At 53.1% G+C, this 109,858-nt stretch carries 127 protein-coding genes and 1 riboswitch (1 of these 128 cut by a window edge); of the genes, 86 read left to right on the top strand and 41 right to left on the bottom strand.

What is annotated here, in order from left to right:
* Positions 1 to 576 carry the 3' portion of an aminoglycoside phosphotransferase family protein gene (locus KNP79_RS10490; protein ID WP_215192315.1) on the top strand. It extends 393 nt beyond the left edge of the window, so only the last 576 of its 969 coding nucleotides appear in the window; its start codon lies beyond the left edge, outside the window; the stop codon is at positions 574 to 576.
* 1 nt (position 577) lies between these two features.
* Here KNP79_RS10490 and KNP79_RS10485 read toward each other — a convergent pair whose 3' ends face one another.
* Positions 578 to 1,324 (bottom strand): hypothetical protein, encoded by a 747-nt coding sequence (locus tag KNP79_RS10485; protein WP_215192313.1) that lies wholly within the window; start codon positions 1,322 to 1,324, stop codon positions 578 to 580.
* A gap of 92 nt (positions 1,325 to 1,416) precedes the next feature.
* Entirely contained in the window at positions 1,417 to 2,109 is a 693-nt protein-coding gene (locus KNP79_RS10480; protein ID WP_215192311.1) for a hypothetical protein, read from the bottom strand.
* Positions 2,110 to 2,207: 98 nt separating this feature from the next.
* Between KNP79_RS10480 and KNP79_RS10475 the strand changes: the two genes are divergently transcribed.
* The 11 genes from KNP79_RS10475 (at position 2,208) to KNP79_RS10425 (ending at position 11,193) form a co-directional block, all read left to right on the top strand.
* Complete coding sequence (locus KNP79_RS10475; RefSeq protein ID WP_215192310.1) at positions 2,208 to 3,128, top strand: AAA family ATPase; 921 nt, start codon at positions 2,208 to 2,210, stop codon at positions 3,126 to 3,128.
* Positions 3,129 to 3,131: 3 nt separating this feature from the next.
* Positions 3,132 to 4,184, top strand: a complete 1,053-nt coding sequence (locus tag KNP79_RS10470; RefSeq protein WP_215192308.1) for a DUF58 domain-containing protein — start codon at positions 3,132 to 3,134, stop codon at positions 4,182 to 4,184.
* A 64-nt stretch (positions 4,185 to 4,248) separates the two neighbouring features.
* On the top strand, positions 4,249 to 4,788 hold the full coding sequence (locus tag KNP79_RS10465; RefSeq protein ID WP_029594462.1) for a ribonuclease FAU-1 family protein: 540 nt from the start codon (positions 4,249 to 4,251) through the stop codon (positions 4,786 to 4,788).
* Positions 4,789 to 4,837: 49 nt separating this feature from the next.
* On the top strand, positions 4,838 to 5,965 hold the full coding sequence (locus tag KNP79_RS10460; protein WP_215192306.1) for a tetratricopeptide repeat protein: 1,128 nt from the start codon (positions 4,838 to 4,840) through the stop codon (positions 5,963 to 5,965).
* A gap of 10 nt (positions 5,966 to 5,975) precedes the next feature.
* A complete protein-coding gene (locus KNP79_RS10455; protein WP_215192304.1) occupies positions 5,976 to 6,410 on the top strand; it encodes a GNAT family N-acetyltransferase in 435 nt (144 codons plus the stop codon).
* Between the two features lie 132 nt (positions 6,411 to 6,542).
* Entirely contained in the window at positions 6,543 to 6,977 is a 435-nt protein-coding gene (locus KNP79_RS10450) for a MarR family winged helix-turn-helix transcriptional regulator (protein ID WP_251132944.1), read from the top strand.
* Between the two features lie 36 nt (positions 6,978 to 7,013).
* The gene (locus KNP79_RS10445) at positions 7,014 to 8,006 is read left to right on the top strand and encodes a ring-cleaving dioxygenase (RefSeq protein ID WP_215192300.1); all 993 of its coding nucleotides are present in this window, start codon (positions 7,014 to 7,016) and stop codon (positions 8,004 to 8,006) included.
* On the top strand, positions 8,003 to 8,632 hold the full coding sequence (locus tag KNP79_RS10440) for an NADPH-dependent FMN reductase (RefSeq protein ID WP_029594468.1): 630 nt from the start codon (positions 8,003 to 8,005) through the stop codon (positions 8,630 to 8,632). Before KNP79_RS10445 ends, KNP79_RS10440 begins: the two co-directional genes overlap by 4 nt.
* A gap of 91 nt (positions 8,633 to 8,723) precedes the next feature.
* Positions 8,724 to 9,194, top strand: coding sequence for a hypothetical protein (locus KNP79_RS10435; protein WP_215192298.1), 471 nt, complete (start codon positions 8,724 to 8,726; stop codon positions 9,192 to 9,194).
* 66 nt (positions 9,195 to 9,260) lie between these two features.
* Positions 9,261 to 10,328: a saccharopine dehydrogenase family protein gene (locus KNP79_RS10430; RefSeq protein ID WP_215192296.1), complete on the top strand. Its 1,068-nt coding sequence runs from the start codon at positions 9,261 to 9,263 to the stop codon at positions 10,326 to 10,328.
* Between the two features lie 67 nt (positions 10,329 to 10,395).
* On the top strand, positions 10,396 to 11,193 hold the full coding sequence (locus tag KNP79_RS10425) for a GNAT family N-acetyltransferase (RefSeq protein ID WP_138858599.1): 798 nt from the start codon (positions 10,396 to 10,398) through the stop codon (positions 11,191 to 11,193).
* A 31-nt stretch (positions 11,194 to 11,224) separates the two neighbouring features.
* On the opposite strand, the gene KNP79_RS10420 is transcribed toward KNP79_RS10425, so the two are convergent.
* A complete protein-coding gene (locus KNP79_RS10420; RefSeq protein WP_034779695.1) occupies positions 11,225 to 12,010 on the bottom strand; it encodes an SDR family oxidoreductase in 786 nt (261 codons plus the stop codon).
* 85 nt (positions 12,011 to 12,095) lie between these two features.
* Positions 12,096 to 12,410, bottom strand: coding sequence for a hypothetical protein (locus tag KNP79_RS10415; protein ID WP_215192294.1), 315 nt, complete (start codon positions 12,408 to 12,410; stop codon positions 12,096 to 12,098).
* A gap of 146 nt (positions 12,411 to 12,556) precedes the next feature.
* On the opposite strand from KNP79_RS10415, the gene KNP79_RS10410 reads away from it, so the two are divergent.
* The 4 genes from KNP79_RS10410 to KNP79_RS10395 all read left to right on the top strand — a co-directional run bounded on the left by KNP79_RS10410 (position 12,557) and on the right by KNP79_RS10395 (position 15,085).
* Entirely contained in the window at positions 12,557 to 12,862 is a 306-nt protein-coding gene (locus KNP79_RS10410; protein ID WP_215192292.1) for a hypothetical protein, read from the top strand.
* A 66-nt stretch (positions 12,863 to 12,928) separates the two neighbouring features.
* The gene (locus tag KNP79_RS10405) at positions 12,929 to 13,801 is read left to right on the top strand and encodes a S66 family peptidase (protein ID WP_251132943.1); all 873 of its coding nucleotides are present in this window, start codon (positions 12,929 to 12,931) and stop codon (positions 13,799 to 13,801) included.
* Positions 13,801 to 14,403 carry an NUDIX hydrolase gene (locus KNP79_RS10400; protein ID WP_215192288.1) on the top strand — a complete coding sequence of 201 codons (603 nt, stop codon included), beginning with the start codon at positions 13,801 to 13,803 and terminating at the stop codon, positions 14,401 to 14,403. The genes KNP79_RS10405 and KNP79_RS10400 overlap by 1 nt, the downstream gene beginning before the upstream one ends.
* A 94-nt stretch (positions 14,404 to 14,497) precedes the next feature.
* Positions 14,498 to 15,085: a GNAT family N-acetyltransferase gene (locus tag KNP79_RS10395; protein ID WP_034779682.1), complete on the top strand. Its 588-nt coding sequence runs from the start codon at positions 14,498 to 14,500 to the stop codon at positions 15,083 to 15,085.
* Here KNP79_RS10395 and KNP79_RS10390 read toward each other — a convergent pair.
* The gene (locus tag KNP79_RS10390) at positions 15,066 to 15,530 is read right to left on the bottom strand and encodes a GNAT family N-acetyltransferase (protein WP_034779680.1); all 465 of its coding nucleotides are present in this window, start codon (positions 15,528 to 15,530) and stop codon (positions 15,066 to 15,068) included. The genes KNP79_RS10395 and KNP79_RS10390 overlap by 20 nt on opposite strands.
* Before the next feature lie 70 nt (positions 15,531 to 15,600).
* On the opposite strand from KNP79_RS10390, the gene KNP79_RS10385 reads away from it, so the two are divergent.
* The 3 genes from KNP79_RS10385 (at position 15,601) to KNP79_RS10375 (ending at position 17,754) form a co-directional block, all read left to right on the top strand.
* Positions 15,601 to 16,401, top strand: coding sequence for a GNAT family N-acetyltransferase (locus KNP79_RS10385; RefSeq protein ID WP_215192286.1), 801 nt, complete (start codon positions 15,601 to 15,603; stop codon positions 16,399 to 16,401).
* Entirely contained in the window at positions 16,401 to 16,580 is a 180-nt protein-coding gene (locus KNP79_RS10380) for a hypothetical protein (protein WP_034779676.1), read from the top strand. Before KNP79_RS10385 ends, KNP79_RS10380 begins: the two co-directional genes overlap by 1 nt.
* A gap of 181 nt (positions 16,581 to 16,761) precedes the next feature.
* Positions 16,762 to 17,754: a M23 family metallopeptidase gene (locus KNP79_RS10375; RefSeq protein WP_215192284.1), complete on the top strand. Its 993-nt coding sequence runs from the start codon at positions 16,762 to 16,764 to the stop codon at positions 17,752 to 17,754.
* A gap of 39 nt (positions 17,755 to 17,793) precedes the next feature.
* Here the strand turns inward: KNP79_RS10375 and KNP79_RS10370 are convergent, their stop codons facing one another.
* Positions 17,794 to 18,261: a helix-turn-helix transcriptional regulator gene (locus KNP79_RS10370; RefSeq protein WP_214709170.1), complete on the bottom strand. Its 468-nt coding sequence runs from the start codon at positions 18,259 to 18,261 to the stop codon at positions 17,794 to 17,796.
* Between the two features lie 139 nt (positions 18,262 to 18,400).
* Complete coding sequence (locus KNP79_RS10365) at positions 18,401 to 18,943, bottom strand: TraR/DksA C4-type zinc finger protein (protein WP_034779670.1); 543 nt, start codon at positions 18,941 to 18,943, stop codon at positions 18,401 to 18,403.
* 155 nt (positions 18,944 to 19,098) lie between these two features.
* Here KNP79_RS10365 and KNP79_RS10360 point away from each other — a divergent pair, with 155 nt between their 5' ends.
* The 4 genes from KNP79_RS10360 to KNP79_RS10345 all read left to right on the top strand — a co-directional run bounded on the left by KNP79_RS10360 (position 19,099) and on the right by KNP79_RS10345 (position 20,928).
* Complete coding sequence (locus KNP79_RS10360) at positions 19,099 to 19,623, top strand: GrpB family protein (RefSeq protein ID WP_215192282.1); 525 nt, start codon at positions 19,099 to 19,101, stop codon at positions 19,621 to 19,623.
* A gap of 55 nt (positions 19,624 to 19,678) precedes the next feature.
* Entirely contained in the window at positions 19,679 to 19,996 is a 318-nt protein-coding gene (locus KNP79_RS10355; protein WP_034779666.1) for a hypothetical protein, read from the top strand.
* 5 nt (positions 19,997 to 20,001) lie between these two features.
* Entirely contained in the window at positions 20,002 to 20,457 is a 456-nt protein-coding gene (locus KNP79_RS10350; RefSeq protein WP_215192280.1) for a GNAT family N-acetyltransferase, read from the top strand.
* Between the two features lie 168 nt (positions 20,458 to 20,625).
* A complete protein-coding gene (locus KNP79_RS10345; RefSeq protein ID WP_034779662.1) occupies positions 20,626 to 20,928 on the top strand; it encodes a hypothetical protein in 303 nt (100 codons plus the stop codon).
* A 24-nt stretch (positions 20,929 to 20,952) separates the two neighbouring features.
* On the opposite strand, the gene KNP79_RS10340 is transcribed toward KNP79_RS10345, so the two are convergent.
* The 3 genes from KNP79_RS10340 to KNP79_RS10330 all read right to left on the bottom strand — a co-directional run bounded on the left by KNP79_RS10340 (position 20,953) and on the right by KNP79_RS10330 (position 24,390).
* Positions 20,953 to 21,810 carry a pirin family protein gene (locus KNP79_RS10340; protein WP_214709180.1) on the bottom strand — a complete coding sequence of 286 codons (858 nt, stop codon included), beginning with the start codon at positions 21,808 to 21,810 and terminating at the stop codon, positions 20,953 to 20,955.
* Between the two features lie 124 nt (positions 21,811 to 21,934).
* Complete coding sequence (locus tag KNP79_RS10335) at positions 21,935 to 23,206, bottom strand: hypothetical protein (protein WP_371743429.1); 1,272 nt, start codon at positions 23,204 to 23,206, stop codon at positions 21,935 to 21,937.
* Positions 23,207 to 23,493: 287 nt separating this feature from the next.
* Complete coding sequence (locus KNP79_RS10330) at positions 23,494 to 24,390, bottom strand: aldo/keto reductase (protein ID WP_215192278.1); 897 nt, start codon at positions 24,388 to 24,390, stop codon at positions 23,494 to 23,496.
* 153 nt (positions 24,391 to 24,543) lie between these two features.
* On the opposite strand from KNP79_RS10330, the gene KNP79_RS10325 reads away from it, so the two are divergent.
* From KNP79_RS10325 to KNP79_RS10310, 4 genes are all read left to right on the top strand, one after another.
* Positions 24,544 to 25,155, top strand: coding sequence for a serine/threonine protein kinase (locus KNP79_RS10325; protein WP_034779656.1), 612 nt, complete (start codon positions 24,544 to 24,546; stop codon positions 25,153 to 25,155).
* Between the two features lie 62 nt (positions 25,156 to 25,217).
* On the top strand, positions 25,218 to 25,568 hold the full coding sequence (locus KNP79_RS15915) for a four-helix bundle copper-binding protein (protein WP_483299403.1): 351 nt from the start codon (positions 25,218 to 25,220) through the stop codon (positions 25,566 to 25,568).
* A 113-nt stretch (positions 25,569 to 25,681) separates the two neighbouring features.
* Positions 25,682 to 26,194, top strand: a complete 513-nt coding sequence (locus KNP79_RS10315) for a GNAT family N-acetyltransferase (RefSeq protein WP_214753440.1) — start codon at positions 25,682 to 25,684, stop codon at positions 26,192 to 26,194.
* A 66-nt stretch (positions 26,195 to 26,260) separates the two neighbouring features.
* Positions 26,261 to 26,599 carry a zinc ribbon domain-containing protein YjdM gene (locus KNP79_RS10310; RefSeq protein ID WP_114165343.1) on the top strand — a complete coding sequence of 113 codons (339 nt, stop codon included), beginning with the start codon at positions 26,261 to 26,263 and terminating at the stop codon, positions 26,597 to 26,599.
* Positions 26,600 to 26,644: 45 nt separating this feature from the next.
* On the opposite strand, the gene KNP79_RS10305 is transcribed toward KNP79_RS10310, so the two are convergent.
* Complete coding sequence (locus tag KNP79_RS10305; RefSeq protein ID WP_215192276.1) at positions 26,645 to 28,102, bottom strand: aldehyde dehydrogenase family protein; 1,458 nt, start codon at positions 28,100 to 28,102, stop codon at positions 26,645 to 26,647.
* Between the two features lie 170 nt (positions 28,103 to 28,272).
* Between KNP79_RS10305 and KNP79_RS10300 the strand changes: the two genes are divergently transcribed.
* The 3 genes from KNP79_RS10300 to KNP79_RS10290 all read left to right on the top strand — a co-directional run bounded on the left by KNP79_RS10300 (position 28,273) and on the right by KNP79_RS10290 (position 30,474).
* Positions 28,273 to 28,626: a PadR family transcriptional regulator gene (locus KNP79_RS10300; protein WP_215192274.1), complete on the top strand. Its 354-nt coding sequence runs from the start codon at positions 28,273 to 28,275 to the stop codon at positions 28,624 to 28,626.
* The gene (locus KNP79_RS10295; RefSeq protein ID WP_215192272.1) at positions 28,601 to 29,356 is read left to right on the top strand and encodes an HAAS domain-containing protein; all 756 of its coding nucleotides are present in this window, start codon (positions 28,601 to 28,603) and stop codon (positions 29,354 to 29,356) included. The genes KNP79_RS10300 and KNP79_RS10295 overlap by 26 nt, the downstream gene beginning before the upstream one ends.
* A gap of 173 nt (positions 29,357 to 29,529) precedes the next feature.
* A complete protein-coding gene (locus KNP79_RS10290) occupies positions 29,530 to 30,474 on the top strand; it encodes an alpha/beta hydrolase (RefSeq protein ID WP_215192270.1) in 945 nt (314 codons plus the stop codon).
* Between the two features lie 11 nt (positions 30,475 to 30,485).
* Here KNP79_RS10290 and KNP79_RS10285 read toward each other — a convergent pair whose 3' ends face one another.
* Positions 30,486 to 31,328: a GNAT family N-acetyltransferase gene (locus tag KNP79_RS10285; protein ID WP_215192268.1), complete on the bottom strand. Its 843-nt coding sequence runs from the start codon at positions 31,326 to 31,328 to the stop codon at positions 30,486 to 30,488.
* A 72-nt stretch (positions 31,329 to 31,400) separates the two neighbouring features.
* On the opposite strand from KNP79_RS10285, the gene KNP79_RS10280 reads away from it, so the two are divergent.
* Positions 31,401 to 32,111, top strand: a complete 711-nt coding sequence (locus tag KNP79_RS10280; RefSeq protein ID WP_034779634.1) for a YjjG family noncanonical pyrimidine nucleotidase — start codon at positions 31,401 to 31,403, stop codon at positions 32,109 to 32,111.
* On the opposite strand, the gene KNP79_RS10275 is transcribed toward KNP79_RS10280, so the two are convergent.
* Positions 32,082 to 32,528: an NUDIX hydrolase gene (locus tag KNP79_RS10275; RefSeq protein ID WP_021065918.1), complete on the bottom strand. Its 447-nt coding sequence runs from the start codon at positions 32,526 to 32,528 to the stop codon at positions 32,082 to 32,084. The two genes, KNP79_RS10280 and KNP79_RS10275, sit on opposite strands and share 30 nt — an antisense overlap.
* Before the next feature lie 53 nt (positions 32,529 to 32,581).
* Between KNP79_RS10275 and KNP79_RS10270 the strand changes: the two genes are divergently transcribed.
* The 3 genes from KNP79_RS10270 to KNP79_RS10260 are packed head-to-tail and all read left to right on the top strand — an operon-like array spanning position 32,582 to position 34,221.
* Positions 32,582 to 33,184, top strand: a complete 603-nt coding sequence (locus KNP79_RS10270; RefSeq protein ID WP_029594498.1) for a pentapeptide repeat-containing protein — start codon at positions 32,582 to 32,584, stop codon at positions 33,182 to 33,184.
* A complete protein-coding gene (locus KNP79_RS10265) occupies positions 33,181 to 34,020 on the top strand; it encodes an aminoglycoside 6-adenylyltransferase (RefSeq protein ID WP_215192266.1) in 840 nt (279 codons plus the stop codon). Before KNP79_RS10270 ends, KNP79_RS10265 begins: the two co-directional genes overlap by 4 nt.
* Positions 34,021 to 34,068: 48 nt before the next feature.
* Positions 34,069 to 34,221, top strand: a complete 153-nt coding sequence (locus KNP79_RS10260) for a hypothetical protein (RefSeq protein ID WP_034779628.1) — start codon at positions 34,069 to 34,071, stop codon at positions 34,219 to 34,221.
* Positions 34,222 to 34,234: 13 nt separating this feature from the next.
* On the opposite strand, the gene KNP79_RS10255 is transcribed toward KNP79_RS10260, so the two are convergent.
* Entirely contained in the window at positions 34,235 to 34,636 is a 402-nt protein-coding gene (locus tag KNP79_RS10255) for an ion channel (protein ID WP_084592883.1), read from the bottom strand.
* Between the two features lie 104 nt (positions 34,637 to 34,740).
* Here KNP79_RS10255 and KNP79_RS10250 point away from each other — a divergent pair, with 104 nt between their 5' ends.
* From KNP79_RS10250 to KNP79_RS10185, 15 genes are all read left to right on the top strand, one after another.
* The gene (locus KNP79_RS10250; RefSeq protein WP_240731278.1) at positions 34,741 to 35,568 is read left to right on the top strand and encodes a glycoside hydrolase family 191 protein; all 828 of its coding nucleotides are present in this window, start codon (positions 34,741 to 34,743) and stop codon (positions 35,566 to 35,568) included.
* Between the two features lie 171 nt (positions 35,569 to 35,739).
* Positions 35,740 to 36,897 (top strand): GAF domain-containing protein, encoded by a 1,158-nt coding sequence (locus KNP79_RS10245; protein WP_215192264.1) that lies wholly within the window; start codon positions 35,740 to 35,742, stop codon positions 36,895 to 36,897.
* A gap of 4 nt (positions 36,898 to 36,901) precedes the next feature.
* Positions 36,902 to 37,840 (top strand): tetratricopeptide repeat protein, encoded by a 939-nt coding sequence (locus KNP79_RS10240; RefSeq protein ID WP_214823412.1) that lies wholly within the window; start codon positions 36,902 to 36,904, stop codon positions 37,838 to 37,840.
* On the top strand, positions 37,822 to 39,669 hold the full coding sequence (locus KNP79_RS10235) for a DUF2194 domain-containing protein (RefSeq protein ID WP_215192262.1): 1,848 nt from the start codon (positions 37,822 to 37,824) through the stop codon (positions 39,667 to 39,669). Before KNP79_RS10240 ends, KNP79_RS10235 begins: the two co-directional genes overlap by 19 nt.
* Positions 39,666 to 41,084 (top strand): GT4 family glycosyltransferase PelF, encoded by a 1,419-nt coding sequence (gene pelF / locus KNP79_RS10230; RefSeq protein WP_138858631.1) that lies wholly within the window; start codon positions 39,666 to 39,668, stop codon positions 41,082 to 41,084. Before KNP79_RS10235 ends, pelF begins: the two co-directional genes overlap by 4 nt.
* Positions 41,065 to 42,513, top strand: coding sequence for an exopolysaccharide Pel transporter PelG (pelG, locus tag KNP79_RS10225; RefSeq protein ID WP_138858632.1), 1,449 nt, complete (start codon positions 41,065 to 41,067; stop codon positions 42,511 to 42,513). Before pelF ends, pelG begins: the two co-directional genes overlap by 20 nt.
* Before the next feature lie 61 nt (positions 42,514 to 42,574).
* Positions 42,575 to 42,679, top strand: a riboswitch (TPP riboswitch).
* Between the two features lie 82 nt (positions 42,680 to 42,761).
* Positions 42,762 to 43,436, top strand: a complete 675-nt coding sequence (gene tenA / locus KNP79_RS10220) for a thiaminase II (RefSeq protein ID WP_214796513.1) — start codon at positions 42,762 to 42,764, stop codon at positions 43,434 to 43,436.
* Positions 43,433 to 44,221, top strand: a complete 789-nt coding sequence (gene thiM / locus KNP79_RS10215) for a hydroxyethylthiazole kinase (protein ID WP_214753465.1) — start codon at positions 43,433 to 43,435, stop codon at positions 44,219 to 44,221. The genes tenA and thiM overlap by 4 nt, the downstream gene beginning before the upstream one ends.
* Positions 44,221 to 45,057: a bifunctional hydroxymethylpyrimidine kinase/phosphomethylpyrimidine kinase gene (gene thiD / locus KNP79_RS10210; RefSeq protein ID WP_215192260.1), complete on the top strand. Its 837-nt coding sequence runs from the start codon at positions 44,221 to 44,223 to the stop codon at positions 45,055 to 45,057. The genes thiM and thiD overlap by 1 nt, the downstream gene beginning before the upstream one ends.
* Positions 45,029 to 45,667, top strand: coding sequence for a thiamine phosphate synthase (gene thiE, locus KNP79_RS10205; protein ID WP_215192258.1), 639 nt, complete (start codon positions 45,029 to 45,031; stop codon positions 45,665 to 45,667). Before thiD ends, thiE begins: the two co-directional genes overlap by 29 nt.
* A 23-nt stretch (positions 45,668 to 45,690) precedes the next feature.
* Entirely contained in the window at positions 45,691 to 46,323 is a 633-nt protein-coding gene (locus tag KNP79_RS10200; RefSeq protein WP_034779608.1) for an SDR family oxidoreductase, read from the top strand.
* A 544-nt stretch (positions 46,324 to 46,867) separates the two neighbouring features.
* Positions 46,868 to 47,269 carry a GGDEF domain-containing protein gene (locus tag KNP79_RS15740; RefSeq protein WP_371743430.1) on the top strand — a complete coding sequence of 134 codons (402 nt, stop codon included), beginning with the start codon at positions 46,868 to 46,870 and terminating at the stop codon, positions 47,267 to 47,269.
* A 45-nt stretch (positions 47,270 to 47,314) separates the two neighbouring features.
* Complete coding sequence (locus KNP79_RS15735; protein ID WP_240731279.1) at positions 47,315 to 47,539, top strand: OsmC family protein; 225 nt, start codon at positions 47,315 to 47,317, stop codon at positions 47,537 to 47,539.
* Positions 47,499 to 47,765, top strand: coding sequence for an OsmC family protein (locus KNP79_RS15730; RefSeq protein ID WP_251132942.1), 267 nt, complete (start codon positions 47,499 to 47,501; stop codon positions 47,763 to 47,765). Before KNP79_RS15735 ends, KNP79_RS15730 begins: the two co-directional genes overlap by 41 nt.
* Positions 47,766 to 47,853: 88 nt before the next feature.
* Positions 47,854 to 48,291: a GNAT family N-acetyltransferase gene (locus tag KNP79_RS10185; RefSeq protein WP_138858637.1), complete on the top strand. Its 438-nt coding sequence runs from the start codon at positions 47,854 to 47,856 to the stop codon at positions 48,289 to 48,291.
* Here KNP79_RS10185 and KNP79_RS10180 read toward each other — a convergent pair whose 3' ends face one another.
* The gene (locus tag KNP79_RS10180; protein ID WP_138858638.1) at positions 48,292 to 48,738 is read right to left on the bottom strand and encodes a DUF4385 domain-containing protein; all 447 of its coding nucleotides are present in this window, start codon (positions 48,736 to 48,738) and stop codon (positions 48,292 to 48,294) included. It abuts the gene before it with no gap.
* A gap of 67 nt (positions 48,739 to 48,805) precedes the next feature.
* Here KNP79_RS10180 and KNP79_RS10175 point away from each other — a divergent pair, with 67 nt between their 5' ends.
* The 7 genes from KNP79_RS10175 (at position 48,806) to rbsB (ending at position 55,103) form a co-directional block, all read left to right on the top strand.
* Positions 48,806 to 49,357: a GNAT family N-acetyltransferase gene (locus tag KNP79_RS10175; protein ID WP_215192256.1), complete on the top strand. Its 552-nt coding sequence runs from the start codon at positions 48,806 to 48,808 to the stop codon at positions 49,355 to 49,357.
* A gap of 101 nt (positions 49,358 to 49,458) precedes the next feature.
* On the top strand, positions 49,459 to 50,442 hold the full coding sequence (locus tag KNP79_RS10170) for a LacI family DNA-binding transcriptional regulator (RefSeq protein WP_034779598.1): 984 nt from the start codon (positions 49,459 to 49,461) through the stop codon (positions 50,440 to 50,442).
* Positions 50,439 to 51,323, top strand: coding sequence for a ribokinase (gene rbsK / locus KNP79_RS10165; protein WP_214823401.1), 885 nt, complete (start codon positions 50,439 to 50,441; stop codon positions 51,321 to 51,323). The genes KNP79_RS10170 and rbsK overlap by 4 nt, the downstream gene beginning before the upstream one ends.
* Positions 51,323 to 51,712, top strand: a complete 390-nt coding sequence (gene rbsD, locus KNP79_RS10160) for a D-ribose pyranase (protein ID WP_215192254.1) — start codon at positions 51,323 to 51,325, stop codon at positions 51,710 to 51,712. The genes rbsK and rbsD overlap by 1 nt, the downstream gene beginning before the upstream one ends.
* Before the next feature lie 11 nt (positions 51,713 to 51,723).
* Positions 51,724 to 53,202, top strand: a complete 1,479-nt coding sequence (locus tag KNP79_RS10155) for a sugar ABC transporter ATP-binding protein (protein ID WP_215192252.1) — start codon at positions 51,724 to 51,726, stop codon at positions 53,200 to 53,202.
* Between the two features lies 1 nt (position 53,203).
* Complete coding sequence (locus KNP79_RS10150; protein WP_034779589.1) at positions 53,204 to 54,169, top strand: ABC transporter permease subunit; 966 nt, start codon at positions 53,204 to 53,206, stop codon at positions 54,167 to 54,169.
* A 22-nt stretch (positions 54,170 to 54,191) separates the two neighbouring features.
* A complete protein-coding gene (gene rbsB / locus KNP79_RS10145; protein ID WP_214753485.1) occupies positions 54,192 to 55,103 on the top strand; it encodes a ribose ABC transporter substrate-binding protein RbsB in 912 nt (303 codons plus the stop codon).
* 38 nt (positions 55,104 to 55,141) lie between these two features.
* Here the strand turns inward: rbsB and KNP79_RS10140 are convergent, their stop codons facing one another.
* On the bottom strand, positions 55,142 to 56,539 hold the full coding sequence (locus tag KNP79_RS10140) for a 6-phospho-beta-glucosidase (protein ID WP_215192251.1): 1,398 nt from the start codon (positions 56,537 to 56,539) through the stop codon (positions 55,142 to 55,144).
* A 203-nt stretch (positions 56,540 to 56,742) separates the two neighbouring features.
* Between KNP79_RS10140 and KNP79_RS10135 the strand changes: the two genes are divergently transcribed.
* Positions 56,743 to 57,612 (top strand): MurR/RpiR family transcriptional regulator, encoded by an 870-nt coding sequence (locus KNP79_RS10135; protein ID WP_215192249.1) that lies wholly within the window; start codon positions 56,743 to 56,745, stop codon positions 57,610 to 57,612.
* A gap of 30 nt (positions 57,613 to 57,642) precedes the next feature.
* Here the strand turns inward: KNP79_RS10135 and kynB are convergent, their stop codons facing one another.
* From kynB to KNP79_RS10115, 4 genes are all read right to left on the bottom strand, one after another.
* Positions 57,643 to 58,266, bottom strand: coding sequence for an arylformamidase (gene kynB / locus KNP79_RS10130; RefSeq protein ID WP_214796539.1), 624 nt, complete (start codon positions 58,264 to 58,266; stop codon positions 57,643 to 57,645).
* Between the two features lie 14 nt (positions 58,267 to 58,280).
* The gene (gene kynA / locus KNP79_RS10125) at positions 58,281 to 59,120 is read right to left on the bottom strand and encodes a tryptophan 2,3-dioxygenase (RefSeq protein WP_214753495.1); all 840 of its coding nucleotides are present in this window, start codon (positions 59,118 to 59,120) and stop codon (positions 58,281 to 58,283) included.
* An 11-nt stretch (positions 59,121 to 59,131) separates the two neighbouring features.
* Positions 59,132 to 60,409, bottom strand: a complete 1,278-nt coding sequence (kynU, locus tag KNP79_RS10120; protein WP_034779576.1) for a kynureninase — start codon at positions 60,407 to 60,409, stop codon at positions 59,132 to 59,134.
* Between the two features lie 121 nt (positions 60,410 to 60,530).
* Positions 60,531 to 62,045 carry a BCCT family transporter gene (locus KNP79_RS10115; protein WP_138858644.1) on the bottom strand — a complete coding sequence of 505 codons (1,515 nt, stop codon included), beginning with the start codon at positions 62,043 to 62,045 and terminating at the stop codon, positions 60,531 to 60,533.
* A gap of 164 nt (positions 62,046 to 62,209) precedes the next feature.
* Between KNP79_RS10115 and KNP79_RS10110 the strand changes: the two genes are divergently transcribed.
* Positions 62,210 to 63,064 carry an HAD family hydrolase gene (locus KNP79_RS10110; protein ID WP_214709739.1) on the top strand — a complete coding sequence of 285 codons (855 nt, stop codon included), beginning with the start codon at positions 62,210 to 62,212 and terminating at the stop codon, positions 63,062 to 63,064.
* A gap of 558 nt (positions 63,065 to 63,622) precedes the next feature.
* Here the strand turns inward: KNP79_RS10110 and KNP79_RS10105 are convergent.
* A complete protein-coding gene (locus tag KNP79_RS10105; RefSeq protein WP_215192247.1) occupies positions 63,623 to 63,955 on the bottom strand; it encodes a hypothetical protein in 333 nt (110 codons plus the stop codon).
* A gap of 97 nt (positions 63,956 to 64,052) precedes the next feature.
* Here KNP79_RS10105 and KNP79_RS10100 point away from each other — a divergent pair, with 97 nt between their 5' ends.
* A complete protein-coding gene (locus KNP79_RS10100) occupies positions 64,053 to 64,214 on the top strand; it encodes a hypothetical protein (RefSeq protein WP_034779568.1) in 162 nt (53 codons plus the stop codon).
* A gap of 15 nt (positions 64,215 to 64,229) precedes the next feature.
* On the opposite strand, the gene abc-f is transcribed toward KNP79_RS10100, so the two are convergent.
* A complete protein-coding gene (gene abc-f / locus KNP79_RS10095) occupies positions 64,230 to 66,068 on the bottom strand; it encodes a ribosomal protection-like ABC-F family protein (RefSeq protein WP_215192245.1) in 1,839 nt (612 codons plus the stop codon).
* Between the two features lie 325 nt (positions 66,069 to 66,393).
* On the opposite strand from abc-f, the gene KNP79_RS10090 reads away from it, so the two are divergent.
* The gene (locus tag KNP79_RS10090) at positions 66,394 to 67,311 is read left to right on the top strand and encodes a DMT family transporter (RefSeq protein WP_214796545.1); all 918 of its coding nucleotides are present in this window, start codon (positions 66,394 to 66,396) and stop codon (positions 67,309 to 67,311) included.
* Positions 67,312 to 67,348: 37 nt separating this feature from the next.
* Here the strand turns inward: KNP79_RS10090 and KNP79_RS10085 are convergent, their stop codons facing one another.
* The 5 genes from KNP79_RS10085 to KNP79_RS10065 form a co-directional block, all read right to left on the bottom strand.
* A complete protein-coding gene (locus tag KNP79_RS10085) occupies positions 67,349 to 67,534 on the bottom strand; it encodes a hypothetical protein (protein WP_021065953.1) in 186 nt (61 codons plus the stop codon).
* Positions 67,535 to 67,549: 15 nt separating this feature from the next.
* A complete protein-coding gene (locus tag KNP79_RS10080; RefSeq protein WP_034779532.1) occupies positions 67,550 to 68,461 on the bottom strand; it encodes a Gfo/Idh/MocA family protein in 912 nt (303 codons plus the stop codon).
* An 84-nt stretch (positions 68,462 to 68,545) separates the two neighbouring features.
* Positions 68,546 to 69,259, bottom strand: coding sequence for an anti-sigma factor (locus KNP79_RS10075; RefSeq protein ID WP_034779530.1), 714 nt, complete (start codon positions 69,257 to 69,259; stop codon positions 68,546 to 68,548).
* Positions 69,256 to 69,816, bottom strand: coding sequence for an RNA polymerase sigma factor (locus KNP79_RS10070; protein ID WP_214796550.1), 561 nt, complete (start codon positions 69,814 to 69,816; stop codon positions 69,256 to 69,258). Before KNP79_RS10070 ends, KNP79_RS10075 begins: the two co-directional genes overlap by 4 nt.
* 115 nt (positions 69,817 to 69,931) lie before the next feature.
* Entirely contained in the window at positions 69,932 to 70,183 is a 252-nt protein-coding gene (locus tag KNP79_RS10065; RefSeq protein ID WP_214711245.1) for a hypothetical protein, read from the bottom strand.
* 62 nt (positions 70,184 to 70,245) lie between these two features.
* On the opposite strand from KNP79_RS10065, the gene KNP79_RS10060 reads away from it, so the two are divergent.
* On the top strand, positions 70,246 to 71,034 hold the full coding sequence (locus KNP79_RS10060; protein ID WP_215192243.1) for an HAD family hydrolase: 789 nt from the start codon (positions 70,246 to 70,248) through the stop codon (positions 71,032 to 71,034).
* A 6-nt stretch (positions 71,035 to 71,040) separates the two neighbouring features.
* On the opposite strand, the gene KNP79_RS10055 is transcribed toward KNP79_RS10060, so the two are convergent.
* Together KNP79_RS10055 and KNP79_RS10050 are read right to left on the bottom strand one after the other, a co-directional pair.
* The gene (locus tag KNP79_RS10055) at positions 71,041 to 71,313 is read right to left on the bottom strand and encodes a sigma factor (protein WP_215192242.1); all 273 of its coding nucleotides are present in this window, start codon (positions 71,311 to 71,313) and stop codon (positions 71,041 to 71,043) included.
* A 164-nt stretch (positions 71,314 to 71,477) separates the two neighbouring features.
* The gene (locus KNP79_RS10050) at positions 71,478 to 71,693 is read right to left on the bottom strand and encodes a hypothetical protein (RefSeq protein ID WP_235420224.1); all 216 of its coding nucleotides are present in this window, start codon (positions 71,691 to 71,693) and stop codon (positions 71,478 to 71,480) included.
* Between the two features lie 130 nt (positions 71,694 to 71,823).
* Between KNP79_RS10050 and KNP79_RS10045 the strand changes: the two genes are divergently transcribed.
* The 4 genes from KNP79_RS10045 (at position 71,824) to KNP79_RS10030 (ending at position 74,311) form a co-directional block, all read left to right on the top strand.
* On the top strand, positions 71,824 to 72,057 hold the full coding sequence (locus KNP79_RS10045) for a hypothetical protein (RefSeq protein WP_029594535.1): 234 nt from the start codon (positions 71,824 to 71,826) through the stop codon (positions 72,055 to 72,057).
* The gene (locus KNP79_RS10040; RefSeq protein ID WP_029594536.1) at positions 72,054 to 72,254 is read left to right on the top strand and encodes a helix-hairpin-helix domain-containing protein; all 201 of its coding nucleotides are present in this window, start codon (positions 72,054 to 72,056) and stop codon (positions 72,252 to 72,254) included. Before KNP79_RS10045 ends, KNP79_RS10040 begins: the two co-directional genes overlap by 4 nt.
* Positions 72,255 to 72,409: 155 nt before the next feature.
* Positions 72,410 to 73,870: a UDP-N-acetylmuramoyl-L-alanyl-D-glutamate--2,6-diaminopimelate ligase gene (locus KNP79_RS10035; protein ID WP_214823393.1), complete on the top strand. Its 1,461-nt coding sequence runs from the start codon at positions 72,410 to 72,412 to the stop codon at positions 73,868 to 73,870.
* 96 nt (positions 73,871 to 73,966) lie between these two features.
* Positions 73,967 to 74,311 carry a YflT domain-containing protein gene (locus tag KNP79_RS10030; protein WP_215192240.1) on the top strand — a complete coding sequence of 115 codons (345 nt, stop codon included), beginning with the start codon at positions 73,967 to 73,969 and terminating at the stop codon, positions 74,309 to 74,311.
* A 58-nt stretch (positions 74,312 to 74,369) separates the two neighbouring features.
* Here the strand turns inward: KNP79_RS10030 and KNP79_RS10025 are convergent, their stop codons facing one another.
* Entirely contained in the window at positions 74,370 to 75,365 is a 996-nt protein-coding gene (locus tag KNP79_RS10025) for an MDR family oxidoreductase (RefSeq protein ID WP_138858656.1), read from the bottom strand.
* 146 nt (positions 75,366 to 75,511) lie between these two features.
* Between KNP79_RS10025 and KNP79_RS10020 the strand changes: the two genes are divergently transcribed.
* Positions 75,512 to 75,943, top strand: coding sequence for a hypothetical protein (locus tag KNP79_RS10020; protein WP_034779522.1), 432 nt, complete (start codon positions 75,512 to 75,514; stop codon positions 75,941 to 75,943).
* 19 nt (positions 75,944 to 75,962) lie between these two features.
* Here KNP79_RS10020 and KNP79_RS10015 read toward each other — a convergent pair whose 3' ends face one another.
* From KNP79_RS10015 to KNP79_RS10000, 4 genes are all read right to left on the bottom strand, one after another.
* Complete coding sequence (locus KNP79_RS10015) at positions 75,963 to 76,169, bottom strand: hypothetical protein (RefSeq protein ID WP_034779520.1); 207 nt, start codon at positions 76,167 to 76,169, stop codon at positions 75,963 to 75,965.
* Positions 76,170 to 76,257: 88 nt separating this feature from the next.
* Positions 76,258 to 76,962: an SDR family NAD(P)-dependent oxidoreductase gene (locus KNP79_RS10010; RefSeq protein ID WP_214823391.1), complete on the bottom strand. Its 705-nt coding sequence runs from the start codon at positions 76,960 to 76,962 to the stop codon at positions 76,258 to 76,260.
* An 11-nt stretch (positions 76,963 to 76,973) separates the two neighbouring features.
* Complete coding sequence (locus tag KNP79_RS10005; RefSeq protein WP_214823390.1) at positions 76,974 to 77,360, bottom strand: GNAT family N-acetyltransferase; 387 nt, start codon at positions 77,358 to 77,360, stop codon at positions 76,974 to 76,976.
* Positions 77,360 to 78,373 carry a serine hydrolase domain-containing protein gene (locus KNP79_RS10000; RefSeq protein WP_215192238.1) on the bottom strand — a complete coding sequence of 338 codons (1,014 nt, stop codon included), beginning with the start codon at positions 78,371 to 78,373 and terminating at the stop codon, positions 77,360 to 77,362. The genes KNP79_RS10005 and KNP79_RS10000 overlap by 1 nt, the downstream gene beginning before the upstream one ends.
* A 150-nt stretch (positions 78,374 to 78,523) precedes the next feature.
* Between KNP79_RS10000 and KNP79_RS09995 the strand changes: the two genes are divergently transcribed.
* Positions 78,524 to 79,426: a sensor domain-containing diguanylate cyclase gene (locus tag KNP79_RS09995; RefSeq protein ID WP_052090191.1), complete on the top strand. Its 903-nt coding sequence runs from the start codon at positions 78,524 to 78,526 to the stop codon at positions 79,424 to 79,426.
* 39 nt (positions 79,427 to 79,465) lie between these two features.
* Here the strand turns inward: KNP79_RS09995 and KNP79_RS09990 are convergent, their stop codons facing one another.
* Together KNP79_RS09990 and mgtE are read right to left on the bottom strand one after the other, a co-directional pair.
* A complete protein-coding gene (locus KNP79_RS09990; protein WP_034779516.1) occupies positions 79,466 to 81,247 on the bottom strand; it encodes a solute:sodium symporter family transporter in 1,782 nt (593 codons plus the stop codon).
* 143 nt (positions 81,248 to 81,390) lie between these two features.
* A complete protein-coding gene (mgtE, locus tag KNP79_RS09985) occupies positions 81,391 to 82,749 on the bottom strand; it encodes a magnesium transporter (RefSeq protein WP_214823387.1) in 1,359 nt (452 codons plus the stop codon).
* A gap of 342 nt (positions 82,750 to 83,091) precedes the next feature.
* On the opposite strand from mgtE, the gene arcA reads away from it, so the two are divergent.
* From arcA to cydC, 8 genes are all read left to right on the top strand, one after another.
* Complete coding sequence (gene arcA / locus KNP79_RS09980) at positions 83,092 to 84,321, top strand: arginine deiminase (RefSeq protein WP_034780161.1); 1,230 nt, start codon at positions 83,092 to 83,094, stop codon at positions 84,319 to 84,321.
* Between the two features lie 16 nt (positions 84,322 to 84,337).
* Entirely contained in the window at positions 84,338 to 85,366 is a 1,029-nt protein-coding gene (gene argF, locus KNP79_RS09975; protein ID WP_214753539.1) for an ornithine carbamoyltransferase, read from the top strand.
* A 54-nt stretch (positions 85,367 to 85,420) separates the two neighbouring features.
* Positions 85,421 to 86,896 carry an arginine-ornithine antiporter gene (gene arcD / locus KNP79_RS09970; RefSeq protein ID WP_214753541.1) on the top strand — a complete coding sequence of 492 codons (1,476 nt, stop codon included), beginning with the start codon at positions 85,421 to 85,423 and terminating at the stop codon, positions 86,894 to 86,896.
* Positions 86,897 to 86,911: 15 nt separating this feature from the next.
* Positions 86,912 to 87,874 (top strand): carbamate kinase, encoded by a 963-nt coding sequence (gene arcC / locus KNP79_RS09965; RefSeq protein ID WP_214753543.1) that lies wholly within the window; start codon positions 86,912 to 86,914, stop codon positions 87,872 to 87,874.
* Between the two features lie 179 nt (positions 87,875 to 88,053).
* Positions 88,054 to 90,396, top strand: a complete 2,343-nt coding sequence (locus KNP79_RS09960) for a glycoside hydrolase family 31 protein (RefSeq protein WP_214753545.1) — start codon at positions 88,054 to 88,056, stop codon at positions 90,394 to 90,396.
* 132 nt (positions 90,397 to 90,528) lie between these two features.
* The gene (locus tag KNP79_RS09955) at positions 90,529 to 91,218 is read left to right on the top strand and encodes a Crp/Fnr family transcriptional regulator (protein WP_214753547.1); all 690 of its coding nucleotides are present in this window, start codon (positions 90,529 to 90,531) and stop codon (positions 91,216 to 91,218) included.
* Positions 91,219 to 91,342: 124 nt separating this feature from the next.
* Positions 91,343 to 93,067 (top strand): thiol reductant ABC exporter subunit CydD, encoded by a 1,725-nt coding sequence (gene cydD, locus KNP79_RS09950; RefSeq protein ID WP_214753549.1) that lies wholly within the window; start codon positions 91,343 to 91,345, stop codon positions 93,065 to 93,067.
* Positions 93,064 to 94,779, top strand: coding sequence for a thiol reductant ABC exporter subunit CydC (cydC, locus tag KNP79_RS09945; RefSeq protein ID WP_214753551.1), 1,716 nt, complete (start codon positions 93,064 to 93,066; stop codon positions 94,777 to 94,779). Before cydD ends, cydC begins: the two co-directional genes overlap by 4 nt.
* Before the next feature lie 247 nt (positions 94,780 to 95,026).
* Here the strand turns inward: cydC and KNP79_RS09940 are convergent, their stop codons facing one another.
* From KNP79_RS09940 to KNP79_RS09930, 3 genes are all read right to left on the bottom strand, one after another.
* The gene (locus tag KNP79_RS09940; protein ID WP_138858668.1) at positions 95,027 to 95,551 is read right to left on the bottom strand and encodes a hypothetical protein; all 525 of its coding nucleotides are present in this window, start codon (positions 95,549 to 95,551) and stop codon (positions 95,027 to 95,029) included.
* 146 nt (positions 95,552 to 95,697) lie between these two features.
* Positions 95,698 to 96,768, bottom strand: a complete 1,071-nt coding sequence (locus KNP79_RS09935; protein ID WP_214753553.1) for a GGDEF domain-containing protein — start codon at positions 96,766 to 96,768, stop codon at positions 95,698 to 95,700.
* 90 nt (positions 96,769 to 96,858) lie between these two features.
* Entirely contained in the window at positions 96,859 to 97,194 is a 336-nt protein-coding gene (locus KNP79_RS09930; RefSeq protein ID WP_214753848.1) for a hypothetical protein, read from the bottom strand.
* 88 nt (positions 97,195 to 97,282) lie between these two features.
* Between KNP79_RS09930 and KNP79_RS09925 the strand changes: the two genes are divergently transcribed.
* The 6 genes from KNP79_RS09925 (at position 97,283) to KNP79_RS09900 (ending at position 101,398) form a co-directional block, all read left to right on the top strand.
* On the top strand, positions 97,283 to 97,465 hold the full coding sequence (locus KNP79_RS09925; RefSeq protein ID WP_138858671.1) for a hypothetical protein: 183 nt from the start codon (positions 97,283 to 97,285) through the stop codon (positions 97,463 to 97,465).
* An 81-nt stretch (positions 97,466 to 97,546) separates the two neighbouring features.
* Positions 97,547 to 98,497: a peptide-methionine (S)-S-oxide reductase MsrA gene (gene msrA, locus KNP79_RS09920; protein ID WP_029594568.1), complete on the top strand. Its 951-nt coding sequence runs from the start codon at positions 97,547 to 97,549 to the stop codon at positions 98,495 to 98,497.
* Complete coding sequence (locus tag KNP79_RS09915; protein ID WP_251132941.1) at positions 98,466 to 99,806, top strand: DUF2252 domain-containing protein; 1,341 nt, start codon at positions 98,466 to 98,468, stop codon at positions 99,804 to 99,806. The genes msrA and KNP79_RS09915 overlap by 32 nt, the downstream gene beginning before the upstream one ends.
* 68 nt (positions 99,807 to 99,874) lie before the next feature.
* The gene (locus tag KNP79_RS09910; RefSeq protein WP_029594570.1) at positions 99,875 to 100,147 is read left to right on the top strand and encodes a DUF5327 family protein; all 273 of its coding nucleotides are present in this window, start codon (positions 99,875 to 99,877) and stop codon (positions 100,145 to 100,147) included.
* 103 nt (positions 100,148 to 100,250) lie between these two features.
* Positions 100,251 to 100,616, top strand: coding sequence for a rhodanese-like domain-containing protein (locus KNP79_RS09905; protein WP_035385631.1), 366 nt, complete (start codon positions 100,251 to 100,253; stop codon positions 100,614 to 100,616).
* A 149-nt stretch (positions 100,617 to 100,765) separates the two neighbouring features.
* On the top strand, positions 100,766 to 101,398 hold the full coding sequence (locus KNP79_RS09900) for an HAD family hydrolase (protein WP_029594572.1): 633 nt from the start codon (positions 100,766 to 100,768) through the stop codon (positions 101,396 to 101,398).
* Between the two features lie 38 nt (positions 101,399 to 101,436).
* Here the strand turns inward: KNP79_RS09900 and KNP79_RS09895 are convergent, their stop codons facing one another.
* Positions 101,437 to 102,849 (bottom strand): NAD-dependent succinate-semialdehyde dehydrogenase, encoded by a 1,413-nt coding sequence (locus KNP79_RS09895; RefSeq protein ID WP_131471525.1) that lies wholly within the window; start codon positions 102,847 to 102,849, stop codon positions 101,437 to 101,439.
* Positions 102,850 to 102,937: 88 nt separating this feature from the next.
* Here KNP79_RS09895 and KNP79_RS09890 point away from each other — a divergent pair, with 88 nt between their 5' ends.
* Positions 102,938 to 103,453 (top strand): glycerol-3-phosphate acyltransferase, encoded by a 516-nt coding sequence (locus tag KNP79_RS09890; protein WP_029594574.1) that lies wholly within the window; start codon positions 102,938 to 102,940, stop codon positions 103,451 to 103,453.
* A complete protein-coding gene (locus tag KNP79_RS09885) occupies positions 103,446 to 105,038 on the top strand; it encodes a GNAT family N-acetyltransferase (protein WP_051627664.1) in 1,593 nt (530 codons plus the stop codon). Before KNP79_RS09890 ends, KNP79_RS09885 begins: the two co-directional genes overlap by 8 nt.
* Here the strand turns inward: KNP79_RS09885 and KNP79_RS09880 are convergent.
* Positions 104,977 to 106,614 (bottom strand): ABC1 kinase family protein, encoded by a 1,638-nt coding sequence (locus KNP79_RS09880; RefSeq protein WP_138858674.1) that lies wholly within the window; start codon positions 106,612 to 106,614, stop codon positions 104,977 to 104,979. The two genes, KNP79_RS09885 and KNP79_RS09880, sit on opposite strands and share 62 nt — an antisense overlap.
* Positions 106,615 to 106,714: 100 nt before the next feature.
* On the opposite strand from KNP79_RS09880, the gene KNP79_RS09875 reads away from it, so the two are divergent.
* From KNP79_RS09875 to KNP79_RS09865, 3 genes are all read left to right on the top strand, one after another.
* Entirely contained in the window at positions 106,715 to 107,314 is a 600-nt protein-coding gene (locus KNP79_RS09875; protein ID WP_029594577.1) for a trimeric intracellular cation channel family protein, read from the top strand.
* A gap of 14 nt (positions 107,315 to 107,328) precedes the next feature.
* Positions 107,329 to 107,694, top strand: a complete 366-nt coding sequence (locus tag KNP79_RS09870) for a DUF423 domain-containing protein (protein WP_029594578.1) — start codon at positions 107,329 to 107,331, stop codon at positions 107,692 to 107,694.
* Between the two features lie 459 nt (positions 107,695 to 108,153).
* A complete protein-coding gene (locus KNP79_RS09865; protein WP_138858675.1) occupies positions 108,154 to 109,689 on the top strand; it encodes a murein hydrolase activator EnvC family protein in 1,536 nt (511 codons plus the stop codon).
* Positions 109,690 to 109,858 lie beyond the last annotated feature (169 nt).

Here is a 109,858-nt window from a genome sequence, read left to right as displayed (position 1 = left end):
TCTTACGGCATCCCGGACCGCCGACCGGCCAAGTTGAAGGGCGAAATTCGCACGTATTTACCTGAGCTCTGCGCCGGGCTCGAGCAATACAAAGCCGAGGCTATGCTCGCGCTTCAAGATGAATTGATCGCGATGTGCGATGAGCTGGCGATTGGGATGCCGATGAGTCTCGAGCACGGTGATTTGCACGGCGGCAACATCTTCTGGCGGGAACGGACGAATGATTTGTGTATCCTCGACTGGGGCGACGCGACCGTCACGCATCCGTTTTTCAGCGTGCGCGTGTTTTGGAACGCGCTGTACGACTTATTGCCGGAAGAAGACGAGGTCGCCTGGTATGAACAGATTCAAACGATGCGTACGGTTTACTTGGAAGCGTGGAGCGGCGTCGCACCCGAAGACGTGCTTTGGCGTCACTTGTTGATCGCCGAAGAGCTCGGTTGCGTCTATCGGGCACTGTCGTGGCATGTGTATGTGACGAGGTACCGGTACGATGTAGCTGAGTCGAGCGATAAGCCGGCGCAATGGCTCAATTTGCTACTCGAGTACCGGGACTTGAAACGACGTGTCCGATAAGTCATTCATACTTCTCAAGTAAGTTTTCATAATCCGTCTCGCTCCAAAACAGCGGAGCAATCGACTCCGGCCCTTTGAAGATCTCACCGCCCCGGTCATAGACGATGGCATAGCCACCCTCGACCTCAAAGACGATCAAATCGGCCTTCACTTCCTTGACCCCGTTCCCCGCGATGATGACGTTCTCGAGCGGGTCACGCGCGACTTGCACGCCCCATTCGTCGAGCTCGACGATGAGTGCGGACGTATAAGCGTGACGGTTATAGAGCGCCTGAAACTCGTCTTCGGTCAAAACGACGTCCGTTGGTGGGGCACTCGTCCCATATTTTCGTTTCTCGATTTCTTCGACGAATTGGAGGAACGACGCCTCTTGCCAAAACAGCGGCGCGACCGACTCGGGGCCGTTGGCGATGTCTCCGTTCGCGCTCTCATAGACGGTGGCGTACGTGCCGTCGTCAAGTTTGAACGGATGAATGTCGGCGTATGTATGATGGATGCCGTCGCCGGCGATGACGACGTGCTCGAACGTCTCGCGGAACGGGGTGAGTCCATCGTTCTCGAGTGCCTTCAAGAGCGGCGGGACTTTTTTATATTGGTCGAAGACGTCTTTAAAATCTTCTCGCGTCCAAGCGGTGATGTCTTCGGGCGACGGCTCATTTGTATCGGCTGGGACGATGGGTTGCTCAACGGAATCGGTGCACCCGGTCAATAAAAACACACTGAATCCGAGTAGGCCTAGGCGTTTCATCAATCAAACCTCCTAAGAAAGTTACATTTTTTTCCTGTTCTCAATGAGCGTAGCATGTTTGCCAGTCATTGAGAACCCGGGTACTTTCTCGCTCAGGGTTGCCGCTTCAAGTAACGGTCGAGTGCCTCGTGAAATCGTTGTTGCTGCTCGAACGGGATGTCACGATCGGATGCGGGACCATAACGAATCAGATGATAGAGCGAGGCGTCGATATCTGTCAGCTCGATGCGTTCGAACCAGTCGACGACCGTCTCATTCGTCCGAAGTTTTAACTCAGGGGCGAGCGACGCGTTGAACGTGATCAGCCAATCCCTCAGTTCGATATTCGTGAGCATCGGGAACGTCCGTGCCTCAATCGATGTGTCCGCGTTGAGAGACAGTGGCGCCAAGGCGTTCTGTCTACTAGAGAACGTGAATCCTTTTCCCCGTCGACGACGCAGCCATCTACGCACGCCATAGACGGTCAACCCGATGGCGGCAAGGAAGGCGAACAATGTGCCGAGTCCGCCTGGGGCATCACCATTCCCGCTACCAAATTTGAATTTGAGCATCTTTTCCTTCGGGCGAGGGTCTCCCTCAAATTTGGGCCCTGTCGTTTTCCCCATATCGATGCCGCCTGTTTGCCGCTTATCCTCTTCTTCTCTGTTCACTTCCGTCACGTTAATTGGAGCAGGTGTATTAATCGTTTGGAACCAACTGAACGCCTCCTTGCTGACAAAGACGAACGTCACAACGAGACAAGCTGTCACAACAAGATACCCTATAAATCGAGATGACCACTTCATCCTTTCCCTCCTTATCGGAATGTTCAGACTATTTATTGTCTATATTACCATAAACAGGTAAACTTCGAATAAGACATCTACCAACGGAGGGGAACGAAATGGGAATCGAAGCGGTCATCAAACAGTTGAATGAAGTGTATTTGGGGAAAGGTGAAGTCGTCCGGCTCTGCTGCACGGCGCTTCTCGCCGAAGGGCACATCTTGCTCGAGGACGTACCTGGAACGGGGAAGACATTGCTCGCAAAAGCGATTGCCGGCAGTTTGGACGGGTCATTCTCGCGCATCCAATTTACGGCCGATTTGCTCCCGTCCGACGTCATCGGGACCGACTACTTCAATATGCAGACGCAAGGCTTTGACCATCGGCAAGGTCCGATTTTCGCGAACATTGTCTTGATTGATGAAATCAACCGGTCTGTCCCACGCACCCAGTCGGCGCTGCTCGAAGCGATGGAGGAACGACAAGTCTCAATCGGCGGGAAGACGTATCCGATGCCGAAACCGTTCTTTGTCATCGCGACGCAAAACCCGATTGAATCGGCCGGGACGTTCCCGCTCCCAGACGCGCAACTCGACCGGTTCCTCATCTCGATTCCGGTCGGCTATCCGGACGCCGTCGAAGAGCGAGAACTGTTGTTGCAAGTGTTGACCGAGACCCGCAAACACATCGAGGCCGTGACGTCACTCGCCTCGCTGCAAGAAGCGCAGGCCGAGACGAGACAAGTCGCGATTCAGGACGATGTCCTCGACTATATGCTCGGTCTCGTCCATGCGACCCGGGCGCACGCGTCCGTCGAGGTCGGAGTCAGCCCACGCGGCGCGATCGCGTTGCTCCGCGCTTGTCAAAGCTATGCCTATTTGGCCGGCCGACTGTACGTCATCCCGGAAGACGTCAAAGCCGTGGCGCCGTATGTGCTTGCCCATCGGATCAGCTTGACGCTCGAAGGCGGCATCAAGTCGACGAAAGCGAATGTCATCGCACACATTTTAGACACCGTGCCCGTGCCGGTCGAGGGCTGACGGATGATCCTGTCCACGCACGCTTGGTTGCAGCGCCGGCTCCTCCCTATATATCTCGTGAGCGGAGCCATGCTCGTGTTCTTCCCGTACGTCTATGGGTTGGGCTATCTATGTTTCATTGTAGCGAGTGCGATTTGGATGCTCGAGCGGACGCGGCAACAACTTGAGCGACACATCGATCTCCGGTTCACGCAATACGAAGAATTGCTGTTTGTCGGAGATGAGAGTCGAATCGTGTTGGTGGTCGATGGGGTGGATGAGTTGGACCGGCTCGGACTGCCGCTGCGGGTTCGTTTGAAGTCGAGCTCAGGGATCAGCTTTCCGGCGCATGAGCGCCTTCCGAACGTGCTCGACTATGAGGTCGATGTCGGTCGAGCCCGGCACGAATTGGTCGTGCGCGCCGAGTATCGCGGTCCAGCCATGTTCGAGGAATGCGTCATCGCCGTCACGCTCCCGTTTCGCCTTGGGACGTATTTGTATGAACGACCGGTCGATACAGAGTGGACCGTGCTTCCATCGCTCCTGTTACATCCACCGGTCGGGACGAAACGGCTAGCGCTCGGGGACCGGCCGCTTTTGGCGTCACCGCTTCGAAATCCGTTGCAACTGATCGGGTCGAAACCGTATGAAGGGGAACCGGTGAAGGAAATCGATTGGTATGCGACCGCCAAACTCGGACGACTGCAGTCAAAAGTATTTCAACAGACGACGCTCGATACGTTCACGTTTGCCTTGGATTTGACCGGTCCGTCCGGTTATACGCTCCATCACGACTTCGAATCGCTCATCAGTCAAACCGCCTTCGTCACATCGCGCCTGTTAAAAGAGGACTGCAAAATCGAGTTGTTTTTAAATCGATTCGATGAGGATGGGACGATGCTCCATGTCCCGCTTCAGGAAGGCGAGCGCGGCATTCGATTCATCTTGCTGCAGTTAGCGACGATTCACCCAGGCAATCGCTTCATCTCGACAGACGCCTTTACGCGGATGGTCGAGCGAAAACGATTGAAGCAAAGCCACCTCGTCTGGTTCAATCAACACAATCTGTACGATTGAACAGGGAAATGTCGGATTTTAGCGAACTCTTTACGTATGAATTGGGTCAAAAGGAGAGAGACATATGCCAAAACGGAAATTTGCCAATCGTCGAGACTGGGAACGGATTTTGCAACATCGCTACGCGCAAATGGAGGTACATGATGACCGTTTCTCTGGGACCGTTGCCTTGTTTCAAATCGATGCGGTCCGCGCACCTCAATATAAGATGCACAAGGGAGAAGAGTTCATCGTCGCCGATGCCGGTTACAGCTGGCTCCAATATTTCCCGGACGACGAGCCGTTCGGTGTGACCGTCATGTTTAATGATGAAGGGCACATCGTTCAATGGTACATCGATATCGTCGAAGCAATCGGATACGAGGACGGAATCCCGTATATGGACGACTTGTTGCTCGACATCCTCATCTTCCCGAACGGGGACGTTGTCCGCAAAGACGAGGACGAGTTCGAGGAAGCGACGGAGGCCGGAGAACTGACGCCGGAGCTCGTCGAGCAGGGCTGGCGTGACTTCCATGCGACGCTCGACCGGATTGAACGTCGGGACTTCGTCTATTTCGACTTGGCGAACGAGCATTACACCGAGTTGAAGCAAAAACTTTGAACGGCCTGTTCCCTTTGGTACAGTGAAAGAAAAAACAGGGGGACGAATCATGAAAATCATCAATACCGAGACGTGGTCGCGCAAGAAGCACTACGAATTCTTCAAGGCGTTTGACGCTCCGCATTTCAATGTGACGGCGAGCGTTGATGTGACGAAGTTACATACGCATGCCAAACGGACCGGCCAGTCGTTCTTTAAACTGTTCTTGTACGGTGCCGTCAAGACGGCGAACGCCATCCCGGAGCTTCGCTACCGCATTCGCGGCGACGAGGTCATCGAGCACGACGTCGTGCATCCCTCGTTTACCGTCATGATGGACGATGACGTCTTCAACTTTTGCACGGCGACCTATAAAGACGCGTTCCCGGACTTCATGGAAGAAGTGACGGCCCGGATGAGCGGGGCGAAACGGGAAGTCGTCGTCGGCGACGATGAGCCGGACAGTCTGCTTTACATCACGAGCGTGCCTTGGGTCACGTTCACGAGCATCAGCCACCCGACACACGACCAACAGCATGATACGGTGCCGCGCATCGCCTGGGGCAAATTCACGGAGACCGGTGATCGGATGACGATGCCGCTCTCGGTCCAAGCCCACCATGCCCTCGTCGATGGCGTCCATGTTGGGCGCTATTACGAATTGTTGCAAGCGTGGCTTGATGACTTGAGTGACTTGGAAGTCCAAACCCCAGAAGAGAAGGGGCTCGACGAAGCGATTCGTCTCCGCGAGAACGGAGAGCTCGAACGGGCGAAGCAGCTGTTCCTGATGTTGCTCCGGCAAGACGAGAAGAATCCGCGCCTCCATGCCCATTGCGCCTCGTGTTATGACTCGCTCGGCGAAGAGCGTCAAGCCGTCCCGCATTATGAACGGGCGATTCGGCTCGGGCTCACTGGAGACGAGCTCCGTGAGACGTATATCGGACTCGGTAGCACGTACCGGGCGCTCGGCCGCTATGAGGACGCTGAGGCGTTGTTCGCCAAGGCGATTGAACAGTTCCCAGACATCGGGGCGCTCAAAGTATTTCAAGCGATGACCCATTATAATCTCGGACGCCACAGTGAGGCGACCGGTACGTTGCTCGAGCTGCTCGCGAGCCCGGAGCCAGATGACAGCATCAAACGGTATCGTCGCGCCATCGCGTTCTATGCGCGCAATCTTGACGAGACGTATGACTAAGGAGAACCGAATGATCACACTGCAACCAATCACAGACCAAAACTGGTATACGTGCTGTCAGCTCACATTGACTGACGCACAACAAACGTATATGGAACCGAACGCGATTTCTTTGCTACAAGCGGTGTACGAACCGACGCTCGAGGCCCGCGCCATTTATGAGGACGAGACGATGGTCGGTTTCCTCATGTACAACACCGCACTTGAGGAGTTGGACGCGCGCTGGGTGTATCGCATCATGGTCGATCACACGCACCAAGGGAAAGGCATTGGCCGTCAGGCGACCGAACTCATGCTCGATGAAATGGGGCAGTTCGGCACCGAACCAATCGTTGTCGGCTATCATCCGGACAATACGGGTGCGCATCGATTATACGAAAGCTTGGGCTTCGTCGATGAAGGCGATCGCTTCGGGCGGGAGATGGCGGTCATTCGCCGCGCGTGAAAAGACGAAGCAACTCGTCTTTTTTTTTGAAACAAAATGATTGACCCATCAAATTTGTCATGTTATATTTATCTCGAATTAAAGATAATTAAATTTAAAGTATTGTTTTCTCTCAGCAGAGGAGGGGAACACATGGAAGAACGGCAAACGTTAAAAGCAATCACGGTATTGCTTCGGGCCTCGCAATCGATTCAAGACGTGGTCAAGCATGAAGTCGCCGAGTACGGGCTGAATCCGACCGAGTTCTCGGTCCTTGAATTGCTGTACCATAAAGGTGATCAACCGATTCAGACGATCGGCAAAAAAGTATTGCTGACGAGTGGGAGCATGACGTACATCGTCGACCGGCTCGAAACGAAAGGCTACTTGATTCGCAAAGCCTGTCCGAGCGACCGGCGCGTCACGTATGCGGCGTTGACGGAAGACGGTCAGACACTCATGGCGCGCATCTTTCCAGCCCATGAACAACGGATGGACGAGCTGTTCGACGGACTTGATTTAACAGACACGATTACTCAATTGAAGACGGTCGGCAAACGCGCCGAAGCGGCAAAAAAATTTAATTAATTATCTCGAAATCAAGATTTTGAAGGAGCGATTCGAATGAACCATGTAAAAGGCATTCACCACGTGACGGCGATTACGAGCAGCGCCGAGAAGAACTATGACTTCTTTACGAACGTCCTCGGAATGCGTCTCGTCAAAAAGACGGTCAACCAAGACGACATTCAGACGTACCACTTATTTTTTGCCGATGATAAAGGCAGCGCTGGAACGGATATGACGTTCTTCGATTTCCCTGGCATCCCAAAAGGCGTACATGGGACGAATGAAATCGCCAAGACGTCGTTCCGTGTCCCGACCGATGAGGCGCTCACGTATTGGGAACGTCGCTTCAACCGCCTCGGCGTGAAGCATGAAGGGATTCAAGAGCAGTTCGGCAAGAAGACGCTCGCGTTCGTCGACTTTGACGAACAGGCGTATCAACTCATCTCGGATGAGTTCAACGTCGGCGTCGCGTCAGGCGAACCGTGGCAAAACGGCCCGGTGCCGCTCGAGTACGCTATCACGGGCCTCGGTCCAATCTTTATCCGCATCGCGGATTTTACGTATTTCAAACAAGTGATGGAGCAAGTCATGTTGTTCGAAGAAATCGGACAAGAAGGCGACGCGCATCTCTTTGAAGGAGGTGAGGGTGGAAACGGGGCGCAAGTCGTCGTCATTCATGACGAGACGTCACCAGTCGCGCGCCAAGGGTTCGGAACCGTGCATCACGTCGCTTTCCGTGTCGATGACCGCAGTGTCCTCGATGAATGGACGGCACGATTGCAACAGTTCGGGTTACCGACATCAGGCTATGTCGACCGCTTCTTCTTCGAATCGTCTTACGCACGGGTCGCGCCGCAAATCCTGTTCGAATGGGCAACGGACGGACCAGGGTTCATGGGCGATGAACCGTATGAGACGGTCGGTGAGAAATTGTCACTCCCGCCGTTCTTAGAACCGAAGCGGGAACAGATTGAAGCGATGGTTCGACCGATTGATACGGTCAGAAGTACAAAAACGTTTGAGAAAGAATATGAGGGCATGAAATGAGCTTTTTAAATCGTTTGTTCGGTAAACAAGAAGAACCAACCAACTCACAAGGAGGAACTAACATGTTGAAAATTGGAATCGTACTCGGATCTACTCGTGAAGGACGCGTCAGCCCGCAAGTCGGAGAATGGGTGAAAGAAATCGCGAACAAACGCGGTGACGCTAACTATGAAATCATCGATATCGCAGACTACAGCCTCCCGCTTCTCGGCGAGCCAGGCGGCGACGCAACAGGTGCCGCGGCATGGTCTGAGAAAATCGCGGAGATGGACGGCTTCGTCTTCATCGTCCAAGAATACAACCACTCGATCACAGGTGCGCTCAAAAACGCCCTCGACTACTTACGCAACGAATGGCATAACAAAGCAGCCGGTATCGTCTCATATGGTTCGGTCGGCGGCGCACGTGCGACAGAACACTTACGCGGCGTGTTGAGCGAGCTCTTGATCGCTCACGTCCGTGTCCACCCAGCGCTCTCGCTCTTCACAGACTTCGAGAACGGGACACATTTCGCACCGAAAGACGTTCAAGTCCAATCGGTCAACGATATGCTCGACCAGCTCGTCCCATGGACAGAAGCGATGCAGACGGTCCGTTCGAAAGCGGCAGAAGCTGCGAATAACTGATGACTCGACCAGCCTTTTCACGAGGCTGGTTTTTTTGTGCGCTTTTTTTATGGGTCGTGTAAAGTTGGAGTGGAAGAAGGGGGGAACGTGCATGTGGGCTCGGAAAATTGTCGCGGCGTCGCTCACGGCTCCGATTTATGCACTCTTGTTGGCGTGTTGGGTCGTCATCCTGCAACATCCGGACAGCGGTAGGGTGAGCGATACGGTGAACGGGCTTCTGGTGCTGACGGCCACCTATTTGTCAGTCAGTTTCCCGGTCATCGTCACGTACGGGGTGTTGACATCAGTGTTCAGCGACTGGGTGGCACGCCGAATGTCGATGCGGTTCGAGCCGTTCGTCTCGTTTGGCTTACATATCGGGTTCGGACTTGTTTTGCTCTGGCTTGGTGCAGGAGCGGCAGTTTTATATTGGATGATTGACCGCTACTTGTCGCATAAAGACTGTCGATTCGAAACGAGACAGGCTTGGTCGAGTCTCATCATCCCAGTCGGTGTCGTAGTGGCGGCTTTTGGCATCGTCTATTTGGGCGGTGTGATGCAAGACGTGATGCATCGTTTATAAGGGTGAAAGTTGGCAGGATAGGGAACAAAGAAAAGACATATTTGCAGAGTTGAAGGAGGAATCGTGATGAAATGGATGATTTATGGGGCGAACGGCTATACAGGCGAACTGATTGCCCGTCAAGCGGTGAAACAAGGGATGACACCGGTGCTCGCGGGTCGGCGTGCGGACGCGATCGCCAAGCTCGGGGAGGAGCTCGGGTGCGAGACGCGCGTCTTCAACTTGTCGCTTGATAAGGCGACACGCCAATTGGAAGACATCGACCTCGTGTTACACTGTGCCGGACCGTTCGCCGATACGAGTCGGCCGATGGTCGAGGCGTGTCTCGCCACGAAGACACATTACTTGGATATTACCGGGGAAATCGAGGTGTTCGAATACATCCACTCGAAGAAACGGGCTAAGCTCGCGCAAGAGGCCGGCGTGTTACTCTGTTCGGGTGTCGGCTTCGACGTCATCCCGACCGACTGTGTGGCCCGCAAGTTGAAAGAGCTGATGCCGGACGCGACGAATCTAGCCCTCGGCTTCTCGGCGGCCGCCGGTATCTCACGCGGGACGCTGAAAACAGCGATCCGTGGACTCGGGTCGAGCAGTGCCGAACGAAAAGATGGCGAATTGACACCATTCCCGCTGGGCGAGAAACGTCGTCACATCGATTTCGGACGCGGCAAGAAAACGGCCATCGCCATTCCATGGGGAGATGTCTCGACCGCCTATTATACGACGGGCATCCCGAACATCACGACGTGGGTCCCGGTCCCGACGGCTTACGCTTACTGGGCGCGTCTCTTATCTTGGTTCGGTCCGATTCTCGGCAGCGACGCGGTGCAAGGGAAACTGCTCCGTTATGTCGATGAGCACGTGAGCGGACCGGACGAGTCAGAACGGGAACGCTCCTCGACGTATGTCTGGGGCGAGGCGACGGACGCCTCAGGACGTAAAGTGATCGTTCGCATCAAGACGGCGAGCACGTATGCCTTCACCGTGTACGGCGCACTTGAGGTCGTGAAGCGTCTTGTCGGATCGGGCCGTGTCATCCCAGGTAGCTTTACACCGGCGATGCTGTTCGGGTCGCACTTCATCGAAGAAATCGAAGGATCATCGTCATTTGTCGTCGATGAGGTCCGGCTGTAACGGAATCACAATCTGTTCGCAATCGAAGTGTGGTAAACTCAGGGGAGATTAGTAGGGAGGGAATGAGATGAGACGCTTAGAACTAGCCAGGCGGATCGAACGCATCAAAGCGGAAGGGACGTCTGCCTATATTCGGCATCGTAAACAGACCCCTCCCTATGAAGGTTCGGAATTGATTGTTGAAAACAAGGGCCACGTCTTCCGGATGGGCAATACGAGTTTCGCGGTCGGCTTCGGGTTGAATCGACCGACCAGTTTTTACGATTTGCACCAGATGGAGAAGTGGGTGCGCGGGAAGAACGTGTCCCGCCTACATATCGAGGTCTGTCCACTCGCGGACATGTCGCTCCTTCGGTTGTTGCAAGAACGAAACTATACGCTCGACCACTTCCTCGACGTCTGGTTGCTCGACGTGAATGCGTTCGTGTTCCCATCAGATGAACCGGACGCGGTCGAACGGGTGAACGCCGATAACGTAAACGAATGGGCCCGGGCCATCGCGGCTGGCTTTGCCGAGACGGGAACGATTTTACAAGAGACGATTGATACAGCGAAAGGTTTCTACGCGCTCCCCGAAAACCAAGCATTTCTCGTTCGCGAAGGTGAGACGGCTGTCGCCGGTGGTATTCTTGCCATCCAGGATGGGATGGGCGAACTGTTTTTGACGAGCACAATCCCAGCTTACCGAAACAAAGGTTACCAGACACAGCTCATCTTGGAGCGGATCGCTGCCGCGAAAGCTGCGGGTTGTCAGTACGTGACCGTCACAACGAAAGTCGATACGGCCTCGGGCCGCAATATGGAGCGTTTAGGTTTTATCCCGTTCTATCAGAAAGCGGTCATGAAAAGCCCAATCCTCAAATAAACAGGTCGCCCCGCGGGGCGACCTGTTGTCGTTAAAGCAAAGATTCGGCGCCGTCGACGTACACCTCGGAACCGGTGACGTGGCTCGACATGTTGCTCGCGAAGAACAACACGACGTCCGCGACTTGTTTGGCCGTGCCTGACTTGCCGGCGAGCGGCTGATTCCCTTCCGGGTATTCAATCGGGATGACGACTTCCTCAAGCAAGGCGTCGTCTCGGTTCGTCGAGTCATCGATGTTCGTATCGATGGCCCCGGGACAAATCGAGTTGACGCGAATGCCGAACTGGGCGAGCTCGGCTGCAGCCATTTTGGCGAATCCGGTCTGTCCGGCTTTTGTCGTCGCATAGCCGCTGAAACCGAAGTTTTTGAAATAACGGTTCCCGTTGATGGATGACGTGATGATGATGCTGCCGCCTCGTTCCTTTAAGTAAGGGATGGCATGTTTCACCGTCAAGAACGTGCCTGTCAAGTTCGTCTCGACAACACCGTTCCAATCCTCGAGCGACAAATGCTCGATCGGTGTGATTGTCCCGTTACGACCCGCGTTCGCGAAGACAATATCGACACGGCCGAAACGTTCGACTGTTTGTTCGTACGCCCGTTTCATCTCGTTTTCGTTCCCAACGTCGGCACTGATGCCGATGGCCCGTTCTTCTCCGATCAGGCTCGCGAGTTGCTGGGCATCTTCCAATTTTAAGTCGATGATGGCGACTTTCGCCCCCGCCTGGACGAACCGGATGACGGCGGCGCGTCCGATTCCGGATGCTGCGCCTGTGATGAACGCGACTTTCCCCGATAACAATGTATTTGAAATCATTCAATTCGCTCCTTTCAGCTTCCTGTTCTCATATTCCACCGTTCTATGAAAACTATGCTCGTTTTCTGAAAAAAAGCCGTGTCGCTTAATCCGGTGTTACATGGATTGACACGGCAATCTTGAGTTTTGCGTCCCGGTCGAGCTCCACCGTGACGACTTGACCAACTCGGAGTTCTTGCACGTCGTCCGCACTCCCGGTTACTTCGGTCTGATCATTGATTAAAATCGTCTGCAACTTCATCTCACTGCCTGAGACGTCACTCGGACCAATCATCAATTGCGGGATATCGATTTGCTCAATCCGTCCCTCGATTTGATGGTCGTCCCATGTGCTAATCCAATACACTGCCACTAAACAAAGACCGATAAACGCGAGGGCAAAGATGAGTCGTGTCCTCATGATGTTCCTCCTCTGCGGTATTCCGGTACGATGGTTTCCATTAGTTATTTACCCGATTACAGGAATTGTATAGGGTTCTTTTGACAGGAATTTGAATCGGTGATGCGGAATAAAACAAGACAATTTGATGAGTGGAGGCGCTGACGATGATTTCAGTCGGGCTGGTTAGTTTGATCATTTCAGGATTGGTGGCGTTCGGATGGTGGACAATCGGTTTTCCGCGGCGACGCATATGGGGCGGAATGATGATGTTAGGTGTCGCGTTCACCTGCTCGCCCTTCCTCCTTGTCTTGAGCGGAGAACGGTTTGGATTCAATGGCATCATCGCGGGATTGGTCGGATTATTTTGTATCGTTGCGGGCGGATTCTTCTTTCTTGTGCTCGGTTGGATTGGTCGCCCGCAGAAAATTCGAAAGGTACGGACACTCTCGGAAGACCCTGATTTGTTTTAAGATAGGTTGTCAGCCGACTCTTGGAACCCGTACAGTGAATGAAACGAACGTGAGGGAGCGATGATGTTGGGTACAAGTAAACAACCGCCGGCGTTACGGGCGGGGGACACGATTGGAATCATCACTCCCTCGTTTCCGGCACCGGTCCGTTTTCCGGAACGGTATGCGCGAGGAATTGAACAGCTAAAGCGGATGGGATTTCTCGTTCGAGAAGGACGGTGCACGCACCGTTCAGAAGGATACCGCTCGGCCTCGATCCAAGAACGGGCCGAGGAGTTCAATGAGCTGCTGCGTGATGATGACGTGAAAGCGATCATCAGCACGATTGGGGGGACGAACTCGAACTCACTCTTACCGTATATCGATTACGAGGCGTTGCGACAACATCCGAAAATCATCATGGGGTATAGCGATGTCACAGCACTCCTCCTCGCCTGCTATACGGAGACGGGCGTGACGACGTTCTACGGTCCAGCCATCGTCCCGTCGTTCGGGGAATACGAGACGATGTTTGCGGACGGGGAGCGCTACGTGCGAGAGGTACTCTGTTTGGAGCGGACGGCGCCTTACACACTCGACGTTCCCCGAGAGTGGATCGAGGAGATGGTCGATTGGTCGACGCAGGACCGGGAGAAAAATTTCCGCCCGAATGATGGCTGGCTCACTCTCCGAGAAGGTCAGGCTCGTGGCAAGTTGATTGGTGGGAACATGAACACGATGACCGGATTCTTGAAATCGGACTATTTCCCAGACTTGGACGGGGTCATCCTGTTTTTAGAAGACTCGTTCAAGACGATGGCAGACGAGGAACGTTCCCTCAGTATGCTCAAACTGGCCGGAGTGTTCAATCAAATCAATGGACTCATCATCGGGAAACATGAACATTTCGATGCGACGTCAGGGACAATCACTTTTTTAGAGGATGGAGTGACGCGATAATGGAATTCATCACGGTCGTAGACCACCGGCGGAAGAAAGTTGGGTTGAAGTCACGCGCCGATGTACACCGGGACGGGGACTGGCATGAAACGTTCCATTGTTGGATGACGGCCCACGACCGTCTCTTCCTGCAACTTCGAAGCGAACGGAAGGCAGATTTTCCCGGATTGTTCGATATCACGGCAGCCGGGCATTTGGCGGCCGGAGAGACCGTTCGGGACGGGGTGCGGGAGATTCATGAAGAGCTCGGGCTCGACCTGACGTTCGATCAACTGACTCCGCTCGGCGTCTTCGAAGACGTGATCGAGACAGGGACATTTTTGGATCGAGAATTCGCCCATACATATGTCTACGCGTACGCGGAAGAACCGTTTACATTAGATGAGACGGAAGTGGGCGATGTCGTCACGGTCGATTTTGCGGCGTTCCGGTCGCTTTTGGCCGGGAAGCATGCGGAGGTTGAGTCGATCTCGGCAATCTCAGGGGAGACACGGACCGTGACGAAGCAAGATCTCGTGCCCCATCCCGCAAGTTATTGGGAGCAAGTTTTGACAGGCCTTGAAGAGTTGACTTCAAGCAATCGAGGCGGGTCTCATGATTGATTTTATTTGGCAACTGCTGAACGTATTGCTCGTGCTCGGTTTAGGTAGTCTTTTGGTTTGGTGTTTTCGCAAGTGAAGAGGGGGGAATGACGAGATGAACGTTGAACGTACAGATACACCGCTCCAGATTGAGACCGGACGGTTATACTTGCGGGCACCTCGCGCCGGAGAAGATGCCCGTATCGTCAACGAGGCGATTCGGGAGTCGCATGATGAACTGAAGCGCTGGCTTCCGTTCGCGCAAGAAGTGCCGACGTTATCCGAGACGGAAGAAAACTTGAAGCGGGCACAGGAACTCTATGTAACAGGTGAGAGTTTTCGGTACCTCATCTTTTTACGGGAGACGGGGACGTTCGTCGGGACGGTCAGCCTGTTTGAGATTGACTGGGACGTACGGAAGGCTGCAGTCGGCTATTGGCTTCACACGGAACACACCGGCCACGGTTATATGAGCGAGGCGGTCGAGGCGATCGTCCGTTTCGGATTCGCCCACTTCAGCTTCCAGCGGATTGAAATCCAATGCGAGTCGACCAATGAAGGAAGTCGAATGATTCCGGAACGGCTCGGCTTTCAGTTGGAAGGCACGCTCCGAAACGAGGACTTGTCCGCTGACGGAAAGCGCTTGACGGACACAGCCGTCTACAGCATCTTACCCGGCGAACTTATACCTGCAGCGACATGATGCGTTGGGGTCCGACCGGTCCGTCGATCAAGCGGCCGGTGTCGACGAAGCCGACAGTTTGATAGAGCGAGAAGGCCGGCTCATTTTTGAGATTGACTGACAGGACGACCTCGTGTTTATCGGTGAAGTGCTCCCGGACATAACTCGGCAAGAGACGGAGCGCCGCTTTGGCATGGCCGTTTCCTTGAGCCGGATGATTGATGGAAAACATCGAGAGCAATAACGCATCTCGCGCCTCCGTGTAAGAGGCGACCCGTTCCGTGTCGTGGAGCAGAAAGAAGCCAACGGGCTCATCGGTCGTGATGACGACAGGGTACACCCCGTCTGGCAACTGCGAATCGAGATCTGTTGGGAGCGTCGTATATTTCTCTTGGTCGAGCGGTAGGGAAAATGTCTCCAAGACAGGCCAATGGGCGTCACGGAGTGGTTCGAGTTTGATTGACATCCGGATTCCTCCTCGGTGTAAGTTGACTCTTCTAGTATACTGAACTCTAACTCGAAAGGAACTGAGCACGATGGCGAGACCAATCATTTCTTATGTCCAAAATCCACCGCTCGCGGATTTATACCATGCCTTCATGGACGGTTTTTCTGATTATATGATTCACTTTGACATGGATGAGGCTCGATTTGAGGCGGTGTTTCTCGTCCGCGATCAAAACCAGCCATCCCGTTCCGTCGTCGCCTATGCGGACGATCGTCCTGTTGCCGTCATGTTGAGCGGCGTGGCGCACCTGGATTCGGGGTGGGTCACTCGTTGCGGTGGCTTGGCGGTCGCCCCTGGCTATCGACACCTCGGCATCGCGAACGAGTTAATGCGCCGCTTCGATGAACAAGCGATGGGCACACGCCTGCTTGAAGTCATCCAAGGGAACGAACCAGCACTCACGCTTTATGAACGGCTCGGCTATGAAACAGTTCGAGAAATTATATACTTCCAATCTGTACCGACCGAGACGGAGGCGTCGCTCGAACCGGAACCGATCACCGAGCTATTCGAGACGTATTATCCGTCTGCGACCCACCGACCGATTTGGCAAGTCGACGTTCGTACGACCCAACAACAGGCTGAGCTTGTGCGAGTCCGTGAGGGCGAGACGACAGGAGCCCTCCTTTTTCGAGGCGATTTGCTCCTTGATGTGTTTGGTCGGGATGAAGATGCGGAATGGTTGTTGCGAGCGGCAGCAGCGGCCGGTCCGATTAAACTGACGCTCACTTCGGATCGTCCGGCCTTGATCGAGGCAGCCCGCCGACTCGGATTCGTGCAGGACGCCATCGCTCAATTCGAGATGGTCAAACCGGGAGGTATCGTGTGATGCATCGTTTCTTGCCCGTCCTGATGGTGCTGCTGATTGTCGGGAATTTGTTCACAATCCTCGGACTGACGACGAACTTGTCATCAGCCAGCACCCGGTTCTTTTTAATCGGTGGCCCGGCCTTGACCGTCTGCGCCGCCCTCAGTATTGTCATAATCGTATTGAAACGAAAGCGATGACCGCGATAGGACGTATGAAGTTTGAGTGAAGTTTGTGGAGGGTCGACTCACCGTTTTGACATGTTCGACATATAAATGAAATGCTTCATATATTGAACTTTTCAAACAAGGATGCTATATTCGCACTTGTAGCTTTTTATATAGCTAGCGAATCATCCTATTTGGAGGTTTTTATCAATATATGTGGAAACAACTACTCGTAACCGTCGGTACAGGCGTCCTGATTTTTTCAGGGACTTCAGCCGTATCGGCGGATCAACTTACCCCGCAAGACCTCGTCAAGGCGACGAAATCGCTCGAACAGACCGAACAGCGGCTTCATACCTCGAAACAATCGGTCGCGAAAGCCAAACGCCGCGCTGAAGCGGTTGAAGCAAAAAAGAACGCGATTCAAAAGAAGATTGATCGTGCCAACGCGCAACTCGCGTCATACGAGACGGCGCTGAATCCCGAGACGGATGATCCATCCCTGTTCAAACAAGTGCTATCGACTGTGCTTCCGAGCGCGAAAGCGGAAGCGGCGGCATCTGAAAAGACCGAGGCTGACTTGAAAGAGAAACAAGCGGCGACGACTCGGTCGTTAGAAAAATTAGAGAACGAACAGGCCAAAGTGGACGCAGAGCACAAGAAAGCCCGCTCGACCCATTCAGCCGCCTACAAGCAATTGAAACATCGGGCCGCCGAGTTGAAAGATTTGAAACGACAAACGGCAGCGTTAGCGCCTGAGAAGTTCATGATGCCGGCGACCGGTCGTCTGTCACAAGGCTACGGCGCTGCGAGCGGACAGTTCGGGTACACGTTCCATAACGGACTCGATATCGCCGCGAACGTCGGCACACCGATTTACGCGGCCGCGGCCGGAACGGTCACCGACGTCAAGTCAGGTGGTCCTTATGGCAAGCACGTCTTCATCGAGCACGAAATCGATGGTCAGAAATGGACCACGGTCTACGCGCACATGCATAAAATCGAAGTGAAAAAAGGACAGGCGTTGCTCCAAGGCGAAGGCATCGGCCAAATCGGCAACACCGGCAACTCGTCAGGTCCTCACCTCCATTTCGAAGTGCATAAAGGCGAATATGCCTATTCATCCAGTTCGGCCGGAAACACGGTCAACCCGATGGACGTCGCCGAAGTACTCGGTGGCGCGTCGCCCATTAAAGCCACTTATTGACGCAACGAAATTCGTTGCGTCATTTTTTGTGTCATTTCTTCAAGCCTGCTCATCATGTGTCGTTCGCAGTTCGAACAGCTTTTGAAACGCCTCGTCGCGGTCGAACGTGCTGAACCAGCGAAAGTCGTCGTGGTCGAGAATCCGGTAATGTTGACTGACCATATTCTGTTGAATCCGATATTTCCCTTGATGCTCGATCGTCGTCCACCAGACGTGTCCGCCCAACGTCTTCGTCGCCAACGTTGGATCGGTATGCGCGACGAGGCGAATGAACTCGATCGGTTGATCCCCAATCAACGAATGGAGATAAGAGCTTTGATTGAACAAGGCGCAGATGGCGACGGTCGTCGTCCAGTTCGCGTTCAGGCGTCGCTTCTCGATTTGAATCAATGTCTTTTTTGAGATACCGACGAGCGTACAGAGTTCTTCTTGGGATAATCCTTGTTCCGTCCGAATCAGTTTGAGTTTGCTGGAAATCAGCTCAGAAAACGTTTCTTTTGTATGCATAAATTCTCCTAAGATGTATTTTTACACATCGTATCATGTGGCTTGAAAACAGGGAAGATATAGGATGGGGAAAACAGCTGTTTATGGTCATGAAAAAGCGGAAGGAGATGGACTCCTTCCGCTCACGCAATGGCCTAAGTTATTCTCGTGTCGGGTCGTGATTGCCTTCGCTATCAGCAATCGTATCCGAGCTCCCGAAATCCTCGACTTGGCTGAACGCGTCGGTGCTTTGGCCAGGCTCGTCCGTCCCATCGAGCTGTTTGCGGGCGGCTGTCTCGGACGGGTTGAGCACGTCTTCTTCGACCGGGCGTTCACGGTCGGTCTGATGCTCGTCTTCTTCTTGTTCACGCGCATGCTTGATGCAGAGTGTCGCTTCCGGGATCACCTCTAGGCGGTCCAACTCGATGTCTTCCCCGCACACCTCACACTTTCCATACGTGCCTTTCTCGATGGCGAGCAGTGCCTTGTCAACATCACTCAAAAAGTCTTCATCGAGCTCCGTGAGCGCTTGGTCGCGTTCACGCAAAAAGAGCTCTTCCCCGGAATCGGCCGGGTGATTATCATAGTGCGACAGTTCCCCTTCGTCATATACCTCTTCCCGATTTTCCATATATCCTTCGGTCTTCGCTTTTTCTTTTAATAGACGCTCCTTGAACGTATCGATCTGCTTCTGTGTCAACATACGGTTCACTCTCCAGTTCTGTTTTCATTAGTATTAGCATTTCCCATTTTGAGTCGTGACAAACCTTCCCGTCGGCGGGGTCCGTTTCTAAACGATTCGGAAAACGGGTATGATGACAGAGAAGGAACGAATTAGCCGAAGGAGGAATTAGGACGATGAGAAAAGTAGAAGTCATCCCATATGACCCGATGTGGGCGACGAAATTCGAAGAAGAGGCGGCCAAGCTCCAGCGATTGTTCGAAGATGAGCTCGTCGCGATTCATCACATTGGCAGTACGTCGGTCCCCGGGCTCGACGCGAAGCCGATTATCGACATCATGCCGGTCGTTCGGCAAATCGAGCGAATCGACGACTGGGTCGGTCATATGGAAGCGCTCGGTTATCGGAGTTTTGGTGAACACGGCATCCCGAGACGCCGTTTCTTTGCGAAAGGCGAGGAGGTTCGGACTTTCCACGTCCACATGTTCGAGGACGGGGATGACGGCGTCATCCGGCATCTCGCCTTTCGTGACTACTTGATCACATTCCCGGACGTGCGGGACGAGTACGCGGCGCTCAAGCAGCAGTTGGCGAGTCAACATCCGGACGATATCGAAAGTTACATCCAAGGGAAACAAGACTGGGTATCGGCGACGGAGCGGGCGGCTACAATATGGTATGGATCCAGAAAACAAATTTGAAACCTTTTTCCATTTCCCCTCGTAAATAATGGTAATTATTTAAGGGGGGAACGAAATGAAACAATTTCTTGGCAAGTGTATCGAGTACGCGTTCGTCGCCGTCGTGTTCGTGGGTTTGTTTTTCGGACTGCGTTACGGAGTCAGTCACTTCGTCTTAACAGCCGAGGAGTCTTATTTCTATGTCTTTCTCGGCACCGCGTTTATCGTCTTTCCGGCCTCGCTGTTTGGAGGTTACTGGCTGGCCCGTCCCATTCAGCGCCGTTTGAGCGGAAGAGAGACGGTCAGTTCGAACCACACGTTGCGCGGCTATGAAAAACCGCACGGGGTCACTGAGACACGAGATTATGGGAACGAGGGATCGGGGTCGTTATGATGCAGTTGAGACGAACCGACGATGCGGCATTGATTGCGACGTTGAACCGTCCCGTCCATGAACATCATCTTCAACTCGCACCGGCCTTCTTTGCATCTTACGATCACGCGGCGATGGAAGCGGCGTTTTCGGAGATGATGGCGCGAGACGATTATCATTTCTTCACGGCAGAGGTCGACGGGGATACAGTTGGCTACGTCTGTTTTCAAGAGCGGGTGAGTGAGGCGAACGCGTTTCGACAGGCGGTTCGGACGCTCTATGTGCAACAAATCAGTATTAACCCGGAGGCGAAGCGACGAGGGTATGGACGTTTGGTTATGGAAGAAGTGGAACGCTATGCCATCGCGCACGGATTTCCCTCAATCGAACTGGATTATTGGTCGGTGAACGAAGCGGCTGCGGCTTTTTATGAACAGGTCGGATTCCGACCGAAACGCCAAGTCGTCGTAAAGCAGCTGTAGAACGGAGAGACCGGCCATGGCCCGGCGGATCACCTTGTTCATCGTGTTGACGTTTAGTCTGTCATGGTCGTGTTGGGTGTGAACATCTGGCTTGTCCGCACGACGGGCATCTCGTCTTGGCGCGCCGCTATGATGCGCAATTTTTGAAAGTGGAATGAGGAGGATTTGATGGAGACAGTCATTTTAGTCATCGGTGTCATCGGGACGATTTCGCTCATGTTATTCATGTCGAACCAATGGTTGGGTTATGGCAAAGGCAACATCGTCATGACGCTAGACGAGCATTATACGAATTTGAATGAGTATGTGCCGGCAATCCTGACGAAACTGTATGAGGACGGGAAGTCGGCCCATTATCTCGGCGACCGGAAGTTTGAAGTGGACGGGAAACGCTACGTCCTCGTCGAGCGGACCGTCCCGATTGGTCGGGTTCCGACACAACAGACGGTGCTCATGCCGGACAAACAATAAGCCGCGCCTCAGGCGCGGCTTATTTTATTTGACGGCCGGGGGACCGAACACACCGGCGTGATAGTCGCGGAACGCTTGGCGAATCTCATCCTCGGTGTTCATGACGAACGGGCCGTGAGCGATATAGTCTTCTCGAATCGGTTTGCCTGAATAGACAAGCAGTTTCGTGCGTGACGTTGCTTTTATGCGGAGTCCGCTCTCACCCTCGGCCGTCTCGTCGAACGTGAGCGTCGCTACGTGCGTCTTCTCGAGCGGTGTCGCGGACGTCCCGAGTTCGACCGAACCGGCGAGCATATAGACGAAGGCGTTATGATTCACGGGGATGACGTGCTCATAGACTTCACCTTCCTTTAAGCTGACTTCACTCATCGTGATCGGGACAAGGCTGTCCATCGGGCCTGTCGCACCGGCGACCTCACCCGAATAGACACGGACTTGTCCACCGTCGATCGGCACGACCGGGGCGTCTTCGACGTACACGTTTTGATAAGACGTCGTCGTCGTTTTGAGCGCTTTCGGTAAATTGAGCCATAGTTGCAGCGTATGAATCAAGTCATCAGCAACGGCCTCCTCGGCGTGTCGGGCCGCCCAGCCCGCGTTCATGTACTGGACGTCTCCGGCATCTAAAATCGAATGGCCGCCATGGTTGTCGATATGTTCGAGTCGTCCGTCAATCACATAGGTGATCGTTTGGAAACCGCGATGCGGGTGGTCCGAGAACGTGCCACGTTTGAACCAGTCCTCGGCCATCAAGATGAACGGGTCGAACTCGTTTTTTCGCTCAGGGGGCAAGACCCAACCTTGTTGCACGTGTGGATATCCAGGTTGCTTATAAGCGACGGGCCAATGTGTGGCGACGTCGCGCTCGAATCGTTTCGTCATCGAATCCTCTCCTTTACATCGTTTGCTGTCATTGTCGCATAGCGACCGATGGATGCTTTCTGATTTTGCCTAGAAAACGTGCAAAGACAGACCGGTTCATACCGGTCTGTCTTTAGGAAAGGGGTTAGCCCTGTTGCTTATTGAATAAGTCGTGCCAACGTTCGGCATCGGCGCGGAGCAGTTTGAAGTGTGACCCTGTCAACGTATTCGTCAAAAAGACATCGTCTCCGTTATAGCTGACATCGAACGTCTGCGCACAAATACCCTCGAAAACGGTCAAATAGGGAGTCGGGGCCGGGGTCCCGGCCGTGGCGACAGCTTTCGAACGATCGATCGCTTGGAACACGAATTGGACGGCCTCGGCATTGGCGTGATGCAAGAACGATGCGTCCTTGGATTCCGTTCCGAGCAGCGCCAAGTCATGTGTCACGACATGCCGGCGGTGGGCAAATTGTTGGCGCATCTTCGTTTTCAACCGATCGCCGCGAAGCAACGTTTCTTCTCGATAGGTGATTGAAACGACTTGTTTATGCGGTTTCCCGTCACGGATGAATGAAAAGCTGAACAAAGGATAGCGCTCATTCGGGATGAGCGTCGTCGGGAGCGTGCTCGCCTGACGAGCGCCAAGCATGCGGTCGAAGCTCGCGTCTTTCGGTCGAAGGGCCTCCCCATATAAGGTTTGATCAGATGACAAATGAAGTCCGTATTGTTTTGTATCTTGAGACACCTCGGTACCTAAGGCGAGGGAGAGGAAAGGTTGGCGCGATGCTTCGTTAATCGGCAACGTGACCGTCTCATATGTTTCCGGGGATTCGAACGTGAATTCGAAAGAGCCATTGAACGGCATCGTCACGTGAACGAGCGTCTGCTCGAGCCCGCTCCGTTTTGGATATGGTTCGTTGCCGACCGGTTTGGTCATCTCTTCTGTGAAATGGAGCCGTTCGTGCGGTTGGGCGTTTCGCAGTTTTGACGTCGCTGAAGACGGAACAGCGTGGTCACGATACGCAATGAGACTGTTCGGCAATGTGTCGATTTGTTTCATGTACGTGATCGTCTCGGCTTGGCATTGAACGTAGGCTTGATTGTCCACTTCAAAAAAAGTGGCGGTCGGAAAGACATCGGTCGAGGATGTCGTGATCAGCGGTTGGGTCAATGTGACCGTCCCGATCAAGTGACGTTCTCCGTCAGGAATACGGGATAGCGCGTCCTCTGGATAACAAGCATCGAGGACGTTCGTCCGATCGGACTCGGTCATCTCGATTTGTTGTCCTGATGGCAGGGTAGCGCGACCTTGATAGTACTCTGGAGCTGTATGTAAACGAAAGGCATGTTCTTCTTCACATCCAAAAAGGACGAACAACATGGCGAACGTACAAAGAATCAAGTACTTTTTCACGGGGGTGCACTCCTTTGATGATTAACTTTCATCATTTTAGCACCATTTTTTTGTGACTTTAGTCTTAGGAAAATTAATGTGTTTTTTTAAAAAAAAATCAAAAAACCCGCTCAACTTGAACTGAGCGGGCTTGTTTTACACTTATGGATATGAAATGGAATTTCACTCTTATGAACATGTCGATTTTTGACGAATGAACCGTTGAATGGCCACGTTCTTGAAAATGATGAAACTATTTAAAAAATCAAGGATGGAACCAATCAGGGTTTATTTGTTTATTTTTACCTTCAATCGACGTCGCGGCCGCGGGCTGCCTTCAAAATTTCGAACCATTCTTCACGGGTGAGCTCGATATCGAGCGCGCCGACGGCGGTCTTGACTCGGTCAATTTTCCCAGATCCGACGATCGGCATGATCTTGGCAGGGTGTTTCAAAAGCCATGCGTAAACGACTGCATCGATACCGCTCGCTTTATGGCGGTCACTGATGTCTTCGAGTTTCTCGCGAAGCGGCGCATACTGTGACTCGGTGAACAGTTGACCGCCGGCGAGCGGGCTCCACGCCATGAGCGGCATCCGCTTCTCGTGGCATAGGTCGACAGAACCATCTTCGAAGTGTTTCAGTTGCATCGGTGAAAGTTCGAGCTGATTCGTCACGAGTTGGAACGGCAAGCGTGACTGGAGCAACTGTTGGGTTGCCGGTACGTGGTTCGAGACACCGAACGTCCGGACTTTTCCACTTCGTTGTAACGTAATGAATGCCTCAGCGACTTCGTCCGGGTCCATGAGCGGATCGGGACGATGGATCAACAGCGTGTCAATCTGGTCGATGGCGAGCTCTTTGAGTGAACGCTCGGCTTGACGGATGATATGCTCTTTCGTCGTATCATAATGGTTGATTGTTTGGCCTGGGTTGAAAGAGCCTGTCAGTTTAATGCCAGTCTTCGTCACGATCTCGATTTGATCGCGAAGTGAGGGATTGAGGCGAAGTGCTTCCCCGAATAGTCCTTCACATGTATAGCCACCGTATATATCGGCATGGTCGAACGTCGTGATTCCGAGTTCGATACATTGCTCGATGAACGTGAGACGTTCCTGCGGGCTCATATCCCATTCAGCGAGACGCCACATGCCGTGGATGATCCGTGAGAATGATAAGTCTTCTGTCAGTTCGATACGTTGCATGATTGATTCCTCCTCATTGTCTGTCGCTTTCATTATAGAGATAATCGGGGGATGCGTCACTTATTGGGCGTATCGGACGGACGCGGACCGAGTCAAATGAAAGTGATTTCAGTTATGATAGGAAAGAGATGAACCGAAAAAGAGGAGTGCTCTATGAATCATTATGAACAATATGCGGGCGTCACGTTTGAGCGACACGGGCAAGACACGCGTGTGACCGCCTATCATCCTGACCTCGAACTGCACGGGATCGGGCGCAGTGCTGCCGTGTTCCGCATAAAATCTACACGACTCGTCATTAAAGTGTTTTTCCCTGGCTATACGCACATCGCGGCCGAGGAAGCCGTGATCTATCGGAAGCTCGAGGGATTGCCACAATTCCCGGGTCTGTACGAAGCGGGTCCGAACTATATCGTCATCGACTATATCGAAGGGAAGACACTGTTTGAATGTTTGATTGAAGGCATTTGGATCGACCCCGCGTACATCAAGCAAGTCGATGAGGCGCTCATAGCGGCCCGGCGACTCGGGTTGACCCCGTCCGATGTCCATTTGCGCAACCTCATCCTCACGCCGGACGGCCGACTCTATTTGATTGACTTGGCGCGATTCCGACAAGGGCAACAAGTCGATCACCAATGGGAAGATTTGAAGCGGATGTATCGGCTCTACCGCCTCCGTTTCATGCCGAAGCGGTATTCGGAGCGCTGGTTGAACGGTGTCGCCTACCTATATCGTACGTTCGTGAACGACCCGAGACGTTAGTCGACGGTCGTTTTTCTTTTGAAGATTAGGGAACAACAGTAACGTATTGTCGTTGTGTAGTCATTCAAAAGGAGGACGAATACATAGCTCATCGAATTTATGCGAACGAACTGGAAACGTTGCACGATTGCGTGGAGACGTGCAATTACTGTCTTGAATCTTGTCTCGAGGAACATGACGTGAAGATGATGGTCGACTGTATCCGACTCGATCGTGAGTGCGCTGCAATCTGTTCATTCCTCGCTGAGGCGATGACACGGGATTCGGCGTTCGTACCGGAACTGGCCCGGGCTTGTGCGGTCGTCTGTAAGGCGTGTGCCCAAGAGTGTGAGAAACATAAGCACGAACATTGTCAGGAATGTGCGCGCGTCTGTTTCGAGTGCGCATCGATGTGTGACCGTTTGGCAGCCTAAGGTAAAAAAGTCAGTCGAAACGGCTGACTTTTTTTGTGGCAGCAAATCGTTACGTGTATTTTGAAATTGAGATAAGTATAATAAAGAAAACTTATAGAAAGTATGGTGTCCTCATGATTCGCAACTGCCGTCGAGACGACCTTCAAGCCGTTTTACATATTTACAATGACGCAATCGTCAACAGTACAGCTGTTTACCATTACGAGCCGGTGACGCTTCAAAATCGCGTCGCTTGGTACGAAGACAAAAAAGCGTCCGGGCTCCCGATCATCGTTTGGGAGGAAGGCGATGTCGTCATGGGCTTTGCCACGTTCGGCCCGTTCCGTCCATGGCCGGCCTATCATTATACGGTCGAGCACTCGGTGTACGTGCATCCCGGCTATCGGGGGAAAGGGATCGGGAATAAATTGCTCCGTGAAATCATCCGCATCGGTGAAGAACGGGAAGTGAAGACGATGATTGGTGGGATCGATGCCGCCAATATCGCGAGCGTCAAAGCACATGAAAAATTAGGGTTCGTCCATTCAGGCACGATAAAAAAAGCCGGCTACAAGTTTGGCAAATGGCTGGACTTATCGTTTTATCAGCTTGATTTGAAAGGCCCCGAGACTCCGCAAGAAGGCTGACCGCTAGCTGTCGAACTTCTAAAATTGCGGTATACTGGGAACAGTGTATCGAATGGAGGAATCAGTATGACAGAACTACCGAATTGCCCAAAATGTCAGTCAACTTATGTGTATGAGGACGGGAGCTTGCTCGTCTGTCCGGAATGCGCCTACGAGTGGTCGCCGAGCGAGGTAGCCGAAGCGGAAGCAGACGCGCAAATCAAAGATGCGAACGGAAATGTGCTCCAAGACGGGGACACAGTCACGGTCATCAAAGATTTGAAGGTGAAAGGGACGTCGCTCGTCGTCAAACAAGGCACGAAAGTGAAAGGGATCCGTCTCGTCGACGGGGACCATGACATCGACTGCAAGATTGAGGGCTTTGGCGCGATGAAACTCAAGTCGGAGTTTGTGAAAAAAATTTAAAAAAAGCGTGTTGATCCGTTCGCGGACCAACACGTTTTTTGCTGTTTATGAGAAAAATGGTTTGTATTCCCGGCGTTCGTGCATGACGGATACCCATTGGAGCGTCGTGAACTCCTCGAGCACCCACTCGCCGTTGAAGCGGCCAAGACCCGAATCTTTCTCTCCGCCGAACGGCAAGTGCGGTTCGTCGTTCACCGATTGGTCGTTGACGTGAATCATCCCCGTCTCGACTTGGCGTGCGAACTCGGTCGCACGGTAAATCGAACCATGGACGGCACCACTCAGTCCGTATGGCAACTCGTTCGAGAGTTTCAGCGCCTCGGCGTCGTCCTTGAACGACAGAATGACGGCGACCGGTCCGAAAATCTCATTTTTCGCAAGCGGCATGTCGTTCGTGACACCGCTCACGACAGTTGGCTCGAGCACGTTCCCGTCAGCGTTGCCGCCGACCTGGAGCGTCGCACCGGCGTCGACCGTCTGCTTGATTTGATCGAGGATGCGGTCGACTTGATCGTGATCGATGAGTGGCCCGACTTGTGTATCCGATTCGTTCGGGTTGCCGAACTTCAAGGCACGGACTCGCTCAACGAATTTTTTGAGGAATTCATCGTGAATCGACTCGGCGACAAGGATTCGGTTCGTCGACATACAGATTTGCCCTTGGTGATAGAATTTCGAATAGACGGCCGATTCCACGGCACGGTCGATGTCGGCGTCGTCTAAGACGACGAAGACGTTATTCCCGCCGAGTTCGAGCGCTGTCTTTTTCAACAGGCGTCCGGCCTTCTCGGCGATCCCTTTGCCGACCTCGGTCGAACCGGTGAACGAGATGAGTTTTGGCACCGGGTGCTCGACGATGGCGTCCCCGATCTCCGAACCGCGACCGACGACGATGTTCAAGACGCCTTTCGGAAGACCCGCTTCTTCAAATAGCGAGGCGAAGAGGAGACCTCCTGTGACCGGTGTCGCCGTCGCTGGTTTGACGACGACGGTGTTCCCCGTCGCGAGGGCGGAGACGATTGAGCGGACCGCGAGGTGGAACGGGAAGTTCCATGGGCTGATGACGCCGATGACGCCGAGCGGTTTCCGATAGACCCGGTTCTCTTTGTTCGGGACGATTGAAGGCTTGATGAGCCCGTCCATGCGGAACGGGAACGTCGCCGCTTCCTTGATGATCGCCATCGAGGCTAAAAATTCGCCTTCTGCTTTGATGCGCGTGCTGCCCGACTCTTTGACGAGCCAGTCGATGATGTCATCTTTATGCTGCAACGTCACTTCGGCGAACTTCTCAATCAAGGTCCGTCGATTTTGTGGCAGCATCGTCGCCCATTCGGTTTGTGCTTCTTTCGCAACGGCATAAGCCTTGTCGAGATCAGACTCGTCGGCCGACCGGATGGAGAACAATGTCTCATCCGTGAACGGGTTGGTGTTATCGATCGATTTGTCGCTTGACCCTTCGACCCATTGGCCATCAATGTACATCTTTGTAAAATCGGTATGCATATTCAAACACTCCTTTATCTTTTTGCTTCACCTTAAGAAGTATTCACCTGATTTGAAAAAATAAACCTCTCGATGCGCAACTAACTTGTTTTACAAAGTAGTTGCAATTGGTAGTGCCTTCCATTACTATTATGTATAACAAGTTAGTTTAACGAAAGTGAGGTCACGCCATGGCGATGAGTCAAATGTTAAAAGGATTGCTCGAAGGTTGCCTGTTGGCCATCATCGATAAAGGAGAGACGTACGGCTATGAGATGTCGGAGAAGTTGCAGACGTACGGCTTCACGATGGTGAGCGAGGGCAGTATTTACCCGGTCCTGTTACGGATGAAGAAAGAAGGGTGGGTCGAGACGGTCCAAAAGTCGTTGCCATCAGGGGGACCGAAACGAAAATATTACATTTTGACGGAGGCGGGGCACCAAGAGCTGCTCGCCTTCAAACAACGTTGGGCGGAAGTGTCAAGCGGTGTCGACCGCGTACTCGGAGAGGAGAATGAAGATGGAACTTTCAAAAAAGAGTCGTGATTTTTTGGATGACTTGGCGGTCTATCTCATGTCGAGCGGTAAGTCGGAAGGTGAAGTAAAAGAAGTTGTCGAGGAGTTAAAAGACCATCTCGAAGAAGCGGAACGAGCGGGAAAAGGTGTGGACGAGGTTGTCGGCCAAAGCCCGAAAGACTACATGCAACACCTCGGAAGCGAGATGACGTTTGACGTGAAGGGATTCGTCAAAATTGTTACGATGATCATTCCGAACGTATTCGCCTACATCATCATCGCTAATTTCATTCAAGGGGAGATGATGTTCTCGACAGTTCAATTGATCGGATTCCCGCTCGTCGCTGTCCTGTTCTTACTCGCCGCTTCACAAGCGTTCCGCAACATGTCGGTCCGCTCGAAAGAAAATAAATTCAAAAACGGGATGATATACATTGCGCTCGCCGCGATGCCGATGACGTTATTCCTCGGGCTGATGGTACTCGACATCTTCGTCGAGACCCCAACGATCGTGTTCGGCCCAACCGGTCAACTCGTGTTATTCGGCCTTGCCGTCGTCACGTTGCTCATCGTCTCGGTTTGGACGAAGACGTGGATCAATCTGATCATTCCGATTCTCTTATTCGGGCCCCAATACGCGTTCGCCCAAACAAGCTTGCCGCTCGAACAACAATTGATTTACTCGATGCTGATTTTGTTCGTTGGGATGGGGATTTTCTTGTTCGTGTGGTGGAAAAAGAACCAAAAGGGGCAAGTTTGATGCGGGGGCGCTTCGGATTATTTCTCTTCTTGAGCCCTACCTTTGGGCTATCTCATGGCCGCAGCCGACGATCAATGAGACAGGTTGTCCGAAAAAGCACTCACGTCTGCTTAGAGTGTAACGCGGCTGGGAATAGGCAACTGTACGCCTAAAAGAGAAAGAAGGGATTCCCGTTGCCAGTCAATCCGACGATTCAATTTTATTTGAACCAGTTTCAAAATCAGCTCTCGACCACATATGACCAATTGGATCCGTTCGAATTAAGACGACAAGAAGACGCAATGATGACCCGGTTTCAACATAAAGAGCACGTGCATGATGTCGAAGAGCGTCTGATCGCGCTCTCAGGCCGTTCGCTCCCGATTCGCATCTATCGGTCGAGTCGAACGATCGCGCCAGCACTCGTCTATTATCATGGTGGCGGATATGTCACGGGCAGTCTCGACACCCATGACGCGATATGTCGGACGATCGCGAACGAGGCCGACTGCACCGTCATCTCGGTCGGCTACCGACTCGCTCCGGAGCATAAGTTTCCGACAGCCGTCTACGATAGCTATGAGGCGCTCGTTTGGATTGCGGATCACGCCTCGGAATTTGAAATCGATGCTGAGCGCATCGCCGTCGGCGGTGACAGTGCCGGCGGGACGCTCGCCACGGTCAGTGCCTTGATGGCGATTGAACGAGGTCGCCCCCTCGTCATGCATCAGCTGCTGTTTTACCCGGTTACCGGGACCGAGGAGAACTTGCCGCTGTCATTGATTGATTACGCGAACGGTTATCTGCTCGATGAAGGGCTCATCCGGTGGTTCCAGCAACAATATTTCCATGATGAGTCGGAATTGATGCATCCGTACGCCTCGCCGATTTTTTCGGACCACTTGGAGGACCTTCCCCCGACGACGTTGTTGACGGCCGAATACGACCCGCTGCGCGACCTCGGACGCGCATACGCCAACAAATTGATTAGCCTCGGTGTCCCGGTGACGTATCAAAATTACGATGGCTTGATTCACGGCTTCGTCAACTATTACACGTATGTCCCAGAAGCGAGACGAGCCGTCAAAGAAGCAGCACAGGCGCTCGGAACGGCATTCATAAAAAAAATTCGTCCATGAGGCGAGTTTTTTTATGCTTTCGATAAGCTTGGGAAGCGACAGTCTTCCGGGAAGAGCTGTTCTTCATTCATGCGAATCATCCATTGCCCGTCCCGGGATGGGCGCTGTTCCACACCGTCCAGCTCAGGCGTGAATTCGAAGACGATCTCGGTGATGCCTTCGAAAGAGAGTCGGGCCACAACGTCACGCATGTCGACAGGCCGAGATGACAGTACCGCGAATAACTTCAGACGCATGCCTTCAATCAAATAGATGACGTGCACATCGTCGAAGCGATAAACGTCTTTGTTCATGCCTTGATAGTAGTGGAACATCCAAATATGCATGTCGTCCGTCGCATAGAGGCGTGGCGAAAACGGGAGCGACTCCAGCTTGAATCGACGCCACTGCTCGGCATCGACATCGACACGTTCGAGTGGAGCCGCAGATCCCGATACTGAAACGAATAGCTCCGGTTCAAGTTGGACGGAGAACCCCTGTTGCTCGTAAAATGGTTCAACCCCTTCGTCACAAGCCAAAAAATAAGGCAAGCCATCGGCGTCATGCTGTTTGAACACATGCTTGAAAATACGGGTGGCAAGTCCTAGTCCTTGTCGGTCCTCGTCCGTCATGACTGTCCCAATCTGATACGCCTCGCGAGCGGTTCCGTCAGCCACGATCGTCATCCGGCTCATGCCGACGTTCGAGATGACATTCCGATAAAACGTCAATGAGTAACAACGATAGCGGTCGGTCCATTCGCCGGCCATGTACCATTCACCAAAATCGATGCCGAACATCTCATCGGCCAAATAGAAAAATGACGCGAATTCTTCCCCTGAATACTCGAGATTGCTGATAGGTCGTTTAGCCATATGACTCACTCCTTGTTTTGAACTTCTCGGTCCGTTCCTGTACATTAGAGGCAGAGAGGGGTAATACAGATTATGAAACGATATGAAGCGATTTTATTCGATGTCGATGATACGTTGCTCGACTTTAAACAGAGCGAGCACGTCGCCTTGGAGCAGTTGCTCGCGGCACACAACGTTCGGATGACGGATGAATTGAAACAACAGTATGTGACGATCAATAACGGATTATGGCGCGCGTTCGAGCGCGGCGAGGTCGGACGGGAAGACGTCTTGATGGGCCGGCACACGCAACTGTTCGACACGCTCGGCATCACGATCGATGCACATGAAGTCGAACAGCGTTATCGCGACCATTTGCACGCCGGGGTGCACATCATCGATGGGGCACTCGAACTCGTCCGTACGCTCAGTGAACAGTATCCGCTCTATATCGTCACGAACGGGGTGACGGAGACTCAGTTCAAGCGGCTCGAAGCCTCGGGACTGCTCCCTTACTTCCAAGACGTGTTCGTCTCGGACGCGACCGGTTCACAAAAGCCAATGAAACCATTTTTTGACTATGTATTTGACCGGGTTCCGAATGTGGCACCGGAACGCGGGCTCATCGTCGGGGACTCGCTGACGGCAGATATCGCCGGCGGGCGCATGTATGGGCTCGACACGTGCTGGTACAATCCGCACGAGATTGCGGCGTCGGTCGAGACGACGTATGAAATTCAAGACTTGCACGAATTGAAGTCGATTCTATCAAGCTCAGCGATCGATAAAGTGGGGCGGCAGTGATTGTGGTAACGCGTAGAGTGTCTCTGGGAAGAGTTTCAAGTCCCGGAGCGCGTCGAGCGGCTGCCAACGATAGATGAGGTGATCGCCTTCCGGTCCGTGGAAGTCTCCATGCCGGAGCGGGAGGTCACCCGATACATAAAAGTACATGCCAATCTCGTGGACCGTGCGTTCCAAATACGTGAAGAAATTTTCGGACACGAAAGCGAACGTCGTTCCCGTCAGTGTCGCTTCGAGTTCTTCTTGCAGTTCACGCGTCAAGGCAAGCTCGGCCTCTTCGCCGATGCCGACACGACCGCCCGGTAACGCCCAAAAGTCATCGTTCACGTTCCGATGAACGAGCAAATGACCGTCCTGGACCCAGATGCCGGCGACGCGATAATTGAACGTGCCGTGCTCGGTCGGAAATACGATATCCATCTTCATCACTCCATTCCTTAAGCTACATCAAGTATACGCCAAGGAGGCAGGTCATGTTTCAATCAAATGAGAGTTATAAAGGCGAGGACTTCCGCGACGAGACGCTCCGTGACATCCAACTCACGCAGACGACGTTCGAGAACTGTCGCTTCACCTATATCGATGCGACCGAGTTTGAGACCGAACAGTGTCGTTTCATCAACTGTGACTTCACCGATTCGAAGTGGAACGCCTCGCGCCACAGCGGCAGCTCGTTCCTGAATTGTCAGTTCAACGGGGCGAATCTGTTTTTGAGCGAGTTCGATCAGTGCAAGATGACGGGTTCGTCGTTCGAGTCATGCACGTTTGAAGGGGTCGTCGTGCGTGAAGGAGATTGGTCGTTCGTCAATCTGCGTCACGCCCCGCTCCGGAAGATGGATTGGTCCGGTGTCCGGTTGACCGAGGCCGATTTATACGGTGCGGATTTGAAAGAATCACGCTGGACGAACGCCGTCTTGTCCCGCGCCGTGTTGCAACACGCAGATTGCACCGGTGCTGATTTTGTAGGGGCCGAGATGGACGGGGTCGATTTTTCGGACGTCATCCTGAAACAAGCGACGCTTGACGTCATGCAGGCCGTCCAAGTCGCCCGCTCGCTCGGGGCGAACGTCATATGACCAATGAGCAAGTGCTCGAGCACTTGACGGCCATGGCCACGGAGCGGGAAGACGTCCGCGTCCTCGTCTTGAACGGGTCGCTCGTCAATCCGCACGTAAAACCAGACCGTTTTCAAGACGTCGATGTCACTTGTTTCGTCGAAGACGTGACCGCGTTCATCGAGGACCGCTCGTGGATGGCGCCGCTCGGTGACGTCTTGATTATGCAGACGCCGGATGAGGTGCCGGGAGGCGACGAATATGAGCATTTTGCGTTTCTCGTCCAGTTTGCAGCGGGTCATCGCGTCGATTTGACCGTCCGCCCTATACGTGACGTGCAGGAAGCGATTCACGCTGACTCACTCAGTCTCGTCCTCATCGATAAAGACGAAATTGCCGGTCAAACAATCCCATCTGATGACACGTACCGCATCAAACGACCGAGCCGATTCGACTATGAGCAGTGTTGGAACGAGTTTTGGTGGGTGTCGCTTTACGTCGTCAAAGGTATCAAGCGGGGTCAACTGTTATACGCTTTCGACCATGTGACAATCATGCGGACGATGCTCCGGCAGATGCTTGCATGGGACGTCGGCTTTGCGACAAACTTTACGGCGAACGGAGGGAAGTCCGGGGATGGGCTTGAGAAGCATCTGGCCCCTGAAGTATGGCAGGCTTATCTTGATACATACACTTTGGTCGAAGTGACAGCGATGGAAACTGCCCATGCGACGTTGGTGGCACAATTTGAACGTGTCAGTCGCAGCGTGGCCGACCAAGCCGGATATCCGTTTGCGGAGATGGAAGCCCGACGAATTCGTGACGCCTTTTCGACGCTTTGGTGTTCAAACGATTAGTTTTCGGTTGAGTCGGGAAAAGCCCCTCTATAGAAGGGGGAATGACGCTTGAATCCGTATACGACGTTCATCGCGCTCCTAGTGGGGAGTTTACTTTTATTTGTCGGCATCCGGACGAAAAAATGGCCGATTTTAGTCGTGGCCTTATTTCCGCTTGGACTTGTCGCCTTCAACATGTATTTGCTGATTACTGGACGTTAGAAGACTGTTTTCTTCAGTCTTCTTTTTTGTATATCGATTTTACAAAAAATGCTGTCGGCAACAAAATCCCGATGGCCGCTTCGAGCAAGGCGAACAACCGGGCCGGACCGATTGGCAGCAGGTCGCCGAATCCGATAGACAGCAACGTGACCCCGCTGAAGTAAAGCAGATTGCGCCAGTTCGGATCGACCGCGTTCATCGTCTCGAGTGACGTCACCAATATGACGCCATCGCGTGAGAGCGCGTAGTAAATCAAGGCAAACCCGATCATGACGCCGAGTAGGCTGACGAACAAGTGGCTGAACAAGCGCATGTCGAAGCCGGTCTGTCTATACGTTTGGCGCCGAAAGAAGGTAAACACGTTCAAGCCGACGAATAATAGGGCAATCGTCAATAAAATGGTATTCACGCCCATTTCTCCCTTCTGTGACAGTCTATACTATGTTGTTTCCCTGATCGTTCACCGTCAAACGGACCGATTCACACCAAGACGGATTCATTCAACAAGGAGGTGTCCGAGTGCGACGATGTTTAGTGAGCGGCTTATTGTTCATCTTCTTTTTAGGAGGATGCACGACGAAAGAGCCGTTTGATTTTGATGAGATCCATTCCTATAAGATTTTTTATAACATGCCGACCGAGGCGATCATTGAAGACATGGCCCGATACGACCTCGTCATCATCGAACCGATTTGGTATACGCCGGAACAGATTGAGACGATCCGCTCGAACGGGACGAAAGTGCTCGGCTATATTAACGTGATGGAAGCAGACACGTGGAATCGGGCGCTCATCGGCCAAATGGACAAAGACGATTTCTTCTATCGGGACGGGGAACGCATCTATTTCCCGAAATGGGATTCGTATTTGACGGATATCAGCTCGTCCGATTTCCGTAAAATTTTAATCCGTGAAATTCAAAAACAAGTCATCAATAAACATCTGGACGGAATTTTTCTCGACACGGTCGGGGATATCGATGACGTCCACCTCGACTATCCGGACGACTTAGAAGAACAGTTGGCTGGGCTCGAGGCCTTTTTACAAGCGATTGAAAAGGCATATCCGGGCGTGCCAGTCGTCCAAAACTGGGGCATCGAGACGCTTGAACGAACGAGTGCGCCTTATGTGGAAGGCTTCATGTGGGAAGGTTTTAACTACACGGAAATCACGTCCGACTCTTGGTCGATGGAGATGCTCGATCGAATGAACGCGATTCAGGACGAATACGGAATCGCTGTCCTCACCGTCTCAGACCAGGAAGAGGCGACAAGTCGGGATATGGCCGAAGCGAACGGATTCATCCATTATCACGAACCGACTTATTACAATACGTGGGATTTTTAGGGGGTAATTAGGGTAAGGGAAGATAAGGGACTATGTATACCTGTTCGAGGGCAGGGGATCATCCCGCACTAAAACTGAAGAGATGTTATCCATGAGGAGGGGATTATCATTCTGTACGCTCAAGACCGTCCATGGCTCAAATGGGTCGAGATTCTTGTCGTGTTCGCGCTATTGATTGGAATCGATTTATTCTTCAGCTTAGGCACGATTCAAAATGAACTGAACTTGTTTTATGTGGCCGCCATCCTGTTCGCCCTCAGGTATGGAACGATTTTCGGCTTAATCAGTTTCGGCATTTTGCTCCTCTATAAAGTGTTATACACCGGCCTAATGGGAGGGGACATCTTCCTGTTGTTCTACGATACAAACTCACTTCTTACACTGTTTTACTACTTCGCCATCACTGTCATCGTCGGGTTGTTCAGCACCTCATTTCGAGAGCGTTACGAAATCAGCCAGTTCCGCAACGAAGAACTGAAAGATGAAAACACGTATTTGAAAGAGACCGTCGATTTACTCAACACTTCGCAAACCACACTTCGTCAAAAACTACTTCAATCCGAGTACAGCTTGAACCAATTGTATGAACTGGCCGTATCGCTTGATTTGCCGCATCCAGAATTGATTCGGAGCGAGACGATTCGCCTATTGAAAAAAACGTTCCTGGCGAGTGACGTCGCGATTTACCACGTCGACCGTTCCCAGAAGTCGATGCGTCTCTTGATTCGCCAAACGGACAAGAAAGAGTTTCCGCAAACGATTTTTCTCGATGAGGCGTCGAGTATGTTCAAACGGTTCTTCCAAGTGCAAGAGACGACGCTCCGTCAACTCGACGACGAGGACACGGACCCGATGTTGCTCGCACCGATCATCGTGGACGGGATGACCCGAGAAGTCGTCGTCATCAAACGGTTGCCGCTTCGGAAATTGACGACCGATGACTTGCACGTTCTCAACATCCTCTTCTCGTGGATTGGCACACGCATTCAAAATGCCGAGAACCTGATTCGTAAAGAGCAGCACGAGAAGATGCATAAAGGTACCTCATTTTATAAGAAAGAAGCGTTCACAGAACTCGTCGCCATCCAAGAACAAAAGAAGATTCACCATGGACAGCCGTATATCGTCCTCGAATATCCGCTCGGGTATGAGCCTGTCTCACTCGAGAGTATCGAGGCCATCGTCCATTCATATTTACGGGAGATCGATGTCGTCGGGTATGACCCGGATGAGAACAAGCTGTTGCTCTTACTCCCAGGAACGAGTGAAGAACACCGTCAACGGATCTATGACCGGATCGAAGGGATTTTGATCCAGAAGGGAGTGTGACGAGATGGAGTCTACCATTCGTCTCGTATTGATCGGGATTTATGTCGTTCATGCACTGCTCGCCTTCGGATTATTGATCGCGTTGAAACGAAGAATGAAAGCGCCGGATTATGGCGTCGCGGTGGCGGCGCTCAGCTTCGGTCTGTTCTTACCGTTTTTGGCCGAACTTGCCGTCTATGCGGTGTATCGGCTTGCTGAACGGTTCGGTCGGAGCGGTCTGATTGAAGACTATGACGACTATATCGACTTCAAGGTCGTCAACTATGAACAGATTCGTCATGAAGCGAGCAGCAGCAGTCATCTGTTACCGCTCACCGACGCCATCAACTCGAAAGATCCAGCTATCCGCAAACACTCGATTTTGACGCACGTCAATCAATCGATTGACCAGCAAGGCAAGTATTTGCAGATGGGACTTGAGAGCACGGACAGCGAGACTGTCCACTACGCCGCGGCGACAATGAACATCTTAATCGATCAATATGAACAAGAATTGAAACACGCCAAACGCGAGTACGACTTAGGTAACCCAGACACGATTCGACGGCTTGCGACGATTTATAAACGCATGATCCATAGTGAACTCATCACCGAGGTCATGTTGAAGGACAAGCGAGGCGCATGGCTGGAAGAATTATTGAAAGCGAAGACGCTCTATCCGCCTTCGCCTTGGATTTACGAAGACTTGAACGAGATTTATCTCACGTTAGAGCGCCCCAAAGAGCAATTGAACATTTTAAAAGAGTACGTCCATCATTTCCCGGAACGCATCGAGGCTCATCTGATGCTTATCAATTACTATTATGAGCGCGAACGTTGGAACGAAGTGAAGGCGGTCATGTTTATGATGCAGACCCAATTCTCACTGGAGGACGTACCGTATGAGTACCGACTGTTGTTTGAAGAATGGAGTGACACGACATCATGGAAAAACGAACTGTAATCTCATTCTCGCTCTTCATCGTCTTATTTTTAGTCGTCGTCGGTGCGATTCAATACTTACGGATCCACTCGCTACACACGTTGTTGCCAAACGTCGCCGAGCAACAGATGAACATCGACCAGTTGAAGAGTGATGCCTCGGCAAAAGCGGGTGAGCATCAGCTTCAAGTTTATCTCGTCCGGGATGAAGGTGATTTGGCGGTCGAAACGGCAGACAACCTGCTGTACGGTCTGCAGTATGCGAAACTTGACGTTCGCGAAGTGAACCCAGGCGCCGTCGGATCGATTGCGCCATCTCCATACACCATCATCATTTTCACGGGTGAAGATACGACAAGATGGCCGTTCGTGGAAATGAAACGTTATGTCGAACAAGGCGGGAACCTCGTCTTTGCGAATCGGTTTAAAGATCCGGCATGGAACGCGTTGACCGGAATTGAAGAAATCGGTGAGTATGTGCCGGATGTATACGGCTTGAATTTCGAGGAGTCGATTTTTCCGGGCTATGTCGACTTGAATCCACCAGACGACTTATTTGTCCATAGCGTCGTCGATTTTGCGATTGCAGACGAGGCCAACGTCATGTTGTCAGCTGAAGGTTTCCCAATCCTTTGGGAATACGAAGTCGGTGAGGGAAACGTCCTTTATTGGAATACGACAATCACCAACCAAAAGATGATCCGCGGTCTGTTCGTGCAGACGCTCGGCACGATGCCGCCGGCGTTCGTCACAGCACAAGCAGCGATCAAGCTCATGTACATCGATGATTTCCCGGCACCGGTCATGGACGGGAAAATGAAAGACGTGTCCTCGACCCCGCTCGATAAATCGGTCAAAGACTTCTTCGCCGAGGATTGGTGGGAAGATATGGTCGATTTGGCGAAAGATGACGATTTGATTTACACGGGTGCCATGATCGGGACGTATGAAGAGGAGATGGAGCTCGTCGACGAACAGTTGATCAAACGGGGTGAGTTCCCAATGCTCTACTTCGGTCGCAAATTGATCGCCCACGGTGGGGAAATCGGACTCCATGGCTATAACCACCAGTCGCTCGTCACGGCCGATGAACCGATTGACCCGACGTACGGGTACATCCCCTGGCAAGATAAAGACGAGATGAAACGGTCATTGCTTCAAGCCGAGTCCGTGTTTGAGAACTATTTCCCGGCCGAGACGCTCAAGTCATATGTCCCGCCGTCGAACGCGCTCAACCGGACTGGGGTCGATGCGATCGCCGAAGCGTTGCCAGAACTGCGCACGATTGCTTCGCTCTACACGGGGGAGCCGGAGAGCGGAGACTTCGTCCAAGAATTCGAATTTGATGCGACGCATCCGAACTTGTACCATTTCCCGCGTGTGACAAGCGATTACGGGGAAGAGCGCGGATCGATTTTTCAAATAGTCGATGCAATCGCCAACTTCGGTGTGTTTTCCCACTTCATTCACCCGGATGATGTCATCGACCCCGACCGGGCCTTCGGTCGGGATTGGGATACGATGTTCGCGAGTCTTCGCAAAATCGTCCATGACGTGAAAGATCAATATCCGCACCTCGAGGCATATACGCAACACTACGCGACCGAAAAGATGATCACATACCAACAAGCTGATTTGAACGTCACGTTTGATGAGTCGACCGTCTATTTGGCCGGGGAAGGTCTCGTCAACCCCTCTCATTTCACGATTCGCCTCAAACCAGGCCAATCACTTGAGACGGGAGAGTTTGACTTTGGGACGGTCGAACAATGGGAAGCCGACCGTCCGCTCTACCTTGTCAAACTGACATCGGCGAACGCTGAAATCGCCATCAAGGGGGAAGCGCAATGAGAATCGGACTCGTATTAGAGGGCAGTTATCCATACGTGAGCGGAGGCGTCTCAAGTTGGACGCAGACGTTGATTGAGGCGATGCCCGAAGTGTCGTTTGAAATCATTTCGATTCAACCGACCGAGAAGCGTCCGGAAGAGATGAAATATGTGTTCCCACCGAACGTCTCCGGCATCACCCATCTATATTTGAGCGACGTGGGCGAGCGGGCGAAAGGGCGATTAAAGTGGGGCGCTGAGGACGAACAGAACGTATCGGACTGGCTCATGTTGAAAAGTCCGAACCGGCATGCGCTTCGTTTGCTTGGGAAAGAAGTGCCTTCAAGTCAGGCGTTTTTCGCAAGCGAGTTCTTTTGGAAAAATGTCAAGGCGGCCTACGCCGAGGAAATGAACGGGGGTTCGTTCATCGACTATTTCTGGATGTGGCAGAGTATGTACACTCCGATTTTACGGGTGCTCCATCAACCGCTCCCGAAAGTCGACCTCGTTCATTCCGTGTCAACGGGTTATGCCGGTGTGGTCGCGTCCTACATGAAGGAGACGCAAGGGATTCCGTTCATCTTGACGGAGCACGGCATCTACTCGCGGGAACGCGAGGAGGAAATTTTACAGTCGTATTGGATTCCGGCGCCGTATAAGCCGAGGTGGGTCCGTTTCTTTCACCATTTGTCGCGTGAGGCCTATAACGCGGCCGATGAGATCATCACCTTGTTCGAGCGGAACCGCGAATATCAGGAGTGGATTGGCGCCCCGAGCGAGAAGACGAAAATCATCGCCAACGGCATCGCCGATCGACAAATCCAGGCGACGGTCGATCGCCCTGAGCACGATCTCTTTCAAATCGGGGCCATCGTCCGCTTGGTGCCAATCAAAGATTTGAAGACGATGATTTACGCCGCCAAGATTTTGCAGGAGCGGCATCGTCTGTTCAAACTGACGATCATGGGACCGCTCGATGAGGATGAAGAATATGCGGAAGAGTGCCGTCTGCTCATCGAACAGAGCGGACTGAACGATTATGTCGAGCTTGTCGGAAAGGTTGATGTCCAAGCCTATTTGCCGAAGTTTGATTTACTTCTGTTGACGAGTATCTCGGAAGGTCAACCGCTCGCGATTCTTGAAGGAATGGCAGCCGGCATCCCGTGGGTCGCGACCGATGTCGGGGCTTGTTCCGAGCTCCTGTACGGCCGAGAAGACGACCCGTTCGGTCCAGCCGGATTTATCGTGCCCCCGGTTCATCCGGAAGCGGTCGCGGACAAGGTCGAGTGGATGATGGATTATCCGCAGGAGCGGATGCGTTTCGGTAAGAACGGGCGGGAGCGGGTCCGTCAATACTATCGTCTCCAACAAGTCGTGGACCGCTACAAAGCCATCTATGAAACGAGGAGGGAACAGTATGGCGGGCATCGGGTTTAAGCTGCAGAAGTTGTTCCAAGAAGACTACTATTCGTCCAGGTTGAAGGCGTACACGTTCTCGGGCCTCGTCACATCCGGACCGTGGTTGATCGTCATCTTGGTCGTCGGGACGATTCAATGGTTGGCGTTCCAAATGCCGACGTTATCGCTCGCCGAACGGACGCTTTTCATGATCTCGGTCTCGTACGCGTTCATCTTCTCGCAAATCTTGTTCAGCTTCCAACAGCTCGTCGTCACCCGATATGTGGCGGACTTGTTTTACGAGAAGAAGGCACATGAGATTTTCCCGGTCTTCACCGGGATGCTCAAAGTGACGATCCTCGCCGCGACGATTCTGTACAGTATCTTTTGGCTATTGTCGCCGCTCGATTTTCTGTACAAACTGACGTTGTTCGTTTTATTCATGACGATCAATGTCATCTGGGTCATGTTCTTGTTCTTGAGTGCCGCCAAGTATTATCAAGCGGTGGCCTATAGCTTCTTGCTGGGCGGACTCATCTCGGTCGGGAGCGTCTATGCGATTAGCCGTCTCATGGTCAATCCGTCGAGTCTCGAGCTGTTGCTCGGTTTCACGGTCGGGATGATTGTGACGTTGTTCGGGTTGTTCTTCGCGATGCTCCGGACGTTCCCGCTCCGTTACGCGGTGAAAGAGTTCTCGTACTTCAAGTACTTCGACCGCTATCCAGACTTGTTCGCCATCGGCGTGTTGTACGTGCTCGGGATTTGGGTCACGAATTTCATCATCTGGTTCGGTGAAGGACGTGTGATCGTCGCGGACTCGTTCTTGTTCAACCCGTATTATGACACGGCCATCTTTTGGTCGTACTTGACGATCATCCCGACGCAACTCCTGTTCGTCGTCGCCGTCGAGACTCGGTTTTATGAGCGCTACCGTACGTTTTATGGATTGATTAACTACGGCGGGGCGCTCCATCAAATCGAGAAAGCGAAACAGACGATGACGTCGGTGCTGAAAAATGAGTTGATTCGACTCGCGCGGAGCCAAGGCGTCGTGACGTTGTTCGCCATCCTCATGGCAGGCGTGTTCGTCAGTTGGATCGGCGTCCCGGATGAGATCGGTCAAATCTTTCGGATGACGACGCTCGCGGCGTTCGCGAACGCGATGATTCTCATCTTGACGTTGTTGTTGCTCTATTTCGAGGATCGACGCGGGGCATTGTTCGTCAACATCTCGTTCTTCACGTTGAATGCGTTGTTCACGCTCTTGCTCTTGCCGCGCGGCATCGATTGGTACGGCGTCGGCTTTGCCGTCAGCACGACAATCACGTTCTTCTTGGCCGGCCTGCGTTTGATCTATTACATGGGCAAAGTCGATTATTACGTGTTCGCGGCCTCGAATCGACGCAAGCTTGGTACCGAACGGTTCTCCCAAATGGGGACGTTGTTGAACCGTCACTTCTCGCGATAAAGGGTTTTCAACAAAGATAAAGACTGATATGATGTGGTCGTAGACGACCGAATTTCATAATGTTTACCACTAGGGGAGTCGCGTGACGCGGCTGAGATGGACGAGGTCCAGACCCTTTGAACCTGATCTAGTTCACGCTAGCGTAGGGAAGTGGGCGAACCGATTGTTCTCGTACACTTTGTGTAAATCCGACGCCGCTTCCGTTATGGGAGGCGGCGTCTTTTTTTATAACAAAGGAGGAGACATGAATGACATTCACCGCACATCTTCGACAAGAGGCCGATGCCTTGTTTCAAGCCAGCTTTGACCATCCGTTCGTCCGCGAGCTCGGAACGGGTGAACTCGACGAGGCGAAATTTCGGCATTACGTCATGCAAGACTCATATTATTTGAACCAGTTCTCCAAAGTGCAGGCGAAAGGCGCGACCCTCGCCCCGAACATGGAAGTAGCGAGCCGCTTTTTGACGCACGCGCTTCATACGATTGAAGCGGAGCATGCGTTGCACCGTGAGTTTTTCACCTTGCTCAACGTGACGGAGGCGGAGTGGGCGACGTTTGAGCCGGCCCCGACGGCTTACGCCTATGCGCTCCATATGCAACAGGCCGGTCCGACGCTCGGTGATGTGCTCGCGTCGATTTTGCCGTGCTACTGGGTCTATTATGAGATCGGGGAGCGATTAAAAGATGCGACACCCGATCATCCGATTTATGCGACGTGGATTGCGACGTACGGTTCGGAATGGTTCCGCGATCTCGTCGAGGAACAGCTTGAACGGCTCGACGTGCTCGCCGGACAAGCGACAGCGGAAGAACGGGTCCGGTATCAACAGCTGTTCTTGAAGAGTTGTTATTATGAGCATGCGTTTTGGGAAATGGCGTGGACGCTCGAGTCGTGGGATTTACCGGCGGGGGTGACACGATGAAGCGCGACTTATGGGACAAAGTCAGAGCCGAACGGCCACTCATCCATAACATTACGAATATCGTCGTCGCTAACTTTTCGGCGAACGGGTTGCTCGCCATCGGCGCTGCGCCGGTGATGGCGTCAGCCGTCGAAGAAGTCGCGGACATGGCGTCTGCGAGCGATGCGCTCGTACTCAATATCGGCACACTCGATGCGACGACGGAACGTACGATGATTCGAGCCGGACAGGCGGCGAATGAATCGAGCCGGCCGGTCGTCTTCGATCCGGTCGGTGTCGGGGCGACCGCGTTTCGACGTGACGTCGCTACATCCATTTTGCAACACGTCCGCGTGACGGTCATCCGAGGCAATGCCGGAGAAATCGCGACATTGATTGGTCTCGACGCGGCGGCGCGCGGCGTGGACGCTGGGGAAACGCGGGTTGATTTGAATCACATCGCACGCGCGGCGGCACGACGCTACAACTGTGTCGTTGCCGTGACCGGAGAGACGGATGTCGTCAGCGACGGGGACGCGACGATTGAAATCAAAGGCGGCACCGCAGCAATGGCCCGGACGACAGGGACCGGTTGTTTACTCAGTGCGGTCGTCGGTGCGTTCCTTGCGGTCGAATCCGACGCGTTGACGGCCACGGCGACAGCGCTCGCCGGATATGCGCGGTGCGGCGAACTGGCTACCGCTTTGGCGGATGGACCGGGCGACTTCCCCGTTCATTTCTTGAATGAACTCGGCAAGATGACAGCCGTCGAGTTGCCGAGCGACCGCATTGAGGTGGTGTCATGATGCGGCCGCAAGTATTGACGATTGCCGGTTCGGACTCTGGCGGGGGAGCAGGAATCCAAGCCGATTTGAAGACGTTTCAAGAGCTAGAGGTGTTCGGGACGAGCGTTCTGACGGCCGTCACCGCTCAAAATACGCACGGGGTGCATGGGGTCGAAGCGGTGTCGCCGGAACTCATCACGCAACAACTCGATGCAATCGGTTCGGACTTTTCGATCGCAGCATGTAAGACCGGGATGTTATTTGATGCGGCGCGCATCGAGGCGGTCGCTACCGGGGTGAAACGTCATGTCTTCAACCGACTCGTCGTCGACCCGGTCATGATTGCGAAAGGAGGGGCCCCGCTTTTACAGGACACGGCGGTCGATGCGCTCAAGACCTCCTTGTTGCCACTCGCGACAGTCGTCACACCGAACGTGCCGGAAGCGGAAGTGCTGACCGGGTTGACGATTCGATCGTTTAATGATCGTCTCGAGGCGGCTCGGCGGATGTTAGCGTACGGCGTGCGCGCGGTTATTTTAAAAGGCGGCCATCTCGAAGGTGAAACTGCCGAAGACTTGATCATGATGGAGTCGGAAGTGTTCCTTCTCTCGGCCCCGCGCATCCAGACGAGCGATACGCACGGTACCGGTTGTACATTTTCGGCGGCGCTTACAGCGGAACTTGCCAAAGGTCGTTCTATCATGGAGGCGGCGGTGACGGCGAAGCGGTTCATTCAAAGCGCCATCACCCATGGCCTCGAGATCGGCGCCGGACACGGACCGACGAACCATTGGGCATATGTGGCGTATGGAGAGGAGGGTGTGACGATTGAATCCATCAAGGCGGGCACTCGCTGAACAGTTGCGGCTTTACTTCGTATGCGGGACACCGAACACGAAAGACATGTTACGGACGGTCGAAATGGCACTCCAATGTGGCGTGACATGTTTTCAATTTCGTGAAAAAGGTAAAGAGGCACTGTATGGGGATAAAAAAGAAGCGATGGCAAGGACCCTGCAAGCACTTTGTCGTTCGTACGACGTCCCGTTCATCATCAACGACGATGTCGAACTGGCGGCGCGCATTGATGCGGACGGCGTGCATATCGGACAAGACGATGCCGAGGCCGTAATCGTTCGGGAGCGGATTGGTCCAGATAAGTGGCTCGGTGTCTCGGTCCACACGCTCGAAGAAGCGGCAGCAGCCATCGAGCATGCGGATTATGTAGGCATTGGCCCAATTTACCCGACGACTTCGAAAGAAGATGCCGGGGCAGTGAACGGGACGACACTCATCCGCCAAGTCCGAGACATGTATCGAGAGCTGCCAATCGTGGGGATTGGCGGCATTTTACCGGAACATGTCCCGATGATTCGGAACGACGGGGCGGACGGCGTCGCCGTCATCTCAGCCATCGCTTCTGCACCGGATGTGGCCATAGCCACACGGCGTTTCGCTTGTCTCTGAATTCAAATCGAGGAGGAAGACAGATGAACGTATTTGTAATAGGCGCGAATGGACAGATTGGAAAACAGCTCGTGGAACGATTGCACGAGGAAGGGAAACACCAAGTCACGGCGATGGTTCGAAAACAAGAGCAACTCGATGACTTCACATCAAAAGGCTATCAGGCCGTCCTAGGCGACCTCGAAGGTGACGTCTCGTCACTTGAACAAGCAATGTCTGGCATGGACGTGGTCGTCTTCGCGGCCGGTTCAGGTGGTAGCACCGGAGCCGACAAGACGCTCCTGATTGACCTTGACGGCGCGGCGAAAAGCATCGAGGCTGCCAAGAACGGGAATGTTAAACAGTTCGTCATGGTGAGCGCCTTGAAAGCGGAAGATCGTTCGGCATGGCCGGAAGAGATGAAACCATATTATGTGGCGAAGCACCATGCGGATCGTCTGCTCGAGGAGAGCGGGCTTACGTATACGATCGTCCGTCCGGGCGCTCTCACAGATGACGCCGGCACCGGCAAAGTGAAGACGGGCGACGTCTCGACAGGTGAGATTCCGCGTGCAGACGTGGCGGCCTTCTTGGCACATCTCATTGGTCATGACGCAGCCCACAATCAAGCGATTGACCTCGTCAAAGGTGACACGGCGATTGAGGACACATTATAAACGAGATGACGACAGCGAGCGGACTTGGTTCCGCTCGCTTTTTGTATGGATGTGTCCGTGAACTCGACAAAGGATTCGCTTCGACCGATAGAGAAAGTAAGAGATGGATTTGTTAGAAGAAAGGGGTCTATCCATGACCGCATTATTTCTCTATATGGCCGTTTACTTGCTTCCGGCTTTTCTATTGAGTCACCTTGCTCTTGACGTATTGGTTCGGTAACGCCGGAATTTTGATTTTCGTCTGTTCGGTCCACTTCATTGTCAAAGTGACGGGCGTCGGGGCGAAGTTACCGAGATGGATTTATCCGTATGCCATTTATTTGCCGCTCGTCCCGGTCGCGTTGACGTTCATCCGTCAAGAGAACATCTTGAACAGTCAGCGTTTCGACCAAGTCGGTGTCTGGATTTATCCTGAGTTCAACGCGTCTTATTTGACGACGATGACCGTCGGTAACGTGTTTCATTTTCTTGTGATTCTATTATTGATGTATGCCCTTAAGCGGTCCGAGCGCTTCGAGCATCATCGTGTCCTGCGCTTGTCGTCATCGACCTCGACGGCTTTAAAGGAATCAACGACACGTACGGCCATCAAGTCGGCGATGATTTTCTCATTCATCTCGGTGAGTTGCTTGAGATGGCGACGCCGGAAGCGGGACTGGCCTCGCGCGTCGGCGGGGATGAGTTCTATATGTATGTGCCGAACGTCGATGCAGATGACATCGTTGCGTTCGTCGAGCGCTTGCAGTCGCTGCTGACGGAGCGACCGTTCCGGCTTGGACATGAGACGATTCCGATTCGAGCGAGCATCGGGGTCAGTGTCGCACCGGATCAAGGGGAGGACTTGGACACGCTCATCCATAAAGCTGATCAGGCGATGTATCAAATCAAGCAACACGGTAAAAACGACTATGCGATTTATGACGAGGTGTTACACGGACCGAAATAACGGGAACGAGAATGAAGATGGCAATTTGATAGAGGAGGAGACAATATGACTGAAAAACCGTTAGTGACGATGCGAGCCGAAGGGGAAGCGACGAGTGTGAAGACGACGGTGCATGTGCGTGACCTCGAACCGTTCGTCGTCGATGAACCGGAACGTCTCGGCGGGACGGACGCCGGTCCGAACCCGCTCGAATATTTGCTTGGGGGCGTTGTCGTCGTGTACGACAATCATGATTGCCTACGTGGCGCAAGACCAAGATTTCAACTATGACGGGGTGACGTTCGTGACCGAAGGAACGCTCGACCCGCGCGGCTTCCAAGGCGTTGAAGGAGTACGGACGTATTTTGAGAAAGTACACGTCAACATCGTCCTCGATACGACCGAATCGGATGAACGGATTGCGGCGCTCCAAAAAGGCGTTGAGGCTCGTTGTCCAATCCACAATTTAATGCATGCGGCCAACGTCGACATCACGGCGACGTGGACACGGAAGTGAGGATGGGGCGACCCATCCTTTTTTTGATGTAGACAGGAATGTTTGCCGACGAGCACGAACAAAAAGAGACGTGAGAAAGGAGGTTGTCATGGATATTCGCCCGATGACACAGCAAGACGCCCGCGCGATTCAAGCGTGGACGTACGAGGCACCGTATGATTTCTATAACCAAGAAGCTTCAGCGGAAGGGCTGGATGAACTGATGGCGTATCAGGTCGTCCATGACGAGGCGTTGATCGGTTTCTATTGTCTCGGCACGTACGCACAAGTGCCGAACGATACATACGTCTACGATGACACATGCGTCGACCTCGGGCTCGGCATGCGCCCGGATCGAACGGGACGGGGACACGGGCGTACGTTCGTCCGGTTGGTGATGCAAGAAGCGGCGCACGAAGGCAAACCGCTCCGGTTGACGGTGGCCGCGTTCAATGAGCGGGCCATCCATCTCTATGAGCAGCTCGGGTTTCGACGGGTCACTTCGTTTGAAAAAGGGGCGACCCGTTTTCTCGTCATGACCCGATAATCAGCCGTACTGTTTCTGATGGGCTTTCTTTCGCTTCAAATAGTCCTCGTCCGCCCGAAGCTGGTCCCATCGCTCTTTGAAGATGCGGGCCGATTCCGCTTTCTCCTCGTCGATTTGTCGGTCGTGGAGATCGCCGTCGTCCTTATATTTTCGTCCACCTTTATAGTTGGCGTAACGTCTCGCCCGGGTATAGCCCATCTGGATGAATTTGCGGGCCATATCCATTCCGACGAAATCATCGTTGGCCCGGTATTTTTCGAATAGCTCCATGATTTCATCGGCGGACTGTTTGGCGATGTCAGGCGTCTTGAAGCGCCAATGGGGGAGAATTTCACTTTTATACGGTTCGACGAGCAGGACGCCTTGCTCGCCGCGTCCGACCCGATACAGCTCGGGGTGTTCGCGGAAATCAATCGTTTCAAAATCTAAATCATAATCAAATGGCATCGTCATCCCTCCTCATGGATTCATTCCCGGAACGAATCCGAGGGAAACGACAGAAAGGAAGAACAAGATGATTCAACTTGATACAGACCGGCTCCGGTTGCGGGCGTTTCAGCTCGAGGACGCTGAACAGATGTTTCACTATGCAAAAGACGAGCGGGTCGGACCGAAAGCGGGCTGGGCGCCGCACCAGTCGGTCGAGGAGACGCGTGACGTCATCCAACTGTTCCAACAAGACCAAGACGTCTGGGCCATCACACTGAAAAAGACAGGTGAGGTGATCGGCAGCCTCGGGTTGCACGACCGCCGACCGGACCCTGAGATTCAGCATGACCGGCAGCGCGAGATTGGGTATGTTCTCAGCCCGGACCATTGGGGGCAAGGGTACATCCCGGAGGCCGTCCACGAAGTGATGCGGCACGGTTTTGACGACCTCGGACTTGAACGCATCTGGTGCGGTCATTTCGACTTCAACGACCAGTCGCGCCGCGTCGTCGAGAAGACAGGCTTCACGTACGCGTTCACGACATCCCAACAGTTGACGCGCTTGGATGGGCGCACTGTGCAGAGCCTCATTTACGTCGTGACGAAAGACGAGTATGAGGAACGCCGGGCTCAATGATGAGCCGGGCGTTTTTGGATGCCGGAAAATTAACACTTGATATGTAACCGGTTACACATTATGATGGTTTTGTAAGCGTTACCAAAGAAGGAGGGGCCGAGATGGCGACAATCAAACAAGTGGCCAAACGGGCGAACGTTTCTGTCGCGACCGTGTCCCGTGTCATGAACAACAACGGTTATGTGAGCGCAGAGGCGCGGGAAGCCGTCGAACGGGCCATCGCCGAACTCGACTACGCGCCGAACCGAGTCGCTCGTTCTTTGTTCACAAAAACATCGGGTTTGATCGGCTTGATTATGCCGGATATCACGAACCCGTTCTTCCCACAACTGGCCCGAGCGATCGAAGATGTGGCGAATCAACACGGCTATCAAGTCGTCCTGTGCAACACAGACGAACAACTGGCGAAAGAACAGACATATTTGGTCGCGCTCCAGACGATGCATGTCGACGGGCTGATCATCACGACGAACCATTCGGACAATCCGAATTATGAAAAATTAGAACTGCCGATGGTCGCACTCGACCGCATCGTCAAATCTGGGATCGATGCCGTCATTTCGGATGGGTATGAAGGCGGGCGGCTCGCAGCGGAGACGCTGTTGAGCTGTGGTGCGACGAGGCTGGCCCATATCGGGGGTCCAGAGAATCTTCAAACGGTGAAACGGCGGACCGACGGTTTTCTTGATGTGGCGGGCGACCGGCTCGTCGGGATGACACATTCTAGCTTCGCGTTCAAAGAAGCGCTCACAGCGGCACAGATGCTGTTTGACGAACATTGGCCGTTCGATGGGGTGTTCGCCGCCAATGACGTCATTGCCGCCGCCGTGTTGCAGGAAGCATTGCGTCGAAACGTGCGTGTGCCGGAAGACTTGCAAATCATCGGCTACGATGGAATCGAGCTCGGTGAGATGACATCGCCGCCGCTCACGACGATCGCGCAACCGATTTATGAGATGGGTCGCCGTGCGACCGAGCGACTCCTTGATTTGATTGAAAAGAAAGAGACGATGACAAAAGAAATCTTGTTACCCGTCACGTTGACGGAACGACAGACGACGAAACGAAAGGGGCATGACACATGAGCCGAATTGTGGTCATCGGGAGTGTATCGATGGATTTAGTTGTCACGACAGATAAACGTCCACAGGCAGGAGAGACCGTCATCGGACAGACGTTCCAAACGGTACCCGGCGGAAAAGGGGCCAACCAAGCGGTGGCTGCCGCCCGACTCGGAGGACGAGTCGAGATGGTCGGTTGTATCGGGTCCGATGAGTTCGGCCAACGCATCCGACAAAACTTTGACCTAAACGGAGTCGGGACATCTCACTTACGAACTATCGACAATGAAGTGACCGGGACGGCGCACATCGTGCTCGCCGAAGGGGATAACTCAATCGTCGTCGTCCAGTCGGCAAACAAACACGTGCGTTTTACAGAAACAGAGCTCGAACAATTGCTCGATGAAGAAACGTTCGTCTTGCTCCAGCTCGAAATCCCGATCGCGACGGTGGAACAAGTGAGTGCGTACTGTCGATCCCGCAACATCCCGGTTCTACTGAACCCAGCGCCGTCACAAGTGCTCACGGAGACATTGCTTGCGAACGTGACATACGTGACACCGAACGAGCATGAGTGCCGTGACTTGTTCGGCGATGTCTCGCTTGAAGACGTATTGCGTCGCTATCCGAACAAACTGATTGTGACCGAAGGGGTCAACGGCGTCCGCTTCTTTGATGGCGAGACGATTCAGCACGTTCCAGCCATTCAAGCCGATGTCGTCGATACGACGGGGGCAGGGGATACGTTCAACGGCGCCCTCGCAGCCGCCCTGATGGAAGGAAGCGAATTACGTGAAGCGGTACGCTTCGCCGTTGTCGCTTCAGGATTGAGCGTGGAAGGGTTCGGGGCCCAAGGCGGCATGCCGAACCGAGATGACGTCATGAAACGATTGGAGCGAGTGTGATGAAGAAACATGGGATTTTGAATAGCCATTTGACGAAAATCTTTGCCGACTTGGGTCATACGGACACGGTTGTCATCGCGGACTGTGGACTACCGATTCCAAAAGGCGTGGCGCGAGTCGATTTGGCGCTTCGTCTTGGTGAACCGTCGTTCCTCGATGTATTAGATGCCGTTGAGGCGGACATGGTCATCGAACAAATCACCGTAGCCGATGAGGTGTTCACGGAGAACGAACCGATCGCCAAAGCGTTGACCGAACGGTTCGATACGGTGAAGACGTGCTCGCACGAGGTGTTCAAGCGTGAGGTCGAACAAGCGAAAGTCGTTATTCGGACAGGCGAAGCGACTCCGTATGCGAACGTCATTTTACATGCCGGTGTCATCTTTTAAGGAGGGGTTCGATGCACATCCAGTTGAAGCGCATCCATAAGTCGTTCGGTCCGGTCAGTGTATTGAAAGGCGTCGACTTCGAATTGTTACCTGGCGAAATTCATGCATTGATGGGAGAAAACGGGGCCGGTAAATCGACACTCATGAAGGTCATGACCGGGCTTCATCCGCTCGATGAAGGCGAAGTCGTCATCGATGGGGCCGTCCGGCAGTTCAAACATCCAAAAGAAGCCGAGCGCGCTGGCATCGCGTTCATCCATCAAGAGCTGAACATACTACCGGAGCTGACCGTGATGGAAAACTTGTTTCTCGGACGGGAATTGACCGGTCCATTCGGTGTCATCAAGCAGCAAGAGATGAAGCGACGGGCACGCGAGTACTTAGCGGAACTGAACGTGTTCATGGAAGTCGATCAGCTTGCCAAACAATTATCTGTCGGACAACAACAGATGATCGAGATCGCGAAGGCGCTCATGACGGATGCGAAAGTCATCGTCATGGACGAACCGACCGCCGCCTTGACCGACCGAGAGATTCGGGCGCTATTCTCGGTTTCGCGGGCGCTGCGTGACCAAGGCGTATCCATCATTTATATCTCGCACCGGATGGAAGAGATTTTTGAACTATGCGACCGCATCACCGTCCTCCGCGACGGCGTATCGATCGGGACACACCGCATCGCCGAGACGTCGTTTGAAGAAATCGTGAAAGAAATGGTCGGACGTGAGATTGGCGAACGGTATCCGGATCGCAACGCGACCATCGGAGACGTCGTCCTTGAAGTCGATGGATTGATAGGTAACCGGTTCCACAATGTCTCGTTCGATGTTCGGGCCGGTGAAATCGTCGGTTTCTCGGGACTCATGGGAGCCGGACGCACCGAAGTGATGCGCGCCTTGTTCGGGGCCGACCGGGCCAAGGGCGGAGTCGTCAAATTGAAGGGCACCGAAATCCGAATCAAACAGCCGGTCGATGCCATTCGACACGGCATCGCCTTCTTGACGGAAGACCGAAAAGGCGAGGGGTTGCTCCTCGATTTCTCATTGCGCGAAAATCTGTCGTTGCCGACGCTCGATAAACGGGCGAAAGGAACGATCATCTCACGCCAAGCAGAGGAGCAGTTCGCGGACGGTTATTTGAAAAAACTGCGCGTCAAGCACCATTCGATGGAACAAAAAGTGAAGTCGCTCTCGGGCGGGAACCAACAAAAAGTCGTCCTTGGGAAATGGCTCGGCGCCGAGCCCGACGTGCTCATTCTTGACGAGCCGACACGAGGCGTTGATGTCGGGGCGAAGAAAGAGATCTATACGATCATGAGTGAGCTGGCCGAATCGGGTGTCACCATCATCATGGTCTCATCCGATTTACCCGAAGTGCTCGGGATGAGTGATCGGATTGTCGTCATGCGAGAAGGCGTCGTCACGGGGACGTTAACGAAAGACGAGGCGACGCAAGAAAAAGTCATGACATATGCGACAGGAGGACAATGATATGGAATTGAAAGCAGCGACTGCATTAGGGCGACCGCAAAAGCTCGGTTGGGGGCAAAAACTTGGGCCGTTGTTCGGTCTGCTCGCCATCATCGTTGTGGTGACGGCGCTCGAGCCAGGTTTTCTCTCATTGAACAACATCTTTAACGTATTACGCCAAGTCTCGATCAATGCGTTGATCGCGTTCGGGATGACGTTCGTCATTTTGACAGGCGGCATCGACTTGTCGGTCGGTTCGATTCTGGCGCTCTCGTCAGCTTTCGTTGCGGGCATGATGGTCGATGGGCAACATGCGGTCATGGCGATCGCGCTCGGATTAATTGCCGGAGCTGTGCTCGGTGCGTTCAACGGTGCCGTCATCACGTACGGAAAAGTCGCGCCGTTCATCGCGACATTGGCGACGATGACGATTTACCGGGGGTTGACGCTCGTCTATACGGACGGTCGTCCGATTACCGGTCTAGGCGACTCTACATGGTTCGAGATGCTCGGACGCGGTTACTTCTGGATCATCCCAGTGCCAGCCGTGACGATGTTGATTGCTTTCGGTGTGTTGTACTTCATTTTGAAAAAGACGACGTTCGGTCGTCACACGTACGCGATTGGCGGCAACGAGGAAGCTGCCAAACTGATGGGCATCGGGGTCAATAAAGTCAAAGTCTTGATTTACTCGTTGTCGGGTACGTTAGCGGCACTCGCCGGCATCATTTTAACATCGCGTCTCAACTCGGCCCAACCGACGGCCGGGACGTCGTATGAACTTGACGCCATCGCGGCCGTCGTTCTCGGGGGAACGAGTCTTGCCGGAGGACGTGGCTGGATTGTCGGGACGCTCATCGGGGCGCTCATTATCGGAACGTTGAACAACGGCTTGAACCTTCTTGGCGTCTCGTCATTTTTCCAACTCGTCGTCAAAGGGGCCGTGATTTTGTTCGCGGTATTGCTCGATCGAAAACAAAACGCGTAAACATCGAAAGGGGAAACGGAAGATGAAAAAATGGACAGCTTGGCTACTCGTATTGACAATGGTCGTCATGGCGGCTTGTTCGACGGAACAACCGGGGACAAGTTCGGAGCAAGAGACAAAAGACGGGGACTTCAAAATCGGGCTCTCGATTTCCACACTAAACAACCCGTTCTTCGTCGCGTTGAAAGACGGTGCGGAAGAGCAAGCAACTGAACTCGATGCGACACTTACAGTTGCCGATGCGCAAAACGATGCGGCCAAACAAGTGAGTGACGTCGAAGACATGATTCAAAAAGGGATGGACTTGATTCTCATCAACCCAACGGATTCAGAAGCAGTCGGCGCGGCCGTTCAAAGTGCGAACGATGCCGGAATCCCGGTCATCACAGTCGACCGTAACGCCGAGTCAGGCGACGTGGTCGCGCACGTAGCGTCAGATAACGTCGCTGGTGGGAAGCTCGCAGGTGAATATATGGTCGAACTCGTCGGTGAAGGCGGGAAAGTCGTCGAGCTCGAAGGCATTCCAGGAGCGTCAGCCACGCGTGACCGTGGTCAAGGGTTCAACGAAGCGATTGACGGAAAACTTGACGTCGTTGCCAAACAGTCGGCTAACTTTGACCGGGCCCAAGGGTTGACGGTCATGGAAAACATCCTCCAAGACAACAAAGACATCGTCGCCGTATTCGCTCATAACGATGAGATGGCGCTTGGTGCGGTGCAGGCGTTAAGCAGTGCAGGATTGAAAGACGTCAAAGTCATCGGCTTTGATGCGACGGACGATGCGGTCAAGGCGGTCGAAGAAGGCACGATGGCTGCGACGGTCGCGCAAAAACCGACCGAAATCGGAAAGCTCGGTGTCGAAGCTGCTGTGAACTACTTAAAAGGGGAGACAGTGGAAGAGAACATCCCGGTCGACCTCGAATTGATCAAATAATGAGTACAGCCGACGCATTCGAGGTGCGTCGGCTGTTTTTATGCTTGTTGAATCGGGCGGAGCGCTTGAACGACTTCGTCTTTGATCGTGACGCCGCTCGCTTCGAGTTCGGCGATTTTATCGGCGAACTGAGGCAAGTAATCTTTATGGGCGATGAGCAGTTCATCGAGCACCCGTTTCGCAGTCTCGCCGCTCGGGATAAGCGGATTGATGATGAACGCTTGAAGGGCGAGCCCGTAGTCACCGGTCACGGCCGCTTCTTCGACGCACAGCTCCATGTTCTTCATGACTTGGAGCCATCCTTTTTCAGCCGGGGCGAGAGTTCCGAATGCGATTGGTTTCGCGCCGGTCGCACCGATATAGGCGGACACTTCGACGACATCGTCTGGAGCGAGGTCAGGGACGGCCCCGTTGTTCTTCGTCGAGACGACGATGTGTGTATTCTTATTGGCGTAAATCGAGGCGATCGTCTCACACGCCGCGTCCGAATAGTGAGCACCGCCGCGTTTAGACAGTTGCTCCGGTTTATGGTCGAGGTTCGGGTCTTTGTACAGCTCGAATAGCTCTGCTTCCGTCTGCTTCACTTGCTCGGCCCGCGTGCCGACGGCCGGGTCCCGATATTCCTCGAGCATGTGGGCGAGCATTTCCTCGGCACGATAGTAATACCGGTGATAGCCGCAAGGGATCATGTTCATCTGTTGCAGTTGTTCTTGGAAGAACGGCATGTCGTGAATGTTGGCGGGAATCCCCGAATCGCCGTCGTACATCTTGTCGATGATGTCACGTGTCACGTCTTGTCCGCTCACGTCGTGGACGCGGTGCCAGTGGAAATGGTTCAACCCGGCAAACGAATAGATCAAGTCCTCTGGCTTCTTGCCGATCAGCTCAGGTTCAGCCATCATCGCATTGACCGGCACGTTGCACAGTCCGATGACTTTGTCCCATTTGCCGTACCGGATGACCGCGTCGGTCACCATTCCGCTCGGGTTCGTGAAGTTGACGAGCCAGGCGTCCGGACAGAGCTGTTTCATATCTTCGACGATATCAAGGATGACCGGAATGGTCCGGAACGCCTTCAAGATGCCGCCGGCCCCGTTCGTCTCTTGGCCGACCATGCCGTACGAGAGCGGAATCCGTTCGTCTTTGATGCGGGCGTCGAGCAAACCGACACGGAACTGTGTCGTGACAAAGTCGGCATCTTGTAACGCTTCTCGACGGTCGAGCGTCAGATGTACTTTGACGTCATACGGAGAAGCGTCCCACATCCGCTGCGCCATCTGTCCGACGATGTCGAGTTTGTCTTGGCCGGCCTCGATATCGACGAGCCAAATCTCACGAATCGGTAACTCTTCGTAACGCTTGATGAACCCTTCCATCAATTCTGGTGTGTAGCTGCTGCCGCCCCCGATGGTGACGAGCTTGATTCCCGTTGTCATTCCAATCTCCTCCTCGTTTGTTCACAAAATAGTCTTGGATGTGTAAATGAATATCGGCGCTGGATGTATCTTCTCATTTCTCATTCAGTATAAAATATAGAAAAATGAACACAATAGATTTACAGACAACTCCGAAAGCGTTTACAAAAAGAAACATATAGACATTTATTTTTGTGAATTCAATTCACGAGAGGAGACCGGACATGCTATTGACCGAGAAAATGAAGCAAGACCTGTTCTCGAAATCAGAACGGGCCGTCATCGACTATTTGTTCGCCGAACGGGAGCGGATCCACGATAAGACGATGAAACAAATCGCCGAGGCGACGTATACGCACCCGTCGATATTAAGTCGCATCGCCACGAAACTGGAGTTTGCGGGTTGGCTCGAGTTGAAGGAACAGTTTTTGGAGGAAATCGAGTATTTGAATCGTCACTTCTCGGATATCGATGCCAATGAGCCATTCTCGGCTAAGGATAACTTGATGGTTGTGGCGAACAAGCTGGCGGCCCTCAAACAGATGACGATCGAGGACACGCTGTCGTTGCTCGATCATGAGGCATACGAGCAAGCCGTAACGATGTTGAGTGAAGCGCGCCACATCAAGGTCTTTTCTGTCATCCATAATTTGTTGCTCTGTCACGACTTCAAGTCAAAGATGAACCGGATCGGCAAGCAAGTCAGCCTCTGTGAATTCGATGCCGAATTCGAGGCGGCCAACTCGGACGAAACGACGTGTGCGCTTCTGATCTCCTATACGGGGGAAAGTGATTATACGGTCGGACTTATTCCTTACTTAAAGAAACAACGTGTGCCGGTGCTCGCATTGACGAGTCTCGGGGAGAATGCCATCTCGCATCAGGCCGACTGCACGCTCCGTTTGACGACTCGTGAACGCCTCTACTCGAAAATTGGGAGCTTCACGACGAACGATTCGATTCATTGTCTGCTCGATCTGTTGTACGCTGGTGTGTTCTCGAAAGACTATGAGGCGAACATGGCTTACAAAGTGCAAATCTCGAAACGGTTCGATCATCGTAAAAGTTCGAGTGAGGTCATGCAGGAAGACTGAAAACACCCCTTCGAGCGAAGGGGTGTTTGTTCAATCGAGCGAACGCAAGAGCGCGCGCACCGGACTGCCGTCTCCTTTGACAATCGGGAGCGGCACGGCGTTCAATTCGTAATCACCAGGGGCGATATGGTCGAGGACGAGACCTTCGAGAATGTGGACCCCGTTCCGGGCGAGTGCATGATGCGCCGCCATCTCTTTACTGTCGATTGCGTCGACCGACGGCAAATCGAGACCGATCAAGTAAATCCCAAGTTCGCCGAGACGATCAGCAAGTGACGGCGTGAGTTCAGGGATGTGGCTCGGGAACTCCTGCTTGTTCGGCCAGCCGTCCGTCTTTAAAATCAATCGTTCGACGCCGGTCAAGTCAAAGCCGTCCAAGTCCGTCGCTTCGATCCGTTCGCGGGCAGGGAGATGAATGACTCGGGCCGGACCGATATAGAGCCCGGGATCAAGGTCGATGACGCGCTGTCCGGCGTCGTCGAAATGGAACGGGGCATCGATATGCGTCCCGGTATGCAGGCTCATCGTCACTTTCCCGACGTTGACCGAACCGCTGGCGGCCATCGGCCAAGCGATCTCGTAACAGAATGCCGTGTCGCCCGGCCATGTCGTGATCGTGTCTTCAAGCGGTTGCGAAACATCAATCCATGTCATCGTGTTCGTCCTCCTCACAGTTTTGTCCGGACGGTCCAAAGTTCAGGGAAGAAACGGTGGTCGAGGACGCGGCGCAAGTAATTGACGCCTGACGATCCACCCGTCCCCATCTTTTGACCGATAATCCGTTCGACGGTGCTCATATGGTTGAAGCGCCACATCTGCTGTTGGCTGCCGATATCGAGCAGTTTCTCACCGAGCTCATACAAGTCCCAATACTTGTCCACGTCCCGGTACACATCGGCCCAAGCCGCTTCGACGCTCTCGTTCCATTCCCAGTCTTTCGTGACGTCCCGGTTGAGCACGGCGTCATCGATGGCAAGGCCACGGCGGTGCATTTCGCGAACGGTCATGTCATAGATGCTCGGTGCCTGAAGCGACGACTCGAGAAGCGGATACAGTTTCTCGTCATGGGCGTAGACGCTAAGCGTGCGTGCGTTTTTAAAGCCGAGGGCGAACTCGATTTGGCGGTTCTGGTACGATTGAAATCCAGAAGACGAACCGAGTTTGTCGCGGAACTCCAAATACTCGGCCGGAGTCAACGTCGCGAGGACGCTCCACGACTGGATGAGCTGTTGTTGAATCTTCGAGACACGGGCGAGCATCTTGAACGAACGCTCGAGCTCTCCCGTCTCGATGGCGGTCACGGCTGCCGTCAGTTCATGCAAAATCAATTTCATCCACAGCTCACTCGTCTGATGGATGATGATGAACAGCATCTCGTCATGATGGTCCGATAAGCGGTGCTGACTCGATAAAATCGGGTCGAGTTGCAAATAGTCACCGTACGACATGTCTTTCGAAAAGTCTGTCTGAATCGATTGCTCGACTTTGTGTTCAATCCGTTCACTCATATTGTTTCTCCTTAGGCCACGACTTCGCGGACGTTCTCGAACGCCTCGTATTCTTTGTTTTCCATAATTGTCTGTAACGTCATCACGACATCATACACATCGGTGAACGTGTTGTAGAGCGCGACCGGTGCGAGTCGGATGATGTTCGGGGCCCGGAAGTCCGGGATGACGCGATGCTGTTTGAGCGCTTTACAAATGCGGGCCGCCTCAGGGTGTTCGAGACTCAAATGGGCACCACGCTGTGTCTCGTTGCGCGGGCTGCCAATAATGAAGCCGTATGGTGCGAGCACTTCGTCAATCAGTACGGTCATATACGTCGTCAAGGCGAGCGATTTTTCGCGGATGGCGTCCATCCCGATTTCGTTGAACATCTCGAGGGCACCAAGTTGTGGGGCCAGGCTTAAAACGTGCGGCGTCCCGATTTGGAACGCACCGGCGTCATCGGCCGGCGTCATCGTATGATCCATGTCGAACTGTTTATCTTTGCGTGAACCGAACCAACCGGCAAGGCCAGGCGTCGTCCCGAAGTGACGCTCGTGAACGAATAGACCGCCGACGCTGCCAGGTCCACCATTCAAATGCTTATAGTTGCACCAGTAGGCGAAGTCGACACCCCAGTCGTGGAATGCGTGCGGGATGGCACCGACCGAATGACAAGCGTCCAAGCCGATCAAGATGTCTCGCTCGTGTGCCGCCTTGGCGAGACGGGCCATATCGAGGATTTGTCCGCTGCGATAGAGGACGGTTGGCAAGACGATCAAGGCGATGTCGTCTGTCATCGCTGCGATGATGTCTTCTTCCTTCAAGTAGCGTCCGTCCGGGCTCGAGACTTGGACCAAATGTTCGCTCGGGTCGAGTCCGCGGAGCTCGAGTTGACTCTTCAAAGCGTAAATATCAGATGGGAAGGTGAGTGTGTCGGCTAAAATCTTCGTCCGCTTCCCTTCCGGTTTAAAGAATGAGGCGACAAGTTGGTGCAAGTTGACCGTCGTCGACCCGGTGACCATCACTTCCTCGGCTCTGGCTCCGACGAGCGGGGCGTTAAGTGCGGCTAATTGTTCTGACAAGTTGAACCATGGGTGGCGTCCCGACATCCAGCCATCAATCCCGAGCTCTTTCCAATCGCTCAGTGATTCGAGTAACGTCCGTTCGGCCCGTTTCGATAACAGGCCGAGCGAGTTACCGTCCATATAAATGCCGTCTTGCGGCAAATAAAATTCTCCCCGGTATGGTGCGAGCGAGTCGCTGGCGTCGCGTGTTTCCGCGTACGCCCGTGTGAAATCTTGAGCCATATCATTTCCCCCTTTGACTTGCGTGTCATGCTGACAAAAGCGTAGCAATCGCCTTTGCACGTGTCAATATGGAGGGACGCATCCCCAAAAGAAAAGGCCGCCTTTGAGGCGACCCCAATTCCTATTTGATTTTACGGACATTTTCTTTGCGTAATAGACTGAACAGCGTGTACACCATCAGAATCAAGATGACGGTGAACGGGAGGGCGGAGATGAGTGAAGCGGTCTGCAATCCCTCGAGCCCGCTCGCGATCAATAGAACGGCGGCGATTCCGCCGAGCAAAATGCCCCAAACGATTCGGACAGTGAGCGGTGGATTCAAACTACCATTCGTCGTCATACTGCTGATGATGTACGTCGCCGAATCGGCTGACGTGATCAAGAAAGTAAGAATCAACAGAATCGACAAGACGGATAAAATAAAGCTGAACGGCAATTCGGCGAACGTGACGAATAAGGCACTCGTCACATCGGCATCGACCGCTTGCGCAATCGATGTTCCTTCGAATAGGTCGAGGTGAAGGGCCGTTCCGCCGAACACGGCAATCCACAAGAGCGCGATGAACGGTGGCACGATGAGCACCCCGACGATAAACTCACGAATCGTTCGGCCACGTGAGACGCGGGCGACGAATGCACCGACGAACGGCGACCAAGCGATGGCCCATGCCCAGTAGAAGATGGTCCAATCACGCACCCACGTCCCTTGCTGGTACGGCTGCAAACGAAGACTGTAGCGGATAAAGTTCTGTAAATAATCCCCTAACCCGAGCGTGAACGTCTCTAAAATAAAGATGGTCGGGCCGGCAAAGAACACGAATACCATCAATACGAGCGCGGTCCCGAGGTTGATATTACTGAGCCATTTGATGCCGCGGTCGAGACCGGTCGTCGTCGAAGTCAAAAACAAGACGGTCAAAACAACGATAATCAACACTTGCACGAGCGCCGTGTTCGGCAACCCGAAGACACTGTTCAAACCACCGTTGATTTGGAGCACGCCGAGACCGAGTGACGTGGCGACACCCATGACGGTCGCGATGACGGCTAAAATATCAATCGTTTGATTGAGCGGCTGTTTATAAGCCCGGTCTTTAATGAGCGGAGACAGACTCGTCGAAATAAGGCCGTCCGCATTTCGGCGGAACTGGAAATACGCGATAATCAAGCCGACGATGGCGAAGACGGACCATTGGCTGACGCCCCAATGGAAGAAGGAATATGCCATGGCCAATCGAGCTCCTTCGACGGTCAGCTCGGTCGTATCCGCATACGGAGGGGTGATGAAATGGCTCATCGGTTCGGCAACGCCCCAAAAGACGAGTCCGACCCCGAAACCAGCGGAGAACAGCATCCCGATCCAAGTAAAGAACGGGTATTGCGGACGGTCCTGGTCCGTCCCGAGCCGAATCTTCCCGTATTTACTGAACGCGAGGAAGACGAGAAAGACGACGAATAAGAAGACGGCGAGTAAGTAAAACCAACCGAACGAACGGGTCGTGAAGTTGAAGATGTTCCCGGCAATCGTCGCGAACAACGTCGGACGAATCGCACCAAACAGGACGAGGAGAGCGATGAGACTCGCCGAAATGTAGAACACGCGATTCAAGCGTGGCTTTTCAGGTGAAGTGTTCATGAGGACTCCTTTCCAAACGCACAAATTATTATTTAGGACTAATAAATATTTCCCTATTTGCGTGAAAGGAAAACGCCTATATGCCAGAATGGTGTCTTCTTTGCGTTGAGATGGATGAATTCGGGGAATGGAATGGTGAGACGCGTTTGAAAGGAGATTAGAATATGAAATTGATTGCCATCGATTTAGATGGGACGTTATTGTCTCGAACTGGTGTCATCACAGAAACGAACCAAGACGCAATCCGGCGTCGCCAAGCCGAGGGAGATTTGGTCGCCATCTCTTCGGGCCGATCGATTCACGATATCGAAGAGTTGCTGCGACGGAGCAGATTGACTTGTCCAATCTTGTCCGGGAACGGGGCGATCGCTTTCTATGAGAACGAACGCATTTATTACCACGCGCTCCCGAAAGACGTCGTACAGGAGTTATGGGATGTGGCCCATGAGCACGGAGCGTACGTCGAATTTTATACGAATGCCGGGGTGAAAGTACTCCGTTCGGGTACCGATTTACTGAAGGGCGAGTTGGATGAGGTGTTGCCGCACGACCAATCGTTCACACGGGAATGGGGCGAGCGGGAGATTGAAATTCAAAACGAACAGTTCGGGCTGACATATGTTGATGCGATCGAGGACATCGACTTTGAGGCCGACGAAGTGTACAAAGTCTTTGTCTATTCGTTCGATCGGCGCAAACTGCACGAGCTCCGGAAACTGTATGAGCCTCGGACCGACATTTTGATCACGACGGCAGGCTGGACGAAAATCGAGATCGGTCATCCGAATGCGAGCAAAGGGATGGCCTTGACGCAGTTGGCAGAGCATCACGGCATTCCACAAGCGGATATTGTGGCCATCGGGGACAATTTGAACGACATCTCGATGTTCGAAGTGGCGGAAACGAGGATTGCGATGGGGAACGCCGTCGATCCGTTGAAAGACATCAGTACCCATATCACGAAGGATGTTGAGGATGATGGCGTCGCCTATGCGCTCGACCATTATATCGACGACTAAATTTTGGAGAAATGGTGAACAGGGATTCGATGTCACGTAAAACGGTTAATGTATTAGTGTAGTCCTCATTCAACGTGTTGAGCTGAAAGGGGGCAACGGATGAAACGAAGATTCAATCGTTGTTTGACTGAGGCCGGCTCGGTGAAACGAGAGACAAGTTGGTTGAAAGACCGGCGGACTAGGTGATCTCCTGATTCAAACTGTCGTCCACCTGACCTCGAGCAAGAGGTGAGGGGCAGACAAAAAGGATATGTGGGAGGCAAAACGTCTAGGAAGCTCGGTGTTTCAAAACAGGTGGGCATGATGAGGTTCATGATGGATTTCAACCTTATTACGTCGAAACGCAGTCATGGCCGTTTTGGAGGCAATGTCTCTGTGCAGGGCCAGATTGATGTTCAGACGAACGAACGCTCCGAAATCGCGTTCTGAACCGCGTCCATTTTCTAGCACGTATCGATTGATTGCATGGGACGGTCGGCCGGGAACTTTCTCGGTCGGGTGAAAGTCCGCTCTACTAGAAACGCTCACCGTTAAGCGCCACAGACGTGGCGCTTTTTCTTATGGGGCGAACGTGGCGACCCGGTCCGGTTGTTTGCCATCTGCTTGTTCAAACTTCACACGATGGCCGTCTGCGGCCTGTTTGACCTGAAACGTGTAAGCGGCGTCAGGTTCATCTTCGAACGTCAAATCATAGACGTAGCCGCTTAAGGAAAGGGTACCGTCAATCGAATAGGTTTCCGCCGAAATGTTATAATGAGTCGCAAGGTACTGCTCCAAAGCCCGCTCGCGTTCTTTAATTTCGGTCGAGTAGCGGACGTAGAAGAACGTAGTGGCCGTGATGGTGACGACGAGGGTGAATCGGAGAATCGTCTCCCAGTTTCGTTTTGGCATGAGCGCGTCTCCTTTCCATATCTGGAAATAAGAATTTCAAAATATTTTACGAAAAATTCTGACAAATTACAAGGGAAAATTGTAGAGGAGTGACGACATGCCGAAAATATATTGGCTCGGGACGTTCGTGAGCGGATTAATCCTCATGATGATGGGGGAAACGGGTGCTGTCCCACGTATCGTGCCCTATTTTTTGATGGCGCTTGGCGTGACGGGCTTTCTTGTCCAAGCTTGGTTCGAACAAAAGCGACGCCGCTAAGGGCGTCGTTTTTGATTAAATCGATTCGAGCAACTGATTCAACAATGTGTCGATGTCTGCTTGGAGCGCATCGGCTTGTTGCTGCAACGTCATTAATTCTTCTAAATCGTTCGTCTCATTCATCTGGTGCAGGAGTGCTTGATGTGATGCTTCGAGCTCGGTCAGGCGAGCTTCATCAACTGAGGTGTCGCGAGTCGTTTCTTGCTTCGGTTTCACGAGTTTCGGTTTAGGAACGACGACCTCTGCGTTCATTTCATGTTGCCGTTTCTCGAGCGCATACGACACGTTTCCCGGGAAATGTGTCGCTGTCCCATCAAGCCAATACGTGATCGGGAACAGCTTGTTCAAGAAGTAGCGGTCGTGTGAGACGGCGACGAGCGTGCCGGTAAAGCGGTCGAGTGCCTCTTCGAGTGCCTCACGCGCTTCGATGTCGAGATGGTTCGTCGGTTCGTCTAACACGAGCACGTTGATGTCCTCGTGCATGAGGATGGCGAGCATGAGCCGCATCTTCTCACCGCCGCTCAAATCTTTGACCGGTTTGAAGACGCTCGCGCCATAGAAGAGGAACTGGGCCAGCAATTGACGGGCCTTCCCTTCATCGACAGCGATGCGGTCACGGAACGCCTCGATGAGCCGATGGGAGTCATCAAAGTCGATGTGTTGGGACAAGTAGCCGATTTGGGCCCGTTCCGCTCGTCGCACCTCGCCTGTCGCCGGTTCGAGGTGACCGAGCAACACTTTCAACAGGGTCGACTTGCCGCTCCCATTTGGGCCGACGATGGCGATGCGTTCGCCATGACCGGCGTAGAACGAGACGTGTTCGAAGACGTTCCGGTCGTAAGTGACCGTCACGTCGGTCGCCTCGAACACATCGCGTCCGGTCCGCCCCTGAGCCGTGAACTGAATGTCCGGTTGAACGGCCTCGAGTCGTGGTTTTTTGATCGTCTCGATGCGGGCGAGCGCTTTCTCCATCGATTTGGCGCGCCGATAAAACTTCTCGTTCGGTGGATTGCCTTCGTTCGCCCACTGTCTTAGCTGTCGAATCGTTTCCTTCATCTTCTTGATTTTCTTTTGTTGCTCCGTATAGGCATGGAATTGATCGAGCAACTTCTTTTCTTTTTGGGCGACGAACGCGCTGTAGTTGCCATCAAAACTACCCAACTCCCCGTCCTCACATTCGACGATGCGTGTGGCGACGGCGTCGAGAAACACGCGGTCGTGTGAGACGAGGAGAAGCGTGGACGGACTGTCACGCAGGAATGACTCGAGCCAAGTCATCGCTTCTAAATCGAGATGGTTCGTCGGTTCGTCGAGGATGAGCAGTTCCGGCTCTTGGAGCAACGCCAAGGCGAGCCCGACTTTGGTCCGTTCTCCGCCGCTGAGTGTGTCGAATGGGCGGTCGACGAAACTTGTGAGCCGTAATCCATCGATCATCGCATTCACTTTCGAATCGATGGCATAGCCGCCGCCGTTCTCATAGCGCATCTGCAGGGCGCCGTACGTCTCGAGGAGTGAGTCGATGTCGTCACTTGAGATCATCTGTTCCTCGAGTCGTCGCATCTCGTCACCGAGTCTCGTCAACTCGGCGAACGCGGTATAGAGTACGTCTCGCCCTGATTTACCGGGATGGGCAGGAATCTGGGCCAAATAGCCAATCGTCAGCCGTTGTTTTCGATAGATCGTCCCTTCGTCGGGCGAATCGGCGCCGACGATGAGGTGTAGGAGTGTCGTCTTGCCGCTCCCGTTCCGTCCGACGAGCCCGATTCGCTCGCCTGCGTTTACCTGAAGATTGGCATCGATTAAGACGGCGTGGCCGCCGAATTGTTTTTGAATATGTTGTAATTCGATTAACATAGATGGTTCCTCCTAAAGTAGAGGCCTATCAAAAAACCGAGCGCAAAGAAGCGCTCGGCAAGAAAGAGAGGCGCTTTGTCGTATTTCAGCAATGTCTAAAAAAGGACAGACGGGTCCTGTGGTTACGCGACATCGTGAAAAATCGCACGCAAAATGTACAAATGTTCTGTTGACCAATGCGTACGTCCGACAAAGTTCACCTTTCTCCCTCCTTTCAATCATCATTAGAGTTATTGTAAGCGATTTCGGTCAGTTCGACAACTAGAGAGACAGGAATTTCAGGAAACGGTGTCGTATTGTTTAGGCATCAGAAAGGAGAGACGCTATGCGCAAGGAATGGCTCGGTGCTATCAGTTTAACGCTCGCCGCCAGCATTTGGGGCGGGATGTACGTCGTCAGTAAGTATGCGCTCGGCTATATCGAACCGTTCACGCTCGTCTGGATGCGCTACGCCGTCGCCTTTGTCGTTCTGTTTATAATGTGGTGGGCATTCGGACGCGAGCAGATTACCAGGAGCGCCTGGAAGTGGATCGCGCTCGTCGGCGTCATCGGATACGTTGCCTCGATTTCGTTTCAGTTCATTGGCACGAAACTATCCGACGCCCATACGGGATCGCTTGTGACGGCGGCGACGCCGGCGTTCATGGTGATCTTCGCCCGGTTGATCTTGAAAGAGCGGCTCACACCTGTCAAAATCGGGTCACTTCTGTTGGCGACGCTCGGGGTCATCATCGTCGTCGGCTGGCACGTCGAAGGCACGTATTTCATCGGTAGCCTCGTCTTGGTCGGTGCCGCCATCACGTGGGCGCTCATGTCCATCTATGTGAAAATCGCTTCCGAGACGATGTCGTCGTTAACGATCACGACGTTCGCCATCGGCATCGCCTTCGTATTGATGACGCCGCTCATGGGAATGGAAGTGGCCGCATCCGGTTTGCCGGATATGACCACGGTGTTGTGGCTCAGTGTGTTATACGTTGGCATCATTTCGACGGCCGGGGCGTTCTTCTTTTGGAACAAAGGGATCGAACTCATGGATGCGAGCGTCGGGTCGCTGTTTTTCTTCTTCCAACCGCTCGTCGGGGGTTACCTCGGCTGGCTCGTCCTCGACGAACGGCTCGACCGCAACTTCTTCATCGGTGCCGCCTGCATCATCACGGCCGTCACCTGGTCGACACTCACCGAACGACGGCAAAAGCGTGTCCGCGAGACACGTCAAGCTGAGGAGCGCCATATCTTATAACCAAAGACGACCGACCCGCTCTGGGCCGATCGTCTTTTTAAAATCCGTGATGATCGAGTTTGTCTTCGTCGCGCTTCATCTCGAGTTCGAGCCGCTGAATCGCGAGTTTCTCTTGCTCGATTTTGAGTCGAAGTTCTTCTAAACGCGCCTTCCGTGTCTTGTTGAACGTGTCTGCGGCGATGGACACGACGACGATGACCATGATGTAGAAAAAGAAATCCATTTGATACGCCTCCTTTTAGTGTGAGCCGAACAAATCCGTCACCAGCTGTTGTGTGAGGAGCGCCTCACGACCGTCCGTCATGATGGCCGTATCCTCGGTTACTGCCGAGATAAAGTGGTCGATCGCCCCTTGGAAGCCTCGTTGGGTCAGGAGCGTGTCCCATGACCCGAACGTCTTCGTTGAATGGGCGCCGTGCTCGAACCGTTGAAGCGTCACCATCTCATCGACCGTCACGCGAAGTCCGTCCCGGATGGCACTCAGCCCTTCGTGATTGGTCCCGGCCTTGCGGTGCATCGATGTCGTGTGCAGTCCGTATTCGTCTTGCCAGACGTGGCGGGCGAAGTGGAGACCGTTCGCCTCGGTCGTCGCGATTTGGCCCGTCACTAAGCGCAACTCGCTTCCGGCGAAGTACCGGAGCGTGTCGACGACATGCAAATAGTCATCGAGCAATGTGAACTGATAGTCGTGGCCGCGCAATCCGTCCCCGCGATGCTTGACGAAGTCGAGCGTGTGGAATGGGGCTGCTTCTTTCACGTGCTGATACATCGGGGCGAACCGGCGATTGAAGCCAACCATGAGCTTCCGGTTCGTCTGCTCGGCCAGCTCGACGAGACGTTCCGCCTGTTCGATTGTCGCAGCGAGTGGTTTATCGACATACACATCGACACCGTTTGCGAGCAGATAAGAGACGACGTCGAAATGCGTCTCGGTCGAACTGTGGACGAACGCCGCGTCGACGGCTGCCGCGAGCTCGGGCAGTCCCGTGAATGATTCCATCCGGTGGGCCCGACAAATCGCCTCACGTTTGGCGACGGTCGGGGAATAGGCACCGACGAGTTCGAACGACGTGCTGTTCGTTAAAATCGGTAAGTACGCTTTCTGAGCGATGCCGCCGAGACCGACGACACCAATTTTAGGCTGACGCATATGTACCACTCCTTTTCTATCATCATAACGAAAAAAGAACCGAATGACACGTACGCGCGGTGCGTCAGGTCATTCGGTCCTTGCTTATAGGCTGGCACTGAGCACGATGTCGCCCTCGGGTGCCGTGTTGCCCCGTTCGGGTTCTTTCGTGACAGCAACGGTATCCCAGTCCATCTCTGATTCGGTCGAATCGAGCGTATAGATGACGGTCCCGTTCCCTTTGTCGTCCGTAACGAACGCCCCGGTCGGAATCGGCGAGCCGTCTTTTAACAACCAAACTTGATACACTTCGTTCGCTTCGAGCGCATCGAGTCCGTTCGTCTGGACGATGAGCTGGCGCTGGCCGTCCTGTTCGGCGAGGTAAGCCACGCCTTCCGATTCGCCTTCGAGCGGGACGGTCTCGGTCAAGGCGATGCCGCTCGGGTCATCTTGGTTCAAGAGCAGGTAGCCGTTCCCGATCAAGGAGAGCATGAGTGCGGCTGCGAGAGCGAGCGCTCCCCATGGCGTCTTCTGGTTCTTCTTCGTGGCAGTGAACGGTGTGATCGGGGTCGGTTCGTCTGGTTTCGACGCTGTCTCCGTATCGTCTTCTGCGAACACGTTGTCGAGGATGCGTGCCTTCATCCCGCTCGGTGGTTCAGCCGGTTCAGAGAGGAACGCGACGCCGCCGACGAGGGCCTCGAGTTGTTCGAGCTCTTCTTGACACGATTGACATGTCGCGAGATGCGCTTCGAACCGGATGCGTTCGTCTTCCGTCAAATGCTGGTTGAAATAATCAATCAATTGGTCACAAGCGTTCATCGTTCCACCTCCTTATCGATCAAATCATGGGATAGATGCCTTCGTAACTGTTTCAACGCTAATCGAATCCTTCCTTTTACGGTGCCGAGCGGGATGCCACACGCATCGGCGATCTTTTGTTGGCTGAGCCCTTGGAAATACATGAGACGGACGACTTGTTGTTGCTCGACCGGAAGCTCGGCCATCGCCGTCTCGATTTGCGTTCGCTCTTCTTGCCATTCGACCTCGGTCTCGACGGATGGGGCCGGGGACGGGATGGCTTCAGCGTAAGACTCGTCTAGTTGCAGGTCGGGTTTTCGTTTGCGAATCAAGTCGATCGTGACGTGACGGCTCATCGTGAACAGCCACGATTTGAATTTTCCTTTTGAGTCATCATATACGCCGCCGCCGCGCCACAGCTTGATGAATACTTCCTGCATCGCTTCTTCGGCGAGGTCGCGGTCTTTCGTCAACTGCATGACAAAGGCATACAGGATTCGTTCGTAGCGATCATAAAGTGCCTCGAGCGCTTGTTTGTCTTTTTGCCTGACGCGCTCGTACAATTCAATATCAGTCATGGCTGTCTCCTTTATCCATAAGGGAATCCCTTGTATTGATCTAACGGATGAAACCGTGAAATGGATGCCTATTTGAGGTGACTATTTTGTGAACGGTCGTTATGTAGTCCCGTGTTTAACGGGAGCATGTCGACGTCGCGTCACCGAGGCGGCGGAAGAGTTTCAAATTCAAGGCGCTGAGCAGTCGGTACGTCATAAAACTAATGAACGTCGCCGTGAGGAGCGTGACGAGAAGTGCGGGTCCGTTCGAGAGCCATTGTTGCCAAAATGAATATGTCCGTATGCCGAACAAAAAGGCGAAGACAAGTCCGAACCCGATCACGATTCCGCTATACTGACAGTAGTAGCGGCTTAAACGATTTTTCATGTTGCACGTCCTTTCTCCTTTTACTATACGAGAAGGGGTATGGCGACACAAGGAGGATGACGATGAAACGATTTACAAAGGAAGGTCGGACGCTCATCTGTTTTGATTTCGACGAGACGTACTTCCCGCATGCTTGCTCTGTTGACCAGTTAATACGATTGCGCCAACTCGAAGATTTTCTCGATATGTACTCGCATCGCTTATCGACGATGTGGGTGACGGGGAGTTCGCTCGAGACGATTATGGAGAAAGTGAAGCGGGCCGAGATGCGTTACTTCCCACATCGAATTGCGGCGAGTCTCGGGACAGAGCTGTATCAAGTGACGGCGTCCGGGCAACTAGAGCTTGATCCCGGTTATTCGTCACGTTTTCCCGATGATTTTTCAGACCGCGTCACCCAAGTCGTCGACAGGCTAGGGCGAACACTCACGATTGAACCACAGACGAATCTTGGCACAAGCGGCTGGATGCACAATTATTATTACTTCGGCGAGAGCGAGGATGAGCTCGAGCATATTCGTTCGAGTGCCGGTGACTTCGGGATTGCGGTCAACATCAGTCGTTGCAACCCGCTCGCCGGGGATCCGGCAGACGCCTACGATATCGATTTCATCCCACGAGGGGCGGGGAAAGTCGCTGCAGTCGACTACGTGTGCGACCGATATACGTTTCAAACCGAGCACGCCTACGCGTTCGGGGACAGTGGGAACGATTTAGGAATGTTGAGGTATGTCGGCAACGGCTATGTGCTTGGTAACGGGACGGAAGAAGCCAAACGAGAACATGGTCGTGTCACCGAGGGCATGTATGCGGATGGGATTCTAGAAGTGTTGCATCGAGCGATGCGATAGACGAACTCAAGCGCTGGCGACTAGACGTAGCGCTGCGGTCTCCACCCGCTCGAACAAATGCGTTCTCAGCCGATAAGTCGTCAAATCGAGCGGCAGACGCCGTTTCCAAAGCTCGGTGAACACCTCGGATAGGACGGCCTCGGCCAAGTCGGCTCGCGTCGTCAAGCGGAGGGCGAGCGAATATAAGATGCGCTCATAACGGTCGTACAGCAGTTCGAGCGCGGAAGTGTCGCGGTTTACTATGTGTGCGTATAAATCGTGATCGGATATGAATGACATGGTGGACTCCTTTTGAAATGAGACTATCTCGGGTTAAGTTGCGGGAAAATGACGTAACCTTCTTATTTCACTTATAAGGTGAGCGTAAACGGTTACTTGCTGATTCGAGCACATTCAAAAAACACCCGAGGTCCGCGTCTAGCGGCCAGGCGGGTGTTTTTGGGTTAAAACGACGTATAACAGTGAGGGCATGTCTGGGTGTTCCCACCGGACCGTTTGAACGTTTTCTTACAGTTCGGACACGTGACGGTCTCGGTGTCTTGGCCGAACAGGCTGCCGCGGTTGAATAAGACATTTCGCAAATTTGGCAAGGCTTTGGCGGCATAAATCATGGAGATGAATAGGACGATGGCCAAAACGGCCAACATGACATATGTCATAACGGGCGTACCCCTTTCGCAAAAGATTCATTTCTTCTAGCATACGGCAAATCGCTCGAACGCACACCTCTAGACTGGAGTTACGAACAAATGTTCGATATAATAAAGGTAACAAAAGGAGGGAGATCAGATGAGGCAAGAGGTCATGCGTTGGATGCGGAACGGACAAGTCGTAGAAATGGTGTATATCGATCGGAACGGGGTCATTTCAAAGCGACGCGTCAAACTGATGAAGCTGCAAGGCGATCGACTTGTCGCGTGGGATATACGCAAGAAGGCCCGTCGGACATTTTGTATGGAACGTGTCCTCGCCTGTCTCCCGACGATCGAACGAGATTCAGGACGAGAGGAGGGAATTGGATGACACCACTTCCGAAATGTTCGGCGCCGGCCGAACGGGCGCTCAAGGCCGCCTATATCGATACGCTCGAACAGTTGGCCACGTATACGAAGCAAGAGATTGCGGCCTTACATGGGGTCGGGCCAAGTGTGCTACGAATCTTGGAAACCGCGCTTCATGAGCAAGGACTTCGGTTCACCGACAGCGAAATACATTCCTAGTCCCGTCCTGGACTAGGAATTTTTTGGTTGGGCGATTGCATTGCACGTAAAAAGGGAAGTAATATATTTGTCATCTCCATTACAGCCTAATATCTAGTACCATGACGATAAGGTTTGCGAACCTAGCGACACCCATGAGAAAGGAAGTACACAGCATGAGGACGAAACGTTTATCCGCCATTCTAGAAAATGAGATGGATGACATCGAACGCGATCCATGGGTGACCGGAATTGAGACAGATTCCAGAAAGGTCAGTCCAGGGAATTTATTTATCTGTATCCGCGGTTATACGGTGGACGGACATGAATTCGCTGAGGACGCCGTCTCCAAAGGAGCGGTTGCTGTCATCTCGGAATACCCGCTTGATCTTGAGGTGCCGAACCTTGTCGTCGCGGACACGAAGCGGACAGCCGGCGTGGTGGCCAGTGCCTTTTATGACCACCCCTCACATCGGATGCGTATTTACGGTGTCACCGGTACGAATGGCAAAACGACGACCGCGACATTGACATATGATCTATTTCGTCTGTCCGGACGGCCGGTCGGGATTGTCAGTACGATTGGAGCACGTTATAAAGATCAAACATTAAAAACACCAAATACGACGCCGGAAGCCGTCGTCTTACATCGTATTTTGGCCGAGATGGCGGATGCCGGCGTGACCGACTGTGTCGTCGAAGTCTCCTCGCATGCAATGATGGAAGGACGTGTCGAAGGCGTCCGATTTCACGCGGCGGCGTTCACGAACTTGACGCATGACCACTTGGATTACCATCGCTCAATGGACGAGTACGCCCGGGCCAAAGCCCGATTATTCGAACAAGTCGAAACGACAGACGGGGACGCCATTATTTTGAACGCCGAAGACCCGGCCAGTAAAACGATGGCCGCCTTTGCCCCGACCCGTCGACGTATCATGTATAGCACGCATGCGGACGTACCGGCCGATATCCAAGTCATTTGGCATGACCAAACGGTAGTCGTCAAAATGAACGCACTGACGATTGAGGCGCCGGTCCGCTTCATGGGCGCATTCAACGCCGCCAACCTGGCTGCGGCCATCGGTCTCGTCTCGACGTCGGAACTGATGTTGCGCTCCATCATCGCCAACGTGCCAGGACTCACGCTTCCAAAAGGTCGTCTCGAGCGACTTGATACGGAAGATGGCGAGATTTATATCGACTATGCCCATACGCCGGACGGACTCGAAAAATGTTTGTCGACGCTTCAGCAAGGTGAGCGAGAGCTCGTGGTCGTCTTGAGCGCGGCCGGAGACCGAGATCCGACGAAGCGGGCAGAGATGGGTCGAATCGCGAGCCGCTATTCAGACGATTTAATCGTGACGGTACATGACGTGCGGACGGAAGACCCGAGGCACATCATCGATGGATTGCTCGAAGGTGTTGATTCGAACACGCATTACGTGACGTTCGAGGAACGGCGAGATGCTTTGCGCCATGCAGCGCAACAAGCGCTCGTCGGGAAACGGATCGTCGTCGTCGGAAAAGGTCATGACCATGTCGAACGCGTCGGACAAGAGTCGATTCCGTTCAACGAATCGGACATTTTGCTCGATGAATTAAAAAAATTAAAAGGCCAAGAACCGGCCGTTTAACGAAACGATGACAGCTGTCATCGTTTTTTAATGTGTAATTTTTGCAAAAGAAGGTAATTACTCTTACTGTAACGCTATCGAAGGAGGGAACTACACATGTCAGTTTTGTACAAAGAGTTCACAAATGATGAAGAAGTCGTGACCGCCATTCAATCGATGAAAGCGAAAGGGATTGAGGACAAGCACATTTATGTCGTCACCCATGACGATGACCGGACCGACCGTGTGGCCGATAACGCCGACGCGAATACGGTGACGGCATCAGACGTCGGCCTGAGGACGGCCGCAAAAAATGTATTCCGTAAAAAAGGGGACGAGCTCCGAGCCCAATTCGAACAGCTCGGCTTCTCATCGACCGAAGCGGACCAACTCGAGAAAAAATTAGACCAAGGCAAGGTGATTGTCGTCGTCAAAGACGCACCAGCCGGATTCACTTTATAATTCCACCACCATGGAGAATACAGGGACAGGGCTGAATCGATGGATTCAGCCCTGTTTGTTAGTCATGGATCCGAACGACGGTCCGACCGCTCAGTTCGCCGCGCATCATCGCCTCAGCGTGGCGAGGGACGTCATGCAACGGAATCTCATGAATCATATGGTTGAGCACGTTAGAATCAAGCAGCTCATCCAGTCGTTCCCACGCCTTCAGACGACGTACGATGGGTTGCATGACCGAGTCGATGCCGATTAATTTGACTCCGCGCAAAATAAACGGATAAACAGTTGTTGGAAGGTCGGAACCGCCGACAAGTCCGCAAGCTGCAACGGCACCTTCATAACGCGTTTGACTCAAAATATTCGCAAGAGTGGCCCCGCCAATCGAATCGATTGCCGCGTCAAACCGCTGTCGAGCTAACGGACGAACCGCTCCCTCAAGCTCGTGTCGATCGATGACGGTGTCAACGCCAAGTGCTTGCAAGTAAGGGGAGTCTGTTTTTCCTGTGGATGCGATGACGTGATAGCCAAGTTTATGAAGTAAGATAATCGAAAAACTGCCTACGCCTCCAGTTGCACCTGTAACTAGCACTTCTTCCCCCGGTCGAACGCCAGCGGACTCAAGCGCATCGATAGAAAGCATAGCTGTCAATCCAGGTGTCCCGATCGTGATGGCATCACGCATGTCCATACCTTTAGGCAGTTTTACAAGCCAGTTTCCGGGAACTTGTGCAAATTGACTGAATCCGCCGAAATGTCGTTCGCCGATCCCGAAACCGGTGGCGATGACTTCATCGCCGGCTTTGAAGTCGAGATGATCGGACTCGACGACTTTGCCGACAAATTCACATCCAGGGATGAACGGGTATTGGTTAATAATTTTTCCGGGTTCGGTAAGACCGAGGGCGTCCTTATAATTGAGTGCGGAATAATGAACCTCGACGAGGACGTTACCGTCTTCTTCTTTTGGAAGCGCGTCGAGTTTGACGTCCGTCACCTTGGCGTGAAGATGGTCATCCGTCTTGTCGAGGACGAGTGCTTGAAATGATTCGTTCATGGTCAATTGGCCCCTTTCGCTGATACGTATTCTATTCCTTTGTTATGATTCCCTACCTGCCAAAATATATACACGAATGTTTCGTTCTAACAGGGAGTGGAATGGTACAATGAAAGAGATTCAACTAGAGTGAGGAGGAATGAAGCATGCGGCACGACGACTATGAGTTTGATGAAGAAGTAGAAGAAGGCGAATTGTTTAACGTATACGACATTCTGCCACCGGATGGTACCATTCTTGAGATGGCAACGGCCGAAGAGATGGTACGTGCGGCGGAACTCGAGGCGACACATAATGCGCTCGAGCGAATCCAAGACTCAAACTTTCAGTTGTCAGGGGTAACCTTTAAAGAGTTGCTGGCAGAGTTCGAACGATACGAGCAAGAATCGATGGAATTCTGGACAGGCGTTTATAGCCGATTGCGCATTCCATGGGCATGGACGATTCGAATCGATGTGGCCAACGGTCCGATTCACGTCGTTAATGACCGCGACATCTTTATCGATGAAGCGGACTTCGAAGAGTATGATTTCGAGGAATATGCTGATGATGATTACGAAGAAGAAGACAATCAATGAATCCAAAAACGTCTTTCCCTTATTCGGGGAAAGACGTTTTTTTGCTGTCGAGGAGAGCAACACGGATGCGCGTTACTTCTGTCGCTCCGAACCAAAGCCCGACGCTACATAAGATGGCGACACCGCTCACCATCGCTCCGACAATCGCCGTGTCCCCAATCATCGTGAACGACAATCCGAGACTGAACAAGCCGAAAAATAATAATCCTCCTGCAATCGTCTTCATGACTTAGCCACCCTTTCTCTTTTCATCTGTCTCTAGTGTAAGCGGTTGAGCCTAAAAAGGGTGGCTGAATTTTATACCAGGTGAAAAATCAGTCTAGGTCATACACCGAATACGTCTTGCCATTCTCGAACGGCTCGTCTAGCAAGTGTTTCGCCAAGATGCGGGCGACCGTCTCAGGGGTGCGCAATCGTCCTTCCGTCACATAGGAGCGGAACTGTTCAACGTCACGGAACGCGTCTTCTGACGAGGCCCGAATGCTTTCCTGCATCGCGGTGTCCATGACGCCTGGATTGAACAAGGCGACTTTGTCGTCCGTATCGGTCAATTCAAGGGCGACCGTCTCGGTGAAATGATCGAGCCCGGCTTTCGTCGCACAATAGGCACTCCAGCCCGAGATGGGGCGCTTGGCGGCCCCAGAGGTCACATGGATGAGCGAGACGGGCAAGTCGTATGCGAGCACCGCGTTCGTCAAGAGCATCGGGGCGAGCAAGTTGGCTTGGACGTGAGCGATAAGCTGCGTAGCATCCAATTGACCGGCCCGGTGAATCGGTTCAATCAACGCCGCATTTTGGACGACGAGCAAGGACGTTGCCGTCTCGATGAGCGGCTTCATCTGTCCAATCGCGGCCAGTGTGCTTGTCGGATCAGCTAAGTCGACCTTGACGTGACGGAACGAGGCATCGGTCGCCTGCGTCCGTGAAAAATTGACGACCTCATAATCACGCTTCAATAGTTCCTCGGCGATGGCACGGCCGAGGCCGCGCGATGCACCGGTCACGATGGCTAGTTTCATGACAGTTCCTCCTATTCGTGAATCGTCTTCCGGTACCCGTAAAACGGACGGAAGTTCAGTTTTTCGTAATACGTGTGGGATGAAGCACTCGCGAGCATCTCGAGACGCGTTTCGGGGTAGAGCGCATGGACGTGTGACAACAACTGCTCGCCAATCCCGAGGCGACGGTGCGAGGCCGCGATGAGCAGTTCGCACACGTACAGGCTCACGGTTGTGTCGGTCAACCCACGCAAGTAGGCAATCACCAGTCCTTCTGACTCGACGACATAGGCAACGTTCGATTGCCGCCACGCCTGTTTCGTCAAGTCATGTTGTCGGACGAGTTGACTCCAACCTTCCGCTTCATTCAATGCTTGAATCTGTTCAAAATCGGCTTCTTCATAAGGACGAATGACCATCAACCTTCACCTACTTTCATTTCAATGGCTTTCATGAGGTCGAACGCACCATCTGACTCGTTCGAACAGACGACCGAGACGATGTCTGTGTCCGGATAGTAAGCAGAATGAAAACTGACGCCGGGGTCATAACCCATGACATGATATTTGAAGACGTGTCGCTTCGCATCCAATTGAATCCACAGACCGTATCCATAATGTGCGCCTGTTTCGTTCACTGGCACGTGAGGCGTGAGCAACCGTGACGTCATCTCCTCCCCGAGCAGGCGATGAGCGAGCAGGGCGTTCCAAAGTTTGGCCATATCTTGTGCCGTCACGAACGCGCCGCCGTCCGCGCCGCCTTTGACGGGAATCGAATAGTGGTTCGTCCGCCACGAGCCGTCCGCATTGTCGATATACCCGAGCGCCGTGTGCGCCGGTAAGGCATCGAGGGAGAAGTACCCCGAATCGGTCATGTCGGCCGGTTTGAACACGAATCGTTCGATATAGTCCGAGAACGTCAACCCGCTCGCTTGTTCGATGATGAGGCCGAGCAGGATATACCCGGCATTATTGTATTGGAACACGCCCCGTTCTTGTCGCATCGGTTCGTGCTGGAACATCGGGAGAAAGTCACGTAGCTGCCTGATGTGATACATTGGACGCTGTCGCCACAATTCCTCGAAATCGTCCATGACAGACTCGTCGAAATAGTCGGGGATGCCGGACGTGTGGGTGAGCAACTGTTCAACTGTCACGGCTGGGTCAAATCGGGGGAAGTCGATGTCCAAACTCTCGCGGAGTGTCGACGTAAACGACAATTTTCCTTGTTCGACGAGCTGGCAGATGGCAATCGCTGTGAACAGCTTACAGCCCGAAGCGATGCCGAAGCGGGTCGACGTTTGATTTTCGATTTGTTCGGCCCGATTCGCGTAGCCTTGCTGAAGTTCGAACAGGATGTCGTCTTGTCGCATGACGAGCGCCGATCCAGAAAAAGTAGATGAGACTTCATAGCGTGACCAGTCAGGACTCATGGTTGACCTCCAACTTCTAATTTTAAGTTTACATTCATCAACAAATGAACGTTACATTTAAACATTAACCTAAATAATGGAAAAGGTACAGGCGGTGTTTCGTTAACGTGATACGATAGAATAGTACGTTTAGATGGGGAGCGGGAAAACATGGAACAATTTTGGTTAGGTTTATTAGTTGGATTGATTTTGGTACTTGTTGCGCAGAAGATACTTCAATCACGTAAAGAGGTGGACGGGGCGTTTGCACATTTCGGTAACCACGTTAAAGACGTCATTTATATATTTGAAGTCAAACCGACGTTTCGTTTTCGTTACATAAGTCCTTCCCTTGATTTGTATTTAGGTGAGGGTGTTGTAGCGGAAAACTATGAAAATCCAGATGATTGTTTTCGTCGTATTCACCCAGATGATTATCAAATTCTCATGAATAAAGTCTCAGGAAAGATGAGTTACGATGAGGCTATCTCGCAACGTTGGCGAACTAATGACGGTCGTTACTTGCGTTTTGAAGAATACACGACTCCGATTTATAAAAATGGTGAGATTGTAGCTGTACAAGGAATCATTAGGAATGTAGAAGCGGCTGTAATGAAACGTGAGGAGTTAGAATATGTGAGCCGTCATGATGAACTCACTGGGGTTTTGAACCGACGTGCCTTTAATGAAACAATTGATTGTCTCTCTTTTAAAAAAGTAGGGTTGATAGTCATCGATTTAAATGACTTGAAGAAAATTAATGACCATCAAGGTCATTCGGCTGGTGATTTGTTACTTCAGAAAGCGGGACTCCTCTTGCAAGGGTTAAGCACAAACGTTTATCGGATTGGAGGCGACGAATTTGTTGTATTAACTGATCAACTACAACAAGATAAATTGCTAGATTTGACGGTTTCCATTAGAAGCGTGTTTGAATCGAATGATATTTCAGCCGCTGTCGGTGCAGCTTGGGAGGAACAGTTAAACGATTTCAAGAAATTGTATGATCAAGCGGATCAAAACATGTATGAACAGAAGAATAGAAGTAAGACAAATCGACACGTTCCTTGCTAAAAGATATCAGCAAGGAACGTGTCTGTTTGTCTAAATATATTATTCACCCATCGCTTCTTCACGCTCGGTGTCTGTCGTATCGAGATTGTTCAAGTATGCCTCATAACGCGGCAACCAGTAGCGATACGATGTCCAGACGAGCCCGCTCGTCGTCGCGACCAAAGCGAGTGTCGCTGGCCAGAACCAGCTCGACACGATCCCGTCCGCATAGGCGAGACCGATTGGTGAGAAGACGAAGTAGACGAACACCATCGAAGCAATCAGGATGATTGACGTCGAGATGGCATGGCGCCAAGGTTTGACGCGACCGAGGTCGATGCGAATCGGATTGATGTGTTGCATCGGACGAACTTTCGCGAACACGAGCATGATGGCCGTCTCGAGGACGAACAAAATCCCGTAAATGTGAATGAAGTTAATGCCGAGGTCGAAGCCGAACCACTGCTCCGTTCCCCAAACGAGGAAGTAATACGTGACGACGTGGAAGCCGATGACGAGTTTCGCGGCGATCGGCGGCACCCGCTTCACGAGCATCCCGATTAAGACGATGACGAGAATCGGGATGTTGAAGAAGCCGGTGAAACGGCGAATCAAGTCCCAAAGGCCGTCCGGTGCATACATCAAGTTTGGAGCGACGAAGAACGAGACGAGCGCGACGAACGTCCCGAACCATTTGCTGACCCGAATCAAGTCTTTGTCTGATGCGTCCGGTTTGAACTTCGGCTTGTAAATATCGAGCACGAATAGCGTAGCGATACTATTCAACAGCGAGTTGAACGAGCTGAACACGGCACCGAGCAAGACGGCGAGGAAAAAGCCCATGAGCCACATCGGCAACAAGTCGGCAATCAAGCTCGGATAAGCGAGGTCGGCCTTGTCGACGTTCGTGCCATACAAATGGAATGCGATAATCCCCGGGAGCAACATGAAGATTGGGACGAGCAACTTCAAATAGCCGGTGAAAAGCACTCCTTTTTGACCTTCGGCCAAGTTCTTCGCCCCGAGTGCCCGTTGAATGACATATTGGTTGAGTGCCCAATAAAATAAGTTCGCAAAAATCATCCCCGTGAAGATGGACAAGAACGGAACGGAATCGTTCTCTGAACCGATCGCGTTTAGTTTCTCCGGATTCTCGGTTGCGATCGTCTTCATCCCATCAACAAGATTGCCGTCACCGAGCGCGATAAAGCCAAGCGTCGGGACGAGGAATCCGATGATAATCAAGCCGATTCCGTTCAACGTGTCAGAAACGGCAACGGCACGGAGTCCTCCGAAAATGGCATACACGGCACCGATAATCCCGATGAACCAAATGACCATCCAGAGTGATTGCTCGAAGCTGATCCCGAGCAGGGCTGGTACGTCAAACAGTTGCAAGACGGCCAGGCCGCCTGAATAGAGCATCGATGGAATCGTGACGCACATATAGCCGAACAAAAACAACAGGACCGTCAAGCGGCGGACGTCCTCGTCATACCGCTGGCTCAAAAACTCGGGAATCGTTGAAATTCCGATGCCGAGAAAACGTGGAAGTAAGAAGAGGGCCATGATGATGGCGGCGATGCCGGCCGTGACTTCCCATGCCATAGCGGACATATTGCCGGCAAACGATTGGCCGTTCAAGCCGATCAATTGCTCGGCCGACAAGTTGGTCAATAAAAGCGATCCGGCGATGAATAGACCGGTGAGACCACGTCCAGCCAAGAAATAATCGTCGGCACTCTCGACTTTTCCTTTCGTCATGCGGTATGACACGTATGCGACGAGACCCATGAAGAGAGCCCCTGTGATCAATATGTAAACAACTTGTTGAATGGTCAACGAATATCCCTCCCTCAATCTCTTCTTATTTATAAGTACTTTTCATGAATACCCGTCCTAAATCATGATTATTTCCCATTTTCTCTTTTGTAAAAGAACTGTAATAAACATCACGACAAAAAAGACACCTGAGATGTCAGGTGTCAGAAAAAGCGTAGCAACGAAGTCGCGACCGTGAAATAAATGATCAAGCCGAGGTTGTCGACGACCGTCGTGATGAAGGGGCCCGACGCCACGGCCGGATCAAGTTTCAATCGATTGATGAGGAGCGGCACGAGCGTCCCGACGATGGTCGCCACGCTGAGTGACGCAAAGATCGACAGACCGACGATCATCCCGATCAAGGCACTGTCGTACAAAACGGTGATGACCCCAAAGATGACGACCATGCAGGCGAGACCGAGCAAGACGCCCGTCCCGAACTCACGGCGAATCATCTTCAACACGTTCTTTCGATTGATCGTCCCGAGTGCGATTGAACGGACGGCGACGACGAGCGATTGGGTGGCGGCGTTCCCGGCCGAACCCATGACGAGCGGCATGAAGACAGCGAGCAGGACGATCGCTTCGAGTGTATCCTCGAAGCCACCAATCGTCGACGCGGTGATCATCCCGAGAAACATGAGGCTGATAATCCAAGGGGCCCGTTTTATCGCTGCTTCGACCGGTCCCATATTGATGTCGGACGATCCTTTTGTCGCTGACAGCTCCTCAAAGTCCTCGGTCGTCTCCCGTTCGATGACATCCATGACATCGTCGACCGTGATAATTCCGAGCAAGTGGTCCTCGCTGTCGATGACAGGCAAGGCCAATAGATCATATTTTTGAACGGTCCGCGCCAAGTCCTCTTGGTCGGCGAGGACGTGGGCCGATACGACGCGTCGGCCCATGATATCCGCAATTTGCACATCGAGCGGGGAGACGATCAAATCGCGTAGCGAGACGACGCCGACGAGCCGGCGATCGGTGTCGATGACATACAGGTAATAGATCGTCTCGGCTTCCGGTCCAAGTTCGCGCAAGTCTTCGAGCGTCGCACCGACGGTCTTGTCCGCTTTCAACACGATAAACTCGGTCGTCATGATGGCGCCGGCCGTATCATCCGGATAGCGCATTAAGTCTTTGACTTCGGTCGCCTCGGTCTCGTCCATCAACTCGAACAGTTCGTTCATGAAATCGTCCGGGAGCTCGGTCATCAAGTCGGCGGCGTTATCCGAGAACATGTCGTTCAACACGCGTACGGCGAACGGACGCGGCATCTCTTGGATGAACTGTTCTTGTTCATCGAGTTCGAGCTTTTCAAATAGGTCGGTGAACGCCTCCGGGGACAAGGCATCATAGACGAACTGGCGACCCGGTTGCTCGAGCTCAATGAAGAGGTCGGCTTGTTCGCCCGGATGGAGTGTGAGAAACACGTCGCGGAAATCGACCGGGTCCCCTTTTTGGATGAGCGCTGTCACTTGGGCTTCATGACGGGCGCGTTCTGTACGTTCGATTGCCATCGACTCACTTCCTTTTCACATCATTTGTCTATATTATGTCACGACTTTAGTCGGGCTCAAACAAAATCAAAAAAATGTTATGAATTTTTTTCACAATCTATACAGTATGTATACGTCTCTCTCCTCCGATTTGAGGGGACGCACCGTTTCTCGAATGGTTGTTCATTCATGCCACGTCATCATCTATGCACTTTAGTGTGGAATCCACCACAGTCCAAACGTCGGACTTGCCCACCTCGGAATTGGGTAAGTTGATAATGTAAGGGTAGAAACACACCCGAATCACAAGGAGGAAGCGAGATGATATCGATGACGGATCAACAAACCGCACGGGATACAACGCTGAAACATCCGATCCACGTGTATTCAGAAATTGGTGAACTTAGGACGGTACTATTGAAACGACCAGGGCGTGAGCTCGAAAATTTGACCCCAGAATATTTGGAACGACTCTTGTTCGACGACATTCCTCATCTTCCGGTCATTCAAAAAGAACATGACTACTTTGCGAGCGTGCTCCAAAATCGTGGCGTCGAAGTACTCTATCTAGAAAATTTGATGGCGGAAACGTTATCACTACCAGGGGTGCGCGAACGATTCGTCGCCGATATCTTGGCGGAGTCAAAATCGAATATCAACGGCTCGTACGAGACACTTAAAGAATATTTGCTCGCCTACGACAACGAAAAATTGATTGAAACCGTTATGGCCGGCATTCGCAAGTCTGAGATTAAGCCAGAGAAACGGCGCCACTTGCACGAGATGATTGAGGACACATACCCGTTCTATCTCGACCCGATGCCGAACTTATATTTCACTCGTGACCCATCGGCAGCCATCGGGAACGGGCTATCCATCAACCGGATGAAAGAGCCGGCTCGCCGCCGCGAATCGTTGTTCACGCAATATATTATGCGCTATCATCCGCGATTCGCAAAACACGACATCCCGATCTGGTCGGACCGCGACTACCGCTTCGCGATGGAAGGTGGAGATGAGCTCGTTCTCTCGAAAGAAGTCGTCGCCATCGGGATTTCCGAGCGGACGACGGCCCAAGGGATTGAACGGGTCGCTCTCAACTTGTTGAAAAACGGCGGCACGTTCAAGAAAGTCATCGCCATCGAGATTCCGAAGTCGCGCGCGTTCATGCACCTCGATACGGTCTTCACGATGGTCGATCATGACAAGTTCACGATTCACCCGTTCATCCAAGGGCCAGGAGGCAAGATGAACATCTTTGAACTGACGTTGAACGCCGAGGGTGAACTTCACATCACGCAGCACACGGATCTGTTGAACGTGTTGAAAGCCGCACTCGGTCTCGATGAGATCGTCTTGATCCCATGTGGGGGCGGAGACCCAATCGCCGCTGCCCGCGAACAATGGAACGATGGGTCGAACACACTCGCGATTGCTCCAGGCGTCGTCGTCACGTACGACCGTAACTACGTCTCGAACGAGTTGCTTCGCTCAGAAGGCGTCGAAGTCATCGAGATCATGTCGAGTGAATTGTCGCGTGGCCGTGGGGGCCCACGCTGCATGAGCTGTCCGATTATCCGCAAAGACATTTAACGAGGAGGAAACGAGCATGTCTACAACGTACAACTTTGATTTGAAAGGCCGTCATTTTCTATCATTGAACGATTTTTCAGGGGATGAGTTGAACTATTTGATCGATTTATCGGCCGCCTTCAAACGTCAAAAGAAACAAGGCGTCCCGCATCGAATCTGTGAAGGAAAGAATGTGGCGCTGTTGTTTGAGAAACCTTCGACGCGGACGCGTTGTGCGTTCACTGTGGCGGCCATCGATCTAGGCATGCATCCGGAATACCTCGGGAAATCGGATATCCAGTTTGGCAAAAAAGAATCGGTGCGCGACACGGCGATCGTGCTCGGGCGTATGTTTGACGGCATCCAATTCCGCGGCTTCGCCCATGACACGGTCGAAGGGCTGGCCAAAGACGCCGGTGTCCCGGTATGGAACGGGTTGACGGATTTGTATCATCCAACGCAAATCTTGGCCGACTTCTTGACCGTCAAAGAACAGAAAGGCGAGCTGTCTGGCATCCGCTTCGTCTACGTTGGTGACGGGCGCAACAATATGGGTAACACGCTCCTCATCGGTGGTGCCAAAGTCGGGATGGACATGCGTATCTGTGCGCCGAAATCGCTTTGGCCGTCGGATGAAGTCGTCGATTTTGCCCGCTCGGTCGCTGCCGAGACAGGGGCGAAGATCACGTTGACCGAAAGCATCGACGAAGCGGTCGCCGACGCCGACGTCATCTACACGGACGTCTGGGTGTCGATGGGCGAAGAGGCCGAGTTCGCCGAGCGCATCAAACTGCTTCACCCATATCAAGTGAACATGGACATGCTCACGAAGACGAATAATCCGGACGTCATGTTCCTCCACTGTCTGCCTGCCTTCCACGACTTGGAGACCGAAGTCGGCCGGGCGATCCATGCGGAGTACGGGTTGAGCGAGATGGAAGTCACGGATGAAGTGTTCCGGAGCCGTCACTCCTTCGTCTTTGACGAAGCCGAGAACCGGATGCATACGATTAAAGCGGTGATGGCCGCGACGCTCACCGACACGAACGAATGGCTTGAACGCTGACGGATGGGAGGGGATCTCCCCTCCGGCCCGTACTAAACGAAAGGGATGAGTTCAATGTCTACGAAAATAGCGCATGACTCAAGTGGAACGGCTGGCGTGCAACCAGAGAAGAAAGATCGACGTTTAGGGCTCGGGGCGCTGACGGCACTCGTCGTCGGTTCAATGATCGGCGGCGGCGCCTTCAACTTGGCGGCCGACTTGGCCCAAGGTGCGAACGCGGGAGCGATTTTGATTGGGTGGGTCATCACCGGAATCGGGATTATCGCCCTCGGACTCAGTTTTCAAAATTTGACGATGCGTCGTCCGGATCTCGATGGTGGTGTGTACAGTTATGCCCGTGCCGGCTTCGGTCAGTTTGTCGGGTTCAACTCGGCGTGGGGCTACTGGCTATCCGCGTGGCTCGGCAACGTCGCCTATGCGACGCTTCTGTTCAGTTCGGTCGGCTATTTCTTCCCAATCTTTGAAGGCGGTCAAAACATCGCTTCGATCATTGGTGCCTCGATTATGCTATGGCTCGTGCATTCGTTGATTTTACGTGGTATCCACGAAGCGTCGATGATCAACATCATCACGACGATTGCCAAACTCGTACCGATTTTTGCTTTCATCACCATCACCTTATTCTTCTTCAACCTCGATAATTTCACGTTCGATTTCTGGGGACAGGGTGGTTTCTCATGGGGTAGTGTGAGAGACCAGGTCGTCTCGACGATGCTCGTCACACTATGGGTGTTCATCGGGGTCGAAGGGGCGGTCGTCTTATCTGGACGGGCCCGCAAGCGCTCGGACGTCGGGAAAGCGACGGTCATCGGATTGCTCGGGACGCTCATCATCTATCTGCTCATCTCGGTCATGTCGCTCGGTCTCATGAATCCAGAGAACGTGGCGAACGCCTCGCAACCGGCGATGGCGTACTTGCTCGAGTCAGCGGTCGGACCGTGGGGCGCGATGCTCATCAATGGCGGTCTCGTCATATCAGTTCTCGGAGCATGGCTCGGCTGGACGTTGCTCGCCGCTGAGATCCCATTCGTAGCCGGGAAAGACGGCGTGTTCCCGAAATGGTTCACGAAAGAGAACAAAAACAATGCGCCGGCCAACGCGCTTTGGCTCACGAACGGGTTGATCCAGCTGTTCCTCTTCACGTTCCTGTTCTCGGATGCGGCGTATAATTTCGCGTTCTCGCTCGCCTCGAGCGCCATCTTGATCCCGTACGTCTTCTCGGCCTTCTATCAAGTCAAAGTCGCGAAGAACGGCATCGGCTACAATGCCGGTGAACGTCGGACCCGCGACCTCATCATCGGAGCCGTCGCCTCGATTTACGGGATTTGGCTCATCTATGCGGCCGGAATCGACTATCTGCTCTTGACGACGTTACTGTACGCACCAGGTACGTTGCTCTACATCAAGGCGCAACGTGAGAACGGCATCAAGACGTTGACGAAGACGGAGTGGATCGTGGCCGGTGTCTTGACCGCGCTCGCCATCTTGGCCGTCGTGCGCATCGTCTCAGGAAATATCTCAGTCTTTTGATCGGGGGAAACCAATATGCGGAATAAACGAGTAGTCATCGCACTAGGTGGAAATGCGATTCAACAAGGTAAAGATGCGACGGCCGAGGCTCAAATTCGAGCCGTTGAGGCGACGGCGGAATCACTGGCCGCGCTTGTCGCCGAAGGGATTGAGGTCATCATCACCCATGGCAACGGGCCGCAAGTCGGAAATTTGATGTTGCAGCAGGCTGCGTCGGACAGTCCGGCGACGCCGGCCTTGCCGCTCGACGTTTGCGGGGCGATGACACAAGGGATGATTGGCTATTGGTTCGAGAACGCCCTCACGAAAGCACTGAGATCTCGTGGTTTGGAACGTTCGGTCGCACCGATCGTCACGCGGTCGGTCGTCGACCCGAACGATAGTGCCTTCAGTCACCCGACGAAGCCGATTGGTCCTTTCTATGACGAGGCGGAAGCGCAGCAGCTTGAACGGACGACCGGTTATGTGTTCAAAGAAGACGCCGGTCGCGGCTATCGCCGTGTCGTCCCGAGCCCGTTTCCAGTGGCGATTCTTGAGCACGCGGTCATCCGTGACCTCGTCGCCCATGAGCACATCGTCGTCGCCTCTGGCGGCGGGGGGATTCCTGTCATCGATACAGCCGATGGCTATATCGGCGTCGAGGCGGTCATCGATAAAGATTTTGCCGCTGCGAAACTCGCCGATCTCGTCGACGCCGACATGCTCCTCATCTTGACGGCCGTCGAGCACGTGTTCGTCGATTTCGGGACACCGTCGGCCCGGGCGCTCGAGGAGACGACGAAAGAACAACTCGAGACGTTTATCGCCGAAGGCCAGTTCGCACCGGGCAGCATGTTGCCGAAAGTTCGGGCCGCCCTTCAATTCGCCGAATCAGGACACGACCGGGTTGCCGTCATCACGTCGCTCGAACAAGCCCTTGCGGCGGTCCGAGGTGAGGTCGGGACGCGCGTCCGACTCGCCGCGACGCTCCAACAATAAGCTCAACGCCACAGACATCAGCGTCTGTGGCTTTTTTCCTGAATTGGCTGCTCGTCGTTTTTTATGGTCCGACATGGGGAAGGAATGTTGTATGTCGATTTAGACATTGCTATCATTTTGAGTGTAAACGTTTGCACAATTAAGAAGGGGAGTGACGAAGAGCGGCAACGCTCGATCTTATGCGTCTATTTGAAGAGGAGAACGTCTATACGCAACAAATGAAACCGCAGGCAGATGATCGGGCAATCGTCCAAGGGAGCTGCTATCGCTTCACGGTACTGACGAGCCAACTGATTCGGATGGAGTATGCCGAGGATGGGGTGTTCGAAGACCGGCCGACCCAAGTCGTCTTTAACCGGGCGTTCGCAGTCCCAGAGTTTCGCGTGATTGAGAATGAGACGGAATTGCAAATCATCACGGAGCACGTCCACCTCTACTACACGAAAGGGCCGTTCGCGCCGAACACGCTTTACGTCGACGTGAAAGGGAACTTCAGTACGTATTATAGCCGCTATACGTTTAACGGACCGGAGCGGACGTTGAAAGGGACGGCGCGAACGCTCGACCATGTCGACGGGGCGACCGAACTCGGTGAAGGCATCGCCTCGAAACAAGGGTATGCCGTCATCGATGACTCTGATTCGTTCATCATGACCGAGGACCGTTTCGTCGAACCGCGGCGTAAACATATCCATGACTTGTACTACTTCGGGTATGGGCATGAGTATAAGCGCGCACTCCGTGACTTCTATCAATTGACCGGCCCGACGCCGCTGTTGCCACGAAAAGCGCTCGGCAACTGGTGGAGCCGCTATTGGCGCTACGACGAGACGGAATATAAAGAACTCATGCGTCGGTTTAAGACAGAGGACATCCCGTTCTCGGTCAGCGTCATCGACATGGATTGGCACGTCACCGACGTCCCGGAAGAATACGGGAGCGGATGGACGGGTTATTCATGGAATAAGAACTTGTTCCCGGACCCGAAAGGATTCTTGACGTGGCTCAAGCAAGAAGGGTTGCTCGTCACGTTGAACTTGCATCCGGCGGATGGCGTGCGTGCGTTCGAAGACCAATATGTGGCGATGGCCGAGGCGATGGGCATCGATCCGTCCCAAGGCGACCGCATCCCGTTCGACTTTTCCGATAAACGCTTCATTCAAGCCTATTTCGAGCAGATGCATCATCCGCATGAAGACGACGGCGTCGATTTCTGGTGGATCGACTGGCAACAAGGCTCGACGTCGAAAATGGAAGGGCTCGACCCGCTCTGGATGCTGAACCACTATCATGCGGCCGACATCGCCCGGGATGGCGATCGACCAATCATCTTCTCCCGTTATTCGGGCCCGGGCAGTCACCGCTATCCGGTCGGTTTCTCGGGAGACACGTTGATTTCGTGGGCGTCGCTTGCGTTCCAGCCGTACTTTACGGCGACCGCTTCCAATATCGGCTATGGTTGGTGGAGTCACGATATCGGTGGCCATTACCGAGGCTCAAAAGACGATGAGCTCGCCGCACGTTGGGTCGCGTTCGGTGTGTTCAGTCCGATCATGCGCCTGCACTCGACGTTCAGTACGTTCAACGGGAAAGAGCCGTGGCGCTTCGGTCTCGAGGCGGAGCGGTCGATGAAGACGTTCTTGCGTCTGCGCCATCAATTGATCCCGTACATCTATACGATGAACTGGCGGAACCACGCGGGTGCCTTGCCGCTCATCTTACCAATGTATTATGAACATCCGGACGAGGACGCGGCGTATGAAGTACCGAACGAATACTACTTCGGCAGTGAACTCATCATCTCTCCGATCGTCGAGCCGATGAATAAACAGCTCCACGTCGCAGCGACGAACGTCTGGTTACCAAAAGGTGACTGGTTCGATTTCTTTACCGGTCATCGCTATGCGGGAGAGAAGTCGGTTCGGGTGTTCCGGGGACTTGACGAACAAGCAGTGTTCGCGAAAGCAGGGGCAATCATCCCGATGGCACGGCATTACTCGGGCCGTAACGATACGGATAACCCGGGCGAATTGGAAGTTCTTGTCTTCCCGGGCGCGTCGAATACGTTCACGCTCTATGAAGACAACGGGTCGGACCGTGACTATGAGACGGGTGCTTACGCTGAGACGACGTTCACGCTTGATTGGGAGGAACGGAAGCTCCACATTCACGTTACAGGTGACCGGACCGTCTTGCCGTCTGACCGTAACGTCACGTTACTCCTCCGAGGCGTGACCGGTTCTGGTGAATACAATCGAGAGACCCAGACACTGCGCCTCGAACTCGGTCCGATTGATGAAGAGATGACGGTGTCTCTCCCGGTCGAATTGACGGCGAACGATCACCGGCTCGATCGTTTGTATCGTTTCTTGGACCGCGCCGAGATTTCTTATGATTTAAAAGACAAGTTGTATCGATCGGCGGCAGCGAAGACGCGGCTCGAGGCATGGCTGTTCGATTTGCACGCGCTTGAACTCGACCGTGACCTGCAAGATGCGATCATGGAGTTGATGCTCGATTGAATAACGTGCTGTGACGAAGAGGGTGAAAGCCCCTCTTTTTTTTTTGTCAGAAAATCGTTGGATTTTGTAAGCGTTTTCAAATTGAATCCAACTATACTAAAAGGAGAGGCAAGATAGATTGGAGGGTTCAACATGAAACCGAAATGGACCGTAGACGACTTGCGGCAACTCGATGTATTCACCAAATGTACCGCCCGTGAGCTCGAGGCACTGTTGCCCCATGTCTATTGTCGAACGTACCGGAAAGGACAGCTCTTATTCATGGAAGGCGATCCTCGGGAGCGCGTCTACTTTTTAATCAGCGGTTACGTGAAGCTCGAGCGCAACAACGAGACGGCGACCCATCAATATACGGACTACTTGAAACCGAAGCAACTGTTCCCGTATCGTGGCTTGATGACGGAACCGTATTATCAACATTCGGCGGAGGCGTTGACCGATATCGAGGTCATCTATATGCCGACGGACCGATTCGAACAACTCGTCTCTCGGAACGCGTCGATGTTACTCCATATCGTCGGACAGATGAATCGGATTCTCGACTTGCACGAACGACGGGTGCAGGATATCATCACTCCGAGTGCGACCGAACGCGTGCTCAACACGATCCATTACTTGATTGAAGACCTCGGGGAACCGGAAGCAGAGGGGGTTCGCGTCCGGTGTCCGTTCACGACGATTGAAATCTCACGCTTATCCGGTACGTCACGGGAGACCGTGTCGAACATCTTATCGCGCTTACGAAAAGAAGAGGTGCTTCACTTCGATGCGCGTGAATTGATGATTGGCCATCCCGAATACTTTGAACAGACGACGGTATGACGCCACGTGATATACGCGGCGTCTTTTGCATGTCTGGCTAAGCGAAGCGTTCGCCATGGTCGTGTGCATCAGTTATAATTAGTGAGAATCCTCACAAAGAAAAGTTTTGGATAGTATAGAAAGGATGAACGCAGTGAAACGACTGCAAGCTCTCGCTTTAGCTGAAAAACGCCATATCGTCGGACTCGTCATCGCCGCGGTGATGATCGGATTGTCGATTTTGGCGCAGGCGTATTTAATCGTCGATATCGTCGACCAGGTCTTTTTTAAAAATGCATCGTTTGAAAGCATCATCCCGGCGCTCGGCTGGCTCATTCTCGCCCTCGTCACGCGTGCTTTGTTCGGCTACATGTCAGGACGAATCGGAGCTAGTCTAGCGGAGAAAGCGAAACGGACACTCCGGTTTCAGTTGCTTGACCGTTATACATCGAATCCGATCGAGACATCTTTGTCCGGCCAGTCCGGAAAGAAAGTCAGCGTCTTCATGGACGCGGTCGATGAAGTCGACGCCTACTTCAGCCAATATTGGCCGCAAGTCATTCAAACGTCGATCATTCCGCTGCTCATTCTCGTCGTCGTCTTCAGCCAACATTGGATCTCGGGCGTCATCATGATGGTGACGGCGCCGTTCATCCCAATCTTTTTCATTATCATCGGGATTGCGACGCAGAAAAAATCCGAACAACAGATGGAGAAGATGAACCAGTTCTCCGGAAAGTTCTTGGACGTGTTGCAAGGATTGACGACATTGAAACTATACGGTCGGACCGAGCGTGAGGCGCAAGCGATTGAAAAGAGCAGTCTCGACTTCCGCGACGCGACGATGGTCGTCTTGAAGACGGCGTTCTTATCGGGTCTCATGCTCGAGTTCATCTCGATGCTCAGCACAGGGGTCGTGGCGCTCGAAGTGGCGCTGCAAATGGTCGTCTGGCAGAACTTGACGTTCTTCTCCGGCTTTTTGATTCTCGTCTTGGCTCCGGAATACTATTTGGCCATTAAAGACCTCGGCGGTGCGTTCCATACCGGACGCGGCAGCATGGGGGCGGCCGATCGTATTTTCGAGGCGCTCGACGCACCGGATGAACGTCTGCAGTGGGGCGACCGGACGTTGACGAGCCGGACACCCGACCTCGAGCTCGACGAAGCATCATTCGCCTATGAAGGGGGGCGTTTCACGCTCCAGCCTTTAAGCGGCATGATTCCTGCCGGTGCCCACATGGCGCTCGTCGGGGCGAGCGGGTCCGGGAAGACAACCGTCTTGAACGTGTTATCGGGGCTCGTCAAACCTGACAGCGGACGTGTCCTCGTGGACGGTGAACCGCTCGAGACGTACACCGATACGTCATGGTATGACACGATTGGCTATATCTCACAAAATCCGTATTTGTTCGCCGGCACCGTCGCCGATAATATCGCCCTCGGTGAGGCGGCGGACGAAGCGAGCATCCTCGAGGCGGCGACGGCAGCCGGACTGAACGATGTCATCGCTCAGTTGCCGAACGGTCTTCATACCGAACTCGGTGAAGGGGGTTACGGCTTATCCGGAGGTGAACGGCAGCGGCTCGCCTTGGCCCGGGCCTTCTTGAAACGTCCCGGCATCATCTTGTTCGATGAACCGACGACCGGACTTGATTTAGTGACCGAACAAATCGTTCGGCGCTCAATCGATGAGTTGTCACGTGAGTCAACGCTCGTCACGGTCGCGCATCGTCTGCATACGATCAAACAAGCCGATGCGATTTGGTTCATGGACGAAGGGCGTCTCGTCGCCCAAGGCACACATGACGAACTGCTCAGCGTTCCGCAATACGCTGACTTATTCACGCTACAGAAAGGGGTGAGAGGATGAATTCCCTTTGGACGATCACGAAATGGATGATGCGAGAGAAAAAGGATATCATCCTCTCGATCTTCTTTGGTTATGTCGCTGGCATCGCAGCCGTCGCTTTGTTCGCGGCGAGCGGATACCTCGTCTCACGGGCTGGGCTCGTGCCGCCGCTGTATGCGCTCATGGTGCCCGTCGTTTTGATTAAACTGTTCGGTGTGATTCGGGCGAGTGCTCGCTATCAGGAGCGTCTCGCCTCGCACCGGGCGACGTTCACGATTTTGAGCGAACTCCGGGTCCGATTTTATCGTCAACTCGAGCCGCTCGTCCCGAGCATCTTTGCCAAATATCGGAGTGGGGACTTGCTCGCTCGCGTCGTTGGTGACGTCGAGAGCTTGCAGAACTATTTTTTACGGGTGTTCTACCCGCCGATTATCTTGGTACTCGTCTTCTTGAGCACGATTTTCTTCGTCACATACTTCTCGGTCTGGGTCAGCGTTTGGATCTTGTTCGGCGTCTTCGTGACCGGTTTTTTGATCCCGGCCTTCTTCGCCCGTGTCCGTGCCAAGCATGACCGGCAACTCCGTACCTTGCGAGGAGACCTGTCGAGTGGGATGACGGAGATGATGTACGGCTATCGCGACCTGTTGTTGCACCATCGGCTTGGTCAAACGCGCAACGAACTGCTTGAACAGAGCGACCGCTACGCCGATGCCCAAAAACGAGATGTGACGAACCAGTTCTTCAACTCCTCGCTCGTCGTGGCGGCGTCCTTACTCGTCTCATGGGGTGTTTTGGCCATCGGGGCCTATCTTGTCGTCGACGGGGAATTAAATGGCCTCTTCTTGGCCATGCTCATCATGATGTCGCTCACTGCGTTTGAGAACGCGACACCGATGGCAGTCTTCCCAGGTCACTATGCCGACAGCAAGCAAGCGGCCGATCGACTGCTCGAAGTGGTCGAGCCGAGTGAAGCGATTGTCGTTGCCGAGTCGGCCCGTACCGACGTAGCGCTCGAGACAGCACCTGACGTATCGTTCGAACGCGTGAGCTATCGCTACCCGGACACGTTCCGTGACGTGCTGAGCGGCGTCGACGTGACGTTACGAGGCGGTTCAAAGACCGTTATCGTCGGACCGAGCGGCTCAGGAAAATCGACACTACTTCAACTGTTGCTCGCTTTTGTCAGACCTGAGTCTGGTGAGATCCGATTGAATGGACAGCGGTTGGACGATGTGACCCAAGCATCGGTCTGGCGTGAAGCCAGCGTCGTCCTTCAAGAGAACCACTTCTTCTTCGGGACGGTGCGAGAGAACTTGGAGCTCGCCGGTAATTTCTCGGACGCTGAGATGGAAGCGGCGCTCGCGAGTGTCCGCCTCGGTTTCTCGCTCGACGAGCCCGTCCTTGAGAAAGGGGCGAACTTATCGGGCGGCGAGCGGCAACGTCTTGCCATCGCCCGAGCCTTGTTGAAGAATGGATTGCTCTGGATACTTGACGAAGCGACATCGGCGCTCGATGCGCGGACCGAGGCGGACGTATTCGCCGAGATTTTGCGTCAAGCCGATGAAGCGACGCTCGTCATGGTCAGCCATCGTCTGACTGGGCTCGAACGTTTCGATCACATCATCGTCATGGAGTCCGGACGCATCGTCGAGACCGGATCGTATGATGAACTGATGCAGGCACACGGTGTGTTTTATGGATTGAAACAAATCGAACAAGATATCTTTGCATGAAAAAACGAGCGGCTCCGTCGGAGAGCCGCTCGTTTTTTTGGATGGCAAATTTGGGTGCAACAAATGGGGGTTGTCGCATTGCTTTCAAAAAGAGTGTCGTGGAGGGGAATCCACGTGACGTATTGGTTTGGGGAACGTTTACGTCAAGCTTTGGGAGCTACAACTAAAGTATAAGTGATAACGATTCTCATTGTCAATTAGTAAATTGTACAAAAAAACCGCAAACCAAACTGTTTGCGGATCGTTGTCAGCTCGACGGTACGCCCTTACGAAGCGTGAAGCGAAGTAAGCTGAACAAGTAACGAGTATAGAAGAGCGCGAACGCATAAAATACCGCGATGGCAGAAGCACCGAGTTCAACACCTGGAATGTTCATCAAGAACTCGAGGATGAGAATCGACAGCAAGAAAATATAAAGACCTGCATCAAGATAGAGCGGCATCAATTTTCCGCGTTGGTGCCAGAACGTCCGGACGAGCGGTGCGACGATCATCCCGATGATGCGTTCCGCGAACCCGATGCTGAGCACGGCAATCATGAAGGCGGCGACCGTCTCGAACGATACGAGTTCTGAGAAGGCGAACATGGAGATGAGTAGGAGCGGACCGATAAAAATCATCATCGAGAGGGACGTGCGTAAAAAGATAAACAAGTTCCGTTTCATCGTATCGACTCCCCCGAAGAGCGACTGCCGGAACGTCTTGCCACGTTGATAGTCGAGGATGAACGATCCCACAAACATCAAACCGAATAGTGATAACAATACTGTCATGAAATGTGTTTCCCCTTTTTCTGTCCAAATCTATGATCACTGTAAGGATAGTCGAATCAAAGTCTAGCCTAGTGTACCGATTCACTAGTTGAAAGTAAAGCGGGAAAACTGCGGAAAATCGCAATCTTTTGCGAACATGAGGCGCTTTACGACGCCAGAATGAATCGATTTCGTCCCGATTCCTTTGCGTGGTATAACGCTTCGTCGGCATGTTTCAACACGCTGTCGACTTCGATGTCGTTCGAATGGCAGGCCCCGAGCGAAACGGTGATATGAAGCGTCCCCGCACTCGTCTCGAACGGGAACGTCGAGACTTTTTCTCGTATAGATTCAGCGAGGTGAGTCACTTCATCTCGATTGGCGTTCGGCATGATGATTAAAAATTCTTCTCCGCCGAAGCGGCCGACGAGATGACGCTCTTCACTCTCGGCGACGAGCAACATGCCGAGCTCCCGTAAGACGTCGTCCCCGACGTCATGACCGTACGTGTCGTTCACGCGCTTGAAGTGGTCGATGTCGACGAGGATCAAGGCGTATTCTTTGGCTTCGACGTTCAAGTTGGCCATCGCCTCGTTCAATAGACGCCGGTTGGCGATGCCGGTCAACGCGTCGGTCCGGGCGAGTTGTTGCTGATGTTGGACGTTCTCGAAATGACGACGCAACTCTTGGAGCAAACGATACGCGGCACAGGCGCCGCCGTACGCCATGACGACGTAGGCGAGAATGACAGGATAGAACAGTTCGAGCGGCAACGCATAATAGATGGCCGCACCGAAGACGGTGACACTGATCGTCGTGAAGACGAGTAACGTGTTGCGAGTGTTATCGAGTTTTAGCCGCAATAGACTGATGGGAAGGACGAGTCCAATCATCGTCAAGACCGCCAAATAAAAGCCGATATACGCCCCGTCGGTCACCATGAAAAATCGGGCGGTCAGAAAGATGACGGCAGCGACAACCCCGCTGACCCACCCGCCGAACAAGACGGCAAGCGAGATGGGGATGGAGCGCAAGTCGATCAAAATCCCTTCGAGCGGCAGTGCGTTTGCGAGTAAAATCAAGGCGACGATCCCTGTCTGGACGCCAAGCAGGATTCGACCTTTCAACGGTGATTTCGGTGTCAGACGCGGACGATTGCGGAACGGAAGAAATGAGATCGTGAAGAGGGTGAATAGGATACACAAGTTCAGAAAAAACGAGTTGATGATGGTTAGCATGGCTGCATCCCCTTGCGTGAAATGGAAATAATTAGTTTCAGTTTAGCATATTCAAACAGCGTTGACTGCTTATGGAGGAGTGCAATGTGTTCACCAGTCGCGCCAATCTTCCGTCACGTCCTCGTCAGTCTCATAACCGGCTAGAATTGCCCCGGCTTGAATGAAATCGTACAGTTCCTCACGCTCAACCGTCTCGATGAAATGGTCGTGCTCGGCATCGAGCTCGTTCAAGCGCAACACGACGTCGCGGACCGCTGCCAAGACGCTTGCTTCCGTTCCGTCTGCATGTGTCAATGCGGTCACGTACCGTCGGAGCGCGGCGTCAACGGCAAAGATGATCTCGACGGTATACACGTCATCGCCTTCATTCATCCGGTCTTCCCACATCAGTGTCGGGCGATTGGCCCATAACCGTTCAACCTCCATACTAAGTGCCTCCTTCGAAATGAAACATCATCTTCCTCTCTATCATAGCAAACAAATTTGGTATGATAGAAAGAAAGGGGGACTGTCCGTGCGGTATTGGGATCATTTTAAGCGAGCGTTTATTCCGATCGCGCTCATCTTGATCGGGTTGGCCATCTTTTATACATTATCGGCTCGAGGGAATATGGCGTTGACCGTGCTCGGGGCGCTTATCGTCGGCGTCATCTTATTTTTAGTGATGCGGCACATGAATCAGGTCGAAGAAGACTAAGACGAGAACACGTTCGTGGTTCTCGTTTTTTGTTGTCGACGAGATTTTTTGGGTACACTACATAGTAAGGAGGGATTTATTATGGCAAAAGCTACATTTGCGGGAGGCTGTTTTTGGTGCATGGTCAAACCGTTTCATAAATACGAAGGGGTCGAGCGCGTCATTTCCGGCTACACGGGCGGGCACGTCGACAACCCGACCTATCAACAAGTCTGTTCGGAGACGACCGGTCACCTTGAGGCGATCGAGGTCACGTTTGACCCGGAAGTCATTTCATACGAGGAACTGTTACGCATCTATTGGCGTCAAATCGACCCGACCGATGGCGGCGGACAATTCAATGACCGCGGTGAGTCGTATCGCCCGGCCATCTTCTATCATTCGGAAGAACAGCGCGTAGCGGCGGAACGTTCAAAGCAAGAAATCGAGGACTCAGGTCGATTCGACCGACCGATTGAAGTCGAGATTCGTCCCGCGAAAACGTTTTGGGAAGCCGAAGACTATCATCAAGACTACTATAAGAAAAATCCGTTCCGCTACGAAATGTATCGGGTCGGTTCAGGCCGTGCCAAGTTTGTGAAAGAGGCGTGGAGCGACAAGAAAATTCAGAAAGAACTGAAAGACCGCTTGACGCCGATCCAATATAAAGTCACGCAAGAGAACGGGACCGAGCCCCCGTTTCAAAATGAGTATTGGGACGAGGAACGAGAAGGATTGTATGTCGACGTGATTGATGGTACGCCGCTCTTCACGTCGCGCGACAAGTTCCAGTCGAATTGCGGCTGGCCGAGCTTCGCCCGTCCAATCGAGGAAAAGCGTATCGACATGAACATGGACACGACGCACCATATGGTCCGGACTGAAGTCCGCTCGAAGGGAGCCGACAGTCACCTCGGTCACTTATTCGATGACGGCCCGAAAGAACTAGGGGGTCTGCGCTACTGCATCAACTCGGCAGCACTCCGTTTCATTCCAAAAGAAGAGTTAGAGTCTGCAGGTTATGGAGAGTACAAGCACTTATTCGATGCGTGAAGGGGAGAAGGTCATGTTCACATCCGTCAAACAACAGATCCGTCGTGAGACGCTCGCGACCGTCTTGGATTACTACGACAAATCGATTCGAAACTTGTCTGAAGCGGCTAGAGATGAGAAGTACAACAAGATGAGCGCGACCCCGTTCTCGTTTTTCCGGGGGAGCTCCCACTTGTTCTATTATGACTTTGCGAAAGTGCCGCTCGCGTTCGATACCGACGCGTCTCATCCGACGTTCATTCAAGGGGACTTGCATTTTGAAAACTTCGGTGTGTTCGAGGATGGGGCCGGAACCATCATTTATGACGTGAACGATTTTGACGAGGCGTATCTCGGGTCTTATTTGTTTGACGTCCTTCGCATGGCGATCTCGGTCGATTTGTTTGCCGCGGAGTCAGGATTTGATGCGAGGCGAGCCATTGAGACGTATGCAGAGACATACGCGCGTGCGATGGAACGCTATGCGAATGGGAAGGATGAAGATGTCCAATTCACGAAAGCGAACACGTGCAAAGCGATCAAGAAAGTGATTAAAAAGGCAGAGAAGAAGAAAGACGCATTCATGGCGGAGCGAACGGAAGTCCGGGATGAGGAGCGTTACTTCGCGACAAGTGACGACCTCGTCCCGGTCAGTCCGAAGACTGCCAAACAAATCAAACAGGCATGGCCTGACTATTTGGCATCCTTGTCGGAAAAGCATCGTCACCACGCCGACCATTATGAGATTAAAGACATCGCCATCAAACGGGAGAGCGGTACCGCTTCAATCGGGCTCGAACGGTATTATATTTTGATTGAAGGTGCGGACGCTGAACATGACGAGGATATCATTCTCGAAATGAAGCAGGCGCAATCAGCTGTCCCTTCACTCTTTTTGCCGACGCATCCGTTATTTGAGGACGGCTTATCACATCAAGGAGCCCGTGTCATCGCGGCTCAGCGCGCCATGGTGCATAGTCGTGACCCGTATCTCGGCTACTTGACGATGGACGGGAACGAGTATTACGTGCGGCAACGGTCACCTTATAAGCGGAAAGTGAAAGCGAAGCACATCAAAAATGAAGAATCGCTCATTGAGACGTTGAAAGTACAGGCGGAGATCACGGCCAAGATCCATGCCCGGGCGGACGCGGATGCGAACGTGCTCGATTACGAGGCGAGTGAACGGATTGCGGCGGCCATCGGGGCGTCGCGACCGCTATTCATTCGTCAAATCTCGCGTTGGTCCCAATTTTACGCCAATCAAGTCAGGTTCGACTTTGAGGTGTTCCAATCTTGGCTTAAGACGCGTGCGGAGACCCACGTCTGACGAGCACCGGACTTGCGGTCGGCCCCACGTTTGCCTCAGAATGGAACGGTAAAGGATGTGTGCGACGTATGATTACAGAACAACAGGTCATCACGCAGATGAAACAAGTGATGAGCCAAATTGAACAGTCGAGCGGAGAGACCCAGAAGCGCCATTTGGCCAAGCTGATGGGGTATTGCGAGCTTTTGCTCGCCGATTCGGCTCCAACGCAGCCCACTGCGGCTCCCGTGGCCCAACCGACCGAGGCGAAACCGCCGCTTGATCGGCAGATGGCAGCGTTTCTCGGGATTCCTTTAGAAGAGGAAGACAAACCAAAAACCGATTCATTGCTCGACTTCTAAGCTGTGCCCCGAGGCACAGCTTTTTTTCGAGCGTTCGCGTTGACTTATATACCGTAGGGGGTATAATGAGGTTAACTAAACTATACCTAACGGAGGCGTGACTATGCTTGATTTCTTGTTTGTCGCAGTAGTGATCGGATTGATTTATTTTTGGTGGACGAAGCGAAACAGCGTCAAAACAGTTTCGACGGATGAATTGAAACGGAAGATTGCCGAAGAGCGAAACATTCAACTGCTCGACGTTCGTGAACCACACGAATACCGGGGCGGGCATATCAAGCAAGCGAAAAATGTGCCGTTATCGGGATTCGGGAACGCGAGTGCCCAATATCCGAAAGATAAAGAACGTCCGGTCTACGTCATCTGTCAAAGCGGGATGCGAAGTCAACGGGCCGCGGCCATGTTGAAGAGCGCGGGTTATACGGACGTCTACTCGGTCAAAGGCGGTATGAGTTTCTGGCGTGGCTGACAGTTCTCGGTTGAACATTTGTTCAGCCGTTTTTTTATGGACTCTGAATTTCACTTTTAGAGGTGAGATTTGCGTGTGACGTTTCCGCTTTCGGTTTTCAGGGGATTCTGCTACGGTAGGAACATAGGAAAGAGAGAGGGGACCAGACAATGGCAGTCATTTTATTTGATATCGATGGGACGCTCGTCGACACGACCGGACCGATGACGCAAGCAATCCACGAGGCGTTGGAACAACTTCCACATTTACCGAAACCGAGCGAGGACGCGGTCCGATCGGGATACGGATTGGCCGGTAACGCATTTTGGGAGCACGTCATCCCGGAGGCGACAATCGAGGAGATCCGCCAAATTCGCAAACTTCGTCATGAGACGCTCGAACGAGCGATGGAAGGCCAACACGTCTTGTTCGACGGGATTTACGAGATGCTCGAGGCGCTTCATAAAAAAGGGCACACGTTGACGACCGCGAGCAACTGCGGTGTCCATTATTTGAACTTGATTCTCGACTCGCAAAACATTCGCCAGTTCATGACGGCGCCAGAATGCCTCGAATCCGTAAGTGGTGAGAAAAAAGCCGACATTTTGACGGCGCATCGCCTCCGTCACGGCGAGAACGACTATGTGATGGTCGGGGACCGGAAATCGGATGTCGAAGCGGCTCGGGCCCATGACTTCCCGGTCGTCTTGACTGGATTTGGGTTTGGAAACGAGGACGAATGGGCGCTCGCGGATCATGTAATTGCGACGCCGAACGACTTGATTACGTATATCGAATCATAAAAAGTTCCGGTTGAACGCGATGTTCAACCGGAATTTTTTTAAAGTCCAAGCGAGATATATTTGATTTCTAAAAATTCTTCGATGCCATGGTGACCACCTTCACGGCCGAGACCGCTCTGCTTCCACCCGCCGAACGGTGCTTGCGGCGTCGACGGGAGACCGTCATTGACGCCGACGATGCCGTATTCGAGCGCTTCGGCCAAATAGAGGGCCTCGTTGATGTCTTGCGTGAACACATAAGCGGCGAGACCGAACGGGGTCGCATTCGCCCGCTCAATTACTTCCTCGAGCGTATCGAACGACGCAATCGGTGCGACGGGGCCGAATGTCTCCTCGTTCATGCACAGCATATCCTCATTCGCATAGCGGACGACGGCCGGCCGGACGAATAGGCCGTCGAGCTGCTCCCCGCCCGTGATCTCGCCTCCGCGGATTTGAGCGTCCTCCAAGTGCTTCATCACTTTCTCGACCGCGGCCTCGTCGATGAGCGGACCGATATCCGTCCCTTCGTCGAGCCCGTTGCCGACTTCGAGCGCTGCGACGGCCTCGATGAATTTTTCGGAGAACGCATCGACGATGGACTGCTCGACATAAATCCGGTTGGCGCAGACACACGTCTGTCCGCCGTTACGGAATTTCGTCGCGACCGCTTGCAGTACAGCCTTGTCGAGATCTGCCTGTGCCGTGACGATGAGTGGGGCGTGACCACCGAGCTCGAGCGAGATTTTCTTCATCGTATCGGCGGCGCCGCGCATGAGGGTCTTGCCGACCTCGGTCGAACCGGTGAACGTCAATTTGCGGACACGGGGGTCGTGTTGCCACGTGTTCACGATGTCAGAAGCTTTCCCGGTGACAAGATTGATGACACCGGGTGGGAAGCCTGCTTTCTCAGCCAGTTTGACGAGTTCGATCGCCGTCAATGGTGTCGCTGATGCCGGTTTCAATACGACGGTACAACCTGCGGCAAGCGCCGGCGCCAATTTTCGGGTGATCATGGCGGCCGGGAAGTTCCATGGGGTGATGGCGGCGACGACGCCGACCGGTTGTTTAATGGCAAAGATGCGTTTCTTGTTTGACGATGCCGGAATCGTCTCGCCGTACACGCGCCGACCTTCCGCGGCGTACCACTCGATAAAGCCGTTCGCATAGCGGACTTCGCCGATGGCTTCTTGGAGCGGCTTGCCTTGCTCTTCGACCATCGTCCGAGCGATGGCTTCCGTATGTTCATCGATCAGTCGATTCCATTCGAGCAGGAGGGCGCCTCGTTCTTCTGCCGTTTTCTCTTGCCAGTCCTTCAAGGCGTCGTGGGCGGCATCGACAGCCTGTTTCGCTTCGGCGGTGTCGCTCTTTGTCACCGTGGCCATAATGTTGCCGGTCGCGGGATTCCGCACCACGATCGTGTCCGATGTATCAATCCATTCTCCGTTGATGAAATTGTTCTCCACTCGCATCTTGATTTCCCCTTTCGTCTAGGTGCACATTAAGAAGGTACCCGATTTCAAAAATCATACACAATTTTACAACGGGGGAGGGGTCGCTATGTGGGTCATCATCTTGGGCTATGTCGTCGGCAGTATACTTGGCGGGCGCTTATACGGCAGGTGGAGCGGTCAAGACTTGGCAACGAGTGGGTCGGGAAACACCGGTGCCCGCAATGCGTTACGGATTGGCGGGAAGCGAGCGTTCTTGTTCGTTTACGGATTCGACGTCTTGAAGACGGTACTCGTGTTGTCAATCAGCGGTCCATATTTTTTTGAGACCGGACTCGCCTTGACGCTCGGGCACATTTATCCGATGTGGCATATTCGCACCGGTGGGAAGGGGTACGCCGTATTTTCTGGAATTATATTAGCGTACAGCCCGTTATGGTTTTTAGCAGGACTTGCCATGTTGCTCATTCTCATCAAACTGACGCGTAACTCGCGCGAGACGGGGCTTGTCATGCTCATGCTCTTGCCGCTCGCGGCCTGGGGGGACGCAACAGATGTCAGTGTGGCCAGTTTGACGATGATTTTGATCATGTACCATCATATAAGGGGGAAACAACGTGCTTGAATTTCGAAGAGCGACGCCGGGGGATGCGGAAGCGATTCATCGATTGAACTATGAGACGTTTGTCGAAGAAATCCCGCAACACCATCCGAACGAGGAGCGACGACTCGTCGATCGCTTCCATGATACGAATACATACTGGATTGGATTGGCAGACGGGCAGCTTGTCGCCATGTGTGCCATCCGTGACGAACACCCGTTTTCACTTGAACAAAAAGGTGTGACGCTGCCGCCGGGAGAGTGGATTGAAGTCCGGCTATTGGCCGTGACGCCTTCCTATCGGAACACAAGGACGTTTGCCGGACTTATGCGAGCGATGCTCATGGAAGCGACAGACCGGGGTGTGGAAGGGATTGTCATCAGCGGAACCGTACGCGAACAGAAGCTATATCGACGGTTCGGGTTTATCCCGTTCGCAGAACCGGTCGGGACGGCGGAGGCGTTATACGTGCCGATGCAGTTGACGCGCTCTGGGTTCATGCAGTCAGAGACCGCTCGAACGTTGCGGCCAAAGTTACTCCTCGCCGGTCCCGTCGAACTGTCGAATCAAGTGCGCGCTGCGCTTGCCGCTCAGCCGGTATCACATCGGTCGACTGAGGCCAGCCGTTTGCTCCATTCGGTCCAGTCGAGGCTGAGCCATCTCGTCAAGTTGCCTCATGTTTACACATTACTCGGGAGCGGGACGATTGCGAACGATGCCGTCGCTGCCCAGTTGCACGGACGTGGCGTGATCATCGACACAGGGGAGTTCGGACGGCGGCTGATTGACCATGCCAATCGGGCTGGTCTTGAATTTGATGTCGTCCCGCTTTCGGCTGGGCGTCGTCTCGACTTAAAGCGAATCGGACAACATGCACCAGATTGGATTTGGACGGTCCATTGCGAGACGTCGACGGGGAAGCTGGTCGATTTGGACCAGTTGCGTAAGTATGCACACACACATCCGACGAAGATTGCGATTGATGCCATCAGTGTGGTTGGGACGAAAGTGACCGACTATTCGTTCGCGCATCTGGTGACGTTCGTCTCGGGCAAAGCGCTCCGAAATGCCCCTGGATTGGCGTTTGTCGCCATGCGAGAACGAGCTGTCCCGAACCCGTCGATTCCGCGTTATTTAGACTTGGCAGGCTATGACCCAATCGCCTTCACGCAATCGGTCCCGCTCATTCAAGCGATGGACGTCGCCTTGCGCGAACTGACGGACGCGGAGATTGCGACCCATCAATCCAAACTTGATGCGTTCGTACATGAACTGGTGCGCCGCGGTATATCGGTTGAACTCGGGGACGATCAAGCGCCCGGCATTTTTTCGCTCGCGCTGCCAGACACACTGTCCTCGATTGAGCTAGGATATCAATTGGCGTTCCATGGCTATCAAGTGCAGTACGAGAGCGTTTATTTGCGGCGTGCGAACTGTCTCCAAGTCTCCACGATGGGATGGACGACCGACCGGGATTTGCAGCAAGTCGCCGCCTATATCGGTACGTGGCTCCAGAAAAAAACCGCCACTCCAGGGAGTGACGGGTTCAGACGCGGAAATCTTGGCGGGCCAAATGACGAATCTTTCGACCGAGGCGTCTTGAGTTGAAATAAGCGATGACCGAGACGACGCCACCTGACCAGAACAGCCACTCATCCGGTCGGAGATAGCCGAATAGCCCGACGACAAGGCCGAGGATAATCAAGCCAGCGTTGAACGTTTGACGATGGAGCAGTTCTTTCGACTCGAGCTCACGTTGGAACATCGCTTGTTCGGACAGGCGCTTCCGGGTCGGCTCTTTCAAATAGTTATCGAGGAGTGGCGGGACGTTCAGCAACTTCTTGCTGTAGTTGAGCGCCGTCATGACGTAACGGTTCTGAATCGTCGTCCCATCGGACTCGAGCCATTGAATGACAATCGGTTTACCGAGCGTAAACAAATCGATTTTTGAATCAAGGATTTGCAGAATCCCGAGCAGCGTCGAAGCGGCCCGACCGAAGAAGGCGAACTCGGCCGGCAGTTGGATCGGCTCGTTCTTGACGAGCAGTTGGATATCTTGCAACACTTTTTCGATCAGCTTCGTATCGACCGTATCGATATCGGTCTCTAAATAGAACGTGACCGCTTTTTCAAGCGCTTGACGAATGTTATGCTTGTTCGCCGTCGGCAACAGGAAACGCAAGTCCTCAAGTCCGTCGACGACACCGTCATAATCAAGCGAGATGAACGCCTGCAAGATTTTACGGATCGTCGCCATGTCTTGGGCAGTCGATGACCCGACCATTCCGAAGTCGAGCAGGATGATCGTCCCGTCGGCCCGGATTTGGACGTTTCCTGGGTGGGGGTCGGCGTGGAATTGTCCGCCGAACAACAGTTGCTCGGCTGCCATCGTGAACAACCGTTTGGCAAGTGCGGAGCGGTCGATATTATTTTCTTTTAAGAAAGCGAGGTCGGTGATGCGGCGGGCTTCGACCCAATCCATCGTCAACACCCGATTCGTACAAAGGTGGTCATAATAGTCCGGGATGTACACGTCGGGGTTATCGGCGTATTTCGCTTTGAAATAATGGGCGTTCTTCAATTCGGTTTGGAAATTTAACTCGTCCCCGATGACAAAAATCATTTGGCGATATAAGCTATCTAAGTCGGTCGATTTTGCCAGCGATGTCCGCTTGAGCATCGTCGTGACGATTCGCATCGCTTTGAAGTCGGTCCGAATGATCTTTTCAATGTCTGGACGCTGGATTTTCAAGGCGACGCGCTTCCCGTTCTCAAGCAACGTCGCGCCATACACTTCCCCGATTGAGGCAGAGGCGACGGCGTCGATTCCGACGTCTTTCACAACTTGTGTATACGGGACGCCCCATTCTGCTTCCAGGATGGCGCGGGACTTGTCCCAGCCTGATGTAGGGACACGGTCGACGAGCTCGGATAACTCGTTCAATACAGAAGGAGGCAACAAGTCGGCCCGAATCGATAGAAACTGCCCGAGCTTGATGAGCAGCCCTTCGAGCCGGAGTGCGTTCCGCTTATACTCGCGGGCAAGGTTCAACATGAGCGTCTCATACTCTTCGGTTGACGCGAGACCTTGTTGCTGTTTGCGGGAGAATGCATAAATTTTAATGATGAATCGGGCGAACATCGTGACGATAATCCATATGCGGAACAAGGCGATTCGTTTCATAAAAGTACCGACATCCTTTACAAGCAGTCGCTCGACTGATCTGATTTTTTATATCTTAACTTTACCACAGAATGCTTTAAAGAAAGGGCAAGGGATATTTATGGAGTGGGAATTACTCAACGTCGTCGGAACGATTGCGTTTGCGGCGAGCGGTGCCATCATCGCGATGGACGAGAAATATGATATTTTTGGGGTATGGTTGCTCGCTTTCACAACAGCTTTCGGTGGCGGGGCCATCCGAAACGTCTTGCTCGGAAACCCGGTCAGTTTGATTTGGCAACAAAACGATCTCTTCATCCTTTGTTTTCTTGTCGCATTGCTCATCTTCCTGCTGCCAAACGTTGTTTTGCCGCATTGGGAACGCTGGGGCGTCATCGTGGACGCAATCGGTCTCGTCGCCTTCGCGTTTCAAGGAGCACAGGTCGCCATCAAGCTTGATTTACCATTATCGGCCGCGATTGCAGCGGCCGTTTTGACGGGTGTCGGTGGCGGGGTCGTCCGTGATTTGTTGGCCGGCCGAAAGCCTCTCGTCCTACAATCGGAAGTATATGCGATTTGGGCGATCATTATCGCGGTCGTCACATATTATTTCCGTCTTGAAGGAGGACTTCCTGTCTATACGTTACTTGTTGTCGTTGCGGCGCTTCGAGTGATATCCTACTATCGAAAGTGGAATTTACCTGCACGTAAAGTGCGATAAGGGGGAAATTAGTGATGAAAGCTTTACTTATTATTGGCGCCGCTTTAATGGCGCTCGGCGTCGCGTTCGGTGCGTTCGGGGCCCATGCGTTGAAAGAACGTCTGGCACCGAATATGCTTGCGAATTGGCAGACCGGTGTGCTCTATCATATGATTCACGCTATCGGCATCATCGCTTTAGCGAGCATTTTGATGAAAGTGAGCATTAGCCAGTTCAACACAGCAGGATGGCTCATGTTTGCCGGGATTCTCTTTTTCTCAGGCAGCCTGTATGTCATGGCATTGACCGGAATCACGAAGCTTGGAGCGGTCACACCAATTGGTGGCGTGCTGTTTATCGCCGCATGGGTGTTCGTCATCATCGGCGCATTCAAATTGTAATCAAACGTTAACGTCTGATTAACAGTCTTCCTGTATCATTCAAGGTGTGAGACCCCTTGTCTCCACACCGACGAACAATTGGCCCGTTTAGCCTTTTTCGCCTGGAGCGAGAGACTAAATAGGCCCTTTTTACGTTTTTTGGAAATGGTTAGACTTAGAAAAATACCTGGATTATACTTTTTTAATATAAGGTCAATAATTTCCTATTTTCATCTATTATTACAACTATGTTTCGAGAAAAGAAAAGTGAAAAAATGTTGAAATATAAAGGGGTGGGGAGCCGTATAAGGTTTCCCACCCCTTCGTCGTAATAAAAGTGAAATATAACTTTAACAGGAAAACATTCGACACTTCGATATAATTAGTCGTGTTGAAACTAAAAAAATAATCGTTTTTGTTACATAGCAAAACGACTGACCTTTAAATAGTACGTGAACCCTAACCCCGTCAATAGAAAGGATGTCCCCATTGATCAATTGGAAACGCACCGTCTCGACACTCACGCTTAGCGCGCTTCTTCTTGGGACGCACTCGGTGGCTGATGCCTCGACGTCAATCAAGGAGAAACAAGAGCAGCAGAAGAAAGTGCAAGAGCAACGGAATAACGTCAAACAGAACCAATCGAATACGTCTTCGAAAATTAAGCAAAATAAAAATGAAATCTCGAAAGTTCAAGCTGAAGTCAACAAGATGGATGCCCAACTTCAAGACATCATCAATGATGTCGCAGCGAAACGCCAAGAAATCAAGCGTACTGAGTTGAAAATTGAAGACCTCGAAGCTGACATTAAAGGCTATGAGAAGAAGATGAAGGCTCAAGAAGCAATGATGAAAGAGCGTATGGCCACGATGCAAACGAATGGCGGCGGCTCAATCAATTGGGCTGAGTTCATCTTCGGTTCGAAAAACTTCTCGGACTTGATCACACGGATGATCACGGCCGGAACGATTCAACGAAGCGACCAAGAGTTGTTTGAAGACTATGAAGCGACGCGTCAATCGTTACAAGAAGCGCAAGCATCACTTAAAGAAGAACGCACATCGCTCTTGAAGCAACAAAAAGCGCTAGAAGTACGTCAAGCTCAACTCGAGAAGAAGATGAAACAGCGCGAAGCTCGCATCAAAGAGCTCGAGGACAAGAATATCAAATTCGAATCGCAAATCTTCGACCTTCAAGAAATCGAAGCGACGTTAATCGCGCAAGAAGAAGCGATTGCGGCTGAGATTGAAGCGCAACGTCGTGAGGAAGAAGAAGCGCGTCGTCGTGCTGAAGAGGCGGCTCGTCAAGAAGCAGCCCGTAAAGCTGAAGAAGCTCGCCAAGCAGAAGCGGCGCAAGCAGCAGCAGCGGCCCGTCAAGCAGAAGAAGCAAGAGCGGCAGCGGCTAAAGCCGAGGCAGAACGAGCAGCAGCTCAAAAACAGCAGAACAATAACAATAATACCCAGTCGTCTTCATCTTCAAACCAGACGACACAAAATAGCACACCGGCACCGAAACCGGCTGCGCCAGCACCAAAGCCGGCACCGGCACCAGCGCCTAAACCAGCTCCGATGGCACCGACCACATCGGCACCGGCACCATCGGGCGCAATGTTCATTCAACCGACAACGGGACGTTTCTCACAAGGATGGGGACCGGCAAGCGGTCAATTCGGCTACTCGTTCCATAACGGCGTCGATATCGCTGGACCTGTCGGAACACCAATCCGTGCCTCGGCAACGGGAACGGTCATCCGTGCCGGCTGGGGTGGCGCATACGGGAATCACGTCATGATTGCCCACGTCATCAACGGACAAGTTTGGACGACGGTCTATGCCCACATGAACTCGGTCTCAGTAAGCGCCGGTCAACGTGTGACACAAGGCCAAAACATCGGCGCGATGGGTAGCACAGGGAACTCGACTGGCTCACACTTGCACTTCGAGGTTCATCAAGGCAGCTACTCGTACTCAGGAACGAGCGCGGGTAGCACAGTCAACCCACGTCAGTTCTTCTAATGATCAACGAGGACCCGTCAATCGTGACAGGTTCTCGTTTTGTGTCCCATCAAAACCAAAAAACAAGCGCCTATCCGTTGTGAACTGCTCCCCGTCAAGTAGACAGGGCAAATAATGAAAACCATCCTAGGCGGCTTGAGCCCTGTATTCGACAGGGCTCAAGCCGCCT

The sequence above is a fragment of the Exiguobacterium sp. s7 genome (genome assembly GCF_018618195.1).
Classification (GTDB): Bacteria; Bacillota; Bacilli; order Exiguobacteriales; family Exiguobacteriaceae; genus Exiguobacterium; species Exiguobacterium mexicanum_A.
This window is presented reverse-complemented; position numbering and strand designations above follow the sequence as displayed.

Bases quoted from the DNA above. Each gene is read 5' to 3' on its own strand.
- KNP79_RS10150 (WP_034779589.1), top strand. From the start codon at position 53,204: ATGGAATTGAAAGCAGCGACTGCATTAGGGCGACCGCAAAAGCTCGGT.
- KNP79_RS10010 (WP_214823391.1), bottom strand. From the start codon at position 76,962: ATGAAACTAGCCATCGTGACCGGTGCATCGCGCGGCCTCGGCCGTGCC.
- pelG (WP_138858632.1), top strand. From the start codon at position 41,065: ATGGCGGGCATCGGGTTTAAGCTGCAGAAGTTGTTCCAAGAAGACTAC.
- KNP79_RS10455 (WP_215192304.1), top strand. From the start codon at position 5,976: ATGATCACACTGCAACCAATCACAGACCAAAACTGGTATACGTGCTGT.
- rbsD (WP_215192254.1), top strand. From the start codon at position 51,323: ATGAAGAAACATGGGATTTTGAATAGCCATTTGACGAAAATCTTTGCC.
- KNP79_RS10310 (WP_114165343.1), top strand. From the start codon at position 26,261: ATGACAGAACTACCGAATTGCCCAAAATGTCAGTCAACTTATGTGTAT.
- KNP79_RS10465 (WP_029594462.1), top strand. From the start codon at position 4,249: ATGCCAAAACGGAAATTTGCCAATCGTCGAGACTGGGAACGGATTTTG.
- KNP79_RS10075 (WP_034779530.1), bottom strand. From the start codon at position 69,259: ATGAACGCTTGTGACCAATTGATTGATTATTTCAACCAGCATTTGACG.
- KNP79_RS10330 (WP_215192278.1), bottom strand. From the start codon at position 24,390: ATGCAACGTATCGAACTGACAGAAGACTTATCATTCTCACGGATCATC.
- KNP79_RS10425 (WP_138858599.1), top strand. From the start codon at position 10,396: ATGAGACGCTTAGAACTAGCCAGGCGGATCGAACGCATCAAAGCGGAA.
- KNP79_RS10375 (WP_215192284.1), top strand. From the start codon at position 16,762: ATGTGGAAACAACTACTCGTAACCGTCGGTACAGGCGTCCTGATTTTT.
- rbsK (WP_214823401.1), top strand. From the start codon at position 50,439: ATGAGCCGAATTGTGGTCATCGGGAGTGTATCGATGGATTTAGTTGTC.
- KNP79_RS09915 (WP_251132941.1), top strand. From the start codon at position 98,466: ATGGAGAGTACAAGCACTTATTCGATGCGTGAAGGGGAGAAGGTCATG.
- KNP79_RS10270 (WP_029594498.1), top strand. From the start codon at position 32,582: ATGTTTCAATCAAATGAGAGTTATAAAGGCGAGGACTTCCGCGACGAG.
- msrA (WP_029594568.1), top strand. From the start codon at position 97,547: ATGGCAAAAGCTACATTTGCGGGAGGCTGTTTTTGGTGCATGGTCAAA.
- KNP79_RS10315 (WP_214753440.1), top strand. From the start codon at position 25,682: ATGATTCGCAACTGCCGTCGAGACGACCTTCAAGCCGTTTTACATATT.
- KNP79_RS10040 (WP_029594536.1), top strand. From the start codon at position 72,054: ATGACACCACTTCCGAAATGTTCGGCGCCGGCCGAACGGGCGCTCAAG.
- KNP79_RS10175 (WP_215192256.1), top strand. From the start codon at position 48,806: ATGATTCAACTTGATACAGACCGGCTCCGGTTGCGGGCGTTTCAGCTC.
- KNP79_RS10430 (WP_215192296.1), top strand. From the start codon at position 9,261: ATGAAATGGATGATTTATGGGGCGAACGGCTATACAGGCGAACTGATT.
- arcC (WP_214753543.1), top strand. From the start codon at position 86,912: ATGCGGAATAAACGAGTAGTCATCGCACTAGGTGGAAATGCGATTCAA.
- KNP79_RS10360 (WP_215192282.1), top strand. From the start codon at position 19,099: ATGAGAAAAGTAGAAGTCATCCCATATGACCCGATGTGGGCGACGAAA.
- tenA (WP_214796513.1), top strand. From the start codon at position 42,762: ATGACATTCACCGCACATCTTCGACAAGAGGCCGATGCCTTGTTTCAA.
- KNP79_RS10015 (WP_034779520.1), bottom strand. From the start codon at position 76,169: ATGAAGACGATTGCAGGAGGATTATTATTTTTCGGCTTGTTCAGTCTC.
- KNP79_RS10300 (WP_215192274.1), top strand. From the start codon at position 28,273: ATGGCGATGAGTCAAATGTTAAAAGGATTGCTCGAAGGTTGCCTGTTG.
- KNP79_RS10060 (WP_215192243.1), top strand. From the start codon at position 70,246: ATGAAACGATTTACAAAGGAAGGTCGGACGCTCATCTGTTTTGATTTC.
- KNP79_RS10440 (WP_029594468.1), top strand. From the start codon at position 8,003: ATGAGCTTTTTAAATCGTTTGTTCGGTAAACAAGAAGAACCAACCAAC.
- KNP79_RS10185 (WP_138858637.1), top strand. From the start codon at position 47,854: ATGGATATTCGCCCGATGACACAGCAAGACGCCCGCGCGATTCAAGCG.
- rbsB (WP_214753485.1), top strand. From the start codon at position 54,192: ATGAAAAAATGGACAGCTTGGCTACTCGTATTGACAATGGTCGTCATG.
- KNP79_RS10090 (WP_214796545.1), top strand. From the start codon at position 66,394: ATGCGCAAGGAATGGCTCGGTGCTATCAGTTTAACGCTCGCCGCCAGC.
- KNP79_RS15735 (WP_240731279.1), top strand. From the start codon at position 47,315: ATGACTGAAAAACCGTTAGTGACGATGCGAGCCGAAGGGGAAGCGACG.
- KNP79_RS10155 (WP_215192252.1), top strand. From the start codon at position 51,724: ATGCACATCCAGTTGAAGCGCATCCATAAGTCGTTCGGTCCGGTCAGT.
- KNP79_RS09865 (WP_138858675.1), top strand. From the start codon at position 108,154: ATGTCCCCATTGATCAATTGGAAACGCACCGTCTCGACACTCACGCTT.
- KNP79_RS10005 (WP_214823390.1), bottom strand. From the start codon at position 77,360: ATGGTCATTCGTCCTTATGAAGAAGCCGATTTTGAACAGATTCAAGCA.
- KNP79_RS10485 (WP_215192313.1), bottom strand. From the start codon at position 1,324: ATGAAACGCCTAGGCCTACTCGGATTCAGTGTGTTTTTATTGACCGGG.
- KNP79_RS09955 (WP_214753547.1), top strand. From the start codon at position 90,529: ATGAAACCGAAATGGACCGTAGACGACTTGCGGCAACTCGATGTATTC.
- KNP79_RS09905 (WP_035385631.1), top strand. From the start codon at position 100,251: ATGCTTGATTTCTTGTTTGTCGCAGTAGTGATCGGATTGATTTATTTT.
- KNP79_RS10085 (WP_021065953.1), bottom strand. From the start codon at position 67,534: ATGGATTTCTTTTTCTACATCATGGTCATCGTCGTCGTGTCCATCGCC.
- KNP79_RS10065 (WP_214711245.1), bottom strand. From the start codon at position 70,183: ATGAAAAATCGTTTAAGCCGCTACTACTGTCAGTATAGCGGAATCGTG.
- pelF (WP_138858631.1), top strand. From the start codon at position 39,666: ATGAGAATCGGACTCGTATTAGAGGGCAGTTATCCATACGTGAGCGGA.
- KNP79_RS10285 (WP_215192268.1), bottom strand. From the start codon at position 31,328: ATGGCTAAACGACCTATCAGCAATCTCGAGTATTCAGGGGAAGAATTC.
- KNP79_RS09875 (WP_029594577.1), top strand. From the start codon at position 106,715: ATGGAGTGGGAATTACTCAACGTCGTCGGAACGATTGCGTTTGCGGCG.
- kynA (WP_214753495.1), bottom strand. From the start codon at position 59,120: ATGAGTGAACGGATTGAACACAAAGTCGAGCAATCGATTCAGACAGAC.
- KNP79_RS10480 (WP_215192311.1), bottom strand. From the start codon at position 2,109: ATGAAGTGGTCATCTCGATTTATAGGGTATCTTGTTGTGACAGCTTGT.
- kynB (WP_214796539.1), bottom strand. From the start codon at position 58,266: ATGACATGGATTGATGTTTCGCAACCGCTTGAAGACACGATCACGACA.
- KNP79_RS10445 (WP_215192300.1), top strand. From the start codon at position 7,014: ATGAACCATGTAAAAGGCATTCACCACGTGACGGCGATTACGAGCAGC.
- KNP79_RS09935 (WP_214753553.1), bottom strand. From the start codon at position 96,768: ATGCTAACCATCATCAACTCGTTTTTTCTGAACTTGTGTATCCTATTC.
- KNP79_RS10000 (WP_215192238.1), bottom strand. From the start codon at position 78,373: ATGAGTCCTGACTGGTCACGCTATGAAGTCTCATCTACTTTTTCTGGA.
- KNP79_RS10295 (WP_215192272.1), top strand. From the start codon at position 28,601: ATGGAACTTTCAAAAAAGAGTCGTGATTTTTTGGATGACTTGGCGGTC.
- KNP79_RS10395 (WP_034779682.1), top strand. From the start codon at position 14,498: ATGAACGTTGAACGTACAGATACACCGCTCCAGATTGAGACCGGACGG.
- KNP79_RS09960 (WP_214753545.1), top strand. From the start codon at position 88,054: ATGCGTCTATTTGAAGAGGAGAACGTCTATACGCAACAAATGAAACCG.
- KNP79_RS09910 (WP_029594570.1), top strand. From the start codon at position 99,875: ATGATTACAGAACAACAGGTCATCACGCAGATGAAACAAGTGATGAGC.
- KNP79_RS10470 (WP_215192308.1), top strand. From the start codon at position 3,132: ATGATCCTGTCCACGCACGCTTGGTTGCAGCGCCGGCTCCTCCCTATA.
- KNP79_RS10035 (WP_214823393.1), top strand. From the start codon at position 72,410: ATGAGGACGAAACGTTTATCCGCCATTCTAGAAAATGAGATGGATGAC.
- KNP79_RS10115 (WP_138858644.1), bottom strand. From the start codon at position 62,045: ATGAACACTTCACCTGAAAAGCCACGCTTGAATCGCGTGTTCTACATT.
- KNP79_RS15730 (WP_251132942.1), top strand. From the start codon at position 47,499: ATGATTGCCTACGTGGCGCAAGACCAAGATTTCAACTATGACGGGGTG.
- KNP79_RS10435 (WP_215192298.1), top strand. From the start codon at position 8,724: ATGTGGGCTCGGAAAATTGTCGCGGCGTCGCTCACGGCTCCGATTTAT.
- KNP79_RS10410 (WP_215192292.1), top strand. From the start codon at position 12,557: ATGATTTCAGTCGGGCTGGTTAGTTTGATCATTTCAGGATTGGTGGCG.
- KNP79_RS10420 (WP_034779695.1), bottom strand. From the start codon at position 12,010: ATGATTTCAAATACATTGTTATCGGGGAAAGTCGCGTTCATCACAGGC.
- KNP79_RS10340 (WP_214709180.1), bottom strand. From the start codon at position 21,810: ATGACGAAACGATTCGAGCGCGACGTCGCCACACATTGGCCCGTCGCT.
- KNP79_RS10265 (WP_215192266.1), top strand. From the start codon at position 33,181: ATGACCAATGAGCAAGTGCTCGAGCACTTGACGGCCATGGCCACGGAG.
- KNP79_RS10055 (WP_215192242.1), bottom strand. From the start codon at position 71,313: ATGTCATTCATATCCGATCACGATTTATACGCACACATAGTAAACCGC.
- KNP79_RS09870 (WP_029594578.1), top strand. From the start codon at position 107,329: ATGAAAGCTTTACTTATTATTGGCGCCGCTTTAATGGCGCTCGGCGTC.
- KNP79_RS10135 (WP_215192249.1), top strand. From the start codon at position 56,743: ATGCTATTGACCGAGAAAATGAAGCAAGACCTGTTCTCGAAATCAGAA.
- KNP79_RS09900 (WP_029594572.1), top strand. From the start codon at position 100,766: ATGGCAGTCATTTTATTTGATATCGATGGGACGCTCGTCGACACGACC.
- KNP79_RS10365 (WP_034779670.1), bottom strand. From the start codon at position 18,943: ATGTTGACACAGAAGCAGATCGATACGTTCAAGGAGCGTCTATTAAAA.
- KNP79_RS10345 (WP_034779662.1), top strand. From the start codon at position 20,626: ATGGAGACAGTCATTTTAGTCATCGGTGTCATCGGGACGATTTCGCTC.
- cydD (WP_214753549.1), top strand. From the start codon at position 91,343: ATGAACGCAGTGAAACGACTGCAAGCTCTCGCTTTAGCTGAAAAACGC.
- kynU (WP_034779576.1), bottom strand. From the start codon at position 60,409: ATGGCTCAAGATTTCACACGGGCGTACGCGGAAACACGCGACGCCAGC.
- KNP79_RS10415 (WP_215192294.1), bottom strand. From the start codon at position 12,410: ATGAGGACACGACTCATCTTTGCCCTCGCGTTTATCGGTCTTTGTTTA.
- KNP79_RS10280 (WP_034779634.1), top strand. From the start codon at position 31,401: ATGAAACGATATGAAGCGATTTTATTCGATGTCGATGATACGTTGCTC.
- KNP79_RS10275 (WP_021065918.1), bottom strand. From the start codon at position 32,528: ATGGATATCGTATTTCCGACCGAGCACGGCACGTTCAATTATCGCGTC.
- KNP79_RS10045 (WP_029594535.1), top strand. From the start codon at position 71,824: ATGAGGCAAGAGGTCATGCGTTGGATGCGGAACGGACAAGTCGTAGAA.
- KNP79_RS09930 (WP_214753848.1), bottom strand. From the start codon at position 97,194: ATGGAGGTTGAACGGTTATGGGCCAATCGCCCGACACTGATGTGGGAA.
- KNP79_RS10380 (WP_034779676.1), top strand. From the start codon at position 16,401: ATGCATCGTTTCTTGCCCGTCCTGATGGTGCTGCTGATTGTCGGGAAT.
- KNP79_RS10450 (WP_251132944.1), top strand. From the start codon at position 6,543: ATGGAAGAACGGCAAACGTTAAAAGCAATCACGGTATTGCTTCGGGCC.
- KNP79_RS10305 (WP_215192276.1), bottom strand. From the start codon at position 28,102: ATGCATACCGATTTTACAAAGATGTACATTGATGGCCAATGGGTCGAA.
- KNP79_RS10170 (WP_034779598.1), top strand. From the start codon at position 49,459: ATGGCGACAATCAAACAAGTGGCCAAACGGGCGAACGTTTCTGTCGCG.
- mgtE (WP_214823387.1), bottom strand. From the start codon at position 82,749: ATGGCAATCGAACGTACAGAACGCGCCCGTCATGAAGCCCAAGTGACA.
- KNP79_RS09940 (WP_138858668.1), bottom strand. From the start codon at position 95,551: ATGACAGTATTGTTATCACTATTCGGTTTGATGTTTGTGGGATCGTTC.
- KNP79_RS10025 (WP_138858656.1), bottom strand. From the start codon at position 75,365: ATGAACGAATCATTTCAAGCACTCGTCCTCGACAAGACGGATGACCAT.
- KNP79_RS09880 (WP_138858674.1), bottom strand. From the start codon at position 106,614: ATGAAACGAATCGCCTTGTTCCGCATATGGATTATCGTCACGATGTTC.
- KNP79_RS09995 (WP_052090191.1), top strand. From the start codon at position 78,524: ATGGAACAATTTTGGTTAGGTTTATTAGTTGGATTGATTTTGGTACTT.
- KNP79_RS10105 (WP_215192247.1), bottom strand. From the start codon at position 63,955: ATGCCAAAACGAAACTGGGAGACGATTCTCCGATTCACCCTCGTCGTC.
- KNP79_RS10140 (WP_215192251.1), bottom strand. From the start codon at position 56,539: ATGACAACGGGAATCAAGCTCGTCACCATCGGGGGCGGCAGCAGCTAC.
- KNP79_RS10475 (WP_215192310.1), top strand. From the start codon at position 2,208: ATGGGAATCGAAGCGGTCATCAAACAGTTGAATGAAGTGTATTTGGGG.
- KNP79_RS10325 (WP_034779656.1), top strand. From the start codon at position 24,544: ATGAATCATTATGAACAATATGCGGGCGTCACGTTTGAGCGACACGGG.
- KNP79_RS10020 (WP_034779522.1), top strand. From the start codon at position 75,512: ATGCGGCACGACGACTATGAGTTTGATGAAGAAGTAGAAGAAGGCGAA.
- KNP79_RS10370 (WP_214709170.1), bottom strand. From the start codon at position 18,261: ATGCATACAAAAGAAACGTTTTCTGAGCTGATTTCCAGCAAACTCAAA.
- arcD (WP_214753541.1), top strand. From the start codon at position 85,421: ATGTCTACGAAAATAGCGCATGACTCAAGTGGAACGGCTGGCGTGCAA.
- cydC (WP_214753551.1), top strand. From the start codon at position 93,064: ATGAATTCCCTTTGGACGATCACGAAATGGATGATGCGAGAGAAAAAG.
- argF (WP_214753539.1), top strand. From the start codon at position 84,338: ATGTCTACAACGTACAACTTTGATTTGAAAGGCCGTCATTTTCTATCA.
- KNP79_RS09895 (WP_131471525.1), bottom strand. From the start codon at position 102,849: ATGCGAGTGGAGAACAATTTCATCAACGGAGAATGGATTGATACATCG.
- KNP79_RS10390 (WP_034779680.1), bottom strand. From the start codon at position 15,530: ATGTCAATCAAACTCGAACCACTCCGTGACGCCCATTGGCCTGTCTTG.
- KNP79_RS10050 (WP_235420224.1), bottom strand. From the start codon at position 71,693: ATGACATATGTCATGTTGGCCGTTTTGGCCATCGTCCTATTCATCTCC.
- KNP79_RS10235 (WP_215192262.1), top strand. From the start codon at position 37,822: ATGGAAAAACGAACTGTAATCTCATTCTCGCTCTTCATCGTCTTATTT.
- KNP79_RS10030 (WP_215192240.1), top strand. From the start codon at position 73,967: ATGTCAGTTTTGTACAAAGAGTTCACAAATGATGAAGAAGTCGTGACC.
- KNP79_RS10200 (WP_034779608.1), top strand. From the start codon at position 45,691: ATGAACGTATTTGTAATAGGCGCGAATGGACAGATTGGAAAACAGCTC.
- KNP79_RS10070 (WP_214796550.1), bottom strand. From the start codon at position 69,816: ATGACTGATATTGAATTGTACGAGCGCGTCAGGCAAAAAGACAAACAA.
- KNP79_RS10255 (WP_084592883.1), bottom strand. From the start codon at position 34,636: ATGGGCGTGAATACCATTTTATTGACGATTGCCCTATTATTCGTCGGC.
- KNP79_RS10110 (WP_214709739.1), top strand. From the start codon at position 62,210: ATGAAATTGATTGCCATCGATTTAGATGGGACGTTATTGTCTCGAACT.
- thiD (WP_215192260.1), top strand. From the start codon at position 44,221: ATGCGGCCGCAAGTATTGACGATTGCCGGTTCGGACTCTGGCGGGGGA.
- KNP79_RS10400 (WP_215192288.1), top strand. From the start codon at position 13,801: ATGGAATTCATCACGGTCGTAGACCACCGGCGGAAGAAAGTTGGGTTG.
- thiM (WP_214753465.1), top strand. From the start codon at position 43,433: ATGAAGCGCGACTTATGGGACAAAGTCAGAGCCGAACGGCCACTCATC.
- KNP79_RS10240 (WP_214823412.1), top strand. From the start codon at position 36,902: ATGGAGTCTACCATTCGTCTCGTATTGATCGGGATTTATGTCGTTCAT.
- KNP79_RS10460 (WP_215192306.1), top strand. From the start codon at position 4,838: ATGAAAATCATCAATACCGAGACGTGGTCGCGCAAGAAGCACTACGAA.
- KNP79_RS10180 (WP_138858638.1), bottom strand. From the start codon at position 48,738: ATGCCATTTGATTATGATTTAGATTTTGAAACGATTGATTTCCGCGAA.
- KNP79_RS10080 (WP_034779532.1), bottom strand. From the start codon at position 68,461: ATGCGTCAGCCTAAAATTGGTGTCGTCGGTCTCGGCGGCATCGCTCAG.
- abc-f (WP_215192245.1), bottom strand. From the start codon at position 66,068: ATGTTAATCGAATTACAACATATTCAAAAACAATTCGGCGGCCACGCC.
- KNP79_RS10100 (WP_034779568.1), top strand. From the start codon at position 64,053: ATGCCGAAAATATATTGGCTCGGGACGTTCGTGAGCGGATTAATCCTC.
- KNP79_RS10355 (WP_034779666.1), top strand. From the start codon at position 19,679: ATGAAACAATTTCTTGGCAAGTGTATCGAGTACGCGTTCGTCGCCGTC.
- KNP79_RS10385 (WP_215192286.1), top strand. From the start codon at position 15,601: ATGGCGAGACCAATCATTTCTTATGTCCAAAATCCACCGCTCGCGGAT.
- KNP79_RS09890 (WP_029594574.1), top strand. From the start codon at position 102,938: ATGTGGGTCATCATCTTGGGCTATGTCGTCGGCAGTATACTTGGCGGG.